Below are 99,797 nucleotides of genomic sequence, written 5' to 3' on the forward strand. Positions count from 1 at the left end.
GGCGGGCGGCGCGGCAGGCGTGGGGGTGCGGGCGGGTGTCGGCGCGGACCACGCGATCGTCGCCTCGTCCGGCGGCGGGGTGACGGTCATCGCGACGGTGACCTCGTCAGGCACCGGCGGGGTGGTGGCGATCGCCACGGTCTCGTCGTCTGCGGGCGTTGCCGGGGTCGCTGCCTCCGCGGCGGACACCACCACCGTGGTCTCGTCGGCCGGTGGCGCGGTGGCGGCGATCGCCACGGTCTCGTCGTCTGCGGGCGTTGCCTCGGCGGCGGACACCAGCATGGTGGTCTCGTCGTCCGGGGATGAGGTGGCAGTCGTCGCCTCGACCGCGCCGAACGCCACGGTGGCCTCGTCGGCAACCAGTGGCACGGTGGCCTCGTCGGTAGCCGGCGGCGCGGTGGCCTCGTCGGCAACCAGCGGCGCAGTGGCCTGGTCGGTAGCCGGCGGCACGATGGGCTCACCGGGGGACGTGGCCACAGTGGACTCTTGCGCAACGAACATCGCGGTGGTCTCGTCCGCAACCGCCGGCGCGGTGGTCTCGTCCGGGACCGTTGGCACCAGCGGCACCGTGGGGTCATCGGCGGAAATGAGTGCGGTGGGCTCGTCCGGGGGCGGGGCCGCGGGCATCACCACGGTGGCCTCGTCGGTCTCTTCGGGCGTGCTGCCGCCGGGTGTTGTCCCACTGGGCTCGGCGGGCATCAGGAACCTCCGCATCGACGACTGACCTGCCAGCGGGCGACGCTAGCACTGACTGTCGAATTTCCCCCAAAAGGATGAAACCTATCGATTCTTTCTGTTCGTCAGGCTGGGAAATCCCGTTGTGAGCCCCGCGGACCTATATCCCGGGGTATAGGGGCGATTCCGACCGTGGTCAGATCCGCCGACGCCGCGGGACGGTCAGACTTCTCGCATGGACATCGACAACCACCCGGCACCGCAGCCGGCCGCCACCAGCCGCACCCGCATCTGGCTCCGCCGCCTGGCGATCGCCGCCGCGTGCGGCCCGCTCGCTCTGGTCAGTGTCCTGCACACGATGGGGCGCACGGGCGACTTCGGCGTGCTGGGCGAGTGGTACGTGCTGGTCCCGCTGACCGTCGCGGGCCTGTTCGCCTGGGGCCTGATCGAGCGGGCGGTCGCGATCAGCAAGTGAGCGCGGCGAGCAGCTCGGCGCGGCCGCTGACGCCGGTCTTGCGGTAGATCGCCTTGAGGTGGTCGTTGACCGTGTACGGCGACAGCCGCAGCCCGGTGGCGATCTGCTTGGCGGCCCGCCCGGCGCGCACCTGGTCGAGGACGGTCCGTTCCCGCGCGGTGAGGTCGTGCCAGGCCGCGAACGCCGGGAGCAGCTGGTCGGCGGCGGCCGGTTGGATCGTGACGACCAGCGCGGCGTCGAGGGGCTGGGCGTGCATGGCGAGCCAGCCGCCACCGGCCGGGATGCGGGTGAGCGCCTCGCCGCCGGTGCGCCGCGCGGCGTACACGACGCTCCACAGGTTGGCGAAGAGCGTGTCGTCGTCGGTGGCCGCGGACGGCGGGAGCAGCCGGGCCAGCCAGGCGCGGCCGGCGGCGGTCGGGCGTACCCCGTCGTCGGCCTCGACCACGACGACACCGGGAGCGCACCGGTGGGTGAAGGGGCGCGGCGGGCGGCTGGTGACGAAGTTCTTCAGGGCGACGGCCAGCGGTGCGGACAGTCGCTCGGCGCGGTCGGCGTCGGCCGGGGAGAAGGGCCGGCTGCCGCGTTCGCGGAGCAGGGTGAGGGTGCCCCAGGTGATGCCGGCGTGGACCAGGGCGACGCGTAGCTCGCTGCCGAAGCCGTCGGCGGCCATCAGGTCGTGCAGGCGTTCGCTGTGGTGTTCCGCGCGGGCACCGGTGCCCAGCACGCCGACGCGCCGGCCCGCGCCGGTCAGGGCGGCCAGGGAGTGCAGGTCGCGGCCGCCGGCGTCGTTGATCTCGAGGCGGCGGGCCGCCGACGAGCGGTAGGCGTTCTCGGTCACGGCGAGGCAGCCGACGCCGGTGATCGGATCCAGGGCGCGCAGCTGGTAGCCGTCGTGCGGGACGGTGCGGCCGGCCGTACCCGACACGGCGGAGCCGAAAGCGGCCAGTGACATGCCCTCGAGTCTGCCCACCGGCCATCCCCAGGTCTCGGGATTTTCCGGCGCCGCCGGGCGCGGCAGGCTCGCGGCATGCAACCGTACGAGTACGCCCGCTACGACGCGCTCGGCCTGCGCGGGTTGATGGCCGCCGGCGAGGTGACGCCGGCCGAGGTCGAGGACGCCGCCCGGCGCGCCCTGGAGACCGCGAACGCCGCGCTGAACGGGCTGTCGCTGCCGTTGTTCGCGCGCCCGCTCGCGCACGCCGCGGACGGGCCGTTCGCGGGCGTGCCGTTCCTGCTCAAGGACGGCGGGCCGATGGCGGCCGGTGTCCCGTTCGCGCTGGGCAGCCGCGCCATCCGGCACGCGGTCGCCGGGCACGACAGTGACCTGATGTGCCGGTTCCGGGCGGCGGGCCTGGCCACTCTCGGTCAGAGCACGGTCCCGGAGATGCTGCTCAGTTTCGCCACCGAGTCGGTCCGCTACGGCGTCACCCGCAACCCGTGGGATCTCGACCGGGGTGCCGGCGGCTCCAGTGGCGGTGCGGCGGCGCTGGTCGCGGCGGGCGCGGTGCCGGTGGCGCACGCCAGCGACGGTGCCGGTTCGATCCGGGTGCCCGCCTCGTGCTGCGGCCTGGTCGGGCTCAAACCGAGTCGCGGCCGGGTCCCGTGCGGGCCGGATCTCGGCGAACCGATGTTCGGGATGGCCGCCGAGTTCGTGCTGACCCGCACCGTGCGGGATGCCGCACACCTGCTCGACGCGGTGCACGGCCCCGGCGTCGGCGACAAGTACACCGCGGCGGCGCCGCACCGGCCCTACGCCGACGAGCTGACCGCCGAGCCGGGCCGGCTGCGGGTCGCGGTGACCACCCGGGCCTGGTCGGGTGTGCCGGTCGACGCGCAGGTGGCAGCCGCGGCCGAGCGGACCGCCCAGTTGCTGGAGCGGATGGGTCACGACGTGAGCGAGGCCGCACCGGCGGTGGAGTGGGCCGACGCGGTGCTGGCCTTGCGCGCGGAACTCTCCGCGATCGGCGCGGCGTTCCTGAGTGGCCCCCGGCCACCGGACCCGCACCTGCTGGAGGCGGTCTCCCGGCAGGTGATCGCGGAGACCCGCGGGCTCGGCGCGCTGGAGCTGATCGCCCGGTTGGACGCGCAGAACCGGGTGAGCCGGGCGGTCGGCGCGTTTTTCACCCGCTTCGACCTGCTGGTGACGCCGACGCTGGCGCAGCTGCCCGCGCCGCACGGCACGCTGCGCTACGACGATCCGTTGCAGTCAGTCGCCGGATGGCTCGAGGTGATGCTCGGTTACGGACCGTTCACGTCGGTGTTCAACGTCAGCGGTCAGCCCGCGGTGAGCCTGCCGCTCGGGCACAGCGCCGAGGGGTTGCCGATCGGGGTGCAGGTCGTCGCCGGTCACGGCCGCGAGGACCTGCTGTTCCAGGTCGCTGCGCGGCTCGAGGAGGCCGCGCCGTGGCAGGAGCGGATGGCGTACGCCTTCGTCGCGCGCCCGACCCCGCTCGCGTGCGCCGCGGAGCCGGGTGCCTAGGCTCGCGGCATGGTTGACGTGAGCCCGCTCGGACAGTTCCTGCGCGCGCGCCGGGCGCAGGTCGACCCGGCCGAGACCGGCCTGCTCACCGGCGGGAACCGCCGGGTGCCGGGCCTGCGCCGGGAGGAGGTCGCCGTGCTGGCCGGGGTCAGCGCCGACTACTACGCCCGCCTCGAACAGGGCCGCGAGCGGCACCCCTCGCCGCAGATGCTCGCCGCGATCGCGCGGGCGTTCCGGTTCGACGCGGACACCCGCGGTCACCTGTTCCGGCTGGCCGGGCTCAGCCCGGGTGACGCGCCGGCCACCGCCGGTGACCGGGTGCACCCGGCGCTGCTGACCCTGATGGACGGGTTCCCGCGGGCGGCCGCGTACGTGTTCGGCCCGGCGTTCGACGTGCTGGCGGCCAACCCGCTCGGCGCGGCGTTGCTGGCGCCGTTCGGTGAGCGGCCCAGCATGGTGCGGGTGGTCTTCACCGACCCGGGCGCGCCGGCGTTCTTCGACGACTGGCCGGCCGCGGCCGACGCGGTGGTCGACGCGTTGCGCCGCAACTCCGGGTTGTTCCCGGCGGATCCGGACATCCTGGCCGTTGTGGAGGATCTCGCGGATCGCGCCGAGTTCACCGGGCGCTGGGCGCGGCAGGGTGTCGGTGCGCTGCCGCGCACCGACAAGACCTTCCACCATCCCGAGGCGGGCCGGATCGACCTGACCTATCAGACCTTCGACGTTCGTGATGCGCCCGGCCAGCAGCTGCAGGTCGGCACGGCGGCGCCCGGCAGCCGCAGCGAGCAGGCCCTGACGTATCTGGGCGCGGTCACCACGCGGGTGCGCGCCGGGTAGCCGGCGGCTCAGGCGTCCTCGACGTCGGCGAAGACGATGCGCACCCCGCCGGTGGCCAGTTCGAAGACCTTGGCGACGAACGTCGCCGCCTGCGGGGTGGTCACCGCGGTGCTGGCCGTGTCGTAGTCGGCGAAGTACAGGTCGAGCAGGCGGTAGGCCGGGGTGGGGCTGCCGTCCTCCTTGGGCCACACTTTCGCGCTCTCCACCCGCCGGATCCCGGGCAGTTTCCTCGCCAGGGTCACCTGCTCGTGGTGGTCGGCCTCGAACGCCTCCGGGTCCTTGGGGTTGTCGTAGATGACGGTGATCTTCGTGGGCATGGTCCTGGACCTTTCTAGTCACGTTTCCATTCGGCGTTGGTGGGGATCGACTTGTTGGCGATCACGACCTCGATGATCGAGGGACTGCTCGAGTTGGCCAGGGCGCCGGTCATCGCGGTGCGCAGTTCCCCGTACGTGCCGACCTTCCAGCCCTGGCAGCCGAAGACCTCCGCCAGTTTGCTGTAGTTCCACGGGTGCAGGATGCACGACTTGTAGAACGACCGGTTGCTGGCGAAGACCGACGCGTCGGCCAGCCACTGCTCCACGCCGTAGACCCCGTTGTTGATCACGAAGATGATCGGGTTGAGGCCGAAGCGGGTCTGCGTGGACAGACATTGCGCGCTCATCTGGAATCCGCCGTCGCCGGAGAAGACCATCACCCGTTTGTCGTCGTTGTTGGCCAGGCAGATGCCGGTCGCGGCCGGTCCGATGTAGCCGATCGCCGAGTACGACGACTGGGCGATGAACCCGCCCGCGCTGGGCACCTTGAGCAGCAGGCTGCCGAAGTAGTTCAGGCTGGCGTCGCTGCCCACGATGGTGTACTCGTCGACGTACTGCGGAATGAAGTCGTAGAACCCCTGGTAGGTGATCGCGGTGTCGGACGCGGCGACCGGCGCCACGCCGTGCGCCTGCACCTGCGGCCACTTCAGGTTGTCCCGGCTGACCTTGCCGGCCAGCAGCCCGTCGATCAGGTGCTCCAGTGAGACCTGCGGGCTGAAGTAGGTGCCGTACTTGACGGTGTCCAGCGAGACGAAGGCGGTCTTGTCGTAGTCGGTTTCCCAGCCCAGGGTGTTGAGGTCGGTCAGCCAGACACCCAGGGCCAGGATGAAGTCGGCGTCCTCGGCCAGGTCCTTGACCGCCGCCGAGGACGCCTGCCCGTCGAACACTCCGGCGAACAGGGTGTCGTCCTCGTCCAGGACCGCCTTGCTGAGCAGCTCCGAGACGTACGGGATGTTCAGCTGGTGCAGCAGGGTGGACGTCTTCTCGTGCAGGCCGAGGCGGTCGACCTCCACCCCGACCCAGATCAGCGGCTTGCTCGCGCTCTCCAGCTTGCGGTTGATCTGTTCGACGGACTGTTCCAGGTTGGCCGGATCGGACATGATCCGGGCCGGTCGCAGGGTGCCCTGCGGCGGCTGGCAGCTCAGGTCGACCATGTCCTCGAGCAGCTCGATGTAGACCGGCCGCTTCTCGCTGATGCACTGGGTCAGCGCATAGTCGATGATCATCGGTGCGAGGTCCGGGTTGTCGACCCGGACCGCCGCGACGGTCAGGTGTTCGAAGGTCTGCAGGTCGGTCTCGCGCCCGCTGATGAAGTGGTGCGAGCTGAAGCCGGTCTGCTCGAACGCGAGCGTGCGCTTGATGCTCGGCGTGCCGTTGATCAGGACGACGGGCACCTTCTCGACGAAGGCGCCCGCGATCGCGTTCACCGCGGACAGTGCGCCCGCGGAGTAGGTGACGCACAGGGCGCCGATGCCGCGGATCCGGGCGTAGCCGTCGGCCGCGAACCCGGCGTTCAGCTCGTTGACCTCTTCGATGACCTCGATCTGGCTCTGCTGGACGTAGCGGTTGACCCATTCGATGGAGTAGTCGCCGGCGATCGAGAACAGGTGTCCCAGTCCCAGCTCGCGTAGCCGATCGACCAGGTACCGGCCGACCGTGTAGTCGGTGTTCATGGTTGGCTGCCCTCCGTGCTCGTTCGCCAGTGACGTGACGTTCAGTAGTCCCCCGCGCCGTCGAACAGCCGGGGCAGGTAGATGTCGAAGATGCCCGGGCACCGGCGTTCGGGGTAGCGCTGGATCAGGTATTCCTGGAAGGACTTGCCGGTCACCCCGTCGGCGATGGCCTGCCCGGCCGCGGCGAGGTACTCGATGTTGCGGGCGACCTCGTTCTTGTCCGCCGGCAGGCCGTGGCCCGGCATGAACAGGTCGTAGTCGGCGAGCAGCATCCCGCTCAGCACCCGGATCCACGTGTCGATGTTCTTCGTCAGGTACAGGTGCGTCCCGCTGTAGATCAGGTCCTGGACGAAGTACACCCCCGATTCCGGGAGCCGGATGGTGAGCGCGACGTCGATCTCGGTCTCGGTGACCCGGTCGAACTGGTAGCGGACCCCGTCGATGACGTCCTCGCCCGGCGCCACGGCGTGCTGCGGGACGACGATCCGGGCCGGGGCGAGATCACCGAGCTTCCCGTGGTCCTTGCGGGAGTCCTCGCCGTGCTCCCGGACGAAGTCGATGGTCTCGGGCAGGGCGTGCACGGCGACGTCGGTGAACGCGGTGCCCAGCCCGAACCAGTGGTCGGGGTGGCGGTGCGAGAGGTACACCCGGTCGATCGGCTTGCCGAGGCTGTCGGCGTAGGCGCGGAACCTCGTCGCGTACGGGGCGAGGAACTGCGCGTCGACCAGGACGAGCCGGGTGCGGCTCTCGACGATGTGGGTGGCGTTGGCGATGTTGCCGCCGGTGAACGCCGCGACGAACGTGTGGATGCGTACGTCGCCGGCCTCACGGACCACCATCACGACGGGTTCGGGCAGCGGGGTGGGCATCAGGAACCTCCGGTGCCGGCCGGGACGGCGGCGAGGTGCTCCCGGAACGTGGCCAGCGCGTCGCGTGCGACGTCGTAGGCGCTGGGGCGGTGCGGCTCGGGGGTGTCCTCGCCGGGGCGCCAGAAGCGCCGGCGCGCCATCCGCATCGAGCTGACGAACGGCGGGACCGCGTTGAACACCTCGATCAGGTACGGGCCGTGGTAGACCGGGGCGAGCTCGCCCAGCATCAGCTCCCACGGGATCCAGCTGTCTTGCACCGCGCCCCGGTCGGGTGCCGAGATGTGCACGTAGAACAGCCGGTTCTGCCGGGCCGCGCGGGCCACGTTGCGTTTGAACACCTCGGGACCCTGGCTCTCCATCAGCACCTGGGCGGTGTCGACGGTGACACCGCCGGGCAGGCTGCCCGGCGCGTCCTCGACCGTGTCGAGGAAGTCCAGCACCTCGGAGACCATGTTCGGTGGTGGGGTCTCCCAGCTCTTCACCGGTTCGATCGCGAGCCGGACCTGTTTGCGGGAGGCGTACTCGGCCAGCTCCTGGAAGGCCGGGCGGGCCGCCTCGTAGCGGGGCGTCATCCAGTCCTGCAGGTCGTCGCTCCAGATCTGCTCGCCGAGGTCGGTGAGCGGGAAGACGCCGTACGGGTAGAGGAACGGCCCCGACATGATCGATTCGCCGCCCAGCACCCGGGTGATGTCGACCCGGGACTTGAGGTAGGCCAGGGCCTGCCGGCGCTGCTCCTCGTACGGTGAGGTGATGTCGAAGGTCCGGGTGGTGCCGACATTGGTGGTGAACTTCGTGTCCTGCAACCCGGCCTCGTCGAGCGCCTTGCGCAGGTGGACGTAGCTGTTGAGCTCGAGGTGCGGGTCGGTGCCGGCCGGCGGCGGCGCGATGTGCACGTCGAAGCCGTCGTAGCCGATCTCGGTCAGCGCCGTGAGGTGCCCGATCAGGGTCCGGGTGTAGTCGGCGTCGTCCGGGCGCAGGTCGGCGGTGAACATGAAGAAGCTGAAGTAGATCTTGGGCATGGTCACCACCCCAGGACGTCGGCGAGGTAGGCGCGGGCCTTCATGGCGTACGCCAGCGGGTTTGCCTTGTTCGGGTCCTGCTCGGCCTCCACGACCAGCCAGCCGCGGTAGTCGGCGTCGGCCAGCACCTCGAAGATGGGCCGGAAGTCGATCGCGCCGTCGCCGGGCACGGTGAACACCCCGAGCTCGACACCCTGCTGGAAGGACAGGCCCTGCTCCCGGACCTGGCTGACCACCTCGGGCCGCACGCTCTTCATGTGCACGTGGCCGATCCGGTGTGCGTACGCGCGGGCCAGTTCCAGCGGATCGTCGCCGGCGAACGCGGCGTGGCCGGTGTCGAGCAGCAGGAAGACCAGGTCCGGATCGGTCGAGGCCATCAGCCGGTCGATGTCGTCGCGGGTCATCACGCCGGTGCCCATGTGATGGTGGTAGCTGAGCTTCATCCCGGCCGAGTTGGCGATCTTGCCGAGGGTGTCCAGGCCCGCCGTGAGGGCGTCCCACTGGGCGTTGCTGAACACCGGGCGGTTGGCGAACACGTCGACCGGCAGCAGGTGCGACGAGGCGCCGAACTCGGCCACCACCAGCTCGTCGCCACCCAGCGCCTTGATCGTCGCCAGGGTCTGCTCGAAGCTGTCGACGGTCTTCTGGTACATCTTGCCGATCGTGAAGTAGGTGCTCGTCCACGGTTCGGACACGCGCAGCCCGCGCAGGTCGAGGGCGGCCTTGAGCTCGGCCGGATCGGACGGGTACTTGTGCCCGATGCTGCAGCCCTGGAAGCCGGCCAGCGCCATCTCGCTGACCGCCTGACCGAACGGGATACCGGCGTCGATGGTCGGGAAGTCGTCGTTCCACCACAGGGTGCAGCAGACGCCCAGCCGCACCCGGTCCGGGCCGAGCCGGCCGGCCAGGTCAGTCATCTTCTCGCGCCTTTCAGGTAGCGGTCGTCGATGCGGGGCGGCTCGGCCCAGGACCCGAAGCCGGGTGCCTTCGCGCCGGGCGGGTTCGCCCCGATGGCCCGCCACAACAACCCCTCCTGGTACGAGGCGGCGGTGACGGTGGAGGTCTGTGCCGCGCTCTGCGCCCCGTAGCTGTCGGTCCACTCCGGGGGCAGGCCGTACCAGGTCCCGGCGTACCAGAGCTTGATCACGTTGCGGGCCACCGGGCCCAGGCAGTCGTCGCTGAAGATCCGGTACCGCAGGGCGCGGTCGAAGCCGTCCGGGTCGCCGGCGGCCTCGGCCCGGGCCGCCTTGTGCGCGGCGAACAGCGCGGTGACCACGGCGTCGCCGCACGCGCCGCGCAGCTTGGCCAGGTACGGGCTGCCCAGCCCGGTGCCGAGCAGATCGGTCTCGCCGAACGCGGTGAGGTCGACCGAGAAGGCGATGAAGTCGTCGAGCGAGGGCGCGGTCATGACAGCGCTCCGCCGGTGCCGGCCACCTCGAAGGTCGGGCCGGCGTGCAGGCCGTCACTGCCGGGCAGCGGATTGCGGATCAGCCGGTTGAAGCTGTCACGCAGCCGGAACATCCACCAGACGGCGTCCTGCAGCCGGTCCGACTCCCCGTTGAACGCCCGAGTCAGCAGCGTGAGGAACTCGCCGTAGTCGGTGTTGAACGCCGCGGCCGCGGCGGCCAGCTCGGAGCCGGGCGGATAGTCGGCGAGCTTCGGGCTCACCTTGACCCTCCAGACCTCGTCCCAGTCGATGTCGAGTTCCGGGCCCGTCGGCGCGTCGGCCTTGTCGCCCCGCTGGTAGTAGCGGCCGAACTGCAGTTGCCGGAACCGGTAGTAGTGGGCCAGTTCGCCCTCGGCGTCGTAGACACCGGTGTCCAGCCCTTCGCCCTGCTCCGAGATGAGCTGCAGGGCCCGGCAGGCCGACGCGAGGTCGTGCACTGGGATGATCATGCCGCCGCCGGAGTAGAACTGTTCCGGCCCGACCTGGCGCGACTCGTCGCCGCTGAACAGCTTCGGGTCCTCCGCGGCCAGCCGCTGGAGCCCCTCCATGATCTCCTCGTAGAACTCGCCGATGCTGTAGAACCGGATACCGGTCGCCGTCGGGCTCTGCACCAGCAGGGACTCCTCGGGGCGGACCGCCATCAGGCGGGCCTGCGGGTCCGGCGCCTTCCGCGGGCGTTCGATCTTGCAGAACGTCTCCACCGCCTCGGGCGAGAACGGGCGCAGGTCCACGGTGAAGTCGTCCTCGCCGTCCGGCAGGTAGGCCGGGTAGGACGGCACGAAACCCGGGCGGGTCAGGTCGGGACTGCCGCCGACGGCGTTCATGACGTTGGCGACCAGGGTCAGGTGCAGCATCTCCTCGACCGCGGTGACCCGGATGATGTGGGCCGCGTCGGAGTTGGTGGTGGAGTGGATCGAGTAGTAGGCGGTCAGGTAGACCGGGATCGTGGCGTGCTCCAGCGCCAGCGCGGCGTCGAGGTATCTGATCAGGTCATCGCGGCTGTTGATGGTCGGGTCGGTCACCGGCCTGCCTCCTCGCGGTGAGACGGCGCGCCCGCGGTGGCCAGCTGGACGGGCGCCTGCTCGCGGTCGAGCTGGGTGAGCATGGCCCGGGCGCTGCGCCGGCAGAGCGCGGCGATGGTCAGGGTGATGTTGGAGGTGCCGACGGTCGGGAAGCTGCCGCCGCCGACCAGGAACAGGTTCTGGTGGTCCCACGAGCGCTGGTCGGCGTCGACGACCGAGGTCGCCGGGTCGGAGCCCATCATGTGCGTACCGGCCAGGTGGTTGCCGCCGCGGATCTCATAACCCTGACCTTCGTACGTGGCATAGCCCCAGAAGTTCGGGTCGTAGTCGGTGTGGTCCTCGGCGCCGAGCCGGGCGAAGATCCGCTTGGAGAGCTGCCGGGCGTAGGCGACGCCGCGCATGGTGTAGTCCGGGATGGCGTACGTCAGGATCGGCCGCATGTTGCCGAGACGGTCGGTGTACGACGGGTCGACGGTGATCCGGTTGCTCGGGCTGGCCGGCACCTCGACCATGAACGCCAGCAGCAGCTGGTGCGAGACCCGGTCGACCAGAGCCTGCCGCAGGCTCTCGCCGTAGCGGCCGCCGTTGTCGACCAGGTCCAGCAGGTCGGTCATCGGCGCGCCGCGCGACCAGCCCCAGCCGTCGTTGTGGATGTCGACGGCGAACGCGGCCTGGTTGCGCCGGAACCGGCCGCCGCGCAGGTCCGAGATGCCGCCGGTGCAGTTCGTGCCGCGGAACGTGCCGGCCACCTCCGGGAGCAGCCCCCAGGTCAGCAGGTACGCGTGGTCCATGAAGTTGCGCCCCATCAGGCCGCTGGAACTGCGCAGGCCGGACGCGAGCATCAGCCGCGGGTTCTCGACCGCGTTGGTGGCCAGCACGTACAGCCGGCCCCGGGCCCGTACCGTGGTGAAGGCCTTGCTGTCCGGGCGTTTGTAGCGGCGGTACTCGATCTCCTGGACCCGGCCGGTCTCCGGGTCGACGTGCACCCGGTACGCCACGGCCTGGGCGATCAGGTCCACCCGCCCGCTCTCCAGCGCGACGGTGAGCGTCTTGCCGGCGTGGTACTTGGCCTGCACCGGGCAGATCGGCACGCAGTTGTTGTTGCCCTGGCAGCGCTCACCGACCTCGACCTGGTAGGTGCTCACCGCCCCCTGCGGGACGAAACCGTTGCCGCCGTCGTACGCCGGGTTCGGTATCCCGTTGCGGCCCTGCGGGAACGGCCGGACCCGCAGCCGGGTCTGCTCGCCGTCGAGCTCGACCGGCATCCCGTCGACGTCCTTGGCGACCATCCGGTCGAGGTAGGACAGTGGCAGGCCCTTCATCGGGTAGACGTAGCGCTCGTCGAAGGTGATGCCCAGGAACGACTGGTCCTCGACGTCGGCCGACACACCGATCACCCGTTCCGCCTCGGCGTAGTACGGGGCGAGGTCCTCGTAGCTGAGCGGCCAGTCGACGCCCTCGCCGTACAGGGTGCGCATCCGGAAGTCGTCGGGCAGCATCCGCGGCGTCTTGCCCTCCCAGTGCATGGTGGTGCCGCCGAGCACCCGGGTGTAGGTGGTGTCGCTGGCCAGCGGGCCGCTCTGCACGAGGTAGGCCGAGGTGTCCGGCGCGCCGGGCGCGATCCGGCGGGTGTCGGTGCCCCGGGGCATCGGCGCGGCCAGCGACACCGGGTACGGGGCCTGGTTGTCCTTGCTCGTCGAGGAGTAGAACCGGTCCAGGTAGCTCTCGTAGCCGCGCAGGGTGAGGTCCTCGGCCGGGCCGGCCTCCAGGATCAGCACCCGTTTGCCCGCCTCGCTCAGCTGGGCCGCGATGATCGACCCCGCGATGCCGGCGCCGACGATGACCACGTCGTAGAGGACTTCGGCGGCGGCGTCCTTGTCGGTGCGCTCCGTCGCGCCCTGCGGGAATTTCACGAACATGAGGCAGTCACCCCTTCTGACCGGTCCGCGCGACGCGGGGCCCGTGCGACGGGACCCGCGTGGCGGACTGTTTGGTGATCACACCGCGGTGGCGCGGGCCCGCAGCGCGGACAGGTAGGAGGCGTAGCTCCAGGTCAGGTTGTTGACGCTGCGCTCGTAGCCGGTCGTGCCGTCGAACTGCTCGGACAGCGCGAAGTCGTCGCTGTGATAGATGACCGCCTGCACCATGGCGTCACCGGTGGCGACCAGGGCACGGGCCGCGGCGTCGGCGGGTGTCGACGCGTCGATGCCGGACTGGGCGAAGAACGGGCGCGACAGCTCGTCGAAGGGCAGCGGGGTGCCCGCCTTGATCTCGGTGGCCAGCGTGTAGTGCAGCTCGGCCATGTTGCAGGTGGTCAGCGCCCACGGGTGACCGCCCGGCTTCGGGTGGCTGGTGTCGCCGTCGTACGTGTCGGCGGGGTAGCGGCCGAACAGCGGGCCCAGGCCCAGCTCCCGGTCGGTCTTGTTGATCGGGTAGAACGCGCTGCCGCCCTCCTCCCACTGCGCCCGCAGCTGCGCGGCGGTGGCCAGCATCTTCGTGTCGGTGCAGGGCACCGCGCCGTACACCGACGCCTGGACGATGTCGATGTTCGGGTCGTAGCCGTACATCACCGGGTGCCGCGGTGACGGCGCGCCGCCGTCGCCGGGGATGGTCATCATGCTGATGTAGATGTTGCCGTCCCAGTGGCTGTCGAGGGCCTGGCGCAGCCACTCGATGGCCGGCTGGATCCCGTTCGGCTTGTCGACCCCGGCGACCGAGGTGGCCAGCACCGTCTCGAAGCAGCGCAGCTGGGCGGAGCGGGCGAAGAAGCTGTAGCCGATGTGCTCCTCCCACAGGTTCGTGGTGGGGTCTTTGTACGTGGCGAGCAGGAACTCGACGTTCGCGTTGACCAGCGCCACCGCGGTCTTCTGGGTGCCGGGGTCCAGCCGGTCGAACGCGGCCAGCAGCGTGATCGACTGCAGGGCCGGTCCGTCGTTCTGCTCGGTCCACGGCCGCGGCTCGCCGGCGATAGTGAAACACGCGTGGCCCTTGGTCGGGCGCGCGTTGGCGAAGCACAGGTCGGCGAACTCGACGTACTCGTTGAGCGTCTGGTCGGACAGCCCCAGGTGGGTCGGCATCTCGGCCTTGACCACCTCCATGGCGGTGATGGCGCCGTCGCGGACCCAGTTGAAGACGTAGTTCTCGTCGACCCGGGGCGTGTTGGCCGGGAACGACGGCGCGGCGATGATGCAGCCCGGCTTGGAGTCCTTGGAGTAGTCCCCGGGCGTCTGCGGATCGCTGAACGTGAATCCGTAGCTGGCGATGTTGCGCGACATCAGCGCGTACATCAGCGGCACGAGCGACGGGAGATCGATGGACCCGGGCGCGATCGAGTTCTGCACGCGGGCCTGCGGCTGGTAGATGGCTTCCGAACGGTTGGTACGGGCGGGCATTGTCGCATTGGTGGCGGGATCGGACATTCTCTGCACGCCTTTCGCATTTCGGGCGCACTGATATGTCACCGGGTCGCGAGAGAGCGCCGATGGTCATCTGGTGCGCGAGTTATGGGTGCACGAAACGGGCGGGGCGTAATCCGGGCCGGAGCTGACAATGAATGGCGGCGTCCGGGGATGCGGCGGGAATTCCCGCATCCCAGGCAGGTGTAACAGCGGCGGCCGGCACGCCGCCGCTGATTCTCCACGCGTGTTCAAAAGGAAACGTACAGCTCTTTCAAACCTTTGAAACCGACAAATCGAGGACAGTTTCTTTCGTCCTTTGCAAGACCTCGTCTTCTGTCACCGTGATCGGTCTTTCGCCGTGGAGATCGGACCGGACTACGGCAGTGATCCCGGATCCAGGGTGGCGCGCTTGACGTTTTCGGACAGCCGTTTGCAGGACAGATTCGGCGACGCGTAGCCGCGGTGCTCGATCACCCAGAGCAGCGGCCGCCTGCCGGAGGGCTGGACCCGGTTCAGGTGGCAGAGTTCGCGATACCGGATCCCGGCGGTCGGTATGCGGCGCAACCGGCGGTCGCCGGCGGTCACCACGGTGGTCCACGGTTCCGCGTCGCTGAGCACGTGACCGACGATCTGCCGGCACCCGGGCGCGTCGAGCAGGGTCACCGGGCGGCCGGCGAAATCCGTGGCGCCGATCGTCATGGCGCACCGGGGGCCCTGCTCGTAGACGACGACCTCGACCGGCAGCCAGAGGTTCGTCATCGTCTGCAGCAGGATGGCCAGCACCATGATCAGGAAGGTGGGCAGGACCATCCGGAACGTGATCAGACGGCGCCAGTGCCGCGCCGCCGCCTGCCGGACCGCCCCGGCGGCGCGCGGCCGGGCGGGCGCCGGTTTGCGCAGCATCAGCAGCGCGTCGCCCACGGTCGACAGGGCGAACAGGCCCAGCATGATCCCGGCGACGATCAGCGTCTCCTGCCAGAGGTACGGCCACGGCGACGCGCCGACCGCGACCACCGCCACCCCGAGCGCCAGCATGATCACGAACGGGGGACCGCCGGTGCGCCACTGGTGCAGCGCGTAGACCACCAGCGCCAGCGCCAGCAGCGGGAAGAGCTGATAGCTGTACGACACCATCGACCCGAGGAACACGTTGATCGGGGCGGTGGTGAGCAGCGCCGCCGCCGTGGTCAGCGAGAAGTACGCCGCGGCATAGGCCTTGAGCATGGTGAACGCGATGAGCGCGACGGCGCCGTAGGTGGCGGCGTGCTGCAGATCGGGCAGGCCGCCGCCCGGCCGGCCGGTGTGGTGCTGTTCCGGTTCGCGGTCCGGTTCGCGCTCCGGTCCCATCTCGACCACCGCCGATGCGTCAGGCCGGCATCCACGCTACCGGCGCGCACCTTGGCGCAACAGAGCCGGCCCGTCGTTTCAGGACTCGTAGCGGAACCGGGAGACCAGGGTGTGCAGGTCGCTGGACATCCGGGCCAGCTCCGCGGTGGCCTGCTGGGCCTGGCCGACGCCGTCGGTGGTGTGCTGGGCGGCCAGCGCGACGGTGGTGACGTTCGCGGCGATGCCCTCGGTGCTGATCGCCGTGTCGGCGATGCTGCGGTTCATCTCGGCGGTGGTCGCGGTCTGCTCCTCGACGGCCGCGGCGATCGTGGTCTGGTACTCGTTGACCCGGGCGATGACCGTGGCGATCTCCGCGATGGCCAGCACCGCGTTCTCGGTGCCGCAGCGGATCGCGTCGACGCGGCGGGTGATGTCCTCGGTGGCCCGGGCGGTCTCCTGGGCCAACTCCTTGACCTCACCGGCGACGACGGCGAAACCCTTGCCGGACTCGCCGGCCCGGGCCGCCTCGATGGTGGCGTTGAGGGCCAGCAGGTTCGTCTGCGCGGCGATCGACGTGATCGTCGCGACCACCTCGCTGATCTCGCGGGACGACTGGCCGAGCGTGGTGATGGTGGCGTTGGCGGCCTCGGCCGCCTGCACCGCGGACGCGACGACCGCGGTGGCCTGACCGGTCGACTGGGCGATCTCACGGATCGAGGCGCCCATCTGCTCGCTGCCGGCCGACACGGTCTGCACGTTGAGCGACACGTGCTCGGTGGCCGCGGCGACCGCCTGCGCCTGGGCCGCCGACTCCTCGGCGGACGCGGCGATCTGGTCGGCGGTGCTCGACACCTGCTCCGCGGCGGCGGCCAGCGACGTCGCCGACCCGTCGATGGTGCGCATCGCGGTGCCCAGCGCGCTCAGGCTCTGCCGCAGCGCGGTGGCCATCGCGGCGATCTCGTCGCGGCCGGTGACGGTCACCGGCGAGGCCAGGTCACCGTCGGCCAGCAGGACCAGCCGCCGCCGGACGCTGTCGACCGGCCGGGTCACCGACCGCGTGACGACCAGGGCCAGCCCGGCGGCGATCAGCGCCGCCACCGTCCCGGCACTCCAGATCAGGGCGTCCCCGGTGCGCTGCGCCGCGGTGGCGCTGCTGCGCGCGGCGGCGAAGTCGGCGCCGGCGGCTGCCGCGACCGTGTCCAGGTGCGTGCCGATCTGCTGGAAGATCTCGATCTCCTGACCGATCACGAGCACGTTCGCCGCGGTGCGCGCCGCCGTGGTGTCCCGTCGGTACAGCGCGGCGATCTGCGTGTCGACGGTCAGGAACTGCGCGGCCAGCGCCGCGATGCTCTGCAGCTCGGTGCGCGTCGCCGTGCTCGTGGCGCTCGTGGTCGCGGTGGCCACCGTCGTCTGGAACGTCCGGATCGAGGTGAGGAACGCCGCGCGTGACGCCCCGCTGTCCTGCGCGGCGTCCGCGACCCCGCGCAGGGCGTCGAACGCGTACGCGGTCTGCCAGCCGTTGAAATCGGCGGACGAGAACTTCGCGTCCTTGAGCAACTCGACGAACTGCTGGGTCTGCTCCATCCGGCTGGCCGCGGCGCCCTGCCGCGCCGCGGTGAGGATCGCGGTCGCCATCACGACGAGCAGCAGCACGATGACAGTGGCGAAGGCAGTGGCCAGGCGTGCACCGAGTCGCAGCCGGTTCAGGAAGGTCACTGTCGCACTGTCGGCGGACCCCGCCGACATTTGATGACCGTTGCGTAGTTGTCAGGGAGCAAAGGCCGCGGAGTGCACTGCAGGGCGCCGGCCCGCAGCGCTTGCCTGGACCGAACGGTCCGGCGACGGGATAGGCTCCGCCGATGAGCGACACACCGCCGGCGGAGCCGCCCCGCAAACGCCGGAGGAGCGCGCAGGGCGAAGCGACCCGGCGGCGGATCCTCGAGGCCGCCGACGAGCTGATGTTCAAGCGCGGCGTCACCGCGACGAGCATCGACGACATCCTGCTCGCGACCGGCACCAGCAAGTCGCAGCTGTACTCGCACTTCGGCGACCGGGAACGGCTGGTCCGTGCCGTCGTCCGCCACCGCGGCGACGTGGTGCTCGAACGCGAACACGGCCGGCTGCAGCGGCTGAGGACGTTCTCCGGGCTGGTCCGCTGGCGAGACGCGCTGGTCGAGGCGAACAAGCTCAACGGCGGCGCCTTCGGCTGCGGGCTCGGCTCGATGGCCGCCGAACTCGCTGATCAGGACGAGCAGTCCCGGGTCGCCCTCGCCGAGACGTTCGCGCGCTGGCAGCAGCTGCTGTCCGACGGCTTCGTCCGGATGCAGAAGAGCAACGTGCTGCGCGACGACGCCGACCCCGAGACGTTGGCGACGTTTCTCATGGCGGCGCTGCAGGGTGGTTACCTGCTGGCCGAGGCCGCACACAGCGTCGCGCCGATGGCCGTCGCGCTCGACATGGCGTTGGAGCAGGTCAGGTCGTACCTGGTGAGCACCCCGGCTGCATGAACTCGCCGCTGCCGGCCGGGACGCCCCCACCACGGGGCATCCCGGCCGGCGCCAGCGCTCAGCGCGCGGTGTTGAGCGCGATCACCTTGGCGATCAGGCCGTTGCCCGGGAAGTCGAGCATCAGCATGCCGGTGCGGACCACCGGGGTGTGCACCTCCGGGCCCTCGTTCAGGTAGGTGAGCAGGAACGGGTTCACGCCCTGCACGCCGTACGCGCCGCCGGCCACCTGCTGGGGCTGGGCGAAGATGCTGGAACCGCTGGCGAAGTTGACGTACATGGTGCCGCGGTCGGCGGCGCTGGTGACGTCCAGGAAACGGCGGACCTGGTCGCGTTTGGTGGTGATCGCGCCGACGCTGGAGACCGTGTACTCGTCCTGGACGTAGGTGGACGAGCCGTCGTGCCAGCCGGCGAACTGGGACAGGCCGTAGTGCTCGATCACGCCGCCACGGGGTCCGTTCAGGACGGCCAGCACCACCCTGCCGCGCACGGCGGCCAGCGACGGGGTGGCGGCGCCGGTCGCGCGGGTCACCGACGGCTGCCAGAACAGGTTCGGGTACCGGGCCGTGTAGCTGTCGAAGATGTCGGCGAAACCGGCCTGCCCGGACACGTCGGTGCACGAGCCGAGCTCGCCGGTGCACTCCTGCTTGAGCCGCAGCACCACCGTCTCGCCCGGGTGCGCGGCCAGGAACGCGGCGAGCCTGCCGAGCACGTCGTCGAAGTTCGCGTTCTGGTACGTCGCGCCGTGGTGGATGGTGAACGTGTTGCCGGTGTTCACCCGCGCCCGGATGTCGATCATCCGGATGCCCGCGGTGAGCTGCCGGGCCAGGGTGCCGCCGCTGTCGCCGAAGTCCTCCTGGGTCTGGGTGAGGATGCCGCCGTGCGTGGACAGGGTCTCGTGGGTGCCGGGGATGGAGAGCGCGGCCAGACTCGTCGCGCCGGGCAGCGGCGCCATCCAGTCGGGGTTGGTCGCGGCGCTCAGCGTGCGATACGACGCGTCGGCGGCGAGCGCGGGACGTGGTGTGACAACGAGGGCGGTGAGAACGCAGAGCGCGACAGCCAGAGAGCGTTTCATGCGAGTGATTCTCATCTATGCCCGGCGTTCTGGTGAAGACTCGACACGTGAAGATCATCTTTTCGCCATGTGGGGGTCGCTCCGGGTGACGGGGGTGTGCATACGGTCGGTTGCCATGAGTGCGCTGCCCCGCTGGGCCGACCCCGCCGTACCGGAAAAGGAATTGGATCCGCAGGGTCTGAGCCGTCGCGGCATGCTGCGCCGCGCGGGGTTGTTCGGAGCGGCCTTCGCCGCGGCCGCAACCCTGCCCGCAGCGGCCCGGGCGGCCGCGAGCGAGAGCAACGACGAGCAGGAGTTCGTCTACCTGGTCGGCGACCACCACGTGCACACCCAGTACAGCCACGACGCGAAGTACACCCTCGCCCAGGCGGCCCGGCGCGGCGCGCAGCACGGCCTGGACTGGATGGTCTGCACCGAGCACAGCAACCTCGGTCACGACACCACCGGCGCCGCCCTCGAGCACGCCGACATCCTGAACGCCCGCGCCGAGAACCCGCGAACGAGGCCCTGGCCGTCACCGCGATCCGCTGGCTCGCCGCGCAGAAAGCCGCCGGCTACCTCGACGACGCCCTGATCCTGGCGAACCACCCGTCCCGGCTGGGCATCGACTCCCCGCACGAACTGCGCGCCTGGCGCGACGCCGCCCCGGACCTCATGATCGGCATGGAGGGCGCTCCCGGCGCACAGGGCGCGGCCCTGCCCGGGCTACGCGGCGCCACAAGTGTGCGCGGCGAGTACGAGAACAAACCGTCCGCCCAGTCCCACCCCGGCTACCCGGCCGAGGCGTACCTGACCTACGGCGGCTTCGACTGGATGACCGCCACCGTCGGCGGGCTGTGGGACGCGCTGCTCGTCACGGTGGCCGGCTCGTCACGCCCGAACTTTTTCGGCGCGCTGCCCCGGCTCGCCCACCTCGACATGATCCGCGGCGCGGTCACCGGCCGCCCGGCCGACCCCGACACGTGGCGCGCGCCGCAGACCCGGGTCGTGCAGAGCGTCGACGTCAGCCGGCGCACCGGTACCTACACGGTGCGGATCCCGCTCGGCCCGGTCACCGCACCGGGCTACGTGCGGGTGCGCGGCTCGGACGGTCACCGGCACGGCGCCGGCCTGCTGGGTGCCCGCGTCGACCCGCACGGGCCGATCGCGCACCCGCCCGGCGACGGCGATCCGTGGCTCGACACCTGGCTCTACACCAACCCGATCTTCATCGAGGTGGCGTGACAGTGGTGTGGCAGTGGCCACGAAATCGGCAATGGGCCACCACATGGCGTTTCCGGCCCGTAACTTTGAGGGCTGCCCCGGGCGGCTCGGCGCCGTGCGCCTGACAGACGACCAGCCGGGGGCGGAGATGGAGCGCGCACCGGTGACCGTGACCACGGATCTGCGACTGATCGAGCTTGCCGAGACCGAGACCGCTCCGGAGGCGCCGGCACTGTTCCGGTCCCGATCCGCGCCGATACGCCGGACCCTGCTCGACATCCTCGACGCGACAGTACGCGACCACGGCGGCGCCCCGGCCATCGACGCCGGTGGCACCGGGCTGACCTACCGTGAGCTGGCCGGTGAGGTCGAGGCGGTGCGCGCGACGCTGTCCGGGCACGGTGTCGGGGTCGGCGACCGGGTGGGCATCCGGATCTCGTCGGGTTCGGCCGAGCTCTACCTGGCGATCCTCGGGGTGCTCGCGGTGGGCGCGGCGTACGTGCCGGTCGACGCGGACGACCCGGCCGAGCGCGCCGAGCTGGTCTTCGCCGAGGCGGACGTCTGTGCCGTGCTCGGTGACGGGCTGAGTGTGACGCTCCGTCGTACCCCGGACGGCCGCCCCGGACGACCGGAACCGACCGACGACGCCTGGATCATCTTCACCTCCGGGTCGACCGGCACCCCGAAGGGCGTGGCGGTCTCGCACGGCGCCGCCGCCGCGTTCGTCGACGCCGAGGCACAGCTGTTCCTGGTCGACGACGGCACCGAGCCGCTCGGGCCGCCCGACCGGGTCCTCGCCGGCCTGTCGGTGGCCTTCGACGCGTCCTGCGAGGAGATGTGGCTGGCCTGGCGGCACGGCGCCTGCCTGGTGCCGGCCGCGCGCTCGCTGGTGCGCAGCGGCGTCGACCTGGGCCCGTGGCTGGCCGAGCAGCGCATCACCGTGGTCTCCACGGTGCCGACGCTCGCCGCGCTCTGGCCGGTCGAGGCCCTCGAGGACGTCCGGCTGCTGATCTTCGGCGGGGAGGCGTGCCCGCCCGAGCTGGCCGAGCGGCTCGCGGTCGAGGGCCGCGAGGTCTGGAACACCTACGGGCCGACCGAGGCCACCGTGGTCGCCTGCGCGGCCCGGCTCACCGGTGAGGGCCCGGTCCGGATCGGCCTGCCCCTGGCCGGCTGGGAACTCGTCGTGGTCGACGCCGCCGGTGACCCGGTCGCGATGGGCGGGACCGGTGAGCTGGTCATCGGCGGGGTGGGCCTGGCCCGTTACCTGGACGCCGGCAAGGACGCCGAGAAGTTCGCGGCGCTGCCCTCGCTGGACTGGCCGCGCGCCTACCGCAGTGGTGACATCGTCCGCGCCGAACCCGAAGGACTGCTGTTCCTGGGCCGCGGCGACGAGCAGGTCAAGCTCGGTGGCCGCCGGATCGAGCTGGGTGAGGTCGACGCCGCCCTGCAGGCGCTGCCCGGGGTGGCCGGCGCGGCCGCCGCGGTGAAACGCACCGCGGCCGGCAACCAGCTGCTGGTCGGCTACCTGGTGGCCCGCGACGGCTTCGACCTGGCCGCCGCGACCGAACGGATCCGCGAGCAGCTGCCGGCCGCGCTGGTCCCGCTGCTCGCCGTGATCGACGACCTGCCGACCCGCACGTCCGGCAAGGTGGACCGGGCCGCGCTGCCCTGGCCGCTGGCCGTCGCGGCCGGTGCCGAGGCCGAGCTGACCGAGGCCGAGCAGTGGCTGGCCGGCGGGTGGGAGCAGATCCTCGGGGTACGCCCGGGCGACGGCGGCGCCGACTTCTTCAGCAACGGCGGCAGCAGCCTGAACGCGGCGCAGCTGGTCGCCTGGATCCGGCTGACCTACCCGCAGGTGTCGGTCGCCGACGTCTACCAGAACCCGCGGCTCTCGCAGATGGCGTCGGTGCTCGGCGCGCTGGGCGCGGAGGCCAAGGCGCGCCGCACGGTGCGGCCCACGCCCCTGCGCGCCGGGTTCGTGCAGGCGTTGCTGCTGCTGCCGATGCTCGCGCTGGTCGGGTTGCGCTGGGTCACCGTGCTGGCCGCGGTCGGCAAGGTGCTCGCCCTGATCACCGTCGCGGAGTGGGCGCCGCAGGTCTCCTGGTGGTGGATCGCGGCGGGCTGGCTGCTGCTGTTCAGCCCGGCCGGGCGGATCGCGGTCGCGGCCACCGGCGCACGGATGCTGCTGCGCGGCGTCGGGCCCGGCAAGTACCCGCGCGGCGGGAGTGTGCACCTGCGGCTCTGGGCGGCCGAGCGGCTCGCCGAGCTGACCGGTGCGAACGGTGTCGCCGGCGCCGGCTGGATGATCACGTACGCGAAGCTGCTCGGTGCGCGGATCGGCCGCGACGTCGACCTGCACTCCGCGCCGCCGGTCACCGGCCTGCTGAAGATGGGCCGGGGCGCGGCGATCGAGCCGGAGGTCGACCTGTCCGGCTACTGGGTCGACGGGAACGTGGTGCGGGTCGGCATGGTGCGCGTCGGCGCCGGCGCCAAGGTCGGCTCCCGCAGCACGCTGATGCCCGGCGCCCGGGTCGGCAAGGGCGCGAAGATCGGCGCGGGTTCGACGGTGACCGGCGCGGTCCCGGCCGGTCGGCGCTGGGCGGGCTCGCCGGCCGCCCCGGTCACGGACAAGGACGCCGAGGGCTGGCCGGTGCAGCGCCCGGACCGGCACCGGCTCGGCGCGAAGTTCTGGGTGGCCGCGTACAGCCTGACCGCGCAGCTGCTCGGCCTGGTCCCGGCGGTGGCCGCGCTGCCGGCGCTGGCGCTGCTCGGCTGGGCTGTCGACGGCCGCCCGGCGCTGCAGGCCGCGCTGATCGCCGTCCCCGGCGCCTCGATCGCCTACCTGGTCACCTACGCCCTGGTGGTGCTGGTGTCGGTGCGGGTGCTCAGCATCGGCCTGCGCGCCGGTTTCCACCCGGTGCAGGGCCGGGTGGCCTGGCAGGTGTGGACGACCGAACGCCTGATGGGGATGGCCCGGACCGCGCTGTTCCCGATGTACGCCAGCCTGTTCACCCCGGTCTGGCTGCGCCTGCTCGGCGCGAAGGTCGGCCGCGGTGTGGAAGCGTCCACGGTGCTGGCGCTGCCGGCCATGACGACCGTCGACGACGGCGCGTTCCTGGCCGACGACACCATGGTCGCCACGTACGAACTGAGCCACGGCTGGCTGCGGGTCGCCCCGGCCCGGATCGGCAAGCAGGCCTTCCTCGGCAACTCCGGGATGGCCGCGCCCGGCCGGTCGGTGCCGAAGCGGGGCCTGGTCGGCGTGCTCTCGTCGGCGCCGCACAAGGCGAAGAAGGGCTCGTCGTGGCTGGGCGCCCCGCCGATGCCGCTGCGTCGTACCGTCGAGGCGGCCGACACCAGCCGCACCTTCGCCCCGCCGCTGCGCCTGAAGGTGGCCCGGGCCCTGATCGAGCTGTGCCGGGTCATCCCGGTGATGTGCGCCGGCGCGCTGGCCATCGTCGTGCTCGCGGCGCTGGCGCTGATCTGGCGGACCGGTGGTGGCGGGGTGGCCGTGCTGGCCGCCGGGCCGGTGATGCTGGCCGCGGCGATCGTGGCGGCGCTGACCGCGACGGGCGCCAAGTGGCTGCTGATCGGCCGGTTCACCGTCACCGACCGGGCGCTGTGGACGTCGTTCGTGTGGCGCAACGAGCTGGCCGACACGTTCGTCGAGGTGCTCGCCGCGCCGTGGCTGTTCCGCTTCGCGAACGGCACGCCGCTGCTGACCCTGTGGCTGCGCACGCTCGGCGCACGCATCGGCCGCGGTGTCTGGCTGGAGACGTACTGGCTGCCCGAGTACGACCTCGTCACGCTCGGTGCCGGTGCGACGGTCAACCGGGGGTGCGTGGTCCAGACCCACCTGTTCCATGATCGAATCATGAGCATGGACGAGGTGACTCTGGGCGCGGGCGCCACGCTCGGCCCGCACGGGATCGTGCTGCCCGGCGCGAGCATCGGCGCGCGCACCACGGTGGGACCGGGCTCGCTGGTCACCCGCGGTGACGCCGTGCCCGACGACAGCCAGTGGCTCGGCAACCCCATCGCCGCCTGGTCCGCGACGGCGTCGCGGCGGCGGTGACCCCGCCGGCAGGGCCGGTCGGCGCCACACCGGGCGCCGACCACTCGGCCGACGGGTACCTGCCCCGGCACGGCAACGGCGGCTACCGGGTGCTGCACTACGACCTCGACCTGGACTACCGGGTGCCGGCGAACCGGCTGGCCGGCAAGGCCGTGATCACGGCGCGGGCGTCGCAGTCGCTGTCCCGGTTCACCCTCGACCTGGGTCGCTTCCGGGTGCAGGACGTGCGGGTCGACGGGCGTCCGGCGAAGTTCGAGCACCGGCCGGACAAGATCCGGATCCGTCCGGAGAGTGCCATCGGTCACGGCGCCACCTTCAAGATCGAGATTCGGTACGCGGGGAAGCCGGTGCCGATCACCGACCGCTGGGGTGACATCGGCTGGGACGAACTGACCGACGGGGCGCTCGTGGCGAGCCAGCCGATCGGAGCGCCGTCCTGGTTCCCGTGCAACGACCGGCCCGACGACAAGGCGACGTTTCTGGTGACGGTCACCACCGCCACCCCGTACGCGGTGGTGGTCACCGGTGACCTGGTCACCCGGCGGCGCGGCGCGGGCACCACCACCTGGGTGTACGAGCGCAACGAGCCGACCGCCCCGTACCTGATGAGCGTGCAGGTCGGCCGGTACGAGCTGGTCGAGCTGGCCGCCGGGCGGGTGGTGCAGCGCGCCGCGATCCCGCCCCGGCTGCGCACGCTGTTCCGGCACGACTTCGGCCGGCACGGCGAGATCATGATCGCGTTGGAGCGGCTGTTCGGCCCGTACCCGTTCCGCGAGTACGTCGTGGTGGTCGCCGACGACGACCTGGACGACCCGATCGAGGCGCAGGGCATGGCGGTGTTCGGGCGCAACCACGTCGACGGGCGGCGCACCCACGAACGCCTGGTCGTGCACGAACTGGCCCACCAGTGGTTCGGCAACAGCCTCACGGTGGCCGACTGGCGCCACATCTGGCTCAACGAGGGCTTCGCCACGTACGCGGAATGGTTGTGGTCCGGCGCCTCCGGCGGACCGTCCGCGGCCGCCCACGCGGCCCGGTGGCACGCCTGGGCCGCGGCGCAGCCCGCGGACATCACCGTCGCCGACCCGGGTGTGGACCGGATGTTCGACCCGCTGGTCTACAAGCGCGGCGCGCTGACCCTGCACGCGTTGCGCGCGCGGCTGGGTGAGGCGTCGTTCTTCGCGCTGGTCCGCTCGTGGGTCGCCGAGCACCAGCACCGGACGGTGACCACCGAGCAGTTCCGGATCCACGCCGCCCGGTTCTCGGCCCGCCCGCTGGACGACCTGTTCACCGCGTGGCTGGACCGGCCGGCGTTGCCGCCGCTGCCGCGCTGATCCGGGCACGCGCTCAGTAGTTCCCGGCCGGGTGCCGATGCTGGGCGTCGAGGCAGGCGCTGGTGCACCTGGGGCCGGCCTTCGGCCAGGGGTATCACTTCCACCGCCCGTTGAAACCGATCGCGGCGGCCGAGGCCCTGCGCGCCGTCATCCGCACCGCCTGACGCGGCATCCGCCGTGCACCGGCTTTTCTCGCCGGCTCGCTGTTGGTCACGAGCTGGTCCGACGACCCAGCGAGATCCGCAGCGGGTCGTCACCGGCGAGATGCAGAAGGCCCTCTTTCTCGGCGACCACCAGCGCTTCGCCTACGGCACTGCTGCTGACGAGAAGCCGCCTGGCCAGATCGTCGATGCTGGTCTCCAGCGGCAGCCGGGGCGTCCACCTCAGGAGCGCTTCGATGTCCCCGGCCACGCCGGCCAGCTGGTCGCCGGTCTCGGAGCTACGGGCGAACCAGACGGGCGGCTCGCTGACCGGATCCGGCCAGAACTGGATCAGCCAGTGGTACCGGGCGCCGCCGGCCGGGCGGCGTGCGACGCGTACCCGGAACCACTCGGTGTCGCCGAGGAGCAGGTCGGCTTCGCCGTAGCCACCGGTCACGGTGGTCAGGGTCAATTCGCCTGAGCTCGATCGGAACGGTGTTTCGAGGACGTCGTCAGCATCGGCCCGCTCGGCCGGGGGCGACACGTCGTGCAACTCCAGCCGAACGGTGTGATCGGACAGTCCGTCGGCCTGAGCGGCGATCCAGCCGGCACCCGATCCGGCGAATGCCCCGGTCGGCATGTCGCCGCGATCGCGGTGATGCGGGATCTGTGGGTCCTCGCCCGGGTCCCACGCCTGGCTGGTGTCCGCAAGGATCATGATCCCGTAGTCCGGACAGTAGTCGTCGGTTTCGAATGCCCGCAGCACCGCCACGAGGCCAGGCTACAACTGCCCTGACCGTCAGCGGATCACTCGCAGAATTGGGGGTGATTGGTGATGTGGGTGACGAGCCCGGAACCGTCCGGCTTGTCGCCGGTCCAGAAGACGTCCGGCTCCGCCGTCGTGAAGATCTCGAACAGGCCGAACATGTCGTTGTACTTGCCGGTGGCGTCCGGGATCGACGACAGGGCATCCGGCACGCTCGTCCGGGTGCTCACGCCGTACGGCAGGACGACCCGGTCAGTCAAGGCTCCCGGGCGGACACTCCACCCGGCGACCGTCTCGGCCGCGCCCGCCTCCGACGCCACCGTCACGGTCAGGTTCTGCCAGTCGAGGGCGCGTTCCTTGACCGTGGTCGGCCCGGCCAGCTCGCACGGCTCGACGACGGTCACCCGGGTGGGTGCGCCGAACAGGGCGGTCAGCTCGGACTGCATCGTCGCTGCCGGCCCGCCGTTCGGCACGCTCCCGACCGCGCCGGCGGTGAGGGTGAGCGACGCGGCGGAGTCCGACGCCGGATCGATCTTCTCGGGGCCGGCCTGGCAGCCCGCCAGCGGAATCAACATGATCAATGCCACTGCTTTCAGCGTATGCAAGCCGATTCCTGTTCTGAGTGGAGTTCAAGGAGATCCCATCGAATTGATCAATTCGATCGTCCTTCCGGTCGGTGTGCGGCCACCGGCGACCGGCGGAAAGCGCCGAAAGACGTACCACGGCTGGCTGATCCGATGTAGATCGTCGCGATCATGCGGGCGTAGTGTCGGCGCCCCAAGCCTCAACCGCCTGATGAGGAGGCCGGTGACGAATCCGCTGCATTTCGCGCTGATCGTGGGCATAAACCGGTATCCAGGGCTGAACAACCGGGACATCACCAGTCCCAGCAGTAACGCCGCGGCATTCCAGGAGTGGCTCTGCCAGGAGTCCGGTGGCGGCCTGCCCCCGGGGAACGTCCACACGGTGCAGGTCAGTACCCCTGCCGACGACAGCGGTGATCCGGCGCGGGCGCTGCCGAACCAGGCGGCGATCGACACCGGTCTCGAACTTCTGCAGCAGCGGGCGGAGAAGGCGACGCGCGGCAACGAGACGCGATGGGCGACGACCCGGCTGTACCTGTTCTGGACCGGACACGGCATCCTGCCCAGCCACCCGGGCACCGGGGACCGCCCGCTGGCGGCCCTGCTCACCGCAGACACCCGGGAGATCACCCCGGGCGCCCATGTCGACATGGGCGGTTACCTGGGATACCTCACTCAGCGGGCGGCTTTCCGGGAGGTCGTGGCGTTCGCGGACTGCTGCCGGAAACTACTGGACGTCGCACCCCGAGGTCCGAGCCTGCGTCCCCCGGCCGGTCCGCGCCGCACCGTTGTGACCTTGGCCGGCTACGCCGCCGACGCCGACGACCCGGCATTCGCCCGGATCTACGACACCGACGAGCATCAGGCCCGTGGTGTCTTCACCGCGGCGCTGCTGGACGTCCTCAGCGACTGGGCCGGCATTCGGGCCGCCGCGCCGGGCGTCAACGCGGTCAACCTTTTCAACGATCAGATGCCCCGGCGGATGGCCGATCAGCTGCACCAGCGTCGCCAAGATCCGGTGTTCTACAGCAACAACGTGGCGGACGTGACCTTCGGATCCGGGCACGAACCTCCGGTCTGCACCGTCCGGCTCCGACTTCCTCCGGATGCGCAGGACGTCGTCCTCGTCGATAGTGGGTACAGCCCGTTGGCCGAGTGGCGCCACGCACCGGCGACGGTCGATCTCAAATTGCGGCGGGGTCTGTATCAGCTGACGGTCGGCGGATCCGGCCACGGCCTGCGCAACGACGGCCTGTTCGCGGTCTCCGGGGGTGAGTGCGTTGTCGCCTTCTGACCCGCGGGCACGGCTGAGCGTCGACGTGTTCCCGTCGGTGAGTCAGGTGACGCTGTGGGACGGCCACCTCCGGCCGGTCTTGACCACCGTCGGCGCTGGGCCCACCGAGCTGGAGCCGGGCATCTACGCGCTCGACGTCGGGGTCGGCCCGACCGAACGGCACCTGATCGCGCTGCAACCGGGTGAGGAAAACCGGTTACGGTACGAGATCGTCTTTCCGTCGGTCGCCCCGTTGCGGGGTGCCGAGCCGGACCCGGAGACCGCGGCGTTGCACCGGTCGCTCACGACGCAGGTCGGCCCGCGCGATCCGGAGCAGGCCGGCCTGGTCGTGGTGACCCGCACCGGTTCCGCCGACGCGCCGCCGTCATCGCGCGAGGGCGGCGTCGAGGTACGGGCGGCCGACCAGTCGGTGGTGCTGCGCACGACGGCCGGCGGTGTGCTCGCCGAGGAGATTCCCGCGTTGACGCCCGGGCCGTACACGCTGCGCTTCGACGGGGCCCCGGCCAGCCACGAGGTGCCGCTCTGGCTGCCCGCCGGGTGGCGCACCACGGTCTTCGTCAGCGGCACGGATCCGGACAACGCGGTGGTCGCCAGCACGGTGCACCTCACCCGGGCGGGCCAGGCCTGGGATCCGGGCAGCGACGCGAACGCCAGTCTGGAAGCGGCGATGTCGTACCTGCGGCGCGGCTACGAGCCGCCGGCCCGCTCCGTCGAGGTGGACCTGCGGCTGGTCGAGCAGAACCCGTACCTCGGGGTCGCCCTCGCCCATCTGCTCGAGCCGAAGGAGCAACCGGACTACCTGGATCGGCTGCTCGGACTGCTCGGCGAGCTCATCCCGGGCCACCCGGACCTGGTGGCGCTGCTGGTGCGGCAGAACCCAGCCACCGAGGCCGAGCTGCCGCTGACCTGGCCTCCGCTGTTCGCCCGCGGGACTCGGGCCGTGGCCCGGGCAGCGATCAGCCGCGAGGAGGTGCTCGGCGCCGGTTCCGCGGCCGAGGCCGCCGCGGTGGTGATGACCGGGCGTGGCGCGTGGACCGCCTGGCCGGCCGGCGACGTGCGGGAGCCAGCGGTCGCCCGGCAGGTTCAGGAACGCATCGCCGTCCATCTCGCCCTGGTCGCGGCCGGTCACGGCGTGTCGCGGAGCATGGCGGCCGACTGGTTCGACGCCGCACAGTTGGCCGAGGCCACCGCGCTGCCGCTCGGCGTGGTCACCGCCTGGTGGGCGCAGCACCGCGCACAGGCCACCTGGGACGACCTCGTCGCGCGCATCCACGGCCTGCTCGGCGTGGCGGATCCGGCCGCGCCGGTCGCCGGCGACCCGGTGAGCGTGGAGATGATTCCCGATTCCGGCGGTACCAGCGGGACGCTCGCGCTGCACGGCGACGCGACGCTGGCCGCGCCCGACCTGTTCGACGTGCCGATCGCGGTGACCGGTCAGGACAACGACATCCGGGTGCACTGGTTCGGACTGGATCAGGCGATCCGCGTCCCGCTGCGGGCCGGTCGGCTCGAGGCCGGGATCTCCACCACCCTGCGCTATCGCGACACCGTGCTCGCCCACGTCCCGCGGCCGGTGCTGGCCGGGGTGGGCGCGGACTCCGGCATCACCGAGCGGCGCCGGCTCGACCTGCCCTCAGGACTGGGCGTGAGCCTGCGGGTGCAACCGGATCGCCGCCTGCACGTGCAGGTCACCAGCTCGGTGCCCGCGCACGCCGGCCGGTACGTCGCCGTGCTGGCGCAGTACAGCGCCGCGGCCGGCGACGAGACCTTCTTCCTGATTCCGCTGATCCCCGATGAGGACACCGAGAGCGCCTACGGGGCGGTCGTGCTCGACCGCCGCGCCGGGGTGGAGATCTTCACGGCGTTCGCGCCCACCGACCCGGCCGACCCGGCCGTGCTGCGCACGACCCTGCGGTACGCCGACAACTGGACCCGGCGCGGTCTCGCCGCGATCCTCGACGCCACCGGCGACAGCGGACAGGCCCCGCGGTGACGGCGGTCCGGCCGCTGAGCGCGCTGCGCAGCTGGCTGCCGAGCCTCTGGCGCCTGCGGCGAGTGGTGCGGGTGCCGGTCGTCTACTACGGCACCGACGCGACCATGCACCGGCGCGATACCAGCGGCACCGCCGTGCTGGTCCTGCGCCGTCTCCCGGCGTCCCACCCCGACCCGTCGCTGCCCTTCGTCGAGCGTGTCGTCGCCCACGACCCGTCGGGACCCGCACCGGACGCCGCCTTCACCGGGAGCCTGGCCGCCGTTGCGGCGTGGGCGGAGGGCCAGGAACGGCTGCCCGCCGACGCCGCTGTGAGCTGGGAACTGCTCTCCAGCACTGATGGGTCGCGGTTGCGCGCCGCCGGTGCCTCCTACGGCGCCGCGCTCGCGATCGGCATCGCCTACCTGTTCGGTCTCACCGGCTCGGCACGCCGCCGGCTTTCCGGGCGCGCGATCGCCAGCGCGGCGGTACGACCGGACGGGTTGCTGAGCGGGGTCGGCGGTGTCGACGAGAAGAGCGCGGCGATACCACCGGACTTCGCGTCCTTCCTGGTGACACCGGACGACCGCAGCCAGGCCGTCGGCTCCGCACCCGCACACCTCACGGTCACCACCGTCCGTTCGGTCCCGGAGGCGATCACGCAGAGTCGGCTGCGCCGCTCCCGGGGCGTCGCGTGGCTCGCCGGACTGCTCGCCGCGACCCTGATCTCCGCCGTCGTCGTGGACCGCCAGCTCGACGCCGCCGAGCAGGACACCCGCCGCGACATCGCGGTACGCGCCGCGGGTGTCGCCGAACTCGCCACCGTGAGCCAGCCGGACCGTGCCGGGCTGCTGGCCGTGGCCGCGCAGCGCCTGCTGCCCGGCGACCCCCGCGTCGACCGGGCACTGCTGCGGATCGGCAACGTCGACGCGCGGCTGGCGGCGGTCCTGCCGGGCGCCGGCGCCGGCGTCACCGCCCTGTCCTACTCCACCGACGGTGAGGCACTGGCGGTCGCCGCCGGCACCGGCGTGACCGTCTGGCGGATCGACTCCGGCAAACCGCGGCACCTGTGGAGCGGAACACTGCCGGGCCGGGCGTCCGCGGTCACCTTCGCCGGCTACGACCGTACCGTCGTCGGCGCCGACGAATCCGGCAACGTGCTGACGTGGGCCCGCGACTCGACCGGCGGGCCGGGACAGCCGCTCGGCCAGGTCGGCGGCCCCGTGGCGGCGCTCGCGGCCGCCCCCGACGGAGGCACGGTCGCCGCCGCGGTCACCGGCAAGGGCGCGCTGGTCTGGGACCTGGCGCGCCGGACACCCGGGCGGATCGTGCTCGCCGGACCGCAGGTGACGAGCCTGGTCTTCACCGACAACACCACCCTGGTGGCCGGGCAGGACCGGCCGGCCGCCGGCAACACCCTGGTCGCCGTCGCGCTGGCCGACGATCACCGGCGCGACGTGCTGATCGAGACGAAGCGACTCTTCGGCTCCGCCGTCACCGCGCTCACGGTGGACCCGGCACACCGCTGGCTGTACTCCGGACATCTGCACGGTGAGGTCCGCCGCTGGAACGCCGCGACCCTGCGAGAACCGCGGCTCCTCGACGTCGGCGACCCGGTCGGCGGGCTGGCCGCCACCCGCGAGCACGGCCTGATGGTGGCGACCACCGGCCTGCTGCTGGGCGGTACCGTCGACCCGCGGGCCAGCGGCAGCACCGTGGCGCCGTGGAACCCGGTGACCAGAAAGCGCATCACCAGCGCTTTCGGCGGTGCGGACTTCGAGGGCCTGACCTCCGTGGTCACCGCGGACACCCGCACCGGGCTCACCGCGATCGGTTCCGAGGGCGGATCGGTCACCCTGTGGCGTCCCCTCACCGAACCCGCCGAGGGCGACGGCATCAACGCGATGGCCACCGACCCGACCGCCACCGACACCGTGCTCGTCCTGCGCGACGACAGCCGGCTGCAGCGCTACCGGCCGGCGTCCGGCACCCTCGAGGACCTCTCGGCGGCGACCGCCGGGGTGTACGGCGTCTCCTTGGCCACCCGCCCGGACGGACAGCAGATCGCCGTCGGCTACTCCGGCGGGCGCGTCGAGCTGCGCACTGCGCCGTTGACCGCGCCGGGCCGGATCCTGCAGGCCGGCGGGCCCGGCGAGAACATCATCAGCCTGGCCTACAGCTCGGACGGACACCTGCTCGCCACCGGCAGCTGGGACGGTGCCGTCACCGTGTGGGACACCGCGACGGCCCGGATGCTGTGGCGCGACCGCGGCTCACCACGCGCGATCACCGCTGTCGCGTTCACCGCCGGGGACAGCACCGTCCTGATCGGCACCGCCGACGGGCGGCTGCGGGCCCGGGCCGTCGCCGGCGCTCCCGGCGCTCCGGACCTGATCACGGTCACCCCGAAGTTCCCGCCGTATCTGGTGCATCCCACCCGCCACGGGATGCTGGTCGGGCAGGCCGACGGCACCGTGACCTACGCCGACGCCGAGCTGCGGCTGGGCACCCGGCTGCGGTTCGACCCGGAGGGCGCCGCCATGGTCGCCGCCGAACTCCCGTCGGCTGATCTGCTGCTGATCGGTACGGACGACGTCCGCGGCATCCTGGTGGACGCGACGACCGGCACCGAGCTGTATCGCTTCACCACCGCGGACACCGACTCCCGGGCCGTCCGCGCGGTGGCGTTCACCGGCGACGGCCAGTACGCGGTGATCGGCAGCATGGGCGGCTTCCTCGGTACGGCCGCCCTCGACCCGGCCGAACTGACCCGCCGCATCTGCGCCTACGTCGGGCGAGGGCTCACCCCGGCCGACACCGGCGACGCCACGGAGATCACCCGGAGGGTGGACGCGCTGTGCTGACCGAGCCCGCCTCGGCCGACGCGGCCGACGCCTTCACCGACGCGCTGCTGCGCGATCGGGGTTTCGACCGGAACCGCGGCGACGAACTGGTCTTCGTCCTCTGCGGATCGGACGGCAGCTGGGTCGACGCGTGCGCCGCGGCGGCCCGGGCCGGTGACCCGGCGATCGCGCGGTTTTGTTCGCCGGACGGCCCCCGTACCTGGATCATCAGAACCATCGCCAAGTACGGCCCGGACGACGCGGACACCCGGGCCCTGGCGGTCTGTCACGCCGCGCACGCGGTCCAGCTGACCGGGGCCGGCGAGACCGAGCGGGCCCGGTCAGCGCTGCTGCGCGCGGCCGAACTCTGGGCCGGTGCCGGCACACCGGTGACCCTGGCGTCGACGCACCCGCCGATGCACGACGACCCGATCCGGGCGAGTTTGCTCGCCGCGCATCCCGGTCTGCCCTGGACCGAGGTGTACGACCTGGTCGGCCGGCTCGACGCCGGCACCCCGGAGCCGAAGCCCGCCACCCACATGACCGTGTTGCTCGACGACCAGCCGGACACGATGTGGGGTGACCTGCATGCCGAGGCCGTCACCGGGCTCGGCGAAGTGATCTGGCCGAGCCCGGTCGCGATGGCGTTCAGCCCGGTGCCGCCGGCGCTGCGCGAGGCCACCGAACAGGCCTTCCGCTGGGCGCGGGCGCACGAGAACTTCACGCCGGGCACCGGTATCCGGTGGTGGCTCACCGACGACCGTGGCCGGCCCGCCGGCACCGCCACCCGGATGGCCGCGGCCATGGCGGTGACGATCGCCCACGAGGCGCGGTTGCGCAAACGTGCCGGGCGCCTCGATCCCCGGGCCGCGATCCTCGCCGGGATGGACCCGGGCGGGCGGCTGCGGCCGGTCGCCGCGGTGCCCGCCATCGGCAGCGGTCGCGTCCGCACACTGCTGCTCGCCGACGAACAGGAGCCCGTCGTCACCGGGGACGGGGTGCGGGAACGCCGCGTGCGTACCGTTGATCAGGCCGTTTCCGCCGGGCGTGAGCCCCGCCCCCGGCGGGTGGCCGTCACCGTCGCCGCCCTCACCGCGCTCGTGGTCCTGGTCGCCGGCCTGGTGTTCTGGCAGGTCGGCGTGGGCCGCGCCGCACGGGAACGCACGACGCTCGCCACCCAGCTGGCCTCGGCGGCCCGGTCCGCACCACCATCGCAGCAGGTGGACGGCATCCGCAAGGCGCTGGCCGCCCTGGCGGTGCAACCCGGCAGCAAGCCGGCGCGCGACACGCTGCTGGCCACGGCGCTCGCCGATCTCCGCAGGCTGCGCCTGCTCGACGTCGGAGCGGCGGCCGGACACCGGCGGGTGGTACTCGACGCCCACGGCACCCGGGTCGCCGTCGCCGACGATCGCGGTCTGAGCCTCTGGGACGTCACGACCGGGAGCCGGCTGCCGCTGGATGTGCCGTCCGGCGCCACCGTCACCGCCGTCGGCTTCGGGCCGCAGGAGCAGCTGGTGACCGCGGCAGCCGACGGCACGCTCACCCTCTACACCGCAGCGGGCCGGGTAGCGGCCCGGCGCAGTGTGCACCCCGCACCGACCGCGCTGACCGTCGTCCCGCGCGGGGACGCGGTGGCGGTCGGGGACGCCGGCGGCACCGTGACCCTGCACGACCTGCGGGACCTGACGCCGCGGCGGAGCCTGCGCACCACCGCGGGCAACGCCATCGCGTCGATCGGGTTCACCACCGACGGCGGTCACGTCGCGGCCACCGGATCCGGCCGGACCGTGCACACCTGGCGGATCGACGGGACCGAGGCGAGGCGCGCGCCGCTGACCGGTCCGGGTTCGTTCGTCGACTACGACAACACCAACACCTATGTACGGGTGCTCAGTGCGCCGAGCAGGTTCAGCGTGTTCACCGCGGCCGACATGACGCTGGCGCGGGTCGCCTCGGCGCTGGTGGGCAGTCCCGGAATCGCCCGGCACCACGGCACGAACGACCTGTTGATCGCGGCGAGCAACTCGGTCATGGAGGTGAACGGCTGGCCGAGCGAGAAGAAGGGTCCACTGACACAGAGCCTCACCGGCGGTGGCGTCTACGCCCGCGGCGCACTGGTCGACAACGTGATCGCCACCAGCGAGGACGGCAAACGCCTGGTCACCCAGCTCGACGAGGCCACCCTCGTGGTCTACGCGGACATCGAGGTGACGCCGTCTCCGTGGCCGGGCCGGCCGCAGCTGATTGCTCAGGTGTGGGACCTGCCCGACCCGCGCCGGCAACTCGCCGTCACCGGGTTCGCCCTCGGCAACACCCAGGTCTACACCGTAGACCGTGACAGCCGCGCCAAGATCGACGGTGGTGCGGCCGAGGGGAGTGCGAAGGTGTACCGGGCGGCGTACAGCCCGGTCCAGCATCTGGTGGCGGTTCCTCTGAACTCGACGGCGACGGTCGGACTCTGGTCCGTGACCGATGACGGCATGCTGACTGGCATACCGGCCCGGTTCGGCGTCGGTGAGGCGCCGACCGCTGTCGCCTTCGACGACGTGCACCGCACCCTGCTCGTCGGCTACCGGCGGCGGCTGGTCACCTACGACATGACCGATCCGCGGGAGCCCCGGCTACGTCTCGATCAGCAGCTGGAACATACGATCACCTGCCTGTCGGTGGATCCGCCGGCCTCCGCTGTCGTCACCTGCGGCGCGGGCGGCCTGCGACGCCTGCCGCTGGACGACGGCGGCCTGCCCGACGGGAGCGGGGCCGCCGACCCGCTGGTCGACTCCCGCCGGATCGACGAGGCCGTCGCGGTGTCCGCCACCACCGTGATCGCGGGATCCCGCAACGGCACCTCGTATCTCTACCGGCAATCGTCGGGGCGATGGCAGGTGATCCCGCTCAAGGGACACGGGGGAGTGAGCACGTCGGTCAACGCCACCGGGGGAATGCTGGTCAGCGCGGGCGACGACGGCACCCTGGTGATCTCCGACGGAACCACCGGCGCCACGCTGGCCACCAGCCAGGTGGGGAGGACAAACCGGACCAGCGGGATCTCCGTCGCCGGTTCCACCGTCCGCATCCACGACTCCATCGACGGAGATCGCATCGACCTCGACCTGTCCCCGCAGGCCGTCCAGCGCCGAGCCTGTGACCTGCTGGGATCTGCCTCGGCCCGGCTGACCGTCGCCGACGCGGCCGCGGACACCCCGGACGAATACCGCACCCTTGCGTTGTGCCCCGCCCCGCGGTGACATCGGCACCGGCGGGCGATGACGCCGCCACGCAGCGTCAGTCCACACTGCTCACGTTCACCACACGAGAGGATTCACCATGACGGATCAGGTCGGACCGGGAACCATCACGACAACCACCACGGCGAAACCGTCCCGGCTGGTCGCGGCGATCGCGATCGTCGTCCTGCTGTCGTTCGGATCCTTCGTGGCCTTCATGGTGATCCACCGCGACGCCTCCGAGGTGTCCTGGACCCGGATGGCCTGGCTGTTCTCCTCGGTCGAAGCGATCGCGTTCGGCGCCGCCGGCGCGATCTTCGGCTCGTCCATCCAGCGCCAGCGCGCCGAGACCGCCGAACAACAGGCCCGCACCAGCGCCGACGAGGCGGCCCGCGGGCGAGCCCTGGCCGAAACCCTCAAGGCGGACGACCCCGCGACCGCGCCCTCGGACGGCCTGGAGTCGCTCGGCGCCGAGGAGGACCGCACCGCATCACGTCACGCGGCGATCGCCCGGAAACTCTTTCCCTGACCCGGTGAGACGACGCTCTGCCATCCCGTGGCTCCCGCGAACCTGTTCCAGGGCCTTCCCCTCCTCGCTCGAGATCCGACGTGGCCGCACAGGCGGCGTTCCGGTGAGAATTTCATGACCTGCACCGGATCGAAGTAGGAACTTATGCCGATTCGGTGGCCTGATCGGAACAGTAGGCTTCAGGTCAATTAAGTTTCATAAGAGTGTGCGTTGGCGCTCTCGGCGGGGGTTCATGCCGGTGCCCGGAGGAATGATATGAGGCGCATCGAGCCACGTGGTGTTCTGGCAGGTGATGCCGCGGAGGATGTGAAACGAATCATCTCGGAAATCGTCCTGCATGAGCAGGTGGACGAGTTGCACGTCAGCCTGGCCGACGTGACCGCCTTGGGCGATTCCGGCGTCGACGCGCTCCTGGCGGTTTACGTCCTGGCCATTGAACACGGCGTGCGTTATCGCGTCGTCGACGATGCCGAGCATCATCGCCGGGCGCTGCGCTGGCCGCTGCTGCTGGACGTCCTGGCCGACAGCGACGACGTGGGTACGCTCATCTTCGCCCTGGCAGTGCTGCGTCCCAGCGCCTTCGTGGGGAGTCCACGGTGATCACGAGCGACTGTCCCTCGTTGATCGTGGATCTCGACGGCCGGCCGGACGGAGTGGCGGTGATCTACGTCAAGGGGGAGCTGGGCAGCGAATCCGTGGCCGAGTTCCGCACCCGGATAGCGACCGTGCTGGCCGGTTCCGACGCCGATAAGATCTTTTTGGATCTGTCGGATGTGTCCTTCTGCGACTGCGCCGGGATGCGCGCCCTCGAAGCGCTGGAGTCGGACCATGCCAAGGTGGGCCCCGTGCGCATTGTCGCGGCCGGCGAAGCCGTCGACATCCTGGTGAGGATATTGGGCGGTGCGCCGCTTCTCGGATATGTTCCTGGGATGACCACCGGCGCGGATGGCTCCTTTACCGGGTGACTCATCAGGACGCGGGTGATCGGCCGGGTAGGAGGGTGGCTGGATGCCGGCACACCGCGAGTCGCTGGCACCTGAGCTGGCCCTGGAGCTGTCCGACCTCGCGGCGACGGTCCGCCACGGCGCCGGCAGCGCGCCGGCGGTCCTGGAGCTGCTGCACCGGGCCGGTTCCTTCGACGCGGGCTTCGTCAGCCTGTTCGACCCGCAGGATCGCCGGCAACTGCTGCTGCACAGCCACGGGCATTCGGCCCGGGTCCAGCAGTTCCTGGCGAGCCCGATGCTCATCGACGACTTCGAGCAGCTCTCGCTGCTGCGAGCCCACCAGCGACCGGTGCAGGTCAACGAGACCATCGCGGCGCGGGAGTCGGTCCGCGGCTGGTGGGAGTACATGCGCCCGGCCGGGTTCGGCCGATCGGTCGGACTCGCGCTGACCACCGCCGACGGCCGGCACCTCGGCAACATCGGCTTGCAGAGCGCCACCGAGCAACCGCCCGACGACGCCTACATCGAGCTCCTGCACCGGCTCACCCGCCTGATCGCCCGGGTCTTCGACCCGCTGCGCACCGTCTCGGCCATCTCCCAGCTCGTCACCGACGCGTACGCCGGGATGATCCTCACCCGCTCCGGCGAGGTCATCCCGCTGAGCGGCCTGCCCGACGATCTGCTGCTGGCGGCCGGGTCGCCGGTGCTGTCCACGGTGGCGGCCCGGCTGCACGACGGCCTGCAGATGCTCACGTTCCTCTGCCCGACGTCGCCGGGCGCGCCGACGCTGACCCGGGTCACCGCGCTGGCCTGCCCGCCACACCCGCTGGGCCGGCTGCGCAGCGTGGTCCTGCTGTCCCCACCGCCACCGCGGCATGGACTGACCATCCGGGAGTTGCAGGTGCTCGGCCTGCTCGTCGACGGCTACAGCAACAACGCCATCGCCGCCGCGCTGAACCTCGCGGCACGGACCGCCGTCGCGCACATCGAACACATCATGATCAAGATGGTGGCCTCCTCGCGCACGGTCGCGGCCGTGCGGGCGTTACGCCAAGGGCTCTACATTCCGGCCGATCTGGACCCCGCCGGACGACAAGCGGCTGCGCGGTGACCGGGGCGACGTCGCACCCCGAGATGCTGATCTTCGACTTGGCCGACATCGCGCATCGTCCGTGCTCGCTCGTCGCGCGGGCCGAGGCGCTGCTCACGACGATCCGGTCAGAGATCGCCCACGACGCGGCCTTCCTCAGCCTGTTCGAGCCGGAACGCTGCCTGCACAGCGCCCTGGCCCGCTACGGCTACTCCCGGCAGAGGGAACAGCATCTGGACAGTCCCGCCTTCGCCGACGAGCTCGCCGCACGCGGCCTGCGGGGACCCGCCCCGGCAGCGACGATCCTCGGGGCCGACCCCTCGGAGATCTACGTTCCGCTCCGCGCCGGCGGCGACTACCTGGGCCTTTTCGGCATGCGCACCACCGCACCCGAGCGGTGGCAGGAACACCTCACCGTCGTCGCCCCGATCATCGCGCGCGCCGTCGACCCACGACAGAAGCTCACCGCGATGGCCTCCCTGGTCGCCGACCCCATCGCCGCAACGGTCCTCACCCGCGCCGGATCCACCGAACCGCTGCCCGGGCTGCCGGGGCTCGCGTCGTTCGGCCCCGCCGCGCCGATCGTCGCCGAGGCGCGCGCCCTGCTGGCCGCCGGTGCCGGCCATGCGAGCTTCCTCGCCACCGGCGCGTCCGCCGAGTACGGCAAGGTGACCGTGTTGGCCACCGCCGGCCTGCCGCCCGGCCACCGCAGCGGGATCGTCCTGGTGTCGCACCCCGGCGACCTGCACGGCCTCACCCGTCCCGAGCTCACGGTGCTGGGTCTGCACCTGGCCGACTGGGACGACCGTCGCATCACCGAGCACCTCGGCTTGACCGGGGCCACCGCAGCCGGCCTGCTCGACTCCATCTGCCGCAAGCTGACCGCCCCGCACCGCGACGCCGCCACCGTCCAGGCCGCCGCGCACGGCCTCTACCTCCCCGCCGCACCGGCCTGACCCTGCGGCGGGAAGCCCGCTTCGTGGCGGCATTGACAACTTCGGTTGTCATGAGCCCTACATTGACAACCAAAGTTGTCGTCGCGTCGTCAACCGTGGTGGCGATCGGCCCGCCGGGCATCAATCCGGCGCAGCCTGTCAGCACTCCGGTCGAAGCTTCGCGACGGTGTTGCCCAACACGCAGCGCTTGTCGGGCAACACCCCGGCGACACAGGGTGTCCTGTCGGCCGGTGAGGTGGCGCTCTCGGGCAACTGTTGGCTTGCCCGGATCGTCGGTTGATCGGACACCGCGCTGAGTCGTGAGTACGCCCATGCGTGGCTGACAACGTTGGTTGTCACGGACGAACCGTCGATCGCCCCGCCGTCGTCCGCGCGCGCCTCGGCGGATCGGCGTGCCCGCACCTCAGAGGGCGCTGCCGGCACCGGCATATCACCGCGGGTGGCCGCGGTCTGGCGGGTCCAGGTGGAATCCCGGCTGCGGGTCGCGATCCAGGACGGTGAGCCGGCTTCATAGGGTTGCGGACCGAGCTGGCCGCCTCATCAGAACAAAGCCCGCGTTGAGGCCACGGCAACGGCCAACAGCAGCAGTCCGTTGGCCAACACCCGCACGTCGGAGACCGTCACGGCGCCGGCAGCGCCGGGGTGTTGGCGTGCTGTCGGGCCGATGTCGGCAGGTGTCCGGCGATGTCCCGCGTCCGAGCAGGGCCTTTTGTAGGTGTGGCATCAACCTGTGTCGCTCCGCTGGCTGGCGTTACCGCAGGAGCGTCGCTTCCTGAACTGCTCGGCGACCGACCGCACCCGCGATCTCACCGGCCCGGCCCGGGCCGGCTGGTGCGAACCGCTCCGGCGCCGCTGCGGTCCACGGCGATCGGTCCGGTCCTGGTCCTCGCCCGGCTACCGAAGGGTCAGACCAGCGGTGCGGACCCCCGGTGCCGCGACCGGTGAAAGGGAGCGCTGTCGAGCCGCCCTGGCTCCGCCCCGGACCTGACCCCGGCCCACACCCCGGCCCCACCCCCGCCTCGTACGGCCGGCCCTGGATCGTCCACAACTGCAGCTAGGAGTCACTATGTGCGCAGCGATGCCGCCCCGACAGCTTCCTGTAGGGGAAGCTCCCGAACGGGGGAGAAGCCTTTTGACGATCTCCCGACACTTGCAGGCGCGCGACTACACGATCGCGTGGCTGCTCGACGAGCACACCACCTTGACCACCGACCAGCTGACCGCGGTGCTGTTCGCGCACCGCACCACCTGCCGGCACCGGCTGCACGACCTGCGCGCCCTCGGCTTCATCGACCGGTTCGTACGCCACCGGCCCGGAGCCCCCAACCCCGCCTGCTGGGTCCCCGGGCCACTGTCCGCGCGCTACACCGCCCTGGCCCGCGGTGAGACCCCACCGAGCCCCAGCGCGCTGCGGGATCGGCAGGACCGCACGTACGCGAGCCCCTATCTCGACCACCTGCTCGGGGTCAACGATTTCTTCGTGAGTCTGTTGGCCCAGGGCCACCGGCAACCCGGGCCGGACCTGATCCGCTGGTGGTCCGAGCGAACCACGGCCGCCGCGTTCGGGCGGCGCATCCACCCGGACGGGCACGGCATCTGGCGCGACGGCACCACCGAGACCGGCTTCTTCCTCGAACTCGACCGCGGCACCGAATCCCTGACCCGGCTGGTCGACAAACTCGCCGCGTACCGGCGGCTGCGCGCCGACGGTGGCCCCGGCTACGCAGTGCTGTTCGCCCTGCCCAACCAGGCCCGCGAGCAACACCTGCACGCGAAACTCGCCGACCACCTGCTGGCGGGCCCACCGGTCGCCACCTGCGTGACCCTGCCGGGTGTGAGCCCGGCCGGTCCGGTGTGGTGGCTCGCCGCCGACGGACCACGGCGGCGCAGCCTCGCGGAGCTCACCACCGATGACGGCCCGGCCGGTCCGCTCAGCCCGGGCCCGGCGACGCCGGACCACCATCCGCTGGCGTGGATGACGGGCCTGCCGCCGCTGCCGTGACGTTCCGGGGCCGGCCGCCGGTGAGCAGGGCCGTGGGGTGAGGCGGCTCAGCTACTCACAGACCTCGCCGTCGCCGTCGCGGTCCTGGTACCAGTCGTACTCGGGATCGGAACCCTCCTGGTAGGGGCCGTAGCCGGCGGCGTTGGCCTTCGCGCAGGACGAGAACCTCGGATCAGTGCCGGCGTCCTCGTCAGGTTCGCTGTCCTGGTCCTCATCGTCCTGAAGAAGGGGGTTGTCGTCGCCGTTCAGCTCGCAACCTTTACCGTCGCCGTCCAGGTCGAACTTCTTCTGGAAGCCCGCCTGTCCCTTGCGGATCGGAGCCTTGCCGGCCGCCTCGACGTCGTCGCAGTCGGTGTAGGAGACCGGCTGGGGTTTCGGTGCCGGTGACTTCGATGTCGGCACGACGCTGCTGCGAACAGGAGCGGCTGACGCCGCCGAGGATGAGGCGGTGGTGGTGACCGGTTGCGCGATTGCCGGGGCTGCTCCGGGATCCGCGGCCTTCTTCGGCGTTTCCGGGTCCGGAGCGAATAGGGCAATCCCGCAGAAGAACAGCACCAGCGCGCCGATCACGCCAAGGCTGATCTTGTGCCATCGCTTCCATCGTGAGGGCGGCCTCGTGGAAACCGGCAGCACGGTTGTCGGATACGGCGGCGGAAAGCCGGTTGGCCCGAATGCCTGCGGGCCGTATTGAGGCTGCGACGGCGGAGTGATACCGGGCGGGGGCAGCGCGGAATGCGGGCCGTGCGGGTATTGGTCCGGGGCACCGGACTGCGCCCAGGGATCTTGAGGAGGCTGCGTCACGGGCGGAGTATGTCCGACTGTCCGGATCCGCGGTAAGTAGCCGATCGGGCACCCTCGAACAACGACTATTCGGCAGTCCAAAAGCGACGCAGCCGCCATCCGACTACCGGAGCAATCGCATCGTAGATCGGGGAGATGTCGCTATCCGGTCGGCGGATCAGTCCACCGCGCCGGTGTGTCTATCGTGCCCGGCTGGGTTTCTCCATCAAATTGGCTCCGGGCGTGCGTATTCGCGCATCGTCGCGAGGCGTACGTGCCAGTGTCGGTCCGCGAGCAGTGAGGGTCCCTGTCCGGGGCGGCCGGATCGGGTTCCCCTCGACTCGGCAGCCCTGGACGGGTGCTTGCAGCCGCACGTCGTGCAGCCGCTTCCTGAGGGCCGACTCCTGCTGGTCCAAGCACGGAGGCGACAAGGCAACAACAATGCGAGTTATGGAGTTCTGACGGGCACCGGCTTCATACAGGCGATCTTGGCGATGCCATCGAAGACGTGCTGACCACCCCCACCGGTGAGATCTGGGTCAGTTATTTCGACGAGGCGAAGGGCGGCAGTGGTCCGCAAACACACGGTCTTGCCCGTTTCCGCGACGATCGGCGACCAGTCTGGCTCTACCCGGGCAATACGGTGCCGCCAGTTCCGGAGATTTTTAACTCTTACGCGTTGAACGTGGCCGGTGAAACGGCCTGGACCTGTGCTTATACCTGGTATCGCGCTGACCTTCCATTGCTCAGCACGGAAGGTATTCGCCCGTAGCAACAACCAAAACCTGGTGAGCCGGGACGGTCAGAGCTCCTTCGCCAGGTTGCGGCCGGTCTCGTGGAAGCCGAGCTGCTCATACAAGGCGCGCGCGCCCGCGTTGTGCGCGAACACGTGCAGACCGATTCGGGTCAGGCCGTTGGCATGGCACCAACGTTCGGCGGCCAGCATGATGGCGCGGCCGTAACCCTGCCGGCGGACGTCCTGTTCCACGGCGACGTTGTAGACGAACGCGGTCTCGCGGGTGACCTTGACCCAGAGGAAACCGACGCGGCGCTCCCCGGCGTAGGCGTACCAGAAGTGGTGCCCGGGGGTGGCCTGCTCCGACGGCAGCAGCTGCGCGTAGGTGTCGGCGGCGGTGCTCGCCGCGGCCTCGGCGGACTGGCCCGACCCGACGAGACTGTCCGCGTAGTGGACTTCGGCCTCGGCGCGCCAGGGCTGGTACTGATCCTCGGTCATCGGCTCCAGCCGCACGTCTGCCATGACCGACAAACTACCGAGCCGCGCCCACCGCTGGCCCGGCGGTGCGACGATGACGACCATGACGGTCGACTACACGGTGCGACTGCGGTTCTCCGAGGACTCGCGGGCCGCGGCCACCCACACCAACCTCTCCGCGGTACGGCTCGACGGGCCGGTGCTGTGGATCGCCGGGGACGAGACCGCGACCGTCGAACGCCTCACCGCGGACAACCCGCAGCGGCCGGCCGAGTTCGGTGACGAGGCCCGGTTCCGGCTCGGTGACCTGGTCGACCTGCCCGGGGCGGACGCCGACGAGGAGGCCGACGTGGAGGGGCTGGCCCGCAGCGGGCACTTCCTCTGGGCGGTCGGGTCGCACAGTCTGCGCCGCAAGCAGATCCGCAGCCACCACGACGGGCCGAAGGCCCTCAAGCGGCTCGCGCGCACGGAAGGGCAGGACAACCGGCAGATCCTGGTACGGCTGCCGATCGCGGACGTCGACGGGGTGCCCACGCCCGTACCGGAAAAGGTAGTTGATGGGGTCCGGCACCAGGCCGCGGCCTTGAGCGGGAAGGACGACCTGCGCCGGCTGCTGCGCGACGACGAGCATCTGGCGCGGTTCCTGCCGATCCCCGGCAAGGACAACGGGCTGGACATCGAGGGCATCGCGGTGCGTGACGACCGGGTCTACCTGGGACTGCGCGGGCCGGTGCTGCGTGGGTGGGCGTTCGTGCTGGAGGTGCGCCCCTACGTGACCGAGGACGACCCGGCCCGGCTGCGGTTGCGGCCGTTCGAGGACGGGCGGCCGTACCGTAAGCATGTTCTTGATCTGAACGGCCTCGGCGTGCGGGACCTCTGTCCGGACGGTGACGATCTGCTCGTGCTGGCCGGGCCGACCATGGCGCTCGACGGACCGGTGCGGATCTACCGCTGGCACGGGGCGGCGCGCACCGAGATGCCGTCGATCGTGCGCGACAAGCTGATCAGCCGGGAGCTGGAGCTGACCTTCGGCGAGGGCGACGATCACGCCGAGGGGATGAGCATGCTCGGCGACGACCGGGTCCTGGTGGTCTACGACAGCCCGGCGGCCGCGCGGCTGACCGAGGACGGCACGGTGATCGCCGACGTGCTGCTGCTGCCGGGGCGGTGACCGTTAGCGGTCAGGGGTGTTTGTGCGGGTCGGGGCGGACCCGGTTGTGCTTGGCGACCCGCAGGCCGATCAGGGCGGCGGCGACGTATGCGCCCAGTTGCACGAAGTAGCCGCCGGGCAGCCAGCGCAGCGCACCGGCGTCCTGGTTGACCACGAGCCGGATCACACCCTGAGCGCCGAGCGCGAGCAGGATCAGACCGAAGACGAGCCACACGGCCTGGCGCATCGTCGCCTCCTCAGGCCGGTTCCGCCGTTGTGCCGAGCGTAGGCGGCGGAACGGAACCCGGCGGCCGGTTCGGCGGAAACCTAGACGTCGAGGCCGGCGGTGATGGTGGTGCCGGGCTCGGTGGTGATGTCCAGGTGGTCGGCGATCTGCCGCACGATCCACAGGCCGCGCCCGCCCGGTGACGACAGTGGCGCCGGCCGCCGACCGGCTTCCTGCGGCCGGGCGAGTCCCGGTCCGTCGTCGCTGACCTGCAAAAACACACTTTCTTCGGTACGCCAGAGCCGCAACCGGCCGGAGCCCCCGCCGTGCCGGAACGCGTTGGTGGCCAGCTCGGTGGCGATCAGCAGCAGCGTGCTGAGCCGCTCCTCGGGCAGCCCGAGCGCGACGGCGTGCGCGGCCACCGCGGAACGCACCGCGTAGAGACTGTGGCTGTCGAACTCCTGGAGCAGAGAGGTCTTCTGCGGCGATTCACTCTCGTCAGCGCCTCGCTCGGTTGTCATCGCGCGGCTTGTACCCGAAGTTGGCCCGCTTCATCCGCGCCGACCAGCCGCAACGTCTCGGTCACGCTCCCGCCACACGAGATGATCATGTGGCGGTCGGTGGGCAGGCTGAGCGCGGCCTTGGCGATCACGGTGGCCGCGGTGATGTCGATGAACCGGAGTTTGCCCAGGTTGACGTGGATGTCGTCGTCCAGGCGCAACGCTTCGGAGAGCGCCTGCTGCAGCGGTTCGAGGCGGGTGTAGTCCAGCTCGCCGGCGATCCGGATGCCCGGCGGGCGGTGCTGGCGGCAGATCCGCAGCAGCGCGTCGTCGTGGTAGGCGACCGCGGCGACCGTCTTGGCGTGCGCCTCGGCCGCGAACGCCAGCGTCACCGGGTCGAAGCCGTCCCGGTCGTACTGGCAGATCGCGGTCAACCGGCCGTCGGTGCTCAGATCCGCGGCCCGGGACTCGAACGCGAGCAGCTCCTGCACCGCGGCGACCGGCTGGGTGGCCCACCACATGTCCGCGGTGACCCGCAGGCCGTCGTAGCCCTGCTCGCGGGCCAGGGCGATCTCCGCGGTCAGCGTGTCGAGGGTGTCGGTGGCGCTGGTGCTGCCGTTGGCGAACCACAGCCGGCCACCCTCGGCGATCGCCAGCTGCCCAGTCGCGGTGGCCCGGGCGACGGCGAGACCCCGCCAGGAGAGTTCCTCGGTCAGCTTCTCCGGCGAGATCGAGTCGGTGAAGCAGAGCACCTTGTGACCCCGGTCCAGCCCGGCGGCCACGAAGTCGGCGATGAGGTCGAGACGCTCGTCGGGATCGGAGTACGTCAGGCAGACGTGGTCACCGTCCTCGATCGCATCCACTGTCACGGCATCGCTCAATGCACTCTCCCACCCTCGGCACGACCGCCACCAAGTTAGTGCATCGCCCAGAACACTGGCCACGACCTCGCCGACGATCGCCGCCGGACGTGCGGCGTCCGGCGGCGTTCGAGGAATTTCCGGTGGTCAGGCGTCCGCTTTTTTCAAGCGGTAGGCGGCGGCGACAAGAGCAGCTGTCACGTACGCGGTGAAGACCGCCAGCCCCGCCCACGGCCCGAGCGAGCCGTCCGAGGTGTGCAGCGCCATCACCGCGCTCCCCGCGTTGCTCGGCAGATACGGCGACACCGTCTCGGCGAGCGACCCGGGCAGCAGCATCATCAACCCGGGCAGGATCAGCAGGCCCCCGGCGAGCACCGCGATGCTCCCGGCGCTGGAGCGCAGCAGCACGCCGAGCGCGACACCGAGCACCGCCACCAGGCCCAGGTACAGCCCCGCCCCGACCAGCGCGCGCAGCACCCCGGCGTCGCCGACCCCGAGCGTGGCCACCCCGCTGTCCAGCAGCGGGCTGCCGATGGTGAAGGCGAGCACCGCGGCGACCGTCATCACGACGACGGTGGTGCCCCCGGCGATCAGTGCCTTGGACCACAGCACCGGGGTGCGGGCCGGCACGGCGGTCAGCGTGGCCCGGATCATCCCGGTGCTGTACTCGCCGGCCGACAGCAGCACGCCGAGGACCCCGACGGCGAGCGCCGCGAGGGTGGTGCCGGACAGCGCTAGGCTGACCGCGTCCGAACCCATCCCGGCGCGGCCGACCATCGCCGCGATCAGGCCGAAAGCGATCACCAGCACCGCGGAGACCCCGGTGGTGATCCAGGTGGAGCGCAGCGTGGCGAACTTGGTCCATTCCCCGGCGAGCACGCCGCGGGCGGTGAGCCGGTAAGCGGGCCGGTTCGGAACCGAAAACGTGGTCATCGTGCCAACTCCAGGTGGCTGACGTATTCGACGGATTCCCGGGTCAGGTCCATGAACGCCTCTTCCAGGGACACGGTCCGCGGGGTGAGTTCGAAGAGCGGGATGCCGTGCTCGGCCGCGACCACCCCGATCTGGCGTGGTTCGAGCCCGGCGACCAGCAGTTCCTCCTCGGCGACCCGGGTGATCGTGACGCCGGGGCCGGCCAGCAGCCCGCCGAGCAGGGTGGTCGCGGTCGTACCGACCGTGACCCCGCCGCCGGCGGCCTGCGCGACCAGGCTCTCCACGCTGGTGTCGGCGAGCAGCTTGCCGCGGCCGATCACCACGAGGTGATCGGCGATCAGCGAGGTCTCGCTCATCAGGTGCGAGGACAGCACCACGGTGCGGCCCTCGGCGGCCAGCCGGGCCAGCAGGTGCCGGACCCACAGCACGCCCTCGGGGTCGAGGCCGTTGACCGGTTCGTCGAGCATCACCACGCCGGGGTCGCCGAGCAGCGCGGCGGCGATGCCGAGCCGCTGGCCCATGCCGAGCGAGAAGTTGCCGACCCGCTTGCCGGCGACCTTGGTCAGCCCGGCCAGCTCGATCACCTCGTCGACCCGGCGCCGGGGGATGCCGTGCGTGCGGGCCAGGGCGAGCAGGTGGTTGCCGGCGGTCCGGCCCGGGTGCACGGCCTTGGCGTCCAGCAGCACGCCGATCTCCTGCAACGGCGCGGCGTGCTCGGCGTACCGGCGGCCGTTCACCAGGACCTCACCGGAGGTGGGCGTGTCCAGCCCGACGATCATCCGCATGGTGGTGGACTTGCCGGCGCCGTTCGGCCCGAGGAACCCGGTCACCTGACCGGGTTGCGCGGTGAACGTGAGCTGGTCGACCACGGTCTTCTCGCCGTAACGCTTGCTGACCTGCTTGACCTCGATCATCGGCGGTCCCTCCTGACGTGCCGGGTGGACCGGCTTCCGGAGTCCATCGTGCGGGTCCGGGCAGCCCGGCCGCCTCGTCCCAGCGTGGGCCGTCGTACTACTACAGCTGCGGTAATTCCGGCGGCCGCCTACTGCCGACCGCAACCGCAGCATGGTGCTGCGGGCCGCAGGACTGCGGTGGTGTCACGCCGGCTACCCGGACGAGCGGTAGGTCCCCTTCTGAGTGGACGGTGCGCGGGCGCGGTGGTGACTGCTGGTAACGTCATCCGATAGGTTCCCAAAGACCGTAAACCCTGCATATCGACCGTCAAGGAGTGCAGCAGTGCGGATCCTGCCCGAGATCTCCCGCACCTTCGGTGAGTACCTGCTCCTGCCCAACCTCACCGATGAAGGCTGCACGCCGGACAAGGTCGACCTGTCCGCGCCGCTGGTCCGGCATCCGGTCGGGGAGCGCTCGCCGATCCGGATCGCCACCCCGCTGACCAGTGCGATCATGGGCGCGGTCTCGTCGCCGCAGCTGGCGATAGCGCTCGCGCAGGTCGGCGGGATCTCGTTCATCCACCAGAACCAGCCGGTCGCCGAGCAGGCCGCGATGGTCGCCGCGGTCAAGAAGCACAAGGCCGGGTTCCGGTACAACGACGTCAACATCAAGCCGTCGGCGACGCTCGAGGAGGCCGACCGGCTGCTGCGCGAGCACGACCGGGCCGTGGTGATCGTCACCGACGACGGCAGCCCGTCCGGTGCGTTCCTCGGGCTGATCACCGCGCAGGACTTCAACTTCCACCGCCACCAGGCCGGCGACACCGTCGAGTCGCGGATGCGCCCGGTCGCCGAGCTGGCCACCGGCACCCCGGGGATGTCGCTGACCACGGCGAACTCGCTGCTGTGGGACTCCCGCCAGGACGTGCTGCCGCTGGTCGGCGACGACGGCCGGGTCACCGCGCTGGTCCAGCGCCGCGACTACGAGCTGCACCAGCAGTTCAGCAACGAGTCCGTCGACGACGCCAAGCAGTTCCGGGTCGGCGCGGGCGTCAACACCCACGACTACCGGGAGCGGATCCCGGCGCTGGTCGAGGCGGGCGCCGACATCCTGTGCCTGGACTCCTCGGACGGCTACTCGGTCTGGCAGAAGGACGTCATCGAGTACGTCCGCAAGGAGTACGGCGACGCGGTCCGGATCGGCGCCGGCAACGTCGTCGACGCGCGGGGCTTCCGCTACCTGGCCGACGCCGGCGCGGACTTCGTCAAGGTCGGCATCGGCGGTGGCTCGATCTGCATCACCCGCGACCAGAAGGGCATCGGCCGCGGCCAGGCCTCCGCGCTCACCGAGATCGTCACCGAGCGCGACCGCTACGCCGAGCAGACCGGGATGTACGTGCCGCTCTGCTCGGACGGCGGGATCATCCACGACTCGCACATGGCGATCGCGTTCGCGTTCGGCGCGGATTTCCTGATGCTCGGGCGGTACTTCGCCCGGTTCAGCGAGAGCCCGGCGCCGCAGGTGAAGCTCGGCGGCCAGATCGTGAAGGAGTACTGGGGCGAGGGCAGCGCGCGGGCCCGCAACGCGGCGCGCTACGGCCAGGGCAAGGAGCTGGCCTTCGAGGAGGGCGTCGACGGGTACGTGCCGTACGCGGGCAGCCTCTACGACAACGTCAAGGTCACCCTCGCCAAGATCCGCTCCACGATGATCAGCTGTGGGTCGGTCAGCCTGCGCCAGTTCCACGAGTCGGCGACGCTGATCCAGGTGTCCCAGCAGACGTTCGTCCAGAACTCCGAAGAGGTCGACCGCAACGATCGCCCCACCGTGGTCTGAGGTCCCACTCGTATCGGTAGTGAACAATGTCCCGGTGAGACGATCAGTCGGCGCGCGGCTGCGACGCGCCTACCGGGACGGGGCGCCGCTCGATCTCCCCGGCGCCGTGATCAGTGCCGACCTGCTGGCCGCGCTGCTGCTGGGTGGACCCGGGAGCGCGGCCGGCCGGGTCGCCCGGCTCGACCTGGCCGGCGTGCGGATCACCGGCATGCTGGACCTGACCGGCGCGCGGATCGCGACGCCGCTGCGCCTGCGGCGCTGCGTCTTCGACGAGACCCTGCTGCTCGAGCACGCCGAGCTGGTCCAGATGACTCTGGACGGCAGCGTCCTGCCGGGCATCCAGGCCGAGGGGCTCCGGGTGAGCGGCGATGTAGGGGTACGCGACGCCGGCATCGCCGGTGACATCGGGATGCTGGCGGCCCACGTCGCAGGCAGCGTCGAGCTCGACCGCAGCACGGTCGGCGGGACGGTGTTCCTGCAGCGTGCCGACGTGGGCGGGCACGTTCGCCTGCGCGGGGCGCACGTCGCGCACGGGGTGAAACTGTTCGGCGCCCGGATCGGCGGCAACCTCGACCTGGCCGACGCGCGGATCGGCCGGGCGCGGGACAACGCCGCCGCGGTGGCCGGCCCGTCCGAGGTCGGCGGCAGCATCTTCGCGCGGGACGTGCACGCCGACGGCGAGCTGCACCTGATCGGCGTGCAGGTCGGCGGGAGCATCGCGGTGCAGGGCGGCACGCTGCGCTGCCCGGACGGGTACGCGGTGCTGCTGATCGAGGCGCAGGCCCGGCTGCTCACGTTGCGGCCGGGCCCGGACTCGGCCGGGCAGATCAGCCTGCGGGATGCCCGCTTCGGCCGGATCATCGACGACCCGGTCGGCTGGCCCCGGGACTGCCGGATCGAGTTGGACGGGCTCGGCTACGAGCGGCTGACCCGCCGTTCCGACGACGTCGCCACCTGGACGGCGTCGCAGCGGCTCGACTGGATGGCCCGGTTCGGGACCGGGTTCGCTCCCGGTCCGTACGATCAACTGGCCGCGGCCTTGCGCCGCGACGGCCGTGAGCAGGACGCCCGCCAGGTGCTGGTGGTCCGGGAACGGTTGCGGCACCGGGCGATGGGCCGCCTCGGCGCGCTCTGGGGCGCGATCCAGGACGCCACGATCGGATTCGGATACCGGCCCGGGCGGGCGCTGCTCTGGCTGCTGATGGTGGTGGCGGCGAGCACCGCCTGGTTCGCCTGGTCCGGGCCGCTGCGCGCGGTCAAGGCCGGCGAGGCGCCGACCTGGGATCCGCTGCTCTACAGCCTCGACGTGCTGGTGCCGCTGGTCAGTTTCGGTCATGACCAGGCATGGGACCCGGTCGGCGCGGACAAGGCGGTCACCGTGGCGGTGATGGTGGCCGGGTAGGTGCTGGCGACCACGGTGATCGCCGGAGTGGGCCGGTCGCTGCGCCGCTGACCCCGCCGCCCGCCGGTCGGCGCCGCCGTCTCACCGCCGCCCTACCTGCCGCGATCTTGGAGCTTGCGCCGGTATTTCGACCAGAACTCGCCAAGATCGCGGCGAGTGGGGTGACAGCAACCTCTTGAAGATCACCTCGTTCTCCGGAGTAAGGCCGTGGAATGAGGTGAGCACACTGACAAAGCACAGGATCGCCCTGGTACTGGTGGTGGTGCTGGCCATCGCCGGGGGAGTGGCACTGGGCCTGCGGATCAGTTCCGGTCATGGCACGGCGCCGCAGTGGCGGGCCGGGGACCCCACCGCGACACCGGTGCCGCAGCCGAGCCCCGCGGTGGCGTCGTACACGTTCGACACCACCGCCCGGGACACCGCGGTCTCCGACACGTCCGGGCTGGGACACGCGCTGCAGCCGCGCTCGCGGTTCGGCGGCATCCTGCGCCCGGTGCCGCACGGATCCGGTCAGGCGGCACAGTTCCCCGGCGCCTGCGCCCAGGCGGAGTGCCCGCGCGTGGTGCTGCAGACCCCCAGCACCCCGGAGCTGAACCCCGGACCGCGATCGATCAGCTTCGGCGCCACGGTGATGCTGGCCGCCGGGCAGACCAGCGACGGGCAGAACGTGCTGCAGAAGGGCTACTCGGTCGCCGGTGGCCAGTACAAGCTGCAGATCGACAAGCGTCCCGGCCATCCCAGCTGCGTGATGACCAGCGAGGACTCCGGCGACATCCAGCTGGCGAAGAGCGACGTCACGGTCGCCGACGGCACGTGGCACACCGTCGAGTGCCGGCGGTCCGGCACCGCGCTGACGATCCTGGTGGACGGCGCCGACCACGGCGCCACCACGATCCCGGCCGACCTGACCGTGGACAACGGCGCGCCGCTGGTGCTCGGCGGCAAGGGCCTCAGCTCCAACAGCGACCCGTTCCAGGGCGCCCTCGACGACGTCTGGATCCGCATCAGCCGGTGAGCCGGTTCGCCGGCTGGTCGTGCGGGGTGTCTCGAGGTCGCGGAGACACCTCTGAGGGCCAGCCGGTGAGCGGGACCACGTTTGCGTGGCGGCCGGAACCGGGAAGTTCCCTGGCAGCAGGTCATCCCTCGCCAAGGAGCGCAGTCGTGGAAGTCACCGGAATCATCACCGCCATCATCGTCGGTCTCATCATCGGCGCGCTCGGCCGCCTGGTCGTGCCCGGCAAGCAGAACATTCCGATCTGGCTCACCCTGGTCATCGGCGTCGTCGCCGCGATCATCGGCACGTTCCTGGCCGCCGCGATCGACGTCGCCGACACCGGCGGCGTCGACTGGATCGAGCTGGCCCTGCAGGTCGGCCTGGCCGCGGTCGGCGTGGCCCTGGTCGCCGGCACGCGTGGCCGCCGCTGACCGCACTGACCTCCCCGGCGACGGCGCCTCCGCTTCGGCGGAGGCGCCGTCGTTGTCGTCGGGTCGTCGCCGATTTCTCATCCGCGGAGAAGGAGGCGGGACCGCGTCCGCCCCATCAGCATCACAGGTGGCCAGCTTCACAACTTGCGGTCGGTGGCTACCGAACGTGCCTACGGTTGATGTCGTTGCCGAAATCCCTTCGGTTTCATCCCTGAACCAGGAGCCAAGATTGCACGCGGAAATCGTCAACGCACTCGACATCCATCTCGCCGAGGTGCAGATTCTGCGTCGCCAGCTCACCGAGGCCCGTGCGATCGAGCCGGGTGAACGCCTCGACGTCGTCCTGCAGATCGCCGCGAGCGCGGAACGCCTCAGCCACACCGTCTACGCCAACGGCGCGACACCGGTCGCCGCGTCGCGCTGACGACGGCGTACTACGCTCGGACCGGTGGGGACCAGGCAGGAGATCGGCGCACTGCCGCCCGAGGCTGATCTGGCCCGGGCCGACTCGCTGGCCCGGGCCATCTTCTCGGACGTGGCCAACAAGTGGTCGCTGCTGATCATCGAGTTCCTCGGGCTGCGGACGATGCGCTTCAACGAGCTGCGGCGCGAGGTCGGCGACATCAGCCACAAGGTGCTCACCCAGAACCTGCGCACGTTGGAGCGCAACGGCCTGGTCGACCGGACCGTGCACCCCACCGTCCCGCCCAGCGTCGAGTATTCGCTCACCGAGGCGGGCGTCGCGCTGCGCGAGGTGGTCGACGGCATGTGCGGCTGGACCCAGACCTACCTCAAGCAGATCGAGGCCTCCCGAGCCCGCTTCGGCGACGCCTAATCCAGCACGGCCACGGCCTCGACCTCGACCAGGTGTTCGGGGACGTCCAGGGCCACGATGCCGAACAGCGAGGCCGGGGCGGCGATCGTGACGCCCAGCCGGGCCGAGGCGCGGGCGATGCCGTCGAGCAACTCCGGCATGAGCGCGGGTTTCCAGTCGACGACGTGGGCGGTCAGCTTCACCACGTCGGCGAAGGTGGCGCCGGCGGCCGCCAGAGCAGTGCCGACGTTCAGGTACGCCTGTTCGACCTGAGTGGCGAAGTCACCGCCGTCCCACGCGACCTGCCCGGCGACGTGGATCAGCCGCGAACCGGTGGCCACCGAGACCTGGCGATAGATCGGGATCTCCGGCAGGCCGGGCACGTCGAGCAACGTAACAGTCATGCAGACGACCGTACGGTGATCGGCCCTGACCTCGGAAGAACGCACTTTTCCCATCTCAGGGCACCTTTGGGTAACCGCCCTGCCTCTAGGCTCCCGTGTGGATGTTCGAGGACGGGGGGCGGAGATGAGTGCCGAGGATCGGATCGAACGAGTGAGGACGGCCTACGACCGGGCGGTGCACGACGGCGACGACAGCGGGCTGGCCGACGCCGAGCGGGGCCTGGACGCGCTGGAGGCCGACACCGCGCTGGCCCGCGGACGGATCCTGCACGCGCGGTTCCTGACGGCTCGTGAGGGCGACGGCCCGTCCCCGGCCGAAGACCCGGCTGAACTGCCGCTGTTCCAGCGCGCGGCCGAGCTGTACCGATCTCTGGGCGACGTGCGCGGCGAGGCGGAGGCGCTGTTCTGGATCGGCTGCCTGCATCAGGTCATCCGGCGGGACAACACGAGCGCGGTTCCGGAGCTCGAACGGTCCGGCCGGCTGGCGGCGCAGGTCGGCGACCAGGCGATCCAGGCCGAGGCGCTGCGGCATCTGGGCATCGCCGCGCACATGGCCGGGCGCCTGGACGAAGCGCGTGACCGGCTGGAGGAATCCTCGCGGCTTCGCCGGGAGTGCGGGCTGTTGCCGGGCGTGGCCGCCAACATGGTCGGTCTGGCCTACATCGCCACGGCCCAGGGCCGCCACACGGACGCGACCGCGATCCTCGAGGAGGCGCACGCGATCGCACAGGCGCACGGCGCGCACGCCATCGTGCGGCAGGTCGAGCAGGCGAGAAAGGCGACCGTCCCGGAGTAGCGCCGCCCGGCGCGACAGATTCAGTATCACCACCGCGGCGCGACGCCATCACCGAACCTGCTACCTCGCGTGCCTGGTGCCGCCACCGACGGCACCAGGCTGCTGGTCAGGCGGGGAGGTCGAACTCGCCGTCCTTGACGCCGCCGATGAAGGCTGCCCATTCGGCGTGGGTGTAGGTGTGCGGTGTCTTGGTGCGGTCCTTGGTGTCGCGCACGGCGACGCCCTCGTCGGTGATCGCGACCTCGACACAGTTGCCGTTGCCGCCGCTACGAGTGCTCTTGGTCCAGCGCGCGTTGGTGAGGTCCACCGCGGGCTCCTTTCCTATGCGGCCGTGACCGCTTCTTCGATCATGTGCAGCGTTGCCTGTGGACTGAGTGCCTGCGCGACAAGCCGCTGGAAGTTGTCGCGGTAGCGGGCGACTTCCTCGGCAGCTTCCACGAACAGGCCGCCAGAGAAGTTTTCCAGGTAGACGACAGGAACGTAAGGAGCATCGAATTCCAGTAACAGGAAGCTCCCGATCATCCCGCCGTGGGCGCCGGCGCTGAACGGGATGATCTGGATCGTGATGGTGTTGCCGGCTTTACCCAACTCGGCCAGGTGAGCGAGTTGCCCGCGCATCACGTCCTCGCCTCCGACGGTACGCCGGATGACCGCCTCGTCGAGGATGGCCCAGTAGCGGACCGCATTGGACCTGTTCAAGGCGTCTCGCCGGTGCATCCGGGCCTCGACCCGAGCCGAGATCCCCGCATCGTCCATCTCGGGTAGCTGGCTGCGAATCACCGCGTGGGCGTATTCCTCGGTCTGCAGCAGCCCGGGAACGAACAAGCCTTCGAAAGTGCCCAGGGAGACGGCCTCCGCCTCGAGGGCGATCAAGGCCTGGTAGTTCTCCGGGAGGCTCTCCTCGATGGGCTGGAGGTCGCTTGACCGGGTGGAGTGCTGCCACAGGTCGAGCAGCTCGACCCGCTTCTCCGGGGTCGCGCCGTAGTAGTCCAACAGCGTGATCAAGGTGCGCCGCTGTGGCCGGGTGCGGCCCTTCTCCATCTTGAGCAGCGCGCCCTCGGAGATCCCGGTGTCCTCGACGACCTTCTCGCGCGTGATCCGGCCGCGGAGAGTTAGCAGCTCGGCAGCCAGGCGACGCTGCTTCACCGTCAATGGCCTGCTCGGCATGCGTTCCGATCCCATCCGTCAGTCCCCTTCGCTCAGTCTGCCGTCCTCACATGTCAGGTGTGCTGCGGGGTAAGCCTAACGGGGGTGGTAAGAGTGCCAGTAGCACTAGTAGAGTGCGTGAAGTGCTACTGACACAACTGCTAGTGATCCTTTAAGGCTAGTGGCGCGGGACGGCGACCCGGGCTGACCGTGCGTACAGATGCGGGGTTCTTGAATGGTTTAGAGGGTGGGTTGTGATTACGCAAAGTGAGCTGATTGCGGCGTTGAGCGCGCTCGGGGTTGATGCCGAGGTGCAGATCAACCTGGACGGCATCCCGCTGGACATCGACGGACTCGGCCTCGACGAGCGGCGTGGCGTCATCTTCCTGCGGCCGCATCCGGAGGATGTGCCCGACGCGCTGCGGCGGTTCGTCGCCGCGGTGACCTCCGCGCCGGGTGCCCGCGGTCCCGACGAGTCGTGATGGACAGCACCGTGCTGCGGCTGGTGGGCGCCAGGGAGATCGCGACGCGCCTCGGGCGCTCCCGGCAACGGATCCAGCAGTTGGCCGAGCAGGAAGACTTTCCCGAGCCGTTCCAGGAGCTGGCCATGGGCCGCGTCTGGTGGGAGCACGACATCGAGGACTGGATCCACCGAGGGCGCGACGGCGATCCGGCCGGAGATGTCTGCGGCGAGGACGCCATCCGGGAGCTGGCCGAGCGGATCGCGGACCACTTGGCCGAACGTGATCAGATCCTCGTGGACGGCGACCTGGTCGGGGCGCTCGTCGAAGTCCTGCGTCCGGCCTTGAGGTCACTACGATGCCGGCGTGACTGACGATCTGTCTCCGTTCCACGCCTTCACGCGGGAGGACGGGCAGCAGGAATTGGTGCTCTTCGACGGCGACATGGAGGATGTCGAAGACGTCTTCGATGAACTCGATGCGGAGAGCAACGGACACGGCTGGGAGAGCTTCGCCCAGTGGCTGATCCGGGCCGAGATGCCCGGCTTCACGGACACGATCTGGTTCAGCTCCGAAGGCGGCACCTTCGTGGCCGGAAGCTCCGACCCCGCGGCGCTGCGCCGACTTGCTGAGCGTCTGCACGCCGCATTCCACGATCGCGCTCTGTTGTCCCGACTCCTCACCGAAGCCGATCTTGACTGACCATCGGACCACCGCTGGACCTCGGCGAACCCCACGGGTACCAGGGCTTCTGCACCGCCTATCCGAGCGAGGGAGTTCTGGTCGTGGTCTACACCACGACCGTCGGCGACCACTGGGGGGCAGCCGGATCTCACCACGGGAGAACTGCACGACGTGACCCAGTGGCGGTGACCGGTTACCGCGTCGCGGCGGCCAGCGCCGTGCGGATGGCCACCTCGCCGGCCGGCTGGCCGTTCTCATCCGAGTACGGCCCGTACGGAGTTCCCCAGACCGGCGTGCCCGTCGATTGACGCCAGCTGCCGGCCAGTGGTCCCGCGTCCACCACGTCATACCCGAGGGACTCGATGAACGCGGTCACCGCCGTCTTCGCCGCCGGTGAGTCCCCGGCGACCGGCAAGTACGAGCGGTCGTCCGCCCCCGCCAATGACAGCAAGTGCTTGTAGAAGATGTTGTTGAACGCCTTCACGACCACAGTGTTCGGGAGATACCGCTGCAGCAGCTCACTCGAGGTGAGCGACCCGCTGTCGAGCGAGGGGATCGGCCCGTCCCGCTCCGGGCCGTAGTTGCACGTGTCGATGACCGTCTTTCCGGTGAGCGGCGCGGCGGCCACGTCGGCGAAGGCTCTGACCGGCACGGTGACCACGACCAGGTCACCCGCGGCCGCGGCCTCTCCGCTCGTCGCCGCCGACGCGCGCGGGCCGAGTTCCGCGACCAGGTCCGCGAGCGTTGCGGGACCGCGCGAGTTGCTGAGCACGACCTGATGCCCGGCCGCGACCGCCAGCCGCGCGATGGTGCCGCCGAGAGCGCCGCAACCGATGAATCCCACAGTCGTCATGCGCTGAGCCGGAAGTAGTGGCCGTTGTCCAGATCGGCGAGCAGGCGCGGCTGGACGGGCTCCCAGCCGAGCACCTGGCGGGTGATCAGGTTCGATGCCGGGTAGGTCTGCGTGACGATGTTCGCGAGGAAGCCGTAGTAACCCGGCAGCACCAGTTCGTCCACCGGGATGCTCACCACGGGCAGGCCCAGACGGCTGCCGATCGCCTCGGCGATCTCGCGGAACGGGATGCCCTCGTCCCCGACCGCGTGCCAGTAGCGGCCGGCCGGCCCCCGCTCGAGCGCCAGCCGGAACAACGAAGCGACGTCGCGGATGTGCACGGCGTTCCACAGGTTCGCGCCGTCGCCGGGGTAGCCGACGAAGCCCTTCTCCTTCGCGAGCGCGATCAACGCCGGGAGGAAACCGGCCTGATCGCTCGTGCCGTGCGCGATGTTGGCGATCCGGACGATCGACGACCGCACGCCCCGCTCGGCCAGGCCGATCACGGTGGTCTCCACGACGTTCCGAGCCCGCAGGGTGCCCCGGTGCTCGTCGTCGCTGGGCAGCGCCGGGTCCTCCTCGGTGGCCGTCCGGCCCAGGAGCCCCTGCCCGGGCGAGCCGATACTCCCGGCCGCGACCAGCGGCTTCCCGGTCCCCGCCAGCGCCTCGCCGTACGCGAGCATGACCGGGACCTCCGCGGCCGCCACGGCGTGGATCCCGCCGGTGAACAGCAGGTCCTGCCGGTGCGCGACGTGGACGACGCCGTCGGAGTCCGCGGCCGCCTCCCGGAGCCCGTCGAGATCCTCGAGGTCGCCGCGACGCACCTTGGCTCCGAGTGCGGACAGCGCCGCCGCGGCGGCATCCGTCCGGGCCAGCCCGGTGACCTCGTGCCCGGCAGCGATGAGCTCGGGAACGATGTACGAACCGGAGTGGCCGGTCCCGCCAGTGACGAAAACGCGCATGCTGCTGTTCCTTAGGAGTGGGAGCTGAGGCTGAGGGCGAAGTTGAAGTCACCCATGCCGTGACGGGCCAGGCTGACCATCAGCAGGCCCGTTCCTTCCAACCAGTGCGCCATGTCCAGGCCGCCGGCATCCAGCGGGCGCAACCCGAGGCTCTCGATGAACGCCGACACGCTCGCCTTGGCCCGCACGTCGTCGCCGGCGACGAGCACGTCCAGCTGGCGGCCGGGCACCATGACGTGGCCGAAGACGGTGTTGAACGCCTTCACCACGTGCGCGCTCGCCGGGGCGGCCGTCGCGATCTCCTGCGCTGCGGAGGTGCCGTCCGGGGTGGTCAGCCCGCTCGCGTCGGCCTTCATCGGGTTGGTGATGTCGACGATGATTTTGCCGGCCAGCGCGTTGCCGTACCCGGCGACGACCGGCACGGCGCTCGCGTTCGGCACGGCGAGGATGACGATGTCGCCGGCGGGGGCGGTGCCGAACGTCCCGGCCGTGGCGCCGCCACCGAGCGCGGCGGCCACCTCCCCGGCCTTGGCCGCGTCGCGACCGATGAGCTCGACGGTGTGGCCGGCCTCGACCGCGCGGGTGGCGAGGGCGCGCCCCATGCCGCCCAGGCCGATGATGCTGATGCTGCCTGTTTTTCTCACGCGGTGAGCGTGTCATCGGCCTGAGCTGGGTGTCCAAGACCTGTTTCAGCTGTGGCGATACCCTTCAGGCATTGCCGTGCCGGGAGGTTCCGTGGATCTGGACCTGCGCAAGTTGCGCTACTTCGTCGCCGTCGCCGACCGGTTGCACTTCGGTCGCGCCGCTGATGACCTGCACATCGCGCAGCCGGCGCTCAGCCGGCAGATCCGCGCGCTCGAACAAGACCTGGGCACCCCGCTGCTGGTCCGGGACAGTCACGGCGTGCAGCTGACCGACGCCGGCCGGCAGCTGCTGACCGACGCCGGCCCGCTGCTGGCCTCGGTGCACGCGGTGCGCCGCCGGGTGACCGCGGCCGCGCACGGCGACCAGCGGCTCATGGTCGGTTTCCGGGCCGGTGTCACGGTCACCCCGGCGGTGCAGCTGTTCGCCACCCGGCACCCGGGCGTGACCGTGGACGTGCAGCGGATCGAAGCCGACGACCAGGCCGCGATGCTGCTCGACGGCCGCATCGACATCGGCTACGTGCGGCTGCCCCTCGACGAGACCGGCCTGCGGGTCACCCCGTTCTACACCGAGCCGCGGGTGGCGGTGCTGCCCGCCGGGCACCGGCTGGCCGGCAAGGAGCAGGTCACCGAGACGGACCTGGCCGGCGAGCCGCTGCTCTGGCACGCCGACCCGAGCACGCAACCCACCAGGCGCCCGCACCCCAACGCCGGATACCTGGTGCGCGGGGTGGACGAGACGCTCGCGCACGTCGCGGCCGGCCGGGGCATCTCGTTCCTGGCCCGGTCGGCGACCGTTTTCTACTCCCACCCGGACGTCAGCTACGTGCCGGTCGCGGATCTGGCGCCCGAGCAGGTGTGCCTCGCGGTGGCGGCAGCGCGCACCTCACCGCTGGTCGACGACTTCCTCGACGCGGCCCGGGAAACGGCCGCGATCACCGCCGAGTGCGGCAACTACGAGATGTGGCAGCTCGGCGGCGACGCTGCTGCACAGCACCGGTGACCAAGGATCAGGCCCGTCGGCGACGGGCCTGATCCTTTGCGGTCAGCCGCGGACCTCCACCTCATAGATCCGCGCCGCGTTGTTGCCGTCCGACGCGGCCGTCAGCACCGCGATCCGTACGTATCGCGCGTCCGCGTTCACGCTGCTCGTCGTCGAGTCCGCGGTGTTCGCCCGGACCGAGGCCCTGGTCGTCCACGCGGCACCGTCGTCCGAGGTCTGCACGTCGAAGTCGCGGGTGTTCCAGGCCGGGTATTCGCCGCCCGCCCCGGCGTGCCGGATCACCACGGTGCCGATGTGCTGGCGACTGCCCAAATCGGTCTGGACGAACTTCGTGGCGCCGCCCGAGCACCACTTGTCCACCCAGCCGCCCAGCCAGCTGCCGTTGAACGCCTTCTCCGGTCCCTCCGCGGCGCCGCACGACGAGTCGGCGCCGGCCGGCTTGCGCAGAGCCAGGTCGACCGGTGCGGACGACGAGCCGTAGACCTCCAGTTCGTACACCCGGGCGGCCGCGTCGGCGGTCGAGGTGGGTGTGGTCACGTCGAGGCGCACGTAGCGGGCGGTGCGGGCCGGCACCGGCAGGTAGTTGCGGCTGTTCTTGTTGCCGGTGACCGCGACTGCGCTGCTGTAGGTCGTACCGTCGGAGCTTGTCGAAATGGTGAAAGCGGCGCTGTTCCAGTCCTGCGGTTCGCCGCCGAGCGCGGCGTTCTTGACGATGAACGATGACACGTTTCGTGCCGAGCCCAGGTCGACGGTCACGGTGCGCGGGGTGGCCGAGGAGCACCACTTGCTGTTGCCCTTCAGCGCGCCGTCGACGGCTTTCGCGGCGGTCTCGCTGCCGCAGACCGCGGCGCCGCCGACGGCCGGTCGGCCCAGCGCCAGGTTGTCGCCGAGGGACGGCTCGGCGGGCGGCTGGTCGGCTCCGTCGCCGAAGCTGGGCGGCACGTCACCGCTGCCGGTGCCCCAGACCGAGGGAGAGGATCCCATTTCGTACGAGATAGTGCCGCCGTTGGCGATGTCCGGATAGCGCAGATAGTTGTGCGTCGTCGAGGTGCCGTCGACCGATAGTGATTGGACATACGGCGCCGTCGCGCTGCCCCCGTTGATCGTGATGTTGCCGCCCGGGCGCTGCAGCAGCACGCTCGGGAAGATCCCGCCGTGCACCGCGAGGGTGTCCGCGCCGGGGGTGACCGGGTAGAGCCCGAGCGCCGCCCACACGTACCACGCGGAGGTCGCGCCGAGGTCGTCGTTGCCGGGCAGGCCACCCGCGCCGGTGGTGAACGACTCGGCCATCACCCGCCGCACCGTCTCGCTGGCACCGGCCGGCCGGCGCACGAAGTTGTACGTCCACGGCACCCCGTGCTCGGGCTCGTTGCCGACGTAGAAGTACGGCCGGGACAACCCGCCGTTCAGCTCGGTGAAGTGATGATCGAGTCGCTGGCCGGCGGTGCCCGGGCCGCCCATCAGCGTGATCAGCGCGCCGAGGTTGTGCGGCACCATCCAGGTGTACTGGGCCGCGTTGCCCTCCACGTACGGCTTCTCGGTCGCCGGGTTCAGCGCCGCCGACCAGTTGCCGTCCGACCCGCGGGTGTGGATGTAGGACGACTCGCCGTTGAACAGACTGCGCCAGTACTGCGCGTGCGTCGCGTACGTGGCGGCGCCCGCCGTGTCGCCGAGCGCGGCCGCGAACCGGCTGATCGCGAAGTCCGACGCGGCGTATTCGAGGGTCTCCGACGGGTTGCCCGGGATGAAGTGCTGACCGTTGTAGACCGCGTAGTTGCCGCGCAGCACGTACCCCTGGGTGGCCCCGCCGGTCGCGCCCTTCTTCATCAGCGCGAGCGCGGCGGCGGTGTCGAAGCCGCGCGCACCGAACGCGTACGCGCTGCCCACGATGATCGGGCCGGGGTCGCCGGGCATCACGAAGTCCTCGATGCTCTGGTGCGACCACTTCGGCAGCAGCCCGCCCTGCTGGCCGTCGAGCACCATCGATTTCACGATGTCCGACATCACGTCCGGCGCGATCAGCGCCACCAGCGACGACCACGACCGGTAGATGTCCCAGCCGGAGTAGTTCTGGTAGACCGGGTGCGTCGCGGTGTGCACCTGCTGGTCGAAGCCCATGTACTGCCCGTTGGTGTCGCTCGCGACGTTCGGGTTCATCAGCACGTGGTAGAGGGCGGTGTAGAACTTCTGCAGGTCAGTGGCTCCGCCACCGGTGACTTGCACCCGGTTCAGGGCCGCGTTCCACGCGGTGTCAGCCCTTGATCGTACGGTGTCGAAAGCGGCCGCCTCGGCTGTCGCGTTGTTCTGCGCGTTGGCCACGCTCACGAACGAGACGCCGACCGTCGCGGTCACCACCGGGTTCGCCGTGGTGTCGAACGTGACGTACGCGCCGGCCTGGGTGCCGCTGGCCGCCGTCGACCCGGCGCTGACCGTCGCGCCGGAGAACGTGCCGACACCGGTGGGCGCCCGGTCGAACAGGATCGAGTAGTACATCTTGAACGTCCGCCCGCCGCAGAACCCGCCCGCGGTGTGCTCACCCCACACCCGGTTGCCACTGATCGTCACGTTGCCGGCCCGGTCGCCGGTGGCCGACCGGGAGGCGTTGATCAGCACGCGGGCGGTGGTGCTCGCCGGGTAGGTCAGCCGCAGCGCGCCGGTCCGGGTGGTCGCGCTGAGCTCGGCGTCCACGCCGTACTTGTCGAGGCGGTTGCGGTAGTAGCCGGGCGCCGCGGACTCGTTGCTTTTCGTGTACGCGCTGGCGTAGTTGGTCCACGCCGAGCCGGGGGAGGAGCCGATCGCCCCGGTGATCGGCAGGATCGGCAGGTCCTCGTTGTTGGGGCAGCCGGCCCCGTTGAAGTGGGTGAGGCTGAACGACTCGATCGTCCGGTCCCGGTCGCGGTAGCCCGACGGCGACGCGGACGGCGTGTCCGGGCTGAACTGGAGCATGCCGAACGGCACCGTCGCGCCGGGGAACGTCGACCCGCCGGCGCCACCGCCGACCGGGTTGGGTGAGTTGCTGTCGTCCGTGCCGACCAGCGGATTGACGTATCCGGTCAGCGGAAGGTCGGCGGCCTGCGCCGAGGTGGGTGGGATGGCCAGAACGGTGGTGGCCAGCAGCGATACCGCTGCCAGGGTACGGAGCATGAAGTGCCGTCCCTTCACGTGTCATGGGAGTATGACAACGCTGTCAGGACTCATTGAAACAAGTCAATGAATTGAGGTTCCGGAACCGGCGATCCTCCCGGTACGCGGTCGGCAGCGCAGCGGCGGCCGAACGGTCATCGCGGGATACGCCGGTCGCAGCAGAGCGTTGAGCCGGGTTACCGGACCGCGTCAGGTTTTACCGACTCGTAGCTGAAGGTGGTGTCCGGTGCCAGGGCAACGAGCCTGTCGAGTGCCGGTTCGGTCTTGGTTCCCCACATCTTGGAGACGACCCAGGTGCGTCCTTGGTCATGCAGCGGTGCGTCGAGGAACCAGCGGCCGAGCCGCTTGGTGGATCCCGGGTAGGCGGCCAGGAAAGCCTCGGCGAGTTCGTCGCCGCGCACAATGCCCTCGACCGGCAGGAACCTTGAGCGCGGAACCGCCGTGGCGAGCCGCTCGGCGCTGACGCCGGCCTTGTGCAGGGCGGTCGCCATGGCGAGTACGGCCCAGCGTTTGCGGAGCGGGCCGCTGCGGCCCTCCGGGGTGATGACCTCGTATTGGGTCCAGTCGCGGCCATCGGAACTCGCCGCCCGGGCCTGGGTCTCCTTCCGGCGAATCTGCACGGTCAGCTCACCCGCCTCGGGCAGGGGGATGATTTGCTGGACGTCCAGAAGCAAGCGGTCCGCGACCTTGTAGGGGGTGAGCTTCACGCAGCGAATGTCGAGGCCGTACACATCGGTCAACCAGAGCACCGTCGTCGTGATCTCTCGATCGAAGCCGGCCGCTACCAGCACCAGGCGGACCTCACGGCTGAGCACCGTATCTTCTCCATCGGCATCCTCGAGGAATTCCGCCAACCTGGCCCTGGCCTCATCAACCGCTGCCGGCTCGACCCGGGCCAGATAGTGCTCGTGGTGTTCGACGAGATCGTCGAAGGTCATGACCGATACCATCGCGGCATACCGCAGCGCTTGTAATTCCAGGTGCCCACCATCAGCGGTGCGCTTGAGCTCGATGACGACCAGTCGGCCGGTGCGATCGACACCCAGCAGGTCGATACGCCGCCGGGCATCCGTGAAGGCTCCGAATTCCTCGGCGACGACCATCACCTCATCGACGATCATGTCAATTCGTGAACGAAGAAGCCGCTGCAGGTCCGCCCGTTCGAGCACCTGTTCCGCCGCGAAAGTCGTGGAAGGGACTGACTCGAGCGCGTCCGAAGTCATTTCAAACAGTGGCATCCGGACATCATCGCAACCATGACGAGCCGACTTGGGCCGTGACCTTCCCGGTCACGTCGTGATCTCTCCCTCCCATGTTGCGAGCGTCAGCGCCTGCCCATCGAAGTCCAGTTCAAGACCGGTCACTTCATCGATCTCGTTGTGCATCGGCTGGAGCGCCCGCAGGCGCCTGGTCATCAGCGAAGCGAAGGGAGGTTCGCTGGAGGCGTCCCGCAACAACCAGCGCGACCCATCCCAGTCGTAGTCATAGTCGTCCAGCCACGAACGGTCTACCGCGCAGGTTTCTACCACTTCCAGAGACCAGTCGGCGCGGCCGGCGAGGAGGATTCCCCGGTCACCCTCGAAGACGAGGTGCACCGGCCCGACATTGGCCTTGGCGACTCCACCGGCGTAGTGCCAGGCCAGTCGTTCAACCCTCACCAACTTGCGGCCAATAAGCGCGTCCATCGCGATCGTCCAGACGTTCTTCCAAAAGCTTCGGCGGAAGCGATCAGCGACGATGAGCCCTTGCCGCTACGGAGCCCGGCTGGTACGGCCGGGAAGAGCCACGTGCACATCGCGATGCGCAACGGCGGCACCATCCCGCTACGGAGCCCGGCCGGGAAGAGTTGCAGGTCCGCGGTGACGCTGGTGCCGGCGACATCAGCCCGCTACGGAGCCCAGCCGGGAAGGCCGGGAAGAGGACCCGACGGTCGAGGACGTCTACATCGGCACGCTCGCGCCCGCTACGGAGCCCGGCCGGGACGGCCGGGAAGAGCGCGAGTACCGGTACATCGGCCTGGTCCGCGACGGCCGGCCGCTACGGAGCCCGGCCGGGACGGCCGGGAAGAGGCAGCCTTCGACCCGGCCGACAAGGCACTGATCGCGCCGCTACGGAGCCCGGCCGGGACAGCCGGGACGCCGGGAGAGCGGAAACCCTGTGGGCTGAAGCCCTGTTCTGCTCGAGCCTGGCCGCTACAGAGCCCGGCCGCTACGGCCGGGAAGAGTCCGCGGCACCTGTTCCTGGCGTTCGAGCAGGGCTGGCCGCTACGGAGCCCGGCCGGGACGGCCGGGAAGAGGTCGAGATGTGGCGCGGCCGCCAGTGGCGTCTGCTGCTGCCGCTACGGAGCCCGGCCGGGACGGCCGAGAAGAGGACGTTCTGGTTACAACTTAGGTCTTAGATCCAAAGATAGGCCGCTACGGAGCCCGGCCGGGAAGAGGTGGCAGGGCCTAAGTTCTTCCGCGAGTGCCGTACCGGCCGCTACGGAGCCCGGCCGGGACGGCCGGGAAGAGCCGGTCCGCGTACCGCCGGTACGGGGCGCACGGGTAGCCGCTACGGAGCCCGGCCGGGACGGCCGGGAAGAGTCCAGCTGCGTGATGTAGCGCTCGGGCGGGCTGAGCGGCCGCTACGGAGCCCGGCCGGGACGGCCGGGAAGAGGCCGTGGAACTGCTGTGGTTCCTGCGCGGCGACAGGCCGCTACGGAGCCCGGCCGGGACGGCCGGAAAGAGTCTGGCATCAGCGTCGAGCTGATCCGCAAGCTGGAGCGCCCGCTACGGAGCCCGGCCGGGACGGCCGGGAAGAGTTACGGATCCCGGTCAGGCCGTTACCGATCGCTTTGCCGCTACGGAGCCCGGCCGGGACGACAGGGAAGAGGACCAAGGCCACCTGCGCCGTCAACCCGCGCCTGGCACGCCGCTACGGAGCCCGGCCGGGACGGCCGGGAAGAGTCGACGAAGCGCAGATCGGCGGCGCGCTTCAGAGGCCGCTACGGAGCCCGGCTGGGACGGCCGGGAAGAGCGCGGGACAGCTTCGGCAAGGTCGTCAACGAGGTCCTGCCGCTACGGAGCCCGGCCGGGACGGCCGGGAAGAGGAGAAGATCCTGCGGGAACGCTCCGACGACGGCGAGCCGCTACGGAGCCCGGCCGGGACGGCCGGGAAGAGGGCTCGCAGAAACTGTGCCTTCTGAGCTGCCGTTTTGCGAGCCGTCGCGAGCGGTGTGTCGTGACGTTGTTTTGCATGGACCAATTTCGTTGGATTCCTGATGTTTTTAGGCTCTGAACTGCATGCGAGCGCTCCCCGCGGTTTCGAGGCTTACCGGAGCGCTCGTATCAGACTATCCGGACGCCATGAGTGGGTAGTGGTCTACGTCGGCCGATAAACGTGAACCGTCCCGTGTCGACGTCGCCGAGGTCGACGATGACTACTGAGTCTTCGGAGAGTTTCATCTTGGCCTCGACCTCGGCGCGAGCGTGAATCAGTTCGGTGCGGCTGAGGTCGCAGATGAACAGGGAGTATTGCAGGCGTTCGCCGTAGGATTCCATGACTTTGCAGACTTGGCGTAGGCGTTGGGGTTCGCAGATTTCGAGTGTCGTCGAGGCGCTGGTCGTCGATGGGGATCGAGACGCGTCGGCGGGTCTCGGCGTACCAGATTTCGGCGTGGGGGACCTGGTATCCGGCCTCTCGCAGCAGAAGTGCTTGCAGTACGGACTGGATCTCGTCGGACGGCCATGGCCGTCCGTGTTTGTCGGGTGAGCCCTTCTTGTAATCGACGGGCACGACCGTTCCGTCGGCGGTGATCTCCACGATGTCGATCTTCGCGCTGACACCGAGGTCGGTGGAGGTGAGCCAAAAGCTGCGGGAGGTACGACCGGCGAAACGTTCGATGTCGTCGTCGGGTTCGGGGAGGTCACCGCCGGGTTCGTCAACTACGCGGTGCACGTAGCGGCCTTCTTCGACGTCGTCGCTGGTGGCAAAGCGGCCTTGGACCCACTCGAGGTGGAACAGCCGCGGGCAGTACACGAACTCGTTGACCATCCGCGAGGGAACGGTTTCGGGCAGGCCCTCGATTGCCGGGCGTACGGGAACTGCACTCATGCTCGCCCCTTCTGGATGGCGATCGGGGCGAGGACGCCGGCGGATTTGCGGGCGGGAATCCGGCGCCGGCCGGCGTGCCCGATCCAGAAGATCGACAGCAGTTTCGCCTGGGGCGAGGGCCGATGGTCCTCGGCGGTGCCGAGGACCGGATGGTTGAGCAGCGCGACGATCGCGGGAATGTCGAGTTGCTGTGACCACAGCGGGTAGACCATGCGCCGGTCGTTGCGGCCGCGGTCCTGCCAGCACGTGCTCAACGGCGGGCCGGTGGGGGCGGTGGTGGACAGCAGCGGGTAGGCCATCAGCGCCAGCCATGTCGCGCCGGGGACACCCCGTTCACTGCCGTCTCGTCCGTCGGGGGTGTCGGCAGTGTCGTATAGCACGCGGTGGTCGAGGTATTCGCCGGTCACGCCGGGTTGGCGTCGCCATCCGGTGAGCGCTTCGCGCAGCAGTTCCGGGCGTTTTCTCAGCTCGGCGAGTGGCTTTTCGAGCATGGTCCGCATGGACTGTTTTCCGGATGGTGCTGCGTAGGGGGTGATGGCTATGCGTTTTTCGTTGTCTAGGGTCAAGTCGGTGACCAGCATGCCGAGCCATCGTTCGACCTGTGGGTTGTCGGTAATTCTTTCTGCGTATGTCCGGAAGTCGGGCCGGGGCAGCCGCAGCTTGTCGGGCGCGGCCCCGAGCGGGGGGAACTCGGCGGACACGCCGGGCAGTGCTCCCCCCGCCGGGATGGACCTCATCACCGACACCAGGTCGGCTACGACGGTGTCGAGGTCGGTGTGGCTGCTGTGCAGCACGGCGGTGCAGTCACGCGGTGACCAGGAAAGCTTCGCGTCATTTTCGGTGTGGTCAACGATCAGGCGCATGGTGCCGAGGGCGGCCAGGAATCCGAGGGGCGTTCGGCCGTCGAGTGCGGGCAGGGCGATGGAGGTCATGATCCCTCCTGGGAGACGGTCATGTCTGCGCACCGGACGATGGCCTCCAGCAGGGCGAGACCCCACCGGCCGTAGCGTGCGTTCAGCCGGGCGAAGCGCGCGGGCTGATCCAGGTCCACGGTCTTGTCCGAGTCGACGACCGTCTTATGGCCCTTGATGAGAGCGACCACTGGCCGCGGGCCGGGGTCCACCACGAGCCGGGCGAGGGGACGGGCATAGCCGTGGTGCGCGGCGACGAGGTGGACCAGCAGGTCGGTATCTCCCGGGTGTGGGTGCTCCCGGAGGTGTTCGGCGACGAGGGCTGCGGACCAGGCTTCGTGACGTGCTCCTGGTGGCAGGCCGCTGATCCGGGTGGACCGCCGCCATGCTTGGCGGTTGGCCGGGTCGAGCCCCGATTTCGCCAGCGGCTCCGGGGCGATCTCAGCCTCACGCGGGTCGCCACCGTGCAGCATGATCTGAAAGCGCTCCTCGACCTTTCCCAGGTCGTGCCAGCCGCCGGCGCTCTCGATGACCTGCTGAAGGTCAGCGGGTAGCCCCATAGCTTCGGCGATCTGCCAGCCGCGGCGGCCTACAGCCTCATGGTGGTGCGCGAGAGTGACCTGGCGGCTGCTCCTGGAGCTGCCTGCCGGCTCCTCGTCGTCGCGCTCGGGTTGAGCATCGGCGTCTTCAGCGTTACCGGCAGGTCCGCAGAGTAGCCGGGCGACCGGTTTCGCAGGGCTGTCGGTTACTGCGTCGGAGCCGTCGACCAGTTCGACTACGGAGAGCCTTCCGCTCTTCCACCACAGGATCAGACGTTCCCATGCTGCCGGTGGCCAAGAGATTCCTGGCGGGGGTTGCGGTGGTAACTGTCGCCCGATTTTTTTGCCCAGTGTCTGCCATGCCGGGCTGCCCGCGAAGAGTTTATCGTCGTGCTGACCGTCGCGGCTCGGTGCGGTGATCATCCGGCGCAGGTGCACACGTGCCTCGTCGGGCAGGCGAAGCCGATCTGCCAGCGCGTCGTCCAGACGCAGCATCGTGGGCCGCCGTCCGCGCTGGGGCATGAAGCCGGCAGGCTCGCTGGCATCGACAACGGTGCCTTCTTCGCGGGGGGCCCAGCCGTAACGGTCGAGGCCACCACGTTCCGTCGGCACGATGATCAGGTCGCCGGGCCGCAGAGACTCCGGTTCGATCCAGGTCCAGCGCCATTCGGCGTCGCCGTCACGGTAGCCACGTCCTGCCTGCCGAGCGGGCCGCTGGGCAAGGGCACGGAAACGGTCACGTACGGCGGAGGGGCGGGCCCTTCCGGGATCAGGTTCGGACTCGAGATCGCCGACGACCTCGGTGTCCTGGCCGAGCATCCATTGCCGGGCCGCGAACCACGGAACCTCGATGATTTCGGCGGTCCGGGGAGGGAACTGGGCCAGTATCGCCGCGGCCCCGCGCGGATCGAGTTCGGTAGGACCGTCCTCGAACGGATCGTCCACCGTGTTGTCGCTGACCAGACCCGAGCGCCACAACACCTGAACTGGCGCGACGCCACCGTCGAAGCCGTGCAGGTAGGCAGCGACCGGCGGATCGACAAGTGGCACGGGTGCCGTCTGTACCCATGCGTCCAAGGTCGGGGTCAGCAGCACCGGTGCATCGTGCGGTTCGCGTCGTGTTGCCGGCGAACCGAGCAGGGTCCGGCTGAGTTCGCGGCAGGCCAGCGGCGACACGTCGAGGTCGCCGTCCGGGCTGGCGGCGATCGCCTCGGTCAACGCCGTCCAGGTCGTGTCCCGGGCGGCGCCGTAGACCGGCCCGTCGGCTTGGCCGTCATGTACCACCGTCGCCGTCGCAGCAACCTCCGTTGGGTAGCGCTCGGCGAATCGCCCGAGCCGATTGAGCCGGCCGAGACGCTGTACCAGGGCATCCCACGACGCTGATTCGGTGATCAAGGCATCGCTGTCGATGTTGACCCCTACCTCGACGGTCTGCGTGGCAACCAGAATCGCCGGGGTAGAGCCCGACGGTCTGCTGACGTGAAGTGCTCCCAGCGCTCCGGCCTGCGGCGCACCGCGATCGGCCGGGCGGCATCGGCCGATAAGCAGGTCACATGTCGCCGCCGTGTCCTTAGGAAGCCGCCGCAGCACCTGACTATGTACGTCGCGGGCACGGTCGACCGTGTTGCAGACGACCAGCACAGCCGGCGCCACTCCAGCAGCCGCATCGCTGGACAGATGCGCCAGCCGCTCGACAGCGGTGTCCGCCATCGCCGCCGCGCACCCCTTCGCCGTGGTGGGGAGAAGCCCGAGCCGCTTGTGGGCCGTCAGTCTCTGCCAGGCAACCGGATCATCGCGGTGAGCCGCTACATCCAGTGCGAACGGGTGGTCGGCATGCACGCCGGTGGCGGACAGTTGAGCGATGGCCAGACCCGGCAGCGGAAGCCCGAGTTCGTCGCGCTGCTGAATGGCTGCGACTGTGCCCAGCAACGCGGTCGACAGATGTGCCTCGTCGACCAGGAGCAGCGCATCCGTGCCGACTAGCGCGGCGTCGATCGGCTTACGCCGGTCACTGACGCCGTAGCCCCGGAACAGCAGCCTGCTACCGACTTGATCGACCGTGCCCAGCACGATCCCCGGACGATCCGGACGATCCAGCCAGTCCGCGTCCCAGGTGGTGCCGCCACGCATCCGAGTGATGGTAAGAAGATCGTCCCCCGCAGTGGGCGCGTATGTGCGCAGCGCCGTCGCGACCCTGCCGACGACGCCACCCCCTTCGTCGCGTTCGGCTGTGGTGAGGGCGTCCGCGAGCGCGGTCGCGTGTTCCCAGGCTTCGTCTACGACGAGCCGCCGGTCCACCACGAAGAAACAACGCCGCCGTCCAACCCTGCTCGCGGCCGGGTCCCCGGCGGTGGCCGCCGCGACGAACACCGAGATGTCGATCATCGTGGTCTTGCCCAGCCCGGTCGGGACGTCGATCAGGTCGGGCCACCGGCCGTCGCGGAGCACCTGCTCGACAAGCGTGACCTGCCACGGGAAGGGGCTTCGTCCGTGGACGGCCTGCAGGAACGCGGGGAAGTCCGCCGCGGTCAGGCTGGTCATCCCCGTCCTCCGTCACGCGGGGCAGGCAGGGGATCTGTGGCCGGCGCGAACAGTCCGACGCCCAGGTACCGGCCCGCACCGGCGAGAACCGGTCCGCGTACCGGACGGTCGAACTCGATCTCGACGTGGCGAAACAGCTTGCCGCGTACCTTCTCCGGCAGATCCGACGCACGCAGCCGGGCTCCGCCGGTCAGCAACGGTTCGGCACTCACTCGTACCGAGACCGGCTCCGGCAGCGCGACTGTCCGCAGCCCGCGGCGCACCTCGTCGCTGACGCTGGCGCCCCTCTTGGGATAACGGTCCAACACCATCGGGGTCGCCGTCGTCCACCGTCTGCTCGCCCGCTGCCAACGTTTCGGGACCGCACCCCACGGCCTGGTCAGGTCGGGCCGATATTCCAGGTCCAACCGGCCGAGTCGTGGCACGTCGAGCTCGATCGTGCCGTCCTTAGCGGCGTCCCGGAGACTCAATACCGCCCGTACGATCGGGGTTCGCTCCGATTTCGGCAGCTCCGGAATGGCGACCGCCAGGCCCAGGAGATGCCCGTCGGCGTGCTCGTGGCCGACATCCGGCAGTGCCAGGAACGCCACATGCGGCCGACCGTCGACGCGGTGGCCGTGTAGCACATCCGGGGCGGAGCCGCCGGCAGCCCGCAGTACCGCGGATCGCAGCGCGTCGGTCATGTCGACGGCCAACCTGGCCTGCGGCGACCATCCACGAAAGCGCAGAACCAGAACGTCGTCATACGGTGAAGAGACCGGTTCCCCGTTCACGGTCTCGTCCGGAGAGCGGGGCACGCGTCGTCGGTAGGCAGTGGACCGGCTCACCTCCCACGCCGGCCGATCAACGGCGAACTGCTCGTCGAGTAGCGACAGATAACCCGGGTACGGCACACGCATGACCGTGTCCGCGTCGACCAGGGCACAAGGCTCGTACAGCACAGTGCGGTCATCCGACACCGGCTCCGTGTCGGCGGCTACCGCTGACGCCGCGACCAGCACCACGCCGGTCGAACGGCCCAGGTAGGGAACCCGGCGCGCCATGGCGTCGAGCATCGCCACCAACTGTTCGTCGGCGTCGGCCGACCAGCACATGGTCACGTCCTCATACGCCGGCATCGCCCGCACCCGGGTTTTGAGCTGGTTGGTCCGCCCCGGATAGGTCTGGCTACCACCTTTCAAGGCCACCGCATTCGTGGGCACATACGACTGACGCTGCTGCTCGGCGAGTAGGTCGGATGCCGTCACCGACGGCGCCGGCTGCTCTTCGAGCCATCGCAACGTTGCTATATCGGTTTCGGTGCGCGCCGCCGCACGCAGGGCGCAGAACACCCGGGCCGGATGCGGCGGCCATTCCGCCCGTTCCCGATCGTCGACCGATGCCGCGTCGTACGCACCGGTCAGCAGCCGGACCGTGATCATGACTCCCACGCTCACTCCCCATCTTCGACAGTGGCGGCCTTGGTCATGCTGAAGTCGATCGCCTTGGCCAGAGAACTCGCCGGCGTCAGCCGCACCGGCTCGGACGACACAGCGAGGCCGTGCTTCGCCGCCCGCTGCACCGCGTACGCATACACCTCGATCGCCTCATCACGGCTGACGTCGACCCGCTCCGTGTCGCCGCCCCGATTCACCCACTCCAGCCGCTCGGACTCCACCAGCAGTTCGCAGCCGCTACGTAGCCACAACGAAGCACCACCGAACGCAAGCCGATCCGCCATGATCGCGTACGCCGCCAGCACCGCCCGACCAGCCACCGCCGCCGCCTCGTCCACCGGCCCGAACCCGATGCGATCGAGCGCAGCCAAGGACAGCGTCGCGATCCGTTCCGCGGACGTAATCGTCACACCACCGTGCTGCTCGTTGGGAGCGATGTTGCCGTGTCCGATCTCGCTGAGCCGTTCACCCTTCTTCTTCGACGAAACGGAGGTGAATTCCCAGTCCTCGCCACTCCTGCCCGGCTTCACGCCGCCCTGAAGATTGAGCGGATCCATGCGCCCGGCGTTACGGGCACCGACCACCGGGTCCCAGCCGATCACCTCGCTGGCGTACACCCGAGGAAACTTCTGCTGCCGCCCTTTGCGATGGCTGTTCCACGCCCCGAACACCAGCGAACCCGGATCGTTGGAATACAACGCACGAGCATCGTGCGCAGACGCCGCCAGCATGGCGCGGCCCAGCTCCGACTTGTCGAACGGGATGCCATCGAGGACGCTGTCCCGCAGATAGGCATCGGCGTAGCGGTGCGGAAACTCCAGGGACGTCAGAGTCTCACTGACCTCACCATGGTGTTCGACCTCCAGCAGCGGCACCTGTACCCTGCCCCTGCGCGTCGCCGCCAGCAGCGCGGACTCCGCCCGATTCGCCTGCGAAGCGACGGAATCCAGCAGGACCGTCCATCGCCGCTGCCCGCCCACCGACCTGACCTCAACGACATACGGCACCGCTCTGCCCCGAGCCGTCTGTGCCAGCCCTTCAGCAGTCGCCCCGTCCTCGCCAGGCCGCTTGTCTTCTGGGTCTCGCGTGGCGGCCCTTCTCGCCGACTCCGAGACCGGGTATGTGGGCGGGAAAAGCTTCGCGCCCGGCCCTCCAACAGGCTGATACGCCACACGGGTTCGCAGCACCGCCCGAGGCCCGGCCAACGCGACGGCAGAGATCAGTTCTTCGTACAAGGCTTCGACGCTGCTCACTGGAGGCCCTTCATCTGGAGATGATTGCGGTCACTATGCCGCGAGCCACCGACATTTTCTGGACCGTCGCCTACGCAGTAGCACTGCATGCGCGAAATTGATCAACCCGGGAGTGCCGTACTGCCTGGTAGCGAGAGTTTCAGGAGGGTTCGGTAAGAGAACGCGAGAAGAACCAGTTCCAGTTCGGCGACCTTCTTACGCAGCCGGTTCAGTTCCTCGCGTTCCGCCGGGCTGACCTGCCCGCCGGCACCGCCGTCGCCGGCCGCGGGACCCTGCTCGGCACGCTTTGCAGCGCTGACCCAGTTCCGCAGGGTCTCGTGGTTGACGCCGAGTTCCCGTCCGACGTCACGAATCGTCCGGCCCGAGGTACGGACCAGATCGACGGCGTCCTTGCGGAACTGCTCGGGATACTTCGAGGGACGAGGCACCGGGACATCCTTTCCCAGACCACTGTCTGGTTTCGAGATGTCCGATCCCGAGGGGGGAACCTCAGTCCTCTTTATCGCAGCGCCTCCCGCAGCGCCTGGTCATAGTCGTCAGCTCGGTTCCACAACGCGGTCACCGCGGCGTGTCGCTGCTCGACGTAGTTCGCCAGAACCGGCATCGATAGCAGCGGGCCGGGCGCGACCAAGTCCTGAAGGGGTGTCACCGAAGCGGTGGTATAGCAGCGGGCGGCCTGCGCGACTGCCACGAGATCGGCCACAGGAATCTCATCGTTGTTCTCACGGTAGGCGGCAAGAAATCGGGCCAGTGCGCTGATGTGCGCGTCTCCGGAGAGAATCGCAGGCACGGCACAGCCGATGCGCGCCAGCTCCCACCAGATCGGCCACCGACAAGGCGCACGGAAATCAACGAGCGCCGGGCCGACGCCGGAGCGGAAAATGAAATTGCGTTCGGTGCAGTCGCCATGCAGAACTTGCGCCGCCGGGACCGGCATGTTCCGCAGCGTTTCGGCGACCATCTCAAGTCGCTGCTCCCGCCATTTCAATACCTCAGCGGCACGGTTTTGCAGTGCGCGGCTCAGATGCCCCGCGGCGCGAACCCGAAATTTCATGTCCGTCATTCTGGCGCGAAGCCGGGGCAGATCACACCACCTGTCACTCGCACTGCTGACCGGCCCCGGCCAGCAGGCCAGGCGCCGGTGCGCACGGCCGAGGAGCGCGCCCGCACCTTCTAGCGCGGATCCGTCGAGGGTCACATCAGCACCGTTGCGGCCGTCGATGAAAGACCACACGGACATGGCAGGGCCACTCCCGATGTGAAGGAACGCCCCAGACTTGTCAGGTACCGCTTCGGCGGTAGGGATCCCACCTGCATGAACGAAACGGGAGATGTCGATTGCCGCCCGTCCTTCGGTAAGGTCCGAACCGGCCGGATAGAGCTTGACAAAAAACCTGCCGGCTTTGTCGTCCTCGGCCGCATAATTTACGGTGGAGAGACCTCCGGGAACCGGCGTCAGACGCGGATTGACCAGACCGAAAGCAGTAGATAGAACCTCTTCCGCGTATTGGCGCACGAGATAATCGTATTCGCGCCCGTCCGGCGTCGTCTAGTCATTGTGTACGGATCTCCTCGTAAATTCGTAGCGTTCCTGCTCCAATCCGTACTGCGTGAAGGTTCCCGTGAATGTCGCGCCTGCTCGCGCCAGTAATTTACGGGAATGTGAGTTCGCTTTCTGTGTCGTGGCAATCAACAGGTTCTCGCCGGTGTGCTCGAAGAACCATGCGCGGATTAGATCTACCGCTTCGCTGGCCAGTCCTTGCCCCCAGTAGGAGTACCGCAGTTTGTAGGACACCTCCCACGGCCCGCGTTTGCGCTCGATACTTCCCTGCCCGGCGACTTCCTGGTTGGTCAGAGCCACGACAACGAACCTGCCCCAGCCTGGATCTTCGACCCTTCGGCGGGCGTGTTCCCTGGCAACGTCGGGTTCGGCGGGCCCCTTCAAGTAGCGGCACACGCGTGGGTCAGTCGCCATCTCGATCAGCGCCGGCTCGTCACCTGGTGCAGGGGATCGCAGCAGTACCTTCGTGCCGAGGAGCGGGTCCGCCAGCCAGTCGATCATGGCTACATGATCGCAGAAGGCAGGGCCAGCTAAATCGTTTCTGCCCCGAACACGGCTGGTCTGGCGGCCGTTCCAGAAATGGCGTGCCGACGCCCGCCGCTCAGTAGAAATCATGTGCCCGGACTGCGGGCGAGTCCGGGCACAGCAGGTTCAGGGCTGGCGAGATGCTGCCGGGCGGGGGATCGGGACGGGATAGTCGCCGGTCATGCAGGCGGTGCAGAGGCCGGCCGGTTGCGGGTTGATCGCTTCGACCAGACGTTCGAGGTCGAGGTAGACCAGTGAGTCGACGTCTAGGTCCGCGCGGATCTGTTCGATGGTTTTGGTGGCGGCGATCAGCGTGCTGCGGTCTCCGGTGTCCATCCCGTAATAGCACGGCCACCGGTAGGGCGGGGAGAGGACCCGCAGGTGCAGCTCGGCGGCGCCGGCGTCGCGGAGCATACGAACGGTTCTGCGGAACGTACTGGCCCGGATGAGGGAGTCCTCCACGACCACGAGGCGGCGGCCGGCGATGTTCTCGACGATCGGGCCGAATTTGAGCCGCAGCGCGGTGTCGCGGTGGGCCTGGGTGGGAGCGATGAACGACCGGCCGATGTACGGGCTCTTGATCAGCGCCTGTCCGTACGGGATGCCGGATTCGGCGGCGTAGCCCAGGGCGCCGGAGATCGATGATTCGGGGATCGGTACGACCAGGTCGGCGTCGACTGGTGCCTGTTGCGCCAAGGCGATGCCGGCGCGGCGGCGGGCGGCGTCCACGCTGGTGCCGGCGAGGATGCCGTCGGGCCGGGAGACGTAGACGAACTCGAACGTGCAGAGTCTCCGGGGCTGGACCTCGGCGAAGCGGTGGCTATGCACGCCGTTGTCGTCGATGACGACGATCTCGCCTGGGGTGATCTCGCGTTCGACGGTGGCGCCGACTACGAACAGCGCCGGGGTTTCGGAGGCCAGTACCCAGCCTCCGGTGTCGAGACGCCCGAGGAACAGCGGCCGGAAGCCGTGCGGATCGCGAGCTCCGATCAGCTTGGTCTCATCCATGACTACCAGGGAGAAGGCGCCTTGCAGTTGCGGGAGGACGGCGGTGACCGCATCGGTCAGGTTGCCGTGGCCGCGCGTGGTGATGTCGTCGGCCAGCATGGTCGCGATGACGTCGCTGTCGCTGCCGAAGACCTCGGTGGGGAAACGGGTGGCGAGGGTGGCGGTGTTGACGAGGTTGCCGTTGTGTCCGAGGGCGAAGTAGACGCCGTCGGCGCCGCGGGACACCGGTTGGGCACCGTCCCAGGCGCTGGCGCCGGTGGTGGCGTAGCGGGTATGCCCGATCGCCATGGTGCCGGGCAGGGCTTGGAGACGGTGGTCGTTGAAGATGTTGGCGACCAGTCCCATGTCTTTGTCGACCAGGATCTTGGTGCCGTCGCTGACGGCGATGCCGGCGGACTCCTGGCCGCGGTGTTGCAGGGTGAAAAGGCCGAGGTAGGTCAGGTGGGATGCGGATTGCTGCGGGTCACGGACGCCGAAAACGCCGCACGCCTCTTTAGGGCGGTCACTGGCTGCCACTAGCGCAACTGTACGGAATGGCTCGCCGGGCGGCGAACCAGCGGCGGTCACGTCCGGGTGGTCTTTTTGCCCGTGCGGGTGATCGATCATGCTCAACTCCGGGTGGCCGTGAACATGTAGACGCACCGCTCCTGCTCGGGCAGGTCAGCGGCGTCATCGAGGACGTCGGCGGCGGCGGCGCGTACGTCCTGGACGGGGATGCCGGGGAACACTTCTGCGGCGGTCGCGGGCACGGTGAAGAACGAGAGTCGTTCCGCTGGGGTGCGCCGCAGCCGCAGGATGTCTGCGCACCGCACGGTGAGCCCGGCGTCAGCGAACAGGCGGGCCAGGTCCTTCTCGGTGAGGATCTCCCGATCTTCCTGGCGAGCATCGATGTGATGGCCTCGATCGCGGAGCTGGCCGATCAGCAGGGCCATGAGGGTGTCGCCCGGCTCGGCACGCAGTGGCCACACCAGGGGGTCGGCAGGGACGAAGACGGTGTCGTAGAGGCTGAAGACGATCGTGACATCGGCGCTGCCCAGGGCCTGGATCCGGGTGAGCAGGGCGGGTTTGTCGGTGACGTGGAACAGCGAGTTCGCGAACACGATGAGGTCGAACAGGTGGCCGGTCAGCGCGGTGGGCGGTTCTGCGGCGGCGAGGTCTGCCTGGTGGTAGTCGACCGCGGCCTCCGGTGCCGTCCCGGCGCGGGCCTGGGCGATCATTGCTGGTGCTGCGTCGACGCCGCTGATCGCCGCGGCGGGATACGCACTGCGCAGCAGACGGGTGGAGTTCCCGGGCCCGCACCCGTAGTCAAGTACGCGGCGCGGGTCAGCGGGCGCGACGGCGGTCAGGGCGATGCCGATGCGGGTGTGGGTGGCGTATTGGCTGGTGTGTCTGCCGTATTCGGCGGCGCTGTCATCCCAGATGGTGGTGGCGGGGGTCGGTGGGGTCATGGCCGAGGGTGCCTTTCCGGTGGAGAGGGGGTCAGCGGGGTGACGTGGCGGGCCTGGCGCAGGTACAGGTCCTCGATGATGCGGAGCCGGGCCTCGACCGGGCCGGGGAACCGGCGCCCGCGCCAGGGCTGACCGCAGGCGTCGAGGCTGGCAAACGAGTGGGTGATCCGTTCGCCGATGTCGTCCTTACGCCGGGTGAGCTCGGTGTCGTCGCAGGAGTCAAGCGTCTGAGCGGCGGCCTGCCCGGCGGTGAGCTGCTGCCGGCAGACGGCGGTGGAAAACCCGCCGATGTGGTGCAGGCCGTCCAGGTCGGTGAACAGCGCGGGCCAGCCGCAGAACGCCAGGCCCAGGGTGAGGATCTTCGGTGCGGTGTAGTGGTCGTAGAGCAGCAGGTTCTGCCGCAGGTAGTCACGGAAGTCGGGGGCGAGGGATTCGAGCATCGCCCTGGTGTATCGGTCCGGCGTGGCGCGGCAGCGCCGGCTGACCTCGTCGAACGCCGTCCGCGGGTAGATCCCGAAGTAGGAGCAGCCGAGCAGCACCCCGTAGTCGTTGTGGTGGTGCGGGCCGTCGGCGTGCCGGTGTGCCGGTGGGATGACGGTGTCCGTGCGGGTCGCCCAGAGCGGTGTGCCGCTGAACACGGCCTCGCCTTGGTCCAGCAGGGAACCGGCGATCGGCGTGAAGTCGGCGGTAACGACGATGTCGCTGTCCATGAACGCGAAGTAGGGCTCGTCGGTGAACGTGTCGGCGAGCCGGCACAGTGCCTTGCCATGCGGTATGACGGTGTCGGCTGTCAGGTCGTGGACGGTCAGCCGGTCGTTGGTCGCGGCGATGCGGTGCAGCAGGACGAGCTCGTCAGGGGTGCAGCCGGTGGTCGGTGAACAGCGGTGCGAACCGGGCGAGCGCCCGGACGGTCCCGCGGGTGTAGATGACGTTGACGGTGGGGGTCGTGGTGCTCATCGGTTTCCCTCCGTGGGGTTCCACCCGGAATACCGGTCGGGGACGCCACGTCCGGCGTGCCCGGCCCGTCGCAGGAGTGGGACACAGCCGGCTGGTCGCCGCCAATCAGCCGGCCACCAGGTGGGCCTGGCGGGCGTAGAGGTCTTCGACCACGCGGATCTGGTCCTCCACCTCGTCGGGCAGCCGCTGACCGCCGCGCCAGGGCTTACCGGTCTCGTCGATGCGCGCGAACGATCGCATCGTCCGTTCGCAGACGGCGAGCTTGCGGTCCATGTGACCCCGGTATTCGTTGAAGCCGAGCATCGTCTGGATCGCCGCCGGGTTGGCGGGTTTCTGCCCGGTGGATACCTGCTCCTGGAAGGTGGCCATGGAGTATCCACCGATGTGGATCAGGTCGTCGAAGTCGGCGTACGTGACCGGCTGGCCGAGGTAGGTGAGACCGGCGTTGAGCAGTTTCCCGGGCGTGTAGTCGCTGCGCCACGCGTCGTGGTCCTTCAGGAAGCACTGAAGACTGTCGGCGATCGTGTCGAGGTTCGCTGCGGTGTACTTGTCGAGGGTGACGGAGCAGCGTTGCTGGACCTCGTCGAGGACGGTCCGGCGGTACACGGCGAAGTAGGAGCTGCCGAACAGCAGACCCTCCGGGGTGCGGATGTGCGGACCGCAGACCTCCTGCCGGTCGGCGGCCAGGATGGTGTCCTGGGGCCGGGCCCACAGCGGGGTGCCGCCGAAGATCGCCGCGTTGTCGGTCAGCAGCGCTGTCGCCGCGGTGGTGAAGTCCCCGGTGCACACGATGTCGCTGTCGGCGATGCCGAAGAACTCGTCGTCGGTGAATGTGTCGGCGAGCTGGCATAGGGTTTCGCCGTGCGGTATGACGGTGTCGGCTGTCAGGTCGTGGACGGTCAGCCGGTCGTTGGTCGCGGCGATGCGGTGCAGCAGGACGAGCTCGTCAGGGGTGCAGCCGTGCAGCCGTTGGCGACCAGCCGGTACCGCCAGCCGGTGTGGTCGGTGAACAGCGGTGCGAACCGGGCGAGCGCCCGGACGGTCCCGCGGGTGTAGATGATGTTGAGGACGGGGGTCATGTGATGTCCTTCCGGAGTGGTGGGTCAGAGTTGCTGGTGAACGGCGGTGAGGGCGGCGCGCAGCGTGTCGAGGTCGGTGTCGTCGACGCGCAGGCTCAGGTGCCCGTCGAGTCCTGGTTCGGTCAGGGCAGTCGCGCTCAGCCCGGATTCGCGCAGGAGCGCGGCGGTCTTGTCCGCCTGCACGCAGGTGAACAGCACCGCGTGGCCCTGGCTCGGGGCGACGGTCACGCCGGCGGCGGTCAGCAGGTCGGTCACCGCGGCCCGCCGGCGCCGGATGATCGAGCAGTTGGTGGCCACGGTGTCCGGGTCGTTGAGGCTGGCCGCGGCAGCTAGCTGGCCGAGCCGGCTGACGTCGTAGCGGCCTACGAGCGGCCCGTGGGTGCGCATGACTTCGGGATGCGCCAGCACGTAGCCGACCCGCAGCCCGAACAGTTGATGCGCCTTGGAGAACGTGCGGGTGACCAGGATCCGGGCTCGGGCGTTGATTGCGTCGCCGATCGCGGCGGTCAGGTCGTCGTCCTGGTAATCGCCGTACGCGTTGTCGAACACCACTGCGGCGTCCGGGCCGAGCCGGGCAGCCAACTCGACGACCTCGGCCACCGAGACGGTGGTGCCGGTGCCCGAGTGCGGGCTGTCGAGCATGACCAGCCGGGTATGGCCCGAACACGCCACAGCGATCGCGGCCAGGTCGTGGTGGTAGCCCCCGCGGAGCGGGATCGTCCGGGTGTTCAGCAGGTAGTCCACGGCGATCTGCCGGTAGGGCGGCCACGATCCGGTGGAACAGACGATCCCGCCGGCGTGCGGTGCCTGCCGGGCGATCACGGCGTGTAACAGCGCGGCGCTGCCAGGCCCGACCCGCACAGCGGTCTGTGGGACGGCGTATTGGGCGGCCAGCGTGGCCCGCAGGGTTTCGGATTCCGGTTCCGGCGCCAGCCCGGGATCCGGGCAGTCGCGGATTGCTGCCAGTGCGGCCGGAGCGGTCCGTAGGACGTCCGTGGTGGTCACGGCCGGGCCGCCGGGGCGACGGTCAGTGGCAGCAGCGGCCGGGCCGGGGAGCGGGTCAGGTCGAGGTCGAGGTCGTGACGGTCCAGGAACGTGGCGAACGATCCGTCGACCAGGCGGGTGTCGGCCAGTTCCCGGGTCAGCGGTGCCACGCGGGTCGCCATCTGCTGGTCGTCGAGGTCGGCCGCCAGGTGCACGCCGTTGCGTTCGTCACCGTTCGGGCACGGGGTCACCCATCCCTCGACGGACAATTTCAGCCCGTAGAAGCCCTCCTGGCAATAGACCGGGCAGTTGGTGCACCGTTCGCCGCGGAAGGTGGACTCGTGGCTGTCCTTGATGCGGATTTGCAGGCCGCCCGAGTCGAACCAGCGGATGACGCAGCCCTTGCGGAACTGCTCGATCGGCGGGCCGAGCAGGTCGGCGAGCCGATCGGTGATCGTGTCCATCGCGACGAACTCGGATCGCCAGAAATCTCTGGTCGACGGCGTGTAGTACAGGTCGAGCAGCGAGATGTAGACGGTGCCGCGGCCGACGTCGGCGTGCAGGTCGGCGACGAGCGCGATGATGGCCGGGATCTGCTCGACGGTGCGGCGCATCACCACGACGTTCACCCCGACGGGCAGCCCGGCCTCCAGGCCGAGCCGGATCGCGGTCAGTGCCCGGCCGAAGTCCTCCGGCTTGCCCTGGGTGATCTGCTGGGCCAGACCGGGATCGGCGGCATCCAGCGAGACTTTCAGCAGGTCCAGGTGCGGCGCGAGCCTGTCGAACATGTCGGGTAGGTGAAGGCCGTTGGTGGTCATCTCGGTGCGCGCGAAGTCACGGCGCCCGGCCTCGACGATCGCCGGCAGGTCAGACCGCAGCGTCGGTTCGCCGCCGGTCCAGGCAACCGCGTTGACGATTCCCGAAGCGGCCACCGCGCGTTGCGCACGGATGTAGTCGGCGGTGGAGAGCCGGTTGCCGCGCAGACCGGCGGGCACGTGGTTCTCCATACCCGCTGCCTTCGGGCAGTACAGGCAGTTCAGGTTGCATTGGTGCGCGACCGCCGCGCGCAGGAACCGCAGGTTTTCCGCCGGCTTGGGATCCGGCCGGGACAACAGGAGTTCAGCCATCACAAATGCCGCCTCACGCATCGATGTAAGGGGAGAGGTTTCGGTTCGCGGCACGGATGATCTCGGTGTATGCCGGATCGTGCAGGCCGGGGATCTGGGCCTGGTAGTAGTCGACGTCGGCCCATCCGGACAGCGTCGTCGGATGTTGCAGGCCGCGACGGGCCAGCATCTTCGCGATCGGGGTGCCCGGCCACGGCTCCAAAAAGTGGATCTCGCATTGATGTCGCGGGTCGAGGTGCTTGATCGCGAACGCACAGTCGATCGTCTGCTGGTAGTGGCCGGGATCGGCGTCCGGCCAGCCGACAATGAACGTGAACATGCCGCGGATCCCCGCGGCGGTCAGCCGGCGCACCATCGTCTCGATCCCGGCGGGGTCGTACCTCTTGTTCGACAGGCGGATCAGCTCCGGGACCGGGGTCTCCATCCCGATCAACACCCGGCACAACCCGGCGTCCGCCGATGCCCGCAGCTGGGCATCGGGCATCGCCTGCAGGTCCGCGGGATGCAGGCTCGACGCCCACCGCGCTCCGACCCGGGAGCGGAACCGCTCCGCGAACGCCATCGCTCGCACAGGGTCGTGAAAGAAGTTCGGATCATGAAGCTTGATCCCGCCGGCTCGCGCCCGCCGGGCCATCTCGGCCAGGACCTCCACCGACCGTTCTACCGGGTGGGTGTACCAGGAACGCCCGGACGTCTGCGGCTCGGTGCAAAATGTGCACCGGCGCAGACATCCTTCCGACGTCACGAAACTCATGGTGCGCGCGTCGATGGCCTCGTCCGCGTTGACGTAGGGCTCCCAATCGGTGATCAGGTCCAACCACGGGTCCGGATCCTCGGCGGCGATGGTCAGGCCTGTCCCGTGGCCGCCGAATCGCGGAACAGTGACCAGGTCTCCGCCCTTGACCAGGATCCGCGGTTCGTCCGGACCCGGCAGCCCCGCTGTGCCGGTCAGCCGGGCTAGCAGCAACGCCAGGCCCGGGAACCCACCGGTGCCCGGGATCACGGCATGTGCCGGTGACTGCGCGAGCGTCTCGGCAGGGAACAACGTGGCGTGCGGACCGCCCCACACCACGTACGCGCCCCGGTCCCGGGCGATCGCCGAGGCTTCCAGCGCATCCCGCAGCGCCGCACCGGTCAGCGCGGTGACCGCCAGGACGTCACCGGCGCCGAGCGCCTGAAGGCGGGCCCGCCAGCCGCCGTCGGTTCGCGCGTCGATCAGATGCGCGTCCAAGCCGGCCGCAACGGCGGCCGGGGCCAGGTAGCACGCCCACCACGGCGTCCACGTCTGTTCCTTGCCGCCGGCGTTAGCGTAGTTCGCCTTTGCCATGGTCCGCGGCTGGAAGAACCACACGCCGCGGATCACCGCGAAACTCCTGTCGCACACATCCTTCGACCTTGGTCTCGCAGCCGCAGCAGCGGCAGGTCCAGCGTCGGTGTTCTTGGTGCGCCCCGGTGGCTGGTGGTGCGGTTGGTGCGGTTCCCCCCACCCCTAGGCGTGAACCGCTACCGTCTGCACTGGACACGCCGGATCGAAACAGGCCGTTCCATCAGAGGAAGTGAATCGTGGCCGAGGAACCCCCACCGCAGGCCAACAACAGCCTGATCGAGCTGTTGCACCGCGCCGGATTGCGGCCTGAAACTCTGGCCCGGCGACTCAACACGGCGCTGGAGCGCAGCGGTTCCAATCGCCACATCCACGAGAAGACCCCCTACCGGTGGATGCGCGGCGGCGAGCTACCGCACGGCGACGTTCCCGACCTGGTCGTCCAGGTCTTGGCCGGGGCTTTGAGCACGGAGGTCACCTACGAGCAGGTGTGGGGCCGGCCACGGACCCGCGGGCCTGCGCCACTGAGCGCCGATCACGGTAGCGATCTACCCTGGGACGCAACTGGCCTGCTCAGCCTTCTGGGGGAACCCGTGCCCACCCGCCGCACTGTTCTCGCGGTGACCGGCGCCGCGATCACCGGCCCGGCCTGGGCCGTCCTTGACCAATCGGCACCCATCCTGAGATCAGCAGCCGACGAGGCCGGACGAGTCACCCCACCCCTGCTGAAAGTGATCGCCGGCATCGTCACCCAGGCTCAAGAACTCGACGACCAGCAAGGCGGCGCCGCGCGTGGCTACGTCGCCGACCAATTCATCGCCCTCGCCCGGCTCCTAAGACGCGCCTCCTACGATGCCGAGACCGGCCGCCAACTCGCCGCAGCCCTGGCCCAGCTCGCCCAGACCAGCGGATTCATGGCCTTCGACGCTACCGACGACGGCCTCGCCCAACGCTGGTACCTGATCGCCCTCCGCGCTGCCCACGCCGCGGCCGACCCCGCGCTGACCGCCAGCATTCTGGCCCTGATGTCCAACCAAGCTGCCGACCGCGGGCACCCCCTCGACGCGCTGCAACTGGCCAACGCGGCCCAGCAGGCCAGCCGTCGAACAGCACCCGTGGTCCGATCGCTGGTCGCCGCCCGCAGCACCCTCGCCTACGCCGCGGCCGGCGACCTCACCGGCTTCAACCACATGCACGAACAAACTCTCAGCATCCAGAACGAGCCCGATGACGAACCCGGGCCACCATGGGCCGGCTATATCGACCGCGTCGAACTCGACGCCATCGCGGGACGCGGTCTCGTGGTACTCGCCGAGCACCTTCCCCGGCAACAAACCGAACTGCTGGGCCGGGCGACTCGCTTGCTGCACGCGCGTGCTTACACCCCGCGCGACGCCGCACCGCAACGCTCAGCGCTACGCCACGGCGCCTGGCTCAGCCTTGCCCATCTTGCCGCTCTGCGACAGAACAAGCCGACCTCCACCACAGACGACCTCGGTCGCTCGATCGAAGCCACCCGCCTCGCCATGACGCGACTCCCCGTGGTCAGCTCCGCTCGCAGCGTCGCCTTGCTGCACCGCGTAACCGCCGAAGTCGAACCAGCCGCCCGCCGCTCTCCAGCCGCACGAACCCTGCTGCGCGACCTGCGCGCTGTTCTACCCTGATGGGTAACTCCGCCCTACGACACGCAACGTCTCCGCAGCCTGGTCGCCGCCATGCCGGGCTCCGCCGCCCTGTCCAGGCCGTCGACCGTCCCCGTTGCGGACATCGCCCGCGAGCGGTGGCGGCGGCAACGAATCGGGCGAACAGCGGGCGGACTCGGTTCGGGCTGTGCGGGTGCCCTGATGGGGCAGCGGTGGCCGCTGTTCACCCGGGGCCATGATGTCGCGGATCGGATTCGTTTCGCTGCGGCGGTGACGTCTGCGAGGACCTCCATCAGCTTGGAGAAACTGCGGCGGATGGTCCGGGAGGCTGGGCCTGCCCCGTTTTGACGGACATCCAAGATCAGGAGACGTGGGGTCTCCGGGAGGATGTCCAGCATCATGGAGAGCGTGGGTAAGAAACGGCCTCGGCCTCGGCGTGCATTCACGCCCCAGTTCAAGGCCGAGATCGTGGAGTTGTGCCAGCGGGGCGATCGGACGATCCGGCAGGTCAGCCAGGATTTTGATCTGACCGAGACCGCGGTGCGGGACTGGGTCAAGCAGGCCGAGCTCGACGCCGGCACCCGGTCGGACGGGCTCACGTCGGATGAGCGAGCCGAACTGGCCCGGCTGCGGCAGGAGAACCGGCGTCTACAGGAAGACGTCGAGATCCTGAAACGAGCGACGGCTTTCTTCGCGAAGGAGATCCGGTGAACGTGTACCCGTTCATCGCCGCGGAGCAGGCCGGCAAGGACAACGTTAAACGTGCCTGCGAACTGCTCAAGGTCTCCCGATCCGCCTACTACACCCGCGACCGCCGGTCCGAACGCGACCGGGTCGACACACACCTGACCGAGCGGATCACGGCGGTGCACGTCGTGTCGAAGGGCACCTACGGGGCGCCGCGGGTGCACGCCGAACTCGTCGACGCCGGCCTGCGGCACGGCCGTAAACGGGTGGCCCGGTTGATGCGGGCCGTCGGGATCGCGGGCAGGTGCCCGCGCCGGTGGAGCAACACCACCACCCCGGACCCGAACGCCGGCAAGCGTCCGGATCTGGTCGGTAGAGACTTCGCCGTCGACGCGAGGGCGGTCGACACCCGCTGGTGCGGCGACATCACCTACATCAACATGTGGCAGGGCTGGCTCTACCTGGCCACCGTCATCGACCTGGCCTCACGCCGGGTCGTCGGCTGGGCGGTGGCCGACCACCTCAAGACCGACCTGGTCGACGCCGCACTGTCCGACGCACTGGCCCGGCGCCGGCCCGTCGATGGTCTCGTCTTCCATTCCGACCGCGGCTGTCAATACACCAGCGACCAGCACGCCAAACTCGCCGCCGCTCACAAGGTCCGGCTGTCGGTCGGGCGGCGCGGGCAGTGCTGGGACAACGCCGTCGCTGAATCGTTCTTCGCCACCATCAAGACCGAACTGCTGCACCGTCAGGCGTGGCCCACCCACAAGGCAACCCGCCAGGCCATATTCGAGTACATCGAAGGCTGGTACAACACCCGCCGCCGACATTCCAGCCTCGGCCACCGCAGCCCCGCCGCCTACGAAGCCGGCACCACTGCCCGCCCGCTACCCGCCCTCAAGGCAGCTTGAAGATCAACTCATCGACCCTGTCCGTTAAAGCGGGTCAAGCCCAGGCTACTTTCCGGTCATGACCCGCCGGGTAACTGGGACGCTGCCGGGCCCGGGAGTGGCGGTCAGTCGGCGGGGCGGCGGACGGCGTCGCGGATCAAGGTGGTGCCGGTGGCGCCGACGATGGCCTGCAGGGAGTCGTAGTCGAGGTAGAGGTCGTCGCCGGGGGTGTGGTGCTGTAGCTGGTAGCCGACCCAGAAGTCGAGTTCGGGATGGCCCGCCGCCTGCAAGCGGGCCAGGATGCCGGTGGCGTCCGGGACTACCGTGAGGGAATCGCGGGCCGGCAGTTGGACGCCGGAGAGCCGCATGCCGGTGAACGATACGTCGACCAGGCGGCAGCCGCGCAGATCCAGATCGGTCAGCGCGGCCGGGCCGACGAACGTGACGTCCTCGAGTTCGCCGCTCATCCGGCACGCGGTGAAGACGCAGCGTTTGAAGAACATCTCGGCGATCCGGGTCCGGTCGAAGGTGCACCGCTCGAACGTCGCGCCGTCGACGAGCGCACCGGTCATCGTGAGGTCGTCGAAGGTGCAGTCACGCCAGGTGGTGCCGGTGCCGCGATGCCGGGCGCTGAGCACCGTGCCGGTGATGGTGGCGCCGCTGAGGTCGCAGCGGTCGAACGAGCCGCGCCAGGCGCCGAAGTTCGTCAGGTCGGCGCCGCGCAGCAGGCAGTCCTCGAACCGGGGGTCGATCAGCGTGAAGTGCCGCAGCCGGGCCCCGCTCAGGTCGACGCCCCGCAGCCGGACTTTCCGCAGCTCCGGGAGGGGGCGGTCGGTGACGCCGACGGTCAGCCCGGCCGCCTGTACCGGGGTGAACCCGGGCTCGGCCACGGCGAAGCCGCGCAGGTCGATCCGTCCGTCCACGGTGGGCAGTCCGAGCCCGTCGAGGGAGCGGCGCCAGGACAGCCGCCGCAGGACCTTGGCGGCGGTCTGCCGGCCGTCCTCGGTGAGCCAGCGTGCTCGATGGTCCATGAGGAAACTCCTCGAGGTGGGATGCCCGGACTCGTCGTCCGAGCATCCCACCTCAGTCAGGCCGGCTGAACTCAGCGGGGCGGGCGGGTCGGCAGCAGGATGCCGTTGCCGAAGTTGCGGGCGTAGTCCTGCACGTGCTGCGCCCACTGTTCCGGCGTCGTCATGTCCCACCAGGTCCGCAGGTGGGGGTTCCAGAAGTCCGGCGCGTTCTCCGGCGGGAAGTGCCGCGCCTGGAAGACCCTGGTCCGCAGGTACCGGTTGGCCGCCACCCGTTCCTTGGCGACCCGGTCGATGACGTTGCCGCGACCCGCCTCGGCCAGCCGGGTGCTGGACCGCTGCGCCTGCTCGCGAGCACTCATCTCGATCCGGCCGGCGTCCACGTCGGCGACCGTACGGTCCACGATCGCCTTGAGCCGGGCACTGATCTTCGCGACGTAGTAGCGATTCTCCAGGTTCGTGACGATGCCGATCCGGCCGTACGCGAAGCCCTGCGCCCCGCCGAGCACGCCGCCGATGGCCGCGCCGGTCGCGGTCGCCTGCGCCAGCCCGGTCCACGAGCACTGCACGCACATCAGCCCGTAGTCGGTGGCGCCTCCGGCGGCGCCGGCACCGAGGCCGACGATCGCCTGTGAGGCCCAGCCGGGCAGCGTCCGCGGCAGCGCCCCGGCGATGCCGAGTCCCACCCCGGCACTGATCCCGCCGGTGATCGCACCGACCACGCCCGCGGTCACGAAGGCACCCACCGAACAGGCGCCCTGCTCGCCCTGCGCACAGCTGATGCCCTGGCCGGTGAGTCCGCCACCCAGTCCCGCGGCCGCGCCGCAGAGGACCAGGCCGAGGCCCTCGGTGGCCAGGCCCAGGGCGGCGCAGCCGGCGAAGATGCCGACCCCGGCCGCGACCGAGCCGAGCACGGAGAGCCAGCTGTGGCCGTCCAGTTCGACGTTGCTGATCGGGTTGCCGCCGGCGAAGCCGTACCGGCCGCCGGTCAGTCCGGTGTCCGCGCCCGAGCCGCTGTAGGAGTCCCGGCTGAGGAACTGGTTGATGTTCGGGTTATAGGTACGGGCGCCCATGTTCAGGTTCCCGGTGCCGACCGACACCCGCGCCGAGTTGAAGCGGTAACTGTTGTACGGGAACGTGAGCCCGTCATCGGTCTTGTCCAGCCCGGTGGTGAGCGCATCGGTCCGGGCGCCGTACGCGGTGTAGCCGTACGTCGCGTCGGTCGTGCCGGACGAGCCGGTCAGCGCCTCCACGTCCTGGTGCGGGCTGTACGTGTAGTAGTCGGTCTGGTTGACCGGCGGCGTGCCCTGGGCGGTGTTGCGCAGCACGAGCCGCTCCCCGCCCGGGGTGTAGTCGTACGTCGTGCTCCCGCCGCCCCCGGCCGCGTACTGCCGCTGCTCGGCGTTGACGACGCCGGTCGTACCCAGGTAGTCGAAGTTCTGCTGACCGATCTGCTCGCCGCCGAGACTGATCTTCTCGGTGGTGGCCCGGTTCAGCGAGTCGTACGTGTAGGTGTCCTTCTTCGTCTTGCCGTCCGTGGTGGTGCTGGACTGGGTGACGAGGTTGTCGTAGCCGTCGTAGGTGTACTGCTGCTCGGCGCCCAGGTTGGTGCCGAGCACGGCCAGGTTGGAGATCGCGAAGAGTCGGCCCAGCGTGTCGTACTGGTAGCCGCCGGTGACCGGCAGCGGCGCGACGATCGCCTGGGAGCTCGAGATCCGGCCGCGGTCGTAGTTGAAGAACACGTCCACGTCGTCGACGAGCTGGTGGATGATGTTGCCGGCGCTGTCGTACTCGTAGGTCTGGTTGTCCTTGCCGTCCGAGTTGGTCACCTTGGTGATCTGGTTGTTCGGGCTGTACTCCCGGTCGGCGGTGCGGTTCAGGGCACTGTGGTCGTCGGCGTTCTGCAGCGCGCCGACGTCCTTGGTGACGTTGCTGTTCGGGTCGTAGGTCAGGGTGTGCGCCGCGATCGTGGCGCCGGCGCCGGTCTGCTCGCTCATCGTGGCGAGCGCGCCGTCCAGGTGGTACGTGTACCCGACCTTGTTGCCGTTGCCCTTGGTCTGCGACGCGCGCTGCCCGGCCGGGGTGTAGGTGAACGCCGTGGTGATCCCGGCGTCCCCGGCGCCCTTCTTCGTCACCACCTGGGTGAGCAGGTTGCGGACGTCGTACGTGTAGGTGTTGGCGTCGGCGTCGTTGGTCTGGGTCAGCAGGTTGCTCGCGGCGTCGTAGCCGTAGGTGAGCGTGTGCTTGACCGTGTCGCCGGACTTCTCCTGCAGCTGGGTCGGCCGGCCGAGCTTGTCGAACGTCGCCGGGTAATGGTCGAACTGCGCGTTCGGCGAGGTGTCGGCGACGTCGATCCGGTTGCCGTCGAGGTCGTACGTGTAGGCCGCCGTGACCGGCTGCTGCCCGGGGTCGCCGGAGTTGTCCCGGACCAGCCGTACCGCGTCGGCCACCGTCGTGTCGCCGTTGGCCCGCACCACGATGTTCTGCCCGGTGCCGGCCTTGAGCGCCCACTGGCCGTCGTCGGTCGCCGGGTTGCTCAGCGGCACCCAGGTCCCGCCGCCGCTTGCCTGGTTGAGGTAGACCGGGTCGCTCCCGTTCACCGAGTAGCCGGCCGGCCCCTTGCCGACGTCGGCCGGGAACCAGACGTAGACGGTGTAGTCGCCGTCCTGCGGGATCGTCGGGTTCCAGCTGAACGTGTTGATCGTGCCGGTCCAGTAGGTGGAGCCGTCGAAGCCCTTGCCCCGGGGACCCGCCTCCCAGCCCCGGTCGGCCGAGGTGTTCGGCGAGTCGGCGGTCAGGATCTGCGACTGCCAGCCGGCCGGCAGCCCGCCGTCGTGGTAGCCGGCCAGCTTGCCGTCCGGGTGGTAGTCCCAGGTCATCTGGCGGGCCGCGGTGCCGTCGGCGGCGGTCAGCTTGCGGGAGGTCTGCAGGCCGAGCGGGTTGTAGTCGTAGTCGGTGGCGATGTGGAACGGGTCGGTGGACCGCTTGATCCAGCCGTTGTCGAAGTAGTCGTACGTGGTGGTCGTCGACGTGGCCGGGATGCCCTTGCTGCGGCTGATCTGGCTGACCTTGGTGACCTGCCCGGCCGCGTCGTAGGTGTAGTCGGTCTCCGGCCGGTTGTCCGCGCCGTAGACCGAGTCGGCCGCCGCGGACGCGTCGTAGGCGCCGAACGACTTCGACCGGCGGTTGTCCTTGTCGTACTCGGCGGACAGGGTGTACGACCCGGCCACCCCCGACGCCACGCCCTTCGGGGTGATCACGCTGGTGTTGTTGCCGACCTGGTCGTACCGGTACTGCGTGGTGTTGAAGGCGCCGCTCACGTGCGGGACCTGGACCTGGGTGACCTGGCCGTTCGCGTCCAGCGAGTAGTACGCCGTGGCCTTGTTCTGGTCGGTGCGGGTCAGGACCAGACCATCCGCGTCGTACGTGGTCGCGGTGGTGTTGCCGGCCGCGTCGGTGGTGCTGATCGGCCGGTGGTCGACGTCGTACCCGACCTTGGAGACGTGCTGCAGCGGGTCGGTGAGCTGCACCTTGTTGCCGACACCGTCGTACCCTGTGATGGTTTTGCCACCGAGAGCGTCGGTGACCGTGACCGGCTGATCGGCCGCGTCGTAGGTGACCGTCGACGCGTTGCCGTTCGGCGACGTGCTGGTCAGCTGGTTGCCGACCGCGTCGTAGGTGAACTTCACGATCCGGGCCGCCGTCGTGCCGGTGTCGGGCGGCAGCGTGCTCGACGTGGTCCGGTCGGCCGCGTCGTAGACCGCCGTGCTGACCGCGCCGTTCGCCGCGGTCGCCGTGGTGACGTTGTCGTTCGCGTCGTAGACCGGCGCCGGATAGGTGAGGTAGACGTCGCCCGCCTGGTCCTTGGGCACCTTGGCGTCCAGGTCACGCAGGAACACGTCGTAGTTCTGCGTCGCGACGTTGCCCAGCGGGTCGGTGACCGAGGCCACCTCACCGCGCGGGCCGTAGGCGAGCCGGGCGACCCCGCCCTCCGGGCTGGTGATCGAACGCGGCTGGCCGGTCGGCTCGTAGACGGTGACCGGCAGCGGCAGGTAGTAGCTGTAGGCGGTGGTGTGGTTGTTCGCGTCGGTGGTGCTGATCAGCCCGCCGTACGCGTCGTAGGCGTACGTGGTGACGAAACCCGACCCCGCCGCGGTGCCGTTCGGTGCCTGCGCGGTGAGCACGTTGCCGAAGTCGTCGTAGGTGTAGTGCCATCGGCGCCCGGCCGCGGAGACCTGATCCACCAGGTCGGCGACGTGCCCGGCGAGCGCGAACCGGTACGCGTACCGGGCCGTGCCGGTGCCGGCCGCGTCGGTCACGCTGATCGGGTAGCCGGTGTCCTGGTCGTACGTCCAGGTGGTCCTGGCCCCGTTGTTCTCGGTCAGCGTGGCGACGTTGTTGTCGCCGTCCCAGGTCAGCTGGGTCCGCTGGTTGAGCGGGTTGACCTGCTGGATCATCCGGCCGGCCACGTCGATCTGGAAGACGTACCGATGGTTGTTCGCGTCGGTGGCCGTGGTCTGCTGCACCGCGCCGGCCACCGACCCGGGCACCTGGTAGGCGAACTGGGTGGCCTTGCCGAGCCGGTCGGTGACCGCGTCGGTGCGCCCGCCGAACACCGACAGGCTCGGCCGGTACGCGATCCGGCTGGTGGCCCCGCGCGGATCGGTGACCGCCACCAGCTTGACGTTGAGCAACGTCGGCGTGTAGCTGAACTTGAACGTCTTCGCGGCAGCGTCCCCGGCACCGTCCACCAGGCGTCCGAGCAGGCCCTGCGGGGTGTAGTAGAACGCGACGGTCCGGCCGGAGACGTCGCTGACCGACTTGACGTGGTCGATGATCTGCGGGTCGGTCAGGTTGGTCGCGGCGACCAGGTTCCCCGCGCCGTCGACGTACGAGTAGGCCTCGCCCCGGGCGTAGTAGTTCACCGTCAGCGTCTGCCGGGCGACCGGGTCGGTGATGTAGGTGAGGAACCGGGTCGGCCGGCCCAGCGCCTGGCGCGACGCGTAGGTGAAGTCGGCCTCGTTGCCGTTCGCGTCCACCTGCGCCGTCGGGTAGCCGGCACAGTCGAAGTAGTACACCGTCCGGTCCGGCCGGGTCATCGACCAGGCGCGGGCGTTCTCCGTGGTCAGGCCACAGTTGACCAGCTGCTGCAGGTACAGGTGCACGCCCGGCGGCGCCCGCCAGACGCCCGCGCCCACGTCCCGGACGAACCGGTGCGCGTTGCCGGTGCCGTCGACCATGGTCACCGTCAGTGGGTTGACGATCGGGAAGAAGTCCAGCGGCTGACCCACCCGCATCGGCGCGGACGCCTGCATGGTCCAGCCGTACCCGGAGTCCGCGTCGATCGTCGAACTGGAGTTGTAGGTCATCCGCAGCAACGTGGTGAAACCGCGCGACGGGTTCGCGAACAGGTCGTAGTTGAACACCGAGTTGCCCGACGAGAGGTTCGTGGAGATCGTCGAGCCGGACCCGGCCGGCGTGGTCGTGTACTGGTAGAAGCTCTCCAGGCCGAGCTGGTTGTTGCCGGACGGGTCGACGCTGACCGGCTGCGCCAGCGCGCTCACCCCGGCCGAGGCCGACAGGTACGTGCCGCTGCCGGTGTCGAGCATGTCCCAGGCCAGCGCGTAGCCCTCGGCGTCGTTGCCGCTCGCCGGCGTCGGAGCGACGATCTTCGCGTTCAGGGTCACCGTGGCGCCGGGCGCGAGATCCGCCGGCAGCGCGGTCCGGACCTGGTTGGACGCGTCGGTGGCCTCGGTGCCGTCGGGCAGCGTCCAGTGATAGGTCAGCACCTGGCTGCCCGCCGCCCAGGTCACGTCGGTGGTGTTGTTGATCGTGACGGGTGCGGTGTACTCGCCGCCGCCGACCAGCTGCTCCGGCGTGGACGGCGCGTAGTAGGTGGCGTCCGTCGACCGGTCCAGATAGCTGAGCACCAGCTGCGGGGCGAGCCGCGGCTCCTCGGTGGCCGGGCCGGCGAACACGGTGCGCTCCTGCGGCGCGGCCGACGTCTCGTCCTTGAGCTTGACGAGCAGGCCGTGGTTGGACCCGGCGTCGCCGAGCCAGCCCCGCACGACCGCGGTGGCGTCCAGGTTCTGCCGGTTCGGGTCGTTGGTCAGCCCGGAGACGGTACCGGCGGCCGCCGCGGTGAAGTCACCACCGGCCGAGCTCCACGCCGTACCGGTGGCGGCGGTGTTCCAGGTGGCCTGCTTGCCGGTGAACGAGCGGGTCAGCCCGTGCAGCTCGTAGACCGCGCCGGCACTGGTCGTGGTCGTCGTCTCCTGCCACAGCTTCAGGTGCGCGTCGACGATCCGGGCACCGGCCGGGATCCCCTGAAGGGCGCCGAAGTCGAGGACCGAGCGGGTCACCCCGTAGGTCGCGGAGTTGTCGCCGACCGACAACCACGGCTGGGCGACGCCGCCGTCGGTCAGGGTGTTCAGGACCGCGCCCGGCTGGCTGGACGACAACGTGGTCGCCGCGGCCGCCGGCAGCAGCAGCGTGGTCCGGCCCGCCTTCGGCAGCCGGACCAGCTGCGTCGGGCCCGGGATGAGCTTTCCGCCCTTGGTCTTCACCACCGCCATGTAATAAAACGCATTACCGTACGGGTCGGAGCTGTCCGCCGGGGTCGGGACGGCCGTCGAGTCGGCGAAACCGGTCGCGCCCGACGTCACCGGGGAGACCAGGGTGCTCGCGCCCGGCGTGAAGCTCTGCTGGACGCTGCGGTGCACCTGGTACTCGGCGAGGTCGTTCGCCGTGTCACCGGTCGTGTTGGCATACGCCGGCCAGGACAGCTCGGCGCCGGTGGCGTGCACGACCGCCGGCGGGTTCACCGCCACCCCGGGCACCCCGTAGGTGAGGACCAGCTTGGGGTAGGTGACGGTCTCCCCGCCGTACGCGTAGATCGAACCCTCGAAGCGGGGACCGCCCTGGTTCAGCGTGGACTCGTCGGTGGCCTTGAGCACGAACCCGTTGTTCGGACTGCCGTTCACCCAGGACTGCACGGCCGAGGTGACCGGGAAGTCCACCCAGGCGCCGAGCGTGTTCGCCTTCTTGGTGGCGGTGCCGGCGACCGGTCCGCCGATCGATTTGGCGCTGTTCCAGGTGGCGGTCGCCGCGCTCCACGCCGCGTTCGCCTGCAGCGCCTGCATCGGCACGCTGTTCGCGCCGGTGGTGAACGTCTGGTCGTAGTAGAGCCGCAGGTCCGCCGAGGCGACGGTGGTTCCGGCCGGGACCGCCGGCAGCGGGATCTTTATCAGCGTACGGGTGGGGCCGGTGGCCGTCGTGCCGACCGACAGGCGCCACGACGTGCTGTAGTTCGCCGCCGGGCCGTCCGCGAGGATCATCGTGTTCGCGGCGGCCGACGGGGTCGGTGCCACCACGATGGTCGGGTCGATCGTCACCGGGTAGACCCGGGCCGCGTCGGCGAGCCAGCCCGCGTCCGGCCGCACGGTCACGTGCACGGCGCCGGTCACGGCGTCGACCGTCATGCTCTGCGTGACCGCGGTGCTGGACACATGCCCGTACGGTGACGTCTTGTCGATCTTGGAATCTGCCATGTAGGGGGCCGGGATCGTGAAGACGGGAGTCCCGGACTCGCCGGCCCGGAACTCGATCGCGCCGCCGGCCACCTGCCGCGGCACGAGGCCGCCGCCGACCGTGATCGTGTAGCGGTAGGACCGGTCGCCCGCGGGGGCCTTCGCCAGCACGATCGACTTCTGCACGCCTTCGGGGCCGACCTGATAGCGCAGGTCAGCGCCGGGATAGGCGTCCGGGTAGGTGACCGAGTCCTTCGCGATCTTCGGCGCCGTGATGGCCGCGCCGTCCGCGGCGACCTGCACGGACGCGCCGCCCCGCTCGATGCGCAGCAGCTGCCCGGCGTCCGGCGAGAAGTAGGTGTGGAACGTGTTGCCCTCGGCGCCCGCCGTGAACGCCCCGTGCGAGACGGTCTTCACGCTCGGGTCGATCTTCTGCCAGGCGCCCTTGCCGTCCCGGTAGTTCACCGGCAGCGCGGAGATCTCCTGCTGCACGCTGCCGTCCGACATCGTGTACGACGCGGTGGTCGCGGTCCGGCGGTCGGCGAGCTCCTTGACGCGCTTGGCGCGCGGATCCGGCTTGAGGGTCGGGGTGCCGCCCTTGTCGGACGGCTTCTTGTAGGCGGTGGTCGTGGACTTCGGGGTCTTGGCGGCCTTCCAGCCGGCGTTGCCCCGGGGTTGCACGTGACGGTCCTTCTTCGGCGCTGCCGCCGCCGTCTCCGGCTGGGCGATCACACCGGTGACCAGCACCGGAACCATTAACATCGATAGCCATCGATACCTGAGCGCATGGTGATGCCGTTGATGCATGCCGCGTCCTCCGTGTCAACGAGCCCCCGCTCCCGGGGCGGCCAGTCGTCAAGCGTAGAGAACGCAGTGATAACTATCGATCGCTTTAACATAAATGAACATCAATATGGCACGCTTGCCTGCTGACCTGCGCCCTCTCGCCGGCGAGCGGGTTCGCTCGGCCCGCCGGCTGTTTCTAGGCGCCAGCCCAATGAGGCGCACCCGCTGACCGAAAATGACGATGCCCGGACACCGCCGCACATGAGGCCGAGCGGCACGAGATGAGCCCGGTGGAGATGGAACACGCGGCCGAGGGGCCACTGCGCGTCGGTTAGCCTGCCCTCATGGTGAGCGCCGAGCTGGATGAGTTGATCGTTGCGGACGCGGACGAGCTGCGTGCGTGGTTGTCGGTCAACCACGCCACGGTGCCCGGTGTCTGGCTGGCCCTGACCAAGAAGGGCGGCACCGTCACCACGCTGACCTGGCAGCAGGCGGTCGACGAGGCACTGTGCTTCGGCTGGATCGACGGGCAGGCCCGGAAACGGGATGACGAGAGCTCGTGGATCCGGTTCACCCCGCGCCGGGCCCGCAGCGTCTGGTCACAGCGCAACGTCACCCACGTGGCCCGGCTGGAAGCGGCGGGGCGGATGCAGCCCACCGGCCGCGCCGCAGTGGACGCCGCGAAAGCGGATGGGCGGTGGGCGGCGGCCTACGCCCCGTCGTCGGAGGTCGAGGCGCCGGCCGACCTGCTCGCCGCGATCGCCGCAGTTCCGGCCGCGCAAGCCATGTTCGACGTGCTCACCAAGGCGAATCTGTTCGCTCTCGTCCACCGGGTCAACGGCGTCAAGCGGGTGGAGACCCGCGAGCGGAAGATCGTCGAGTTCGTCGCCATGCTGGCCCGCCACGAGACGATCTACCCACAGAAGGCCAAGCCCCCGACCGCGCCGTGATCCGTGCGGTCAGGCCAGGAGAGCCAATGCCGTCCTTGCCGACGCCCTGACCTGATCCCATTCCGTTCTCCCGGCCAAGGCCTCGACGTGCCACAGGCCGGCGTTGTGCTGTCCGCTCATGGAACTGAGGTTCTGGTCGATCTCGGTCAGCGCGGGCAGCACCGCGGCGTTCAACCAGCCACGCTCGACGAAGGTCGGTACCAGCCGGAACCCATCGTCGAACTCCAGCGCCAGCTCGTCCACCAGCGGGAAGCCCTTCTCGCCGAGCCAAGCGACCTGGGCGTCGGCTTCCAGCGCAAGCACGGCGACGCTCCGCACGAAAGCGGCGACGAAAATGGCGCCTGGCTGTTCCACGAGGTCAGCCTATTTGACCACTCCCGCTACCTGCGTGGCGGCGGCCGGATGCAGGGAAGCCGCGAGACGCCGCCGCGATCGCCTCGCCGCTGGACCGACTTGCGAGAGCGAGAATTCGCTGTGCCTGGACATCAACGCCGATTAGGTTCGCGTGCCATGAGAAGCCGGCAACATCCCGTGGACGTCGCCCGAGTGGGGCGGGCGTGGGACACCTCCTGGCCTGGCTGCCCGCCTGTGGCGCGTGTGCTGCGCCGAGGGTTTTCGGGGCAGTCGGTTCGGTTCTACACACTCCCGGGAGGGAAGCGGTACGCGACCTCAGACTCCGAGCATGCGGAGATCCTGCGCCGGCATCACGTTCTCTTGACAGCGATCTTCAGGGGCCTCGGCTCGGGCGATGGATTGCTGACCGCGGTCACCTGCTCCTGGTCGGCAGCTTCACAGCCGCCACCACGCGACAGCGCGGTGGCCTCCACTACGCCTGACGCTGTGCACTGGCGTAGTGATGACCTGTCGACGGGCCCGCGCTTTCCCTCCTGGCAACACCACTACGTTTCGCAGCTGGACCAGCGCGATCCGGCGCTCGACCAGCTTCTGCTCTGCGTGGCCGACGACATGACCGACGACGTCATGCTGTTCGGCGACACCGGCACGTGGGCCTACCACCCCTATGACGGCGGCGCTGAGGTGTTCGCCCCGGACGCCGGGGCCCGCGATCAGCTCGCGGCCGCACATGCCGACTGGGCAGTACCGACTTCGCCGGCAACGTAAGCCGTGATGAGGGGCATCACGGCGCCTTCACGGCGTACGAAAAAAGGGGTAGCTAACTGCTGGCGTGTTGAGCATCTTTGGCGCTGTTAAGGCAGCCATGATGCTCATGTGAACTTGAAGGAGTGGGCGTCGTCGACCGGCATCGCGTACATCACCGCTCGACGGCAGTACGCGGCCGGGACGCTGCCTGTTCCTA

The 99,797-nt window shown here is 70.1% G+C and carries 86 protein-coding genes and 2 pseudogenes; 36 read left to right on the top strand and 52 right to left on the bottom strand.

Annotation, left to right across the window (positions count from 1 at the left end; genetic code table 11):
* Window positions 1-714: pseudogene (locus ADL15_RS27765) on the bottom strand (hypothetical protein); the annotation flags it as partial.
* A 196-nt stretch (window positions 715-910) separates the two neighbouring features.
* On the opposite strand from ADL15_RS27765, the gene ADL15_RS27770 reads away from it, so the two are divergent.
* Window positions 911-1,150 (top strand): hypothetical protein, encoded by a 240-nt coding sequence (locus ADL15_RS27770; protein ID WP_067697337.1) that lies wholly within the window; start codon window positions 911-913, stop codon window positions 1,148-1,150.
* On the opposite strand, the gene ADL15_RS27775 is transcribed toward ADL15_RS27770, so the two are convergent.
* On the bottom strand, window positions 1,140-2,120 hold the full coding sequence (locus ADL15_RS27775) for a LuxR C-terminal-related transcriptional regulator (protein WP_157441642.1): 981 nt from the start codon (window positions 2,118-2,120) through the stop codon (window positions 1,140-1,142). The two genes, ADL15_RS27770 and ADL15_RS27775, sit on opposite strands and share 11 nt — an antisense overlap.
* Before the next feature lie 57 nt (window positions 2,121-2,177).
* On the opposite strand from ADL15_RS27775, the gene ADL15_RS27780 reads away from it, so the two are divergent.
* Together ADL15_RS27780 and ADL15_RS27785 are read left to right on the top strand one after the other, a co-directional pair.
* Window positions 2,178-3,629 carry an amidase gene (locus ADL15_RS27780; RefSeq protein WP_067697341.1) on the top strand — a complete coding sequence of 484 codons (1,452 nt, stop codon included), beginning with the start codon at window positions 2,178-2,180 and terminating at the stop codon, window positions 3,627-3,629.
* Window positions 3,630-3,638: 9 nt separating this feature from the next.
* Window positions 3,639-4,466, top strand: a complete 828-nt coding sequence (locus ADL15_RS27785) for a helix-turn-helix transcriptional regulator (protein ID WP_067697343.1) — start codon at window positions 3,639-3,641, stop codon at window positions 4,464-4,466.
* Window positions 4,467-4,474: 8 nt separating this feature from the next.
* Here ADL15_RS27785 and ADL15_RS27790 read toward each other — a convergent pair whose 3' ends face one another.
* The 11 genes from ADL15_RS27790 to ADL15_RS27840 all read right to left on the bottom strand — a co-directional run bounded on the left by ADL15_RS27790 (window position 4,475) and on the right by ADL15_RS27840 (window position 17,253).
* Window positions 4,475-4,783, bottom strand: a complete 309-nt coding sequence (locus tag ADL15_RS27790; RefSeq protein WP_067697345.1) for an EthD family reductase — start codon at window positions 4,781-4,783, stop codon at window positions 4,475-4,477.
* 14 nt (window positions 4,784-4,797) lie between these two features.
* Entirely contained in the window at window positions 4,798-6,456 is a 1,659-nt protein-coding gene (locus ADL15_RS27795; RefSeq protein ID WP_067697347.1) for an alpha-keto acid decarboxylase family protein, read from the bottom strand.
* Between the two features lie 41 nt (window positions 6,457-6,497).
* The gene (locus tag ADL15_RS27800; RefSeq protein ID WP_067697349.1) at window positions 6,498-7,325 is read right to left on the bottom strand and encodes an MBL fold metallo-hydrolase; all 828 of its coding nucleotides are present in this window, start codon (window positions 7,323-7,325) and stop codon (window positions 6,498-6,500) included.
* Window positions 7,325-8,344: a sugar phosphate isomerase/epimerase family protein gene (locus ADL15_RS27805; RefSeq protein WP_067697484.1), complete on the bottom strand. Its 1,020-nt coding sequence runs from the start codon at window positions 8,342-8,344 to the stop codon at window positions 7,325-7,327. Before ADL15_RS27805 ends, ADL15_RS27800 begins: the two co-directional genes overlap by 1 nt.
* A gap of 2 nt (window positions 8,345-8,346) precedes the next feature.
* Window positions 8,347-9,261 carry a myo-inosose-2 dehydratase gene (gene iolE / locus ADL15_RS27810; protein ID WP_067697351.1) on the bottom strand — a complete coding sequence of 305 codons (915 nt, stop codon included), beginning with the start codon at window positions 9,259-9,261 and terminating at the stop codon, window positions 8,347-8,349.
* The gene (locus ADL15_RS27815; RefSeq protein ID WP_067697353.1) at window positions 9,258-9,752 is read right to left on the bottom strand and encodes a hypothetical protein; all 495 of its coding nucleotides are present in this window, start codon (window positions 9,750-9,752) and stop codon (window positions 9,258-9,260) included. Before ADL15_RS27815 ends, iolE begins: the two co-directional genes overlap by 4 nt.
* Entirely contained in the window at window positions 9,749-10,813 is a 1,065-nt protein-coding gene (locus ADL15_RS27820; protein ID WP_067697355.1) for a ferritin-like domain-containing protein, read from the bottom strand. The genes ADL15_RS27815 and ADL15_RS27820 overlap by 4 nt, the downstream gene beginning before the upstream one ends.
* Window positions 10,810-12,732: a GMC family oxidoreductase gene (locus ADL15_RS27825; protein ID WP_067697357.1), complete on the bottom strand. Its 1,923-nt coding sequence runs from the start codon at window positions 12,730-12,732 to the stop codon at window positions 10,810-10,812. Before ADL15_RS27825 ends, ADL15_RS27820 begins: the two co-directional genes overlap by 4 nt.
* A gap of 78 nt (window positions 12,733-12,810) precedes the next feature.
* Window positions 12,811-14,205: a glycoside hydrolase family 15 protein gene (locus tag ADL15_RS27830; protein ID WP_198171044.1), complete on the bottom strand. Its 1,395-nt coding sequence runs from the start codon at window positions 14,203-14,205 to the stop codon at window positions 12,811-12,813.
* A gap of 381 nt (window positions 14,206-14,586) precedes the next feature.
* The gene (locus ADL15_RS27835) at window positions 14,587-15,558 is read right to left on the bottom strand and encodes a hypothetical protein (RefSeq protein ID WP_157441644.1); all 972 of its coding nucleotides are present in this window, start codon (window positions 15,556-15,558) and stop codon (window positions 14,587-14,589) included.
* Between the two features lie 78 nt (window positions 15,559-15,636).
* Window positions 15,637-17,253, bottom strand: coding sequence for a methyl-accepting chemotaxis protein (locus ADL15_RS27840; RefSeq protein ID WP_232344372.1), 1,617 nt, complete (start codon window positions 17,251-17,253; stop codon window positions 15,637-15,639).
* Window positions 17,254-17,396: 143 nt separating this feature from the next.
* Between ADL15_RS27840 and ADL15_RS27845 the strand changes: the two genes are divergently transcribed.
* Window positions 17,397-18,044, top strand: a complete 648-nt coding sequence (locus ADL15_RS27845; protein ID WP_067697363.1) for a TetR/AcrR family transcriptional regulator — start codon at window positions 17,397-17,399, stop codon at window positions 18,042-18,044.
* 58 nt (window positions 18,045-18,102) lie between these two features.
* Here ADL15_RS27845 and ADL15_RS27850 read toward each other — a convergent pair whose 3' ends face one another.
* Window positions 18,103-19,116 (bottom strand): phosphatidylinositol-specific phospholipase C, encoded by a 1,014-nt coding sequence (locus ADL15_RS27850; RefSeq protein ID WP_067697365.1) that lies wholly within the window; start codon window positions 19,114-19,116, stop codon window positions 18,103-18,105.
* Between the two features lie 115 nt (window positions 19,117-19,231).
* Between ADL15_RS27850 and ADL15_RS55680 the strand changes: the two genes are divergently transcribed.
* The 4 genes from ADL15_RS55680 (at window position 19,232) to ADL15_RS27865 (ending at window position 25,728) form a co-directional block, all read left to right on the top strand.
* The gene (locus tag ADL15_RS55680; protein ID WP_232344374.1) at window positions 19,232-19,690 is read left to right on the top strand and encodes a hypothetical protein; all 459 of its coding nucleotides are present in this window, start codon (window positions 19,232-19,234) and stop codon (window positions 19,688-19,690) included.
* 89 nt (window positions 19,691-19,779) lie between these two features.
* The gene (locus tag ADL15_RS55685; protein ID WP_232344376.1) at window positions 19,780-20,340 is read left to right on the top strand and encodes a hypothetical protein; all 561 of its coding nucleotides are present in this window, start codon (window positions 19,780-19,782) and stop codon (window positions 20,338-20,340) included.
* 142 nt (window positions 20,341-20,482) lie between these two features.
* Window positions 20,483-24,394, top strand: a complete 3,912-nt coding sequence (locus ADL15_RS27860) for a Pls/PosA family non-ribosomal peptide synthetase (RefSeq protein ID WP_067697488.1) — start codon at window positions 20,483-20,485, stop codon at window positions 24,392-24,394.
* Window positions 24,391-25,728, top strand: coding sequence for a M1 family metallopeptidase (locus ADL15_RS27865; RefSeq protein WP_067697490.1), 1,338 nt, complete (start codon window positions 24,391-24,393; stop codon window positions 25,726-25,728). The genes ADL15_RS27860 and ADL15_RS27865 overlap by 4 nt, the downstream gene beginning before the upstream one ends.
* A 210-nt stretch (window positions 25,729-25,938) precedes the next feature.
* On the opposite strand, the gene ADL15_RS27870 is transcribed toward ADL15_RS27865, so the two are convergent.
* Complete coding sequence (locus ADL15_RS27870) at window positions 25,939-26,640, bottom strand: hypothetical protein (RefSeq protein WP_067697367.1); 702 nt, start codon at window positions 26,638-26,640, stop codon at window positions 25,939-25,941.
* 35 nt (window positions 26,641-26,675) lie between these two features.
* Complete coding sequence (locus tag ADL15_RS27875) at window positions 26,676-27,209, bottom strand: hypothetical protein (RefSeq protein ID WP_067697369.1); 534 nt, start codon at window positions 27,207-27,209, stop codon at window positions 26,676-26,678.
* A 232-nt stretch (window positions 27,210-27,441) separates the two neighbouring features.
* Between ADL15_RS27875 and ADL15_RS27880 the strand changes: the two genes are divergently transcribed.
* The 10 genes from ADL15_RS27880 (at window position 27,442) to ADL15_RS27925 (ending at window position 42,072) form a co-directional block, all read left to right on the top strand.
* A complete protein-coding gene (locus ADL15_RS27880; protein ID WP_067697371.1) occupies window positions 27,442-28,512 on the top strand; it encodes a caspase family protein in 1,071 nt (356 codons plus the stop codon).
* Window positions 28,499-30,505: a hypothetical protein gene (locus tag ADL15_RS27885; protein ID WP_157441645.1), complete on the top strand. Its 2,007-nt coding sequence runs from the start codon at window positions 28,499-28,501 to the stop codon at window positions 30,503-30,505. Before ADL15_RS27880 ends, ADL15_RS27885 begins: the two co-directional genes overlap by 14 nt.
* Window positions 30,502-33,345, top strand: a complete 2,844-nt coding sequence (locus ADL15_RS27890; RefSeq protein ID WP_067697375.1) for a WD40 repeat domain-containing protein — start codon at window positions 30,502-30,504, stop codon at window positions 33,343-33,345. Before ADL15_RS27885 ends, ADL15_RS27890 begins: the two co-directional genes overlap by 4 nt.
* On the top strand, window positions 33,339-36,572 hold the full coding sequence (locus tag ADL15_RS27895) for a WD40 repeat domain-containing protein (RefSeq protein WP_067697377.1): 3,234 nt from the start codon (window positions 33,339-33,341) through the stop codon (window positions 36,570-36,572). The genes ADL15_RS27890 and ADL15_RS27895 overlap by 7 nt, the downstream gene beginning before the upstream one ends.
* Window positions 36,573-36,651: 79 nt before the next feature.
* Window positions 36,652-37,080, top strand: a complete 429-nt coding sequence (locus ADL15_RS27900) for a hypothetical protein (protein WP_067697379.1) — start codon at window positions 36,652-36,654, stop codon at window positions 37,078-37,080.
* A gap of 255 nt (window positions 37,081-37,335) precedes the next feature.
* Entirely contained in the window at window positions 37,336-37,680 is a 345-nt protein-coding gene (locus ADL15_RS27905; RefSeq protein ID WP_157441646.1) for a hypothetical protein, read from the top strand.
* A complete protein-coding gene (locus tag ADL15_RS27910; protein ID WP_067697382.1) occupies window positions 37,677-38,045 on the top strand; it encodes an STAS domain-containing protein in 369 nt (122 codons plus the stop codon). Before ADL15_RS27905 ends, ADL15_RS27910 begins: the two co-directional genes overlap by 4 nt.
* A 43-nt stretch (window positions 38,046-38,088) precedes the next feature.
* The gene (locus ADL15_RS27915; protein WP_067697383.1) at window positions 38,089-39,135 is read left to right on the top strand and encodes a LuxR C-terminal-related transcriptional regulator; all 1,047 of its coding nucleotides are present in this window, start codon (window positions 38,089-38,091) and stop codon (window positions 39,133-39,135) included.
* Window positions 39,132-40,070, top strand: a complete 939-nt coding sequence (locus tag ADL15_RS27920) for a hypothetical protein (protein WP_067697385.1) — start codon at window positions 39,132-39,134, stop codon at window positions 40,068-40,070. The genes ADL15_RS27915 and ADL15_RS27920 overlap by 4 nt, the downstream gene beginning before the upstream one ends.
* A gap of 1,132 nt (window positions 40,071-41,202) precedes the next feature.
* On the top strand, window positions 41,203-42,072 hold the full coding sequence (locus tag ADL15_RS27925) for a replication-relaxation family protein (RefSeq protein ID WP_198171045.1): 870 nt from the start codon (window positions 41,203-41,205) through the stop codon (window positions 42,070-42,072).
* Window positions 42,073-42,123: 51 nt separating this feature from the next.
* Here the strand turns inward: ADL15_RS27925 and ADL15_RS51800 are convergent, their stop codons facing one another.
* A complete protein-coding gene (locus ADL15_RS51800; RefSeq protein WP_198171046.1) occupies window positions 42,124-42,873 on the bottom strand; it encodes an excalibur calcium-binding domain-containing protein in 750 nt (249 codons plus the stop codon).
* Window positions 42,874-43,360: 487 nt separating this feature from the next.
* Between ADL15_RS51800 and ADL15_RS53290 the strand changes: the two genes are divergently transcribed.
* The gene (locus tag ADL15_RS53290) at window positions 43,361-43,624 is read left to right on the top strand and encodes a hypothetical protein (RefSeq protein ID WP_157441647.1); all 264 of its coding nucleotides are present in this window, start codon (window positions 43,361-43,363) and stop codon (window positions 43,622-43,624) included.
* Between the two features lie 30 nt (window positions 43,625-43,654).
* On the opposite strand, the gene ADL15_RS27935 is transcribed toward ADL15_RS53290, so the two are convergent.
* A complete protein-coding gene (locus ADL15_RS27935; RefSeq protein WP_198171047.1) occupies window positions 43,655-44,110 on the bottom strand; it encodes a GNAT family N-acetyltransferase in 456 nt (151 codons plus the stop codon).
* Window positions 44,111-44,159: 49 nt separating this feature from the next.
* On the opposite strand from ADL15_RS27935, the gene ADL15_RS27940 reads away from it, so the two are divergent.
* Window positions 44,160-45,236: a DUF3616 domain-containing protein gene (locus tag ADL15_RS27940; protein WP_232344378.1), complete on the top strand. Its 1,077-nt coding sequence runs from the start codon at window positions 44,160-44,162 to the stop codon at window positions 45,234-45,236.
* A gap of 10 nt (window positions 45,237-45,246) precedes the next feature.
* Here ADL15_RS27940 and ADL15_RS27945 read toward each other — a convergent pair whose 3' ends face one another.
* The 5 genes from ADL15_RS27945 to ADL15_RS27965 all read right to left on the bottom strand — a co-directional run bounded on the left by ADL15_RS27945 (window position 45,247) and on the right by ADL15_RS27965 (window position 48,648).
* Complete coding sequence (locus ADL15_RS27945; protein ID WP_067697395.1) at window positions 45,247-45,462, bottom strand: hypothetical protein; 216 nt, start codon at window positions 45,460-45,462, stop codon at window positions 45,247-45,249.
* Between the two features lie 80 nt (window positions 45,463-45,542).
* The gene (locus ADL15_RS27950) at window positions 45,543-45,962 is read right to left on the bottom strand and encodes an ATP-binding protein (RefSeq protein WP_067697397.1); all 420 of its coding nucleotides are present in this window, start codon (window positions 45,960-45,962) and stop codon (window positions 45,543-45,545) included.
* On the bottom strand, window positions 45,959-46,810 hold the full coding sequence (locus tag ADL15_RS27955) for an MEDS domain-containing protein (protein WP_198171048.1): 852 nt from the start codon (window positions 46,808-46,810) through the stop codon (window positions 45,959-45,961). The genes ADL15_RS27950 and ADL15_RS27955 overlap by 4 nt, the downstream gene beginning before the upstream one ends.
* A gap of 138 nt (window positions 46,811-46,948) precedes the next feature.
* The gene (locus tag ADL15_RS27960; protein WP_067697401.1) at window positions 46,949-47,734 is read right to left on the bottom strand and encodes an ABC transporter permease; all 786 of its coding nucleotides are present in this window, start codon (window positions 47,732-47,734) and stop codon (window positions 46,949-46,951) included.
* A complete protein-coding gene (locus ADL15_RS27965) occupies window positions 47,731-48,648 on the bottom strand; it encodes an ABC transporter ATP-binding protein (protein ID WP_067697403.1) in 918 nt (305 codons plus the stop codon). The genes ADL15_RS27960 and ADL15_RS27965 overlap by 4 nt, the downstream gene beginning before the upstream one ends.
* A 322-nt stretch (window positions 48,649-48,970) precedes the next feature.
* Here ADL15_RS27965 and ADL15_RS27970 point away from each other — a divergent pair, with 322 nt between their 5' ends.
* The 6 genes from ADL15_RS27970 to ADL15_RS27995 all read left to right on the top strand — a co-directional run bounded on the left by ADL15_RS27970 (window position 48,971) and on the right by ADL15_RS27995 (window position 54,123).
* Window positions 48,971-50,461, top strand: a complete 1,491-nt coding sequence (locus ADL15_RS27970; protein WP_067697404.1) for an IMP dehydrogenase — start codon at window positions 48,971-48,973, stop codon at window positions 50,459-50,461.
* Window positions 50,462-50,495: 34 nt separating this feature from the next.
* Window positions 50,496-51,863: a hypothetical protein gene (locus tag ADL15_RS27975; protein ID WP_157441649.1), complete on the top strand. Its 1,368-nt coding sequence runs from the start codon at window positions 50,496-50,498 to the stop codon at window positions 51,861-51,863.
* Window positions 51,864-52,080: 217 nt separating this feature from the next.
* A complete protein-coding gene (locus ADL15_RS27980; RefSeq protein ID WP_232344379.1) occupies window positions 52,081-52,878 on the top strand; it encodes a LamG-like jellyroll fold domain-containing protein in 798 nt (265 codons plus the stop codon).
* Window positions 52,879-53,024: 146 nt separating this feature from the next.
* Complete coding sequence (locus ADL15_RS27985; RefSeq protein ID WP_067697408.1) at window positions 53,025-53,288, top strand: GlsB/YeaQ/YmgE family stress response membrane protein; 264 nt, start codon at window positions 53,025-53,027, stop codon at window positions 53,286-53,288.
* Window positions 53,289-53,517: 229 nt separating this feature from the next.
* Window positions 53,518-53,712 carry a hypothetical protein gene (locus ADL15_RS27990; protein WP_067697410.1) on the top strand — a complete coding sequence of 65 codons (195 nt, stop codon included), beginning with the start codon at window positions 53,518-53,520 and terminating at the stop codon, window positions 53,710-53,712.
* Between the two features lie 24 nt (window positions 53,713-53,736).
* Window positions 53,737-54,123 carry a winged helix-turn-helix transcriptional regulator gene (locus ADL15_RS27995; RefSeq protein WP_067697412.1) on the top strand — a complete coding sequence of 129 codons (387 nt, stop codon included), beginning with the start codon at window positions 53,737-53,739 and terminating at the stop codon, window positions 54,121-54,123.
* Here ADL15_RS27995 and ADL15_RS28000 read toward each other — a convergent pair.
* Entirely contained in the window at window positions 54,120-54,506 is a 387-nt protein-coding gene (locus ADL15_RS28000; RefSeq protein ID WP_067697414.1) for a RidA family protein, read from the bottom strand. The genes ADL15_RS27995 and ADL15_RS28000 overlap by 4 nt on opposite strands.
* 124 nt (window positions 54,507-54,630) lie before the next feature.
* Between ADL15_RS28000 and ADL15_RS28005 the strand changes: the two genes are divergently transcribed.
* On the top strand, window positions 54,631-55,302 hold the full coding sequence (locus tag ADL15_RS28005) for a tetratricopeptide repeat protein (protein ID WP_067697416.1): 672 nt from the start codon (window positions 54,631-54,633) through the stop codon (window positions 55,300-55,302).
* 106 nt (window positions 55,303-55,408) lie between these two features.
* Here ADL15_RS28005 and ADL15_RS28010 read toward each other — a convergent pair whose 3' ends face one another.
* On the bottom strand, window positions 55,409-55,609 hold the full coding sequence (locus tag ADL15_RS28010) for a DUF397 domain-containing protein (RefSeq protein WP_067697418.1): 201 nt from the start codon (window positions 55,607-55,609) through the stop codon (window positions 55,409-55,411).
* 14 nt (window positions 55,610-55,623) lie between these two features.
* On the bottom strand, window positions 55,624-56,484 hold the full coding sequence (locus ADL15_RS28015) for a helix-turn-helix domain-containing protein (protein WP_067697419.1): 861 nt from the start codon (window positions 56,482-56,484) through the stop codon (window positions 55,624-55,626).
* A gap of 218 nt (window positions 56,485-56,702) precedes the next feature.
* Between ADL15_RS28015 and ADL15_RS53295 the strand changes: the two genes are divergently transcribed.
* The 3 genes from ADL15_RS53295 to ADL15_RS28025 are packed head-to-tail and all read left to right on the top strand — an operon-like array spanning window position 56,703 to window position 57,611.
* A complete protein-coding gene (locus tag ADL15_RS53295) occupies window positions 56,703-56,930 on the top strand; it encodes a hypothetical protein (protein WP_157441650.1) in 228 nt (75 codons plus the stop codon).
* A complete protein-coding gene (locus ADL15_RS56875; protein ID WP_067697422.1) occupies window positions 56,930-57,283 on the top strand; it encodes a helix-turn-helix transcriptional regulator in 354 nt (117 codons plus the stop codon). The genes ADL15_RS53295 and ADL15_RS56875 overlap by 1 nt, the downstream gene beginning before the upstream one ends.
* Entirely contained in the window at window positions 57,276-57,611 is a 336-nt protein-coding gene (locus ADL15_RS28025) for an Imm51 family immunity protein (RefSeq protein ID WP_067697424.1), read from the top strand. Before ADL15_RS56875 ends, ADL15_RS28025 begins: the two co-directional genes overlap by 8 nt.
* A gap of 175 nt (window positions 57,612-57,786) precedes the next feature.
* Here the strand turns inward: ADL15_RS28025 and ADL15_RS28030 are convergent, their stop codons facing one another.
* Genes ADL15_RS28030 through ADL15_RS28040 form a run of 3 tightly spaced genes read right to left on the bottom strand, consistent with a single transcriptional unit; the run spans window position 57,787 to window position 60,031 of the window.
* Complete coding sequence (locus ADL15_RS28030) at window positions 57,787-58,446, bottom strand: NADPH-dependent F420 reductase (protein WP_198171049.1); 660 nt, start codon at window positions 58,444-58,446, stop codon at window positions 57,787-57,789.
* Window positions 58,443-59,387: an SDR family oxidoreductase gene (locus ADL15_RS28035; protein ID WP_067697426.1), complete on the bottom strand. Its 945-nt coding sequence runs from the start codon at window positions 59,385-59,387 to the stop codon at window positions 58,443-58,445. The genes ADL15_RS28030 and ADL15_RS28035 overlap by 4 nt, the downstream gene beginning before the upstream one ends.
* Before the next feature lie 11 nt (window positions 59,388-59,398).
* Window positions 59,399-60,031, bottom strand: coding sequence for an NADPH-dependent F420 reductase (locus ADL15_RS28040; RefSeq protein ID WP_232344380.1), 633 nt, complete (start codon window positions 60,029-60,031; stop codon window positions 59,399-59,401).
* A 91-nt stretch (window positions 60,032-60,122) separates the two neighbouring features.
* Here ADL15_RS28040 and ADL15_RS28045 point away from each other — a divergent pair, with 91 nt between their 5' ends.
* Entirely contained in the window at window positions 60,123-61,034 is a 912-nt protein-coding gene (locus ADL15_RS28045) for a LysR family transcriptional regulator (protein WP_067697428.1), read from the top strand.
* Window positions 61,035-61,076: 42 nt separating this feature from the next.
* Here ADL15_RS28045 and ADL15_RS28050 read toward each other — a convergent pair whose 3' ends face one another.
* The 20 genes and pseudogenes from ADL15_RS28050 to ADL15_RS28135 form a co-directional block, all read right to left on the bottom strand.
* A complete protein-coding gene (locus ADL15_RS28050; protein WP_067697498.1) occupies window positions 61,077-64,178 on the bottom strand; it encodes a GH92 family glycosyl hydrolase in 3,102 nt (1,033 codons plus the stop codon).
* Window positions 64,179-64,354: 176 nt separating this feature from the next.
* Window positions 64,355-65,416, bottom strand: coding sequence for a PDDEXK family nuclease (locus tag ADL15_RS28055; protein ID WP_067697430.1), 1,062 nt, complete (start codon window positions 65,414-65,416; stop codon window positions 64,355-64,357).
* 51 nt (window positions 65,417-65,467) lie between these two features.
* Entirely contained in the window at window positions 65,468-65,863 is a 396-nt protein-coding gene (locus tag ADL15_RS53305; RefSeq protein ID WP_067697432.1) for a hypothetical protein, read from the bottom strand.
* A gap of 1,641 nt (window positions 65,864-67,504) precedes the next feature.
* Window positions 67,505-67,717: a CRISPR-associated endonuclease Cas2 gene (locus tag ADL15_RS57140; protein ID WP_157441651.1), complete on the bottom strand. Its 213-nt coding sequence runs from the start codon at window positions 67,715-67,717 to the stop codon at window positions 67,505-67,507.
* A gap of 52 nt (window positions 67,718-67,769) precedes the next feature.
* Window positions 67,770-68,270 (bottom strand): annotated as a pseudogene (locus ADL15_RS54490) (CRISPR-associated protein Cas4); the annotation flags it as partial.
* On the bottom strand, window positions 68,267-69,202 hold the full coding sequence (locus ADL15_RS28070) for a type I-G CRISPR-associated protein, Cas3-extension family (protein WP_067697434.1): 936 nt from the start codon (window positions 69,200-69,202) through the stop codon (window positions 68,267-68,269). The gene ADL15_RS28070 and the pseudogene ADL15_RS54490, both read right to left, overlap by 4 nt.
* Complete coding sequence (gene cas3g / locus ADL15_RS28075) at window positions 69,199-72,261, bottom strand: type I-G CRISPR-associated helicase/endonuclease Cas3g (protein WP_067697435.1); 3,063 nt, start codon at window positions 72,259-72,261, stop codon at window positions 69,199-69,201. Before cas3g ends, ADL15_RS28070 begins: the two co-directional genes overlap by 4 nt.
* Complete coding sequence (gene csb2 / locus ADL15_RS28080; RefSeq protein ID WP_083971827.1) at window positions 72,258-73,682, bottom strand: type I-G CRISPR-associated protein Csb2; 1,425 nt, start codon at window positions 73,680-73,682, stop codon at window positions 72,258-72,260. Before csb2 ends, cas3g begins: the two co-directional genes overlap by 4 nt.
* 11 nt (window positions 73,683-73,693) lie before the next feature.
* Complete coding sequence (cas7g, locus tag ADL15_RS28085; RefSeq protein ID WP_067697439.1) at window positions 73,694-74,950, bottom strand: type I-G CRISPR-associated RAMP protein Csb1/Cas7g; 1,257 nt, start codon at window positions 74,948-74,950, stop codon at window positions 73,694-73,696.
* Between the two features lie 101 nt (window positions 74,951-75,051).
* A complete protein-coding gene (locus ADL15_RS28090) occupies window positions 75,052-75,378 on the bottom strand; it encodes a transposase (RefSeq protein ID WP_067697441.1) in 327 nt (108 codons plus the stop codon).
* A gap of 71 nt (window positions 75,379-75,449) precedes the next feature.
* Window positions 75,450-76,466 carry a phosphotransferase enzyme family protein gene (locus ADL15_RS51810; protein WP_083971830.1) on the bottom strand — a complete coding sequence of 339 codons (1,017 nt, stop codon included), beginning with the start codon at window positions 76,464-76,466 and terminating at the stop codon, window positions 75,450-75,452.
* A 33-nt stretch (window positions 76,467-76,499) separates the two neighbouring features.
* Window positions 76,500-77,012 (bottom strand): GNAT family N-acetyltransferase, encoded by a 513-nt coding sequence (locus ADL15_RS51815; protein WP_198171051.1) that lies wholly within the window; start codon window positions 77,010-77,012, stop codon window positions 76,500-76,502.
* 150 nt (window positions 77,013-77,162) lie between these two features.
* Window positions 77,163-78,650 (bottom strand): amidophosphoribosyltransferase, encoded by a 1,488-nt coding sequence (purF, locus tag ADL15_RS28100; protein WP_083971834.1) that lies wholly within the window; start codon window positions 78,648-78,650, stop codon window positions 77,163-77,165.
* A gap of 2 nt (window positions 78,651-78,652) precedes the next feature.
* Window positions 78,653-79,492, bottom strand: coding sequence for a class I SAM-dependent methyltransferase (locus tag ADL15_RS28105; RefSeq protein ID WP_067697447.1), 840 nt, complete (start codon window positions 79,490-79,492; stop codon window positions 78,653-78,655).
* Window positions 79,489-80,202: a hypothetical protein gene (locus ADL15_RS28110; protein WP_067697457.1), complete on the bottom strand. Its 714-nt coding sequence runs from the start codon at window positions 80,200-80,202 to the stop codon at window positions 79,489-79,491. The genes ADL15_RS28105 and ADL15_RS28110 overlap by 4 nt, the downstream gene beginning before the upstream one ends.
* Before the next feature lie 352 nt (window positions 80,203-80,554).
* Window positions 80,555-81,238 (bottom strand): hypothetical protein, encoded by a 684-nt coding sequence (locus tag ADL15_RS28115; RefSeq protein ID WP_067697459.1) that lies wholly within the window; start codon window positions 81,236-81,238, stop codon window positions 80,555-80,557.
* Window positions 81,239-81,348: 110 nt separating this feature from the next.
* Complete coding sequence (locus ADL15_RS28120) at window positions 81,349-81,528, bottom strand: hypothetical protein (protein ID WP_067697461.1); 180 nt, start codon at window positions 81,526-81,528, stop codon at window positions 81,349-81,351.
* Window positions 81,529-81,552: 24 nt separating this feature from the next.
* Window positions 81,553-82,533 (bottom strand): aminotransferase class I/II-fold pyridoxal phosphate-dependent enzyme, encoded by a 981-nt coding sequence (locus ADL15_RS28125; RefSeq protein WP_067697462.1) that lies wholly within the window; start codon window positions 82,531-82,533, stop codon window positions 81,553-81,555.
* Window positions 82,530-83,639 carry a radical SAM protein gene (locus ADL15_RS28130; protein WP_067697464.1) on the bottom strand — a complete coding sequence of 370 codons (1,110 nt, stop codon included), beginning with the start codon at window positions 83,637-83,639 and terminating at the stop codon, window positions 82,530-82,532. The genes ADL15_RS28125 and ADL15_RS28130 overlap by 4 nt, the downstream gene beginning before the upstream one ends.
* A gap of 13 nt (window positions 83,640-83,652) precedes the next feature.
* Complete coding sequence (locus ADL15_RS28135) at window positions 83,653-85,002, bottom strand: B12-binding domain-containing radical SAM protein (protein WP_067697466.1); 1,350 nt, start codon at window positions 85,000-85,002, stop codon at window positions 83,653-83,655.
* Between the two features lie 200 nt (window positions 85,003-85,202).
* Here ADL15_RS28135 and ADL15_RS28140 point away from each other — a divergent pair, with 200 nt between their 5' ends.
* The 3 genes from ADL15_RS28140 to ADL15_RS28150 all read left to right on the top strand — a co-directional run bounded on the left by ADL15_RS28140 (window position 85,203) and on the right by ADL15_RS28150 (window position 88,207).
* On the top strand, window positions 85,203-86,627 hold the full coding sequence (locus tag ADL15_RS28140) for a hypothetical protein (protein WP_232344381.1): 1,425 nt from the start codon (window positions 85,203-85,205) through the stop codon (window positions 86,625-86,627).
* Window positions 86,628-87,014: 387 nt separating this feature from the next.
* Window positions 87,015-87,317 (top strand): transposase, encoded by a 303-nt coding sequence (locus tag ADL15_RS28145; protein WP_198171052.1) that lies wholly within the window; start codon window positions 87,015-87,017, stop codon window positions 87,315-87,317.
* A complete protein-coding gene (locus ADL15_RS28150; RefSeq protein WP_067697472.1) occupies window positions 87,314-88,207 on the top strand; it encodes an IS3 family transposase in 894 nt (297 codons plus the stop codon). Before ADL15_RS28145 ends, ADL15_RS28150 begins: the two co-directional genes overlap by 4 nt.
* Window positions 88,208-88,311: 104 nt before the next feature.
* Here ADL15_RS28150 and ADL15_RS28155 read toward each other — a convergent pair whose 3' ends face one another.
* Complete coding sequence (locus tag ADL15_RS28155) at window positions 88,312-89,217, bottom strand: pentapeptide repeat-containing protein (protein ID WP_067697474.1); 906 nt, start codon at window positions 89,215-89,217, stop codon at window positions 88,312-88,314.
* A gap of 71 nt (window positions 89,218-89,288) precedes the next feature.
* Window positions 89,289-97,505 (bottom strand): DNRLRE domain-containing protein, encoded by an 8,217-nt coding sequence (locus tag ADL15_RS28160; protein ID WP_157441653.1) that lies wholly within the window; start codon window positions 97,503-97,505, stop codon window positions 89,289-89,291.
* A 368-nt stretch (window positions 97,506-97,873) separates the two neighbouring features.
* Between ADL15_RS28160 and ADL15_RS28165 the strand changes: the two genes are divergently transcribed.
* Window positions 97,874-98,479, top strand: a complete 606-nt coding sequence (locus ADL15_RS28165) for a YdeI/OmpD-associated family protein (RefSeq protein WP_067697478.1) — start codon at window positions 97,874-97,876, stop codon at window positions 98,477-98,479.
* 9 nt (window positions 98,480-98,488) lie between these two features.
* On the opposite strand, the gene ADL15_RS28170 is transcribed toward ADL15_RS28165, so the two are convergent.
* Window positions 98,489-98,833: a hypothetical protein gene (locus ADL15_RS28170; protein WP_067697480.1), complete on the bottom strand. Its 345-nt coding sequence runs from the start codon at window positions 98,831-98,833 to the stop codon at window positions 98,489-98,491.
* 156 nt (window positions 98,834-98,989) lie between these two features.
* Here ADL15_RS28170 and ADL15_RS28175 point away from each other — a divergent pair, with 156 nt between their 5' ends.
* Window positions 98,990-99,601 (top strand): DUF3885 domain-containing protein, encoded by a 612-nt coding sequence (locus tag ADL15_RS28175; protein ID WP_449369309.1) that lies wholly within the window; start codon window positions 98,990-98,992, stop codon window positions 99,599-99,601.
* Window positions 99,602-99,797 lie beyond the last annotated feature (196 nt).

This window comes from Actinoplanes awajinensis subsp. mycoplanecinus, assembly GCF_001509495.1.
Taxonomy (GTDB): domain Bacteria; phylum Actinomycetota; class Actinomycetes; order Mycobacteriales; family Micromonosporaceae; genus Actinoplanes; species Actinoplanes palleronii.

Bases quoted from the DNA above. Each gene is read 5' to 3' on its own strand.
- ADL15_RS27945 (WP_067697395.1), bottom strand. From the start codon at position 45,462: ATGCGCCAGGCCGTGTGGCTCGTCTTCGGTCTGATCCTGCTCGCGCTC.
- ADL15_RS28155 (WP_067697474.1), bottom strand. From the start codon at position 89,217: ATGGACCATCGAGCACGCTGGCTCACCGAGGACGGCCGGCAGACCGCC.
- ADL15_RS27790 (WP_067697345.1), bottom strand. From the start codon at position 4,783: ATGCCCACGAAGATCACCGTCATCTACGACAACCCCAAGGACCCGGAG.
- ADL15_RS27780 (WP_067697341.1), top strand. From the start codon at position 2,178: ATGCAACCGTACGAGTACGCCCGCTACGACGCGCTCGGCCTGCGCGGG.
- ADL15_RS28000 (WP_067697414.1), bottom strand. From the start codon at position 54,506: ATGACTGTTACGTTGCTCGACGTGCCCGGCCTGCCGGAGATCCCGATC.
- csb2 (WP_083971827.1), bottom strand. From the start codon at position 73,682: ATGATCACGGTCCGGCTGCTGACCGGTGCGTACGACGCGGCATCGGTC.
- ADL15_RS55680 (WP_232344374.1), top strand. From the start codon at position 19,232: ATGAGTGCGCTGCCCCGCTGGGCCGACCCCGCCGTACCGGAAAAGGAA.
- purF (WP_083971834.1), bottom strand. From the start codon at position 78,650: ATGATCGATCACCCGCACGGGCAAAAAGACCACCCGGACGTGACCGCC.
- ADL15_RS28110 (WP_067697457.1), bottom strand. From the start codon at position 80,202: ATGGACAGCGACATCGTCGTTACCGCCGACTTCACGCCGATCGCCGGT.
- ADL15_RS28165 (WP_067697478.1), top strand. From the start codon at position 97,874: ATGGTGAGCGCCGAGCTGGATGAGTTGATCGTTGCGGACGCGGACGAG.
- ADL15_RS27935 (WP_198171047.1), bottom strand. From the start codon at position 44,110: ATGGCAGACGTGCGGCTGGAGCCGATGACCGAGGATCAGTACCAGCCC.
- cas3g (WP_067697435.1), bottom strand. From the start codon at position 72,261: ATGACCAGCCTGACCGCGGCGGACTTCCCCGCGTTCCTGCAGGCCGTC.
- ADL15_RS27800 (WP_067697349.1), bottom strand. From the start codon at position 7,325: ATGCCCACCCCGCTGCCCGAACCCGTCGTGATGGTGGTCCGTGAGGCC.
- ADL15_RS27815 (WP_067697353.1), bottom strand. From the start codon at position 9,752: ATGACCGCGCCCTCGCTCGACGACTTCATCGCCTTCTCGGTCGACCTC.
- ADL15_RS27875 (WP_067697369.1), bottom strand. From the start codon at position 27,209: ATGTTGATTCCGCTGGCGGGCTGCCAGGCCGGCCCCGAGAAGATCGAT.
- iolE (WP_067697351.1), bottom strand. From the start codon at position 9,261: ATGACTGACCTGGCCGGCCGGCTCGGCCCGGACCGGGTGCGGCTGGGC.
- ADL15_RS27830 (WP_198171044.1), bottom strand. From the start codon at position 14,205: ATGCCCGCCCGTACCAACCGTTCGGAAGCCATCTACCAGCCGCAGGCC.
- ADL15_RS27965 (WP_067697403.1), bottom strand. From the start codon at position 48,648: ATGATCGAGGTCAAGCAGGTCAGCAAGCGTTACGGCGAGAAGACCGTG.
- ADL15_RS27850 (WP_067697365.1), bottom strand. From the start codon at position 19,116: ATGAAACGCTCTCTGGCTGTCGCGCTCTGCGTTCTCACCGCCCTCGTT.
- ADL15_RS28070 (WP_067697434.1), bottom strand. From the start codon at position 69,202: ATGACCTCCATCGCCCTGCCCGCACTCGACGGCCGAACGCCCCTCGGA.
- ADL15_RS27825 (WP_067697357.1), bottom strand. From the start codon at position 12,732: ATGTTCGTGAAATTCCCGCAGGGCGCGACGGAGCGCACCGACAAGGAC.
- ADL15_RS28055 (WP_067697430.1), bottom strand. From the start codon at position 65,416: ATGCCACTGTTTGAAATGACTTCGGACGCGCTCGAGTCAGTCCCTTCC.
- ADL15_RS27950 (WP_067697397.1), bottom strand. From the start codon at position 45,962: ATGACAACCGAGCGAGGCGCTGACGAGAGTGAATCGCCGCAGAAGACC.
- ADL15_RS27940 (WP_232344378.1), top strand. From the start codon at position 44,160: ATGACGACCATGACGGTCGACTACACGGTGCGACTGCGGTTCTCCGAG.
- ADL15_RS27805 (WP_067697484.1), bottom strand. From the start codon at position 8,344: ATGCCCAAGATCTACTTCAGCTTCTTCATGTTCACCGCCGACCTGCGC.
- ADL15_RS28015 (WP_067697419.1), bottom strand. From the start codon at position 56,484: ATGGGATCGGAACGCATGCCGAGCAGGCCATTGACGGTGAAGCAGCGT.
- ADL15_RS28120 (WP_067697461.1), bottom strand. From the start codon at position 81,528: ATGACCCCCGTCCTCAACATCATCTACACCCGCGGGACCGTCCGGGCG.
- ADL15_RS28160 (WP_157441653.1), bottom strand. From the start codon at position 97,505: ATGTTAATGGTTCCGGTGCTGGTCACCGGTGTGATCGCCCAGCCGGAG.
- ADL15_RS56875 (WP_067697422.1), top strand. From the start codon at position 56,930: ATGGACAGCACCGTGCTGCGGCTGGTGGGCGCCAGGGAGATCGCGACG.
- ADL15_RS27900 (WP_067697379.1), top strand. From the start codon at position 36,652: ATGACGGATCAGGTCGGACCGGGAACCATCACGACAACCACCACGGCG.
- ADL15_RS27835 (WP_157441644.1), bottom strand. From the start codon at position 15,558: ATGGGACCGGAGCGCGAACCGGACCGCGAACCGGAACAGCACCACACC.
- ADL15_RS28035 (WP_067697426.1), bottom strand. From the start codon at position 59,387: ATGCGCGTTTTCGTCACTGGCGGGACCGGCCACTCCGGTTCGTACATC.
- ADL15_RS27960 (WP_067697401.1), bottom strand. From the start codon at position 47,734: ATGACCACGTTTTCGGTTCCGAACCGGCCCGCTTACCGGCTCACCGCC.
- ADL15_RS27795 (WP_067697347.1), bottom strand. From the start codon at position 6,456: ATGAACACCGACTACACGGTCGGCCGGTACCTGGTCGATCGGCTACGC.
- ADL15_RS28105 (WP_067697447.1), bottom strand. From the start codon at position 79,492: ATGACCCCACCGACCCCCGCCACCACCATCTGGGATGACAGCGCCGCC.
- ADL15_RS57140 (WP_157441651.1), bottom strand. From the start codon at position 67,717: ATGGAATCCTACGGCGAACGCCTGCAATACTCCCTGTTCATCTGCGAC.
- ADL15_RS53305 (WP_067697432.1), bottom strand. From the start codon at position 65,863: ATGGACGCGCTTATTGGCCGCAAGTTGGTGAGGGTTGAACGACTGGCC.
- ADL15_RS28030 (WP_198171049.1), bottom strand. From the start codon at position 58,446: ATGACGACTGTGGGATTCATCGGTTGCGGCGCTCTCGGCGGCACCATC.
- ADL15_RS27770 (WP_067697337.1), top strand. From the start codon at position 911: ATGGACATCGACAACCACCCGGCACCGCAGCCGGCCGCCACCAGCCGC.
- ADL15_RS28175 (WP_449369309.1), top strand. From the start codon at position 98,990: ATGAGAAGCCGGCAACATCCCGTGGACGTCGCCCGAGTGGGGCGGGCG.
- ADL15_RS55685 (WP_232344376.1), top strand. From the start codon at position 19,780: ATGGAGGGCGCTCCCGGCGCACAGGGCGCGGCCCTGCCCGGGCTACGC.
- ADL15_RS27785 (WP_067697343.1), top strand. From the start codon at position 3,639: ATGGTTGACGTGAGCCCGCTCGGACAGTTCCTGCGCGCGCGCCGGGCG.
- ADL15_RS27905 (WP_157441646.1), top strand. From the start codon at position 37,336: ATGAGGCGCATCGAGCCACGTGGTGTTCTGGCAGGTGATGCCGCGGAG.
- ADL15_RS51815 (WP_198171051.1), bottom strand. From the start codon at position 77,012: ATGATCGACTGGCTGGCGGACCCGCTCCTCGGCACGAAGGTACTGCTG.
- ADL15_RS28005 (WP_067697416.1), top strand. From the start codon at position 54,631: ATGAGTGCCGAGGATCGGATCGAACGAGTGAGGACGGCCTACGACCGG.
- ADL15_RS27915 (WP_067697383.1), top strand. From the start codon at position 38,089: ATGCCGGCACACCGCGAGTCGCTGGCACCTGAGCTGGCCCTGGAGCTG.
- ADL15_RS28050 (WP_067697498.1), bottom strand. From the start codon at position 64,178: ATGCTCCGTACCCTGGCAGCGGTATCGCTGCTGGCCACCACCGTTCTG.
- ADL15_RS27845 (WP_067697363.1), top strand. From the start codon at position 17,397: ATGAGCGACACACCGCCGGCGGAGCCGCCCCGCAAACGCCGGAGGAGC.
- ADL15_RS28130 (WP_067697464.1), bottom strand. From the start codon at position 83,639: ATGGCTGAACTCCTGTTGTCCCGGCCGGATCCCAAGCCGGCGGAAAAC.